Origin of the sequence: Methylosinus sp. R-45379 (assembly GCF_001644125.1) — a bacterium.
GTDB lineage: Bacteria > Pseudomonadota > Alphaproteobacteria > Rhizobiales > Beijerinckiaceae > Methylosinus.
Genome location: NZ_LUUM01000309.1, coordinates 1 through 112328, shown reverse-complemented (window position 1 = coordinate 112328; position 112328 = coordinate 1). Strand labels below are relative to the sequence as shown.

Below are 112328 nucleotides of genomic sequence, written 5' to 3'. Positions count from 1 at the left end.
CGACCTCGCCGCGCGAGAGAATGTGGTCGCTGTCATAGCCGGTCTGGGTCGGCAGATCGAAAGCGATGGAGAGACCCGTCTGGCCCTTGGCGAGGTTGGAGCGATAGAGAAGGTTCGACTCCTTGGCCGTGGAATGGCCGGCATAGGTGCGGAACAGCCAGGGCTTGTCGCGACGGGGTGCGGATTCGGTCATGTGTTCGGTCCCTCCGGGACTTGCGATAACATAAGACGCAGGCGGGACGGAAGCGGGCGCCAGGGCGATCGGGTGAACGAGAAGCGGCGCACGGAAAGGCGTTTCCACCTCCCCCTCGAGGGGGGAGGTCGAGCGCCGAAGGCGATCGGGAGGGGGTGAACGCCCGAGTCTTTTTCGTGGAACCCCACCCCGGATGGCTGCGCCATCCGACCCTCCCCCTGAAGGGGAGGGTGAGCGCGCCCATTGGGGCGTTTACCTGATCGGCCCAGGTCAGCCGCTCTTGCGGCCGAGCGCCCGCTCCATGGCATAGACGCGCAAAGCCGAGGAGAGATTGGCGCGGCCACGGCCGGCGTCTATGCGGGCGACGAGGCCGGCGAGCGAGCAGCCCTCCTCCTCGGACGCCGCCTTCAGCGCCTCCCAGAAAATGCGCTCCAGCGACACGCTGGTGCTGTGGCCGGCGATGACCAGCGAATGCTTGGCGACGGTCGAAGAATTGTCCTCCGCCGCCGTCGCCTCGGAGGTCGCGGCCCTCGTCGAGGGCGCGCGCGCGCGTTTGCGGGTCATGGTCTCATCGGTTCCGCGCTCCGGCGATCGGAAAATGTTCTGTCTTGTCCCAATAGAATGGCCTGACGCACAGCTCGCGCAAGGCGCGCCAGGAGGCGAGGGCCAGCATCAGGCTCCACAGCGGCCAGCGCAGCAGCGCCGGCCAGAGCCAGAGCATATCCGCCTCGCCCATGGCGACCGCGCGCGGCCAGGCGCTGGCCGCGAGACCGCCGGCGGCGATGAGGCAGAAGAGACCGCTGGCGAGGCCGTCGGCGAGCGTCTTCGGCGCCAGCAGCGCGCCGAAGCCCGCGTCATGGACGAGGCAGAGAAGAAAGATCGGCGCATGCAGCGGCGCGACGAAACCGCCCGCCAATAGGGCCAGCACTGTCGCGCCGCGCGCGGCGCCGAGATCGGCGAAATAGGCGGAAGGGTCGCGGCAATGGACCAGCGCCGTCTGCATCCAGCCCTTCATCCAGCGGCTGCGCTGCGCCACCAGCGCGGTAAAGCGCGTCGGCGCCTGCTCCTGCGTGCGCGAGGCGAAGGTGCGGACCGCATAGCCGCGCCGCGCCAGCCGCAGGCCGAGATCAGCGTCCTCCGTCACATTGAACGCGTCCCAGGCGCCGACGGCGCGCAGCGCGGAAAGGCGAAAATGATTGGAGGAGCCGCCGAGAAAAAAGGGCAGGCCCGCCGCCGAGGCGCCCTTGTCGATCACATCGAACAGGACGGCGTAGTCGATGCAGAACATGGCCGTCATCCAGCTGCGCCGATGATTGTGGATGAACAGGCTGGCCTGCAGGCAGGCGAGATTTTCATCCGCGACGGCGAATAGCGCAGCGGCGTCGCGCAGCTGGCTGCGGTCGGGCAGATCTTCCGCGTCGAAAACGGCGACGAGCGAGCCCCGCAGAAAGGGCGTCGCCACATTGAGCGCGCGCGGCTTGGTGCGCGGCGCGCCGGGCGGCGCGACGATGATCTCCCACCCCGGCCGCAGATGCGCGGCGCGCAGCGCGGCGGCGGTCGCGTCGTCGTCGCTTTCGACCACGAATTTGACGTCCAGCTTGGCGCGCGGATAGTCGATCGCGTCCAGCGCCTCGGTCAATTGCGGCACCACGCCGGCCTCGTCATAGAGCGCCACGATGATGGAATAGAGCGGCAGATCGCGCTCCTCCAGCGCCGGCGCGGCGCCGCGCGCCTCTTTGCGGATCGCGCAGAAATAGAGGCGCAGACCGATATTGGCGAGAAACAGCAGAGCGAGCAGCGCCGAGGCCGCGCGCGAGAGCGCGCCGGCCGGCGAGAGCCAGGCCGCGAGCAGAATGAGATTGCCGAGCGCGAAAGCGATGGGCGCGCGGCCGCCGAGCGCCCGCCGCGCCGCCAGCTCCGGCGCGACGCGCTCCACCGAATAGGCGGCGGCCTCGGCCAGCCGACGCGCCGAGGAGCGGCGCAGCGCCTCCTCGAAATGGGAGGGGCGCGTGATGGCGAAGAGCGGCCGCCCGGCGGAGGAGCGCGTCACGCCGACGAGCCGGGCGATGTCGTCGCCACGCGGCGCGAACAGCCAGCGCATCCCCCGCGGCGCCTCGGCGAGGCGGGCGTAGCCGCGCGCGGCGTCCTGCTCCAGGCTCTCGGACGGCTCCAGCGCGGGCGGCGCGTCGAGATAGGGGACGCGCAGCTCGGTCGCCAGAATGCGATAGAAGCGCTCCTCCGGGATCAGCCCTTCGGCGATCAGCGCGGCGTCCGCTTTCACGCCCTGCCGCCGGGCGATCGTCGCGCCATATTGCAGCATGACCAGCGGCGCGCCATGGGCGGCGAGAAAGGCGATCTCCGGGGGAAGCGGCCGGCCGGCGCCGGGCGCGGGCGTCTCCGGCGCCGGGCGCGCGCGCTGGCGGGCGAGCGTGGACTCGGGCTCGCGGCGGCGCGCGAAAGCGGCGCTTTCGTCGCGATGGGGCGCCGGCGGATACGGCGAAACCCTATCGACCGGATTCACGCTCATACGCTAATCTCCGCGACGCGCGGGCTCTGCCGCGCCGGGCGGCTGCGAGGCCTCGAATGATGTGCGAGAAAAGAACTGTGGCGGAAGCTTGGCGCAGAAGCGAAACTTTGACAAGCTTACGCTGCGCGCTCGCAGCGGTCATGGTGTCCGTCACCGCGCCGGCCGGCGCCGCGGACAACGTCGTCGCGGCGGCGCCCTCCTTCTGGGACCCGGCCCGCAAGCTGGAGAAGCCCGATCTCTCGGCGATCAAGCAGATCCGCTTCCTCACCGAGGATGATTTTCCGCCCTTCGATTTCGCTCTGCCGGACGGAACCATCGCCGGCTTCAACGTCGATCTGGCGCGCGCCATTTGCGAGGAGCTGGAGCTCTCCTGCACCATTCAGCGCCGTCGCTGGGACACGCTGGTCGCCGCACTGGACGAGAACGCCGGCGACGCCGCCATCGCCTCTTTCGCCATCACGCCCGAGACGCGCAAGAAGGTGGATTTCACCCAGCCCTATTACACGACGCCGGGCCGCTTCGTGGTGCGCAAGGATTCGGTGCTACCCGGCGCGACGCCCGAGGCGCTCGCCGATCGCACGATAGCGGTCGCCGCCGACAGCGCGCATGAGGCCTATCTGCGCAAATTCTTCCCCGCCTCCACGCTCGCGACCTATCCCAGCGCGCAGCAGGCGCGCACGGCGCTGAAGGAGGGCCGCGCCCATGCGATGTTCGGCGACGCCATCTCGCTGGCCTTTTGGCTGAACGGCGCCGACGCGGCCGATTGCTGCATGTTCAAGGACGGGCCTTACGCCGATCCCGCATTTTTCGGCGATGGCGTCGGCGTGGCGGTGCGGAAGAACAATGTGGCTCTGCGCCGCGCGCTGGATTACGCGCTGGCGCGCGTCGCGCAAAAGGGCGTCTACGCCGAGCTCTATCTGAAATATTTTCCCGTGGGGCCTTATTGAAAGGCCCCGTCCCCTCGCCGCCGAAGACGCGCGAGGGGCGGGAGCCGAATCCTCACCCTTCCGCGCGGAACTCGCGCGCGAGGGCCTTCTCGATCTCGGGCAAAGGATGGCGGGTCAAATCCTTGTCCAGCTCGCCCTTCACCTTGCTCTTGGCCTTATGGCTCAGCTCCTGGCGCAGCTCGCCGAGCACGCGCGGCGGGGCGATGATGACGACCTCGCTCAATTCGCCGGATTCCGCGGCGGTATTGATGCGCTCGGCGATCGCTCTGGCGAAATGCTCCTTCTCCAGCTCGTGCCAGTCGGCGTTCTCCACGGCGCTGCGCGGCGCTCCCGCCGTGCCGTAAACGCGGCCCGGCGCATCGCTTCCCTGGTCGCGCGTCGCGGGGTTTTCGTCCACACGCGCCTCGACGACGCGCAGGTCGAGCAGATCGGGATCGCCGTGATTTTGCAGAAACAGGGCCCTGCGGCCGTCGCCGACGAGAACCCAGGCCCCATTGTGAACGGCAATATTGGTCATGTTTTTCGTCTTTCGTTGTAGACCCACATGACTCCATCTGGGAACGCCGAGGGGCGACGGCAACCGTGGTCGATTGCCGCGCTTCAGGCGGGCGCGTCGGCTTCGTTGCATGGCGGAAGACGACCGCGTTAGACTTGCGCGAAGCGGAGACGATGAAATGCGGTTCGTTTTTCTTTTTCTGTCGATTTCGATGCTATTTTTTTGGCCGCCTTCGACGGCGCGCGCCCAGTCTGCGGCGCCTGCGATCGGATGTGAGGAGGCCGAGGAGGCCAAATGTCTCGCCGCGACCGGCGGTTTGGCGACGCGAAGCGGAGAGCGCCTCACTCTGTCCTTCGCTGCGGGTCGCAAGCGTTCCTTCGACGGCAATGCGAAGGCGTGCGGGGGTTATGACAATGTCGACGCCTGCAAGAAGTATTTCCTGCTCGGCTATCTGCCGGGTAAAAAAATCTATGTGGTGCAATGGTCGGCCTATGAGGGGGGCGGCTATCGGCTGTTCAAATTCGATTCCGGCGAAGAGCTCGTGCTCGGCGATCGGCCGGTCTTTTCTCCCGACGGCGCCCGTCTCGCAGCAATGGCCGACACCGAGCCCGGATCGGTGGAAAGCCCGTTCGGGGTGTGGCGGCTCGATCGCTTTCCGCCGTCGCGAGAGCTGGAGGCGCAGCTGAAGGGCGATTGGGAGGTCTCGCGCTGGATCGACAAGGACACGATCGAGGTCTCGCAAATGGGCAGCGGCGAACAGAAAAAGGCCTTTGCGCGCTTCGCCGAAGGCAAATGGAAAATCGATTTTGAGAAATGAGCGTGCGCCTCACGGCCCGCTCGCCGCGATCGCGCCGGACCTACGCCGCGGCCTGCTTATGCTTCGTCTGGTCTCCGCGGCCGGCGAGCAGGCCTGGTATGGAAATATCCTCGTCGAGCGCGTCCCAGTGCAGGCCCTCGTCGCTGATCGTGAAAGCGAGGCGCTGCTCTCCGGTCGCGTGCAGCAGCCGAGGAAACCATGTGAGCGGAACGCCGAGAGTGCGCCCGTCCGATAGCTCGACCCAGAAGCTGTCGTCATCGAAGCGCACGGATTTAGCCGAAATGCTCACGCCAAGCCCTCCCGATGTCATCGGCCCGATCTTGGACGATCTGTTCCAACTCGCGCAAGGCCCGCACGAAACCCTGCGCTTCGACACCAGAAAAACAGTCCCCTCGTGCTGAGGAGCGCCTGAAAGGCGTGTCTCGAAGCACGGGCCGCCTCCGCATCGTCGCGTTTCAGCGCTGGCGCGGAGTGGGAAAAGAGCCGACGACTTCGCCCTTGGCCCGTCCTTCGAGACGCCCGCTGCGCGGGCTCCTCAGGACGAGGGCGCCGGGGCGAGGCAGACGGTTTGCAGCCGCCTCGCCCCAATTTCCCGCCTCAGCCTTCCAGCAAACGCCGCGCGATCACCTGCGCCTGAATCTCCGCCGCGCCCTCGAAAATATTGAGGATGCGCGCGTCGCAGAGGACGCGGGAGACCGGATATTCCAGGGCAAAACCATTGCCGCCGTGAATCTGCAGCGCATTGTCCGCCGCGGCCCAGGCGACGCGCGCGCCGAGCAGCTTGGCCATGCCGGCCTCGAGATCGCAGCGCTTGCCCTCGTCTTTTTCCCGCGCAGCAAAGTAGGTGATCTGGCGGGCGACGTGAATCTCGATCGCCATTGTGACGATCTTGTCGAAGACGCGCGGGAAGGCGAACAGCGGCTTGCCGAATTGCACGCGCTCCTTGGCGTAGCGCAGGCCGAGATCGAGCGCCGCCTGGGCGACGCCGAGCGCGCGCGCCGCCGTCTGAATGCGGGCGGATTCGAAGGTTTCCATCAGCTGCTTGAAGCCCTTGCCCTCCTCGCCGCCGAGAAGATTTTCGGCCGGCACCTCGAAATTGTCGAAGCCGATCTCGAACTCCTTCATGCCGCGATAGCCGAGCACCTCGATCTCGCCGCCGGTCATGCCCTTTGCGGGGAAGGGATTCTCATCCGTGCCGCGCGGCTTTTCGGCCAGCAGCATGGAGAGGCCCTTATAGCCCTTCTCGTTCGGATTGGTGCGCACCAGCAGCGTCATCACATCGGCGCGCACCGGATGGGTGATCCAGGTCTTATTGCCGACGACCTTGTAGACGTCGCCCTCGCGCGTCGCGCGGGTGCGCAGGTTCGCGAGATCGGAGCCATTGTTCGGCTCGGTGAAGACGGCGGTGGGCAGGATCTCGCCGGACGCGATCTTGGGCAGATATTTCTGCTTCTGCTCCTCCGTGCCGCCGACGAGGATCAATTCGCCCGCGATCTCGGAACGCGTGCCGAGCGAGCCGACGCCGATGTAAGCGCGCGACAGCTCCTCCGAGACGACGCACATGGCGATCTTGCCCATGCCGGAGCCGCCGTACTCTTCGGGGATGGTGAGGCCGAACACGCCCATCTCGGAAAGGCCGGCGATGACCTCGAGCGGGATGTAGTCGTTCTTCAAATGCCACTCATGCGCATGCGGCGTCACATTGTCGCCGGCGAATTTGCGCATCTCGCTGCGGATCGCTTCCAGCGTCTCGTCGAGGCCGGTGGCGCCGATCGTCTCGGCGGCGCCGTTGTGGTCGATCAGCTCGGCGAGGCGGGCGCGATTGGCGCTGGTGAGGCCGGAGGCGATGAGGCTGTCCACCTGCGGAATATGGGCGGCGGCGATATCGGCGGGCGAAAGACCGAAATCGGAGAGGCGGACCATCTCGCCCTGGCTCATCGGAATGCCGCCGAAGACCTGCGCCAAATATTCGGCAAAGGCGATGCGGGTGAGCAGATTCTCCACCTCGCCATAGGCGCCCTCGGCTTCGAGCCGATCGGCGTAGGCGAGCAGCTCGCGCAGGCTCTGCACATAGGTGGCGAACCAGGAGAGGCCGTGCGCGGCGTGCTGCTCCACCTCGATCAGCTCATTGGAGAGCTTGCCGTCCTTGGTGACGCGGGCGCGGACGGCGGCGAGCGCGCGGCCGTACAGCGCCTCCACGGAGGCGAAAGCCGCCTTGGCGTCGGGCAGCCAGTTCGTGGAGGTGGTCTCGGTCGCGCTCATTCTCTCTCGCTCTTTCTGGGACAGGCCCGGCGGGGCCGGGGGTGGTGACAGGATTTTTTCTAAATGCCGCCAATCGCGGGAGGACGCAACCGTTCCGCGTCCGGGCCGGCTCCTAGGGCTGGATCGGGCAAAAGGCGGGCTCCGCCCCCGAGATCACAGAAAAAGCGAATTTCGCTCCGATAGCATCGGGCCGCCGAGCTCGATCATTGCGGAGGCCCTCATGTTTCACGATCCCGATTTCATGCCCTTCACCCCGCGGAAAAAGCCGTCCTATGGGGCGGTGACGCGCAATTACCTCGAGAATTATGCGCCCGAGGCCTATCGGACCGATTTCTTCACCGCCAAAGGCCTGTGGCCCTTTTTCCCGCGCATGCACTATGTCGTGAAACCGGAGCTGATCGAGGAGCTGCTGGTCTCGCGCGCCGAAGCTTTTCGCCGCGACGACATCGCCGCCAAGGCGCTGCGCGGGCCTGTCGAGGGCGACACGCTGTTCTTCTCGGAAGGCGCGGAATGGAAATGGCAGCGGCGCGCCATTTCGCCGGCCTTTCGCTACGAAAATATTCTGGCGCTCGTGCCCTATTTCGTGCGTTGCGCGCAGGCGCAGGCCGAGGAATGGCGCCGTCTCGGCGACGGCGCCGAGGTGGACATCACCGAGGCCATGTCACGCACGACATTCGCCGTGATCGAGAAAGCGGTGTTCGGCGCCTCGGAGAATTTCGACGGCGAGCGCTTCATCGCGGCGCTGCGGCCAGTGCTCGGCAGCTTCGCCTGGCGCATGCTGGCCGTGATGTTCCGCCTGCCGCCGGATTGGACGCCCTATCCGGGCCTGCTCTCGGCGCGCGCCGGCTCGCGCTTCGTGCATGAGGAGACGGTGAAGCTGCTCGCCGAGCGCCGCGCCCGGCCCGAGCCGACGCGCGACATTCTCGGCCTTCTGCTGTCGGCCAAGGACCCGGAGAGCGGCCGGGTGATGACCGACGCGGAGCTCGTCGCCAATCTCCACGGCTTTCTGCTCGCCGGCCATGAGACCTCCGCCGTGGCGCTGGCCTGGACCTTCTGGCTGCTCGCCAAGGATCAGGCGAGCCAGGAGCGCGCCCGCGAGGAGGCGGAGCGCGTCGCCGGCGACGGCGAAATCACGCCGGAGTCCGTCGAAAACCTCGCCTTCACCCGGCAGGTCCTGCAGGAATCGATGCGGCTCTTCCCGCCTTTCGCGGCGCTCGGCCGCCAGCCGCGCGAGGATACGACGCTCGGCCCCTATCGCGTGGGCGCGAAGGAGCCGGTCTATGTGCTCATCTGGTGCCTGCATCGGCACGAGAAGCTCTGGGAGCAGCCCACCGCCTTCGACCCCGACCGTTTCTCTCCAGAGCAGGTGAAGGCGCGTCATCGCTACGCCTATCTGCCCTTCGGCGCCGGGCCGCGCATTTGCGTCGGCATGGGCTTCGCGCTGACGGAGATGGCGACCATCGTCGCGACGCTGCTACGCGAGTTCCGCTTCGAGACCGTCCCCGGCCATCGTTTAGAGCTGGCGCCGACCTTCGCCATGCGGCCGAAAGGCGCGCTGCCGCTGCGCCTGACGCCGCTCGCGCATCATGCGCCGACCCGACAGGCGGCGGCGCATGACGCTGAGGTTCCGTGACTCAGGCCGCGGCCTTCAGCGCGGAGTCGAGATCGGCGAGAATATCGTCGATATGCTCTATGCCGATGGCGAGACGCACGTAGCCGGGCGTGACGCCGGTCGCGAGCTGCGCTTCCGGCGACAGCTGCGAATGCGTCGTCGTCGCCGGATGAATGGCGAGGCTGCGGGCGTCGCCGATATTGGCGACGTGATAGAAGAGCTTCAACGCATCGATGAAGCGCCGGCCGGCCTCGAGGCCGCCGGCGAGCTCGAAGCCGACCAGCGCGCCATATTTGCCCTTCAGATATTTATCGGCGCGCTCGCGCTCCGCGCCACTCTGGCGCGAGGGATGAATGACCTTCGTCACCTCGGAACGCTTCGACAGAAAATCCGCGACCGCCTGCGCATTGGAGACGTGACGCTCTATGCGCAGCGGCAGAGTCTCTATGCCCTGCAAAGTGAGAAAGGCGTTGAAGGGCGAAACCGCGGCGCCGAGATCGCGCAGCAATGTCGTGCGCGCCTTGATGATATAGGCGACGGGGCCGAGCGGCTTGACCGCCTCCACCCAGACGGCGCCGTGATAGCTCGCGTCCGGCGTGTTGAGCGCGGGCTGACGCTCGGGAAATTTCTCCCAATCGAAATTGCCGCCGTCGATGATGGCGCCGCCGATCGACGTGCCATGGCCGCCGATATATTTGGTCGTCGAATAGACTACGATCGCCGCGCCATGCTCGAAGGGCTTCACCAATAGCGGCGCGGCGGTGTTGTCCGCGATGAGCGGAATGCCGTATTCGCGCCCGATCGCCGCAACTTCCGCAATAGGGAAGACGGTGAGCTTGGGATTGGGCAGAGTCTCGGCGTAATAGGCGCGCGTGCGATCGTCGGTGGCGCGGCGGAAATTCTCCGGGTCGCTCGGATCGACGAAGCGCACCTCGAGGCCCTGATCCTTCAGCGTATTGGCGAAGAGATTCCAGGTGCCGCCATAAAGATCGGTGGAGGCGACGACATTGTCGCCGGCGCGCGCGAGATTTTGCAGCGCGAAAGCCGAGGCCGCCTGGCCGGAAGAAAGCGCGAGCGCCGCGACGCCGCCCTCGAGCGCGGCGAGACGCTCCTCGAGAATGGAGGTCGTCGGATTGCCGATGCGCGTGTAGATATTGCCCAGCTCCTTCAGCGCGAAGAGATTTGCGGCGTGCTCCGTGTCGCGGAACTGGTAGGAGGTCGTCTGATAAATGGGCGGCGCGACGGCGCCGGTCGCCGGATCGGAACGCCAGCCGGCGTGGAGGGCCAGTGTCTCGGGATGCTTGCTGTCGATCGGCATTTCCGTCCTCGTTTTTTGGCGCCACGGCGCGCTCGCGGGCCGGATTAAACCGGATTATTAGTCTACGGGCAATGTGGGGTTTAAAGGCGTCGCCTGTCTCCGCCCGCGCGACCATCCGTCGCGAGCGGAAGCGTCTCGCAGCGGCCCGCGGTAAATTGAAACGATTCTTGCTTACCCCGTCTGTCGCGTCGAGACGCGCGGCGCCGTTTCGCGGGCGCCGCGTCCCAAACCGATCGGGGAGAGTATTATGGCCTTGAAGATTATCGCGTCGCAATGCACCGTCTGCGGCGCCTGCGAGTTCGACTGTCCGACCGCCGCCATTCGCATGAAGGGCGACACCTATATCATCGACCCCAAGAAGTGCACGGAATGCGACGGCGAGTCTCCGCATTGCGCCGAGGTTTGTCCGGTTCCCGACACTTGCGTCCCTGCGTGACGCCAGACGCGACGAGATAGTCGGCGATATGAGCAGCCCTCCCCGGCGGAGTTTCTCCGGGGAGAGGCGGAAGTATTTTTGTTTTCAAAGGTGAGGGCGTCAAAGCGCTTTTGTGCGCTCCGGCTGCCGCAATGCAGCTCACTCGAAAAACTCTTCATCCAATCGTGATGGTCATTTTTTGCGCCGGCAGGCTCGGTTTCAGTTCGACGGCCCGCTCACCGCAGATTCGGCATAGATCCGGCTCCGATCGAGTTGAATTGCCATAGGCCTTTCTCGTCGATCGCAAAAGCCGCCGGTCGCCGGGGAAACCCCAAAATCTCCCCTGCTTGACTCTCCCCCTCAGCGGAGTCAGCATGAGAACAAATAGGCAACAATCTGGAGATCGGGGACCCGATGTCGCGCAGCGGCTCATCGGAACGCATTGTTTTTTTGCGTCGTCGGATCGCCGCGCTGGAGGCGGGCGGCGCGCCCGCGCCTGCGGCCGTTCCACGGGACGAGGGGCTGTCGCGCCTGTTCGATCCCGGCCGCGGCGGCCTGCGCGAGGCCGTGCCGGCGCGGCCGACCGACGCGGCGGCGGCGGCGGGCTTCGCCTTCGCTCTGGCGCTGAGCCGGCTGCGCCTGCGGCCGCAGGGCGGGATCGTCTGGATCGCCGAGGATATGGCGGCGCGCGAGCTCGGCCTGCCCTATGGGCGGGGACTGCAGGCGGCGGGCCTGCCTCCGGAGCTTCTGGTGCTGGCGCGCACGCACCGTCCGCGCGAGACGCTCTGGGCCATGGAAGAGGCGCTGAAGAGCGGCGCCGCCGTCGTCATCGCCGAGAGCTGGGCCGATGCGGGCGCCTATGACCTCACCGCCTCGCGCCGGCTGGCGCTCGCCGCCCGCCGCGGCGAATGCGCCGGCCTGCTGCTGCTGCCGCGCGCGGCCGGCGCCGCGCAAAGGCTCGCCAGCGCCGCCGAGGCGCGCTTCGAGATCGCCGCCGCCGCGCCGCCGCCGCGGGCCGAGGGCGCGCCGCGGCCCCTGCCCGGTCCGCCCGCTTTTCGTCTGCGCGTCGTCAAGGCGCGCGGCCTCGTCGGCGCCTTCGACCCGCAGGCTTGGCGCGACATCGTCTTCGACTATGAGGAGGCCGAGTTTCATGCGTTGCCTCGCCGTGCATCTGCCGCGCCTTTCGACCGACCGGCTTGCGCGCAAAAGCGCGCCTTCGCCTGAGGCGGAGACGCCCTTCGCCGTCTGGGCCAATCTCGCCGGCGCCGAACGGCTGACCGCCGTCGACGCCCGCGCCGAGGCGGCCGGGCTCGCCCCCGGCATGGCGGTCGCCGACGCACGCGCCATGCGCCCCGCCTTGCGGCTGGCCGAGGCCGACCCCCGAGCCGACGCCGAGCTGCTGGGGCGGATCGCCGATTGGTGCCGCCGCTTCACCCCGCTCGCAGCGGCCGATCCGCCGCATGGGCTGCTCATGGATATTTCGGGAGCGGCGCATCTCTTCGGCGGCGAGGCGGCGCTGCTGGCGGAGGTCGAGCGCCGCCTCGCCGCCCAGGGCTTTGCGGCGCGAGCGGCGATCGCGCCCGGCCCGGCGCTGGCGCGGGCGCTGGCGCGTTTTTCCCGCCTGCGCCATGTCGCGGAGGGAGCGACCGGGGAGGAGCTGGAGGCGATCGCCGCCGGCCTGCCCATCGCCGCGCTCGATCTCGATGCGGCGGCGCGCCTCAGGCTCGATCGCGCCGGCCTGCGCAGCCTCGGCGATCTGCTGGCGCGGCCGCGCGCGCCACTCACGGCGCGGCTCGGGGCGGAGGCCATGGCGCGGCTCGACGCCATCGCCTGCCGCCGCCGCGAGCCGATCTCGCCGCGCTTCGAAGCCCCGGATTTCATGGCCGAGCGCCGCTTTCCCGAAGGCCTCACGCGGCAGGAGGACATTGAGCGCACGCTGCACGGCCTCGCCCAAGAGCTGTGCCTGCTGCTCGAGCGCCATGGCGTCGGCGCGCGGGAGCTGGAGGCGGTCTTCTACCGCGTCGACGGCGCCGTCGCGCATATAGAAACGGGGACCAGCCGGCCGCTGCGCGATCCCGGGACGATCGCCCTGCTGCTGCGCGAGCGCCTCGCCGTGCTGGCGGAGGAAGGGCTCGACACGGGCTATGGCTATGATGTGCTGCGGCTCGGCGCCGCGCGCGTCGAGCGCTGCGCCGAGCCGCAGGAGGATCTCGGCCTCGCCGGACGGGCAAATGCGCATGACGCGCGGCTGGACGATCTCGTCGATCGACTCGGCGCGCGGCTCGGGCCGCGCCGCGTGCTGCGGGTCTATCCGCAGGCCTCGCATATTCCAGAGCTCGCCGTCACGCTGCGGCCCGCCTCCGGCCCAGCCCCCGCGGCGGTGGAGGAGGCAGCGCCGCCTCCCTATCTCCGCGAGGGCGTCCCGGCGCGGCCGCTGCGGCTGTTCGAGCGGCCGGAGCCGATCGAGGCGGTGGCGCTCACGCCCGACGGACCGCCGCTACGCTTCCGCTGGCGCCGGCTGCTGCACGAGCTCGCGGCCTATGAGGGGCCGGAGCGCATCGCCCCGCAATGGTGGAGCGCGCCGGAAAACGCCGCCACCCGCGACTATTTCTATGTGGAGGATCGGGAGGGCGGACGCTTCTGGCTGTTTCGCGAGGGGCTCCTCGACCGCGAGAGCCAGCCGCCGCGCTGGTTCGTGCATGGCTTGTTCTGACGGCCCGCCCTCATGACAGTCCGGGCCGCCGCGTCATCTTATCGTCACGCTTCGGGGCGAAACCGAACCATGCTCTCCTCGCGACGTTCTCTTGCGACGCGCGGATGAACGATGGGCGGGCTCCGCGCCGGCGTCTCATCCCGCCGCCCGAGGGCGCGCGCAACAGGAACGAACGAGATTCCTATGAACGGACGCCGCGAGGCCCGCCGATCGCCTTTGAACTCCGCCGCCCGACGTCGTATCGAAGAAGCCTATTCCGCGCATATTCGACGACGCATCGAGGAAAAAGCGAAATTGAAGCGGCCAGACAGCGATCTTTCGGAAGCCGGCGTCGAGGCGCCGGCCGAGGAGAAGCCCAATCCGGACCAGGGCGCCGGTCTCGATCTGCTGACGACGGCGCGCCGCTATATCGCGCCCAATCTCGGCAAGGCGCTCGGCGGCGTCGCCAGCCTCGCCGTTTTCGCGCTCGCCGGCTTCGCCCTCGCCAGCGCGATCTCGAGCGTCAAATTCTCCGACGTCCGCGCCGCCATAGCGGCGATGAGCGCCGAGCAGATTTTCGCCGCTCTGCTGCTCACCGCGCTCTCCTATGTCGCGCTCACCGGCTATGACGCGCTGGCGCTGCGGCAATTGCGGCTGCATGTGCCCTATCGCATCGCCGCGCTCGCCTCCTTCGCGAGCTACGCCTTCTCCTTCAATCTGGGCTTTCCCGTCGTCACCGCCGCGGCCGTCCGCTATTGGATCTATGCGCGCGTCGGCGTCACCGCCGTGCAGGTGGCCAATATCACCGTCATAGCGGGCGTCACCTTCTGGCTCGGCATGACCTCTGTGGTCGGCGTCGGCCTCATGGCGCGCGCCAGCGAGCTCGGCGCCATAGACAAGCTGCCGGCCTTCCTCAATTTCGGGCTCGGCCTCGCGACCTGCGCGGGCATCGGCTATTATGTCGTCTGGGTGTCGCTGCGCCGGCGCCGGGTGCGGCTGCGCGGGCATTTCTTCGAGCTGCCGGGCCTCGCGCCCACCGGCGGCCAGACTCTGCTCGGCGTCGCCGATCTCTGCTGCGCCGCGGCCGCGCTCTATGCGCTGCTGCCGCATGACGTCGATCTCGATTTCGCGACTTTCGTCTCGGTCTATGTCTTCGCCTGCATTCTCGGCGTCATCAGCCATGCGCCGGGCGGCATCGGCGTTTTCGAGGCGACGATGCTGAACGCGCTGCCCTCGCATTCGCAGGAGAGCCTGCTGGCCTCGCTCCTGCTGTTCCGCGTCATCTATTACTTTTTGCCATTTATTTTCGCGCTCGCGCTGCTCGGCGCCGATGAGGGCTCGCGGCGCTGGAACAGCCTGCGCGAGACCATCGCGCGCATATTGGAGACGCGCGAGTGATACGACTTTCGGCCGTGTTCTCCCGCTCACGGGGGAGCGCGAAACCGATCGGCCGCACGCCGCGTGATCGTGGAATAAAGACGTTTCCTCATCCAGGGACACGATGACGAGAGGACCGATGCCGGATCTACGCCGACGCTATCAGGGCGAAGCTCTGCTCGGCCTCGTCATCGACGCGCTGCCGGAGGCGGTCTTCGTCATCGATTCGGAGGCGCGCATCGTCGCCTCCAATCGCGCCGCGCGCTCCGTGCTGCCCTCCTTGCGGCCCAATGATCCGCTGGCGCGCAGCCTGCGCTCGCCCGATGTGCTGGACGCGCTGGACCGCGTGCTGCGCGGCGGCCAGCCGGAGAAGGTCATCTGGCTCGAGCGCCTGCCGGTGGAATGCTGGTTCGAGGTGCATATCGCGCCGCTGCGCCTCGAGGGCTATGAGAACGCCGCCGTGGTGAGCCTGCGCGATCTCACCGAATCGCGCCGCGTCGAGCGCATGCGCGTCGATTTCGTCGCCAACGCCAGCCATGAGCTGCGCACGCCGCTCGCCTCGCTGCTCGGCTTCGTGGAGACGCTGCAAGGCCCGGCGCGCGACGACGCCAAGGCGCGCGACCGCTTTCTCTCCATCATGCGCGATCAGGCGCAGCGCATGTCGCGCCTCGTCGACGATCTGCTCTCCCTCTCGCGCATCGAGCAGCATCTGCATCTGCGCCCGGACACGCCGGTCGATCTCGGCATTCTCGTCGCCCATATCGTCGACACGCTCGCGCCCATGGCGGAGGACGGCGGCATAGAGCTGAAGCTCGACATAGAGGACACGGTCGTCGTGCCGGGCGACCGCGACGAGCTCGCCCGCGTCGCCGAAAACCTCATCGAGAACGCGATCAAATACGGGGCGGGTCCGGTGGAGATCACGCTCTCGCCGCTCGGCGCCTCCGCCGTCTTCTCGGTGCGCGACCACGGCCTCGGCATCCCGCCGGAACATTTGCCGCGCCTCACCGAGCGTTTCTATCGCGTCGACGCCGGCAAGAGCCGCGCCAAGGGCGGCACGGGACTCGGCTTGGCGATCGTCAAGCATATCGTGGCTCGCCACCGCGGCAGGCTCGCCATAGATTCCGCGCCAGGAAAAGGCGCCACTTTCCGCGTATTTTTGCCATTGATCGACCCGGAAAAGCCCGACAGCGCCTGATCAAGCGCAGATTTAGCAAATAAATTCAGCTGGATGCTATGTCATGTGACAGTCATCCAGCTGTCGTAAAACCCTCGTCGCGCGCCTCTAGGGTGCGCCTCGCTGGGGCGCTGGACGCGCGCCGACACAGTGAACCTCGAGCTCGAAAGAGACCGAACATGCTTTCCAAAGTTTTCCATCGTGTCGCTCTGGCGACGACCCTGGCCGTCGCCACGGCCGGCGCCGCCCTCGCGATCGACATTTCGGGCGCCGGCGCCACCTTCCCCTATCCGATCTACGCCAAATGGGCGGACAGCTATAAGAAGGAGACCGGCAACGGCCTCAATTACCAGTCGATCGGCTCGGGCGGCGGCATCAAGCAGATCAAGGCGCGCACCGTGACCTTCGGCGCCTCCGACCAGCCGCTGAAGGCCGAGGAGCTGGAGGCCGCCGGCCTCACCCAATGGCCGCAGGTGATCGGCGGCATCGTGCCGGTCGTCAATCTGGACGGCGTCGCCTCCGGCGATCTCGTCCTCGACGGCAAGACGCTCGGCGCCATCTTCCTCGGCGAGATCAAGAGCTGGGACGACGCCGCGATCAAGAAGCTGAACCCGAAGGCCAAGCTTCCCTCGGCCGCGATCGCCGTCGTGCATCGTTCGGACGGATCGGGCACGACCTTCAACTTCACCAATTACCTGTCCAAGGTCAGCGCGGACTGGAAGGCCAAGGTCGGCGAGAACGCCTCGGTCGAATGGCCGGTCGGCATCGGCGCCAAGGGCAATGAGGGCGTCGCCAACAATGTGGCCAACACCAAGGGCGCCATCGGCTATGTCGAATACGCCTACGCCAAGCAGAACAAGCTGACCTACACCAAGCTCGTCAACAAGGACGGCAAGACCGTCGCGCCGACGACGCCGACCTTCCAGGCCGCGGCCTCCAACGCCGATTGGGCCAATGCGCCGGGCTTCTATCAGATCCTCACCGACCAGCCGGGCGCGCAGTCCTGGCCGATCACCGCCGCCACCTTCATTCTGCTGCCCAAGGCGCCGCAGGATACGGCTGCGGCCGGCGAGGCTCTGAAATTCTTCGGTTGGGCCTTCGCCAAGGGCAATAAGGCGGCCGAGGAGCTGGATTACATCCCGCTGCCGACCAATGTCGTGGCTCTGATCAAGAAGAGCTGGACGGCCAATATCAAGGATGCGAGCGGCAAGCCGCTGGCGTCGATCAACTGACGCATCGATGCGCGCCGGCGAGATCATCCTTGGACGAGATCATCCCTGGAGATATCGCCGGCGCCCCTCGACGCGAGGGGCAGAGGTGGCGGAATGGCGCGAGACGAACCGCCCGAGGACGAGCTTTCCCGCTTCTTTTCGACGCGGAACGCCTCGACGCGGTGAGTTCCCTCGAGACCTGCGCTATGACCTCAGATGAAAAATCCGCCTTCGGGAGCGCGCGATGGACGCCGGCTTCAACCGCCAAACGAGAGACAATAGCGTGTCGGACCTAGCAATCGTAGATGCGACGCCCCGCGCCGCCGAAGTCGACCGCGGGAAAGTTCTCGGCCGCATGGCCTTGTTCGACTTCTTCTTTCATAATTTGACCCGCGCCGCCGCGGTGCTCGTCCTTCTGATTCTCGGCGGCGTGATCTTCTCGCTGATCTATGGCTCGCTGCCGGCGATAAAGGCCTTCGGCCTCGGCTTTTTGACGACGGAATCGTGGAATCCCGTCACCGAGAGATTCGGCGCCGTCGCGCCCGTCTACGGCACTCTGGTGACGTCGACCATCGCCATGGTCATCGCCGTGCCGCTGGGCCTCGGCATCGCCATCTTCCTCACCGAGCTCTGCCCCCATGCGCTGCGCCGGCCGATCGGCGTCGCCATCGAGCTGCTCGCGGGCATCCCGTCGATCATCTACGGCATTTGGGGCCTGTTCGTGCTGGCGCCCTTCCTGCAGCAGCATGTGCAGCCGGCGCTGATCTCGCTCACCGCCGACATTCCCGTGCTGTCGAGCCTCTTCGCCGGCCCGCCCTATGGCATCGGCATGCTGACGGCCGGCTTCATTCTGGCGATCATGGTGCTGCCCTTCATCACCTCCATCTCGCGCGACGTGTTCGACACGGTCCCGCCGGTGCTGAAGGAGGCAGCCTCGGGCGTCGGCTGCACGACATGGGAAGTGATGCGCTATGTCGTCATCCCCTACACGCGCGTCGGCGTCATCGGCGGCGTGATGCTCGGCCTCGGCCGCGCTCTCGGCGAGACGATGGCCGTCACCTTCGTCATCGGCAACGCCCATAAGGTGTCGAGCTCGCTGCTCGCGCCCGGCACGACCATCTCGGCGACGATCGCCAATGAATTCACCGAGGCTGTCGGCGACCTCTACACTTCCGCGCTGATCGAGCTCGGCCTCATCCTCTTCGTCATCACCTTCTTCGTGCTGGCGGCGGCGCGCTTCATGCTGATGCGCATCGAGCAGAAATCGGGAGCCTGACCCTTGTCCCTCTACACCTCCCGCCGCCGCACCAATGTGATCGCCACCACGCTGTGCTGGACCGGCACCGTCTTCGGCCTCGCCTGGCTGGTGCTGATCCTCGGCGCGCTGATCTATGAGGGCGCGCGCGGCCTCTCGCCGGCCGTCTTCACCGAGATGACGCCGCCGCCCGGCGCCACCGGCGGCCTGCTCAACGCCATCGCCGGCTCGCTGGTGATGACGACGATCGGCGTGCTGCTCGGCACCCCGCTCGGAATGCTCGCCGGCACCTATATGGCCGAATATGGCCGCTACTCGAAGCTCAGCACCGTGGTGCGCTTCATCAACGACATTCTGCTCAGCGCGCCCTCCATCGTCGTCGGCCTCTTCGTCTATACGGTGGTGGTGGCGCAGGTCGGGCATTTCTCCGGCATAGCGGGCGCTCTGGCGCTGGGCGTGCTGGTGGTGCCTGTCGTCGTGCGCACCACGGAGGACATGCTGCTGCTGGTGCCGCTGCCGCTGCGCGAGGCGGCGACGGCGCTCGGCCTGCCGCGCTCCCATATGCTGATGCGCGTCGCCTATCGCGCGGCGAAATCCGGCATCGTCACCGGCGTGCTGCTGGCCATTGCGCGCGTCTCCGGCGAGACGGCGCCGCTGCTCTTCACCTCGCTCAACAATCAGTTCTGGAGCACGGATCTCAACGCGCCGGTCTCCAGCCTGCCCGTCGTCATCTTCCAATTCGCGCTCTCGCCCTACAAGGACTGGCAGCAGCTCGCCTGGACCGGCGCTCTGCTCGTCACCATCGCCGTCCTTCTGCTCTCCATCACCGCGCGCGCGCTCAGCAGCCAGGGAAAAAACAAATGACCGCCATGCCGGTTGTCGAAGCCACTATTCCGACGAAAGTCTCGGTTCGCGATCTGGATTTCTATTACGGGTCGTCGAAGGCGCTGAAATCGATCTCGCTGCCGCTCTACACCCATAAGGTGACGGCCTTCATCGGCCCGTCCGGCTGCGGCAAATCGACTCTGCTGCGCATATTGAACCGCATGTACGACCTCTATCCCAAGCAGCGCGCCGAGGGCGAGGTGCTGCTCGACGGCGAGAATATTCTCGACCCGCACATCGATCTCAACCTGCTGCGCTCGCGCGTCGGCATGGTGTTCCAGAAGCCGACGCCCTTCCCCATGTCGATCTACGACAATATCGCCTTCGGCATTCGCCTCTACGAGAAGCTCTCGCGCAGCGAGCTCGACGGGCGCGTCGAGGCGGCGCTGCGTGGCGCGGCGCTGTGGGACGAGGTGCGCGACAAGCTGAATTCGAGCGGCCTCGGCCTCTCGGGCGGCCAGCAGCAGCGCCTGTGCATCGCGCGCACCGTCGCCATTCAGCCAGAGGTGATCCTCTTCGACGAGCCCTGCTCGGCGCTGGACCCGATCTCGACCGCGAAGATCGAGGAGCTCATCGACGAAATGTCGGAGCGCTACACGATCGCCATCGTCACCCACAACATGCAGCAGGCGGCGCGCGTCTCCGATTTCACCGCCTTCATGTATCTCGGCGATCTCGTCGAATTCGGCGAGACCAATAATCTCTTCACCGCGCCGCAGAACAAGAAGACGCAGGACTATATCACCGGCCGCTTCGGCTGAGCGCGCATCGCGCACGAGGACATTGAGACCATGAGCGAACATATCGTCAGCTCCTATGACCGCGACCTCGAAGTGCTCGGCCGCAGAATCGCCGAGATGGGAGGCATCGCCGAGAAAATGCTCGCCGAAGCCATGGATGCGCTCGCCAATTTCGACATTGAGCTCGCCCATCGCGTCGTCGCCACCGATCAGCGCCTCGACGCGCTGCAGCGGGAGATAGAGGAGAACGCCATCCTCACCATCGCGCGGCGGCAGCCGCTCGCTATCGATCTGCGCGAATGCATCGCCGCTATGCGCATCGCCGCCGATCTCGAGCGGGTCGGCGATCTCGCCAAGAGCATCGCCAAGCGCACGGTGAAGATCCTCTCCGAGGCGCGCGTGCCGCGCGCCGTCATCGGCCTCAAGACGATGGCGGAAGTCGCCGCCATACAGCTGAAGGACGTGCTCGACGCCTACGCCCAGCGCGATGTCGAGCGCGCCCGCGCCGTGTGGACCAACGACAGCGAGCTCGATGCGCTGGAAGATTCGGTGTTCCGCGATCTCCTCACCTTCATGATGGAGGACCCGCGCAACATCTCCTTCTGCACGCATCTGCTCTTCTGCTCGAAGAACATAGAGCGCATCGGCGATCACACCACCAATGTCGCCGAGACGATCGTCTATCTCGTCACTGGCGAGGCGATGCCGACCGACCGCCCCAAAGGCAAATCGGCGAGCCTTCCCGCCAGCGCGGAACCGGATGAGCCTACGAAATGAATGAAATCCGCGTCGCCGCTCCGCGCGAGGCGCCGCACGACCGCGCGCCGCGCATACTCGTCGTCGAGGACGACGCGGCGCTGGCGCTGCTGCTCGGCTATAATCTCGAGGCCGAGGGCTTTCTCGTCGAGCATATAGAGCGCGGCGACGAGGCGGAGATCCGTCTCTCCGAATCGCAGCCCGATCTCGTTATTCTCGACTGGATGCTGCCCGGCGTCTCCGGCCTCGAGATCTGCCGACGGCTGCGCGCGCGCGACGACACGCGCAGCATGCCGATCATCATGCTCACCGCGCGCGGCGACGAGAATGAGCGCGTGCGCGGCCTCTCCATCGGCGCCGACGATTATGTGGTGAAGCCCTTCTCGCCGCCGGAGCTGATGGCGCGCGTGCATGCGCTGCTGCGCCGCGCGCGGCCGGAGCGCGTGGCGACGCGGCTCGTCGCCGGCGACATAGACCTCGACCGCGAGACGCGCCGCGTGAAGCGCGGCGGGCGCGAGATTCATCTCGGCCCGACGGAGTTCCGTCTGCTGGAATATCTGATGGAAAAACCCGGCCGCGTCTTCTCGCGCGCGCAATTGCTCGACAGCGTGTGGGGGCTCTCGGCGGAGATCGACGAGCGCACCGTCGACGTGCATGTCGGCCGTCTGCGCAAGGCGATCATCCGCGGCCGCGAGAAGGACCCGATCCGCACCGTGCGCGGCACCGGCTATTCCTTCGACGAGACCTTCGGGAGGAATTGAGGGGCGATGCGAGCCTGAAGGCTCGCGGTCCAGGGGGCGCTTTGGATCGCGAGCCTTCAGGCTCGCTTTTGTCTGCACGCGCTCCCTCTGCCCATCGTCATTGCGAGCGCAGCGAAGCAATCCAGAGCCGTGGGGCGGCCCCTGGATCGCATCGTCGCTACGCTCCTCGCGATGACGGCGGCGGCGGGCTCGACCTATGAACGCCCCGCCAGCTCCGCCGCGCGATAGCCCGACCTTATCGCGCCTTCAATCGTCGCCGGAAGGCCGGTCGCAGTCCAATCGCCGGCGAGGAAGAGATTGCGCCACCCCGTCACAGCGCCGGGGCGGCGCAGCTGCTGCGCCGGCGTCGCGGCGAAAGTGGCGCGCTTTTCCTTGACGATCTGCCATTGCGGCAGCTCCACCGGCAGGCCCGTGGCGGCGGCTGCCTCGGCCCATATGCGCTCGGCGAGGCTCTCGCGGGAATCGTCCATCAACCGATCGGCGCCGCTGATCGTCACCGAGAGCCTGTCCTCGAAAGCGAACAGCCATTCGGTGAGCGAGCCGATCATGCCGAGCAGCGCCGGCTGCCCCGGCGGCGGCGCGATCTTGAAATGCGCATTGACGATGCCGCGGAAATCATCCGGCGCGACGAGGCCCGGAACGAGCTCCTGCGCCGCCCAGGGCGGGACGGCGAGCGCGACGCTGTCATTCTCGCCGAGCGCGATTTTCTCGTCGCCGAAATCGAGCGCTGTGGCGCGCTCGCCGGAAAATTCGATTCCCTTCAGCCGCGCGGCGAAGCGCGGCGCGGCGCCACGCGCGGCGAGAGCGCTCAGCGCCGGCTCGATGAACGCCGTCCCGAGCCCGCGCCGCGCGACCAGCGGACGGCAAGCGGCGCCGCCAGCGGCCAGCGTCTCGCGCAGCACGGCGGCGGCGAGCGCGGCGGAGGAGCAGCGCGGCTCCGTATTGAGCGCGGAGAGCAGCACCGGCCCCCACAGCCGCTCATAGAGCACGCCCGAGCAATTCATCGCCTCGCCGATGGTCGCGCCCTTTTTGGCGAGGAGAATGCCGATCGCGCCGAGATAATCCGCAGGCGCCGTGCCGGGCACGCGGCGATCCGCCACGAAAATCCACCAGGGCAGGCGCGAGGCGTTCGGCCTCATGCGCCAGCGCGTTCCGTCGCGCGTGTCCAAAAAGTCGAAGGCGCATTCCTTCGGCCCGACCAGCTCATCCACCGAGCCGATGCGGCGGGCGTAATCCAGCGCCGTGGCGTTGCCGGAGAGCAGCAGATGATTGCCATTGTCGATGACGAGATCGAGGCTGGAATCATAATAGGACCGGCAGCGCCCGCCCGCCATGCGCGCGGCTTCATAGAGCGCGACGCTGCGGCCCTCGTCGGTCAGACGAATGGCGCAGGAGAGGCCGGCGAGACCCGCGCCGATGATATGCGTCGTTCCGCTCACGTCAGCGCGAATCTCAGCAGGGCCAGCAGGACTTTCGTCCGCGAGGCGGAGACCGGCACGCGCGGCGGCGCGAAGCCGCGCGCCACCAGACGATCGAGAACCGAGCGATAGGCCGTCGCCATCAGATAGGGCGCCTTCACCGCGCGCTGCGGCGAGACGCGCATCAGCAGCTCCGATTCCGCATAATGCTTGCGCGCGCGCTCGGCCACTGCAGCGCAGACTTGCTGAAGGCCGGGGTGCGCCAGCACCGCGCCGCGCGCGAAATCGGTGACGCCGGCCGCCTCCAGCGCCTCGCGCGGGAGATAGAGCCGCCCGCGCGCCTCGTCCTCGTCGAGATCGCGCAGAATATTGGTGAGCTGCAAGGCGCGGCCCATGTGATAGGCGAGCATGCGCGCCTTGGTCGGCAGCGCGCCGCTGGCGCTCTCCGCCTCATCGGCGAGGCCGAAGACCCGCACCGAGAGCCGCCCCACCGCGCTCGCCACATGATCGCAATAGAGATCGAGCCGATCCCATTCCGGCGCGCGAATATCCTCCACGACATCCATGGCCATGCCGTCGATGACCGCCTCGAAATCGGCGCGCTCGAGGCCGAAGCGGCGCACCGGCCGCGCCAGATCGGCGCAACGCTTATGCGTGCGGCCGGCGTAGAGCGCGTCGAGATCGCGCCGCCAATCGTCGAGCTGGGAGAGGCGCAGGGCGCGGTCGCCCTCCTCGTCCGCAATGTCGTCGACGGCGCGGCAGAAGCCGTAGATCGCATACATTGCGTCGCGCCGCTCGGGCTCGAGAATGCGCATGGCGAGATAGAAAGAGCTTTTCGCGGCGACCCGCGGCGCCTCGGGGGCGATCGTCTCCATGCTCATCGCGCGACGCTCGCGGCGGAGGCGGCGCGCGGCGAGACGAGCCGGCGCAGCAGAGTGATCCCGGCGCCGGCCAGCGCCGTGAGCAGATATTGGCGCTTGGAGGCGTGAACCTTCTCGCTCAGCGGATCGGCGACACGCAGCCGCGCGGTGAGCGTCTCGGCGAGGCGCTGGATCGCGCCCACTTCCATGGCGAGGCGCGTGTCGACGATGAGATCGGCGAAAGGCGCGCTCTCCTTCAGCAGCCCCTGCGTGCGCTCGGCCAGCGCGCGCAATGTCGCGGCGAGCTGCGGCGAGGCGCGATCGGCGGCGAGCATCTCGACGCTCGCGCCATTGGCGGCGAGCATGTCCTGCGGCAGATAGACGCGATCGAGATTGCGATAATCTTTCGCGCAATCCTGCAGATGATTGATGATCTGCAGCGCCGCGCAGAGCGCGTCATTCGGCCCCCATGTCCGCGCGCGATCCTCGCCATGGACGTCGAGCACGAAGCGGCCGACCGGCATGGCCGAATAGCGGCAGTAATCGATGAGATCGTCCCAGTCGCGATAGCGCAACTGCGTCACGTCGCGGCGGAAGGCGATGAGCAGATCCTGCGCATGGCGAGGCTCGAGGCCGCGCTCGGCCAGCTCGGCGCGCAGCCGCGAGGCGACGGGAATATCCTCGCCGGAGCCGAGCAGCGCCGCCTCCATGCGGTCCAGCATGGCGATCTTCTGATCGCCCGGGAGCGTCGCATGGTCGGAGATATCGTCCGCGGCGCGCACGAAATCGTAAAAGGCGAGGACGGCCGCGCGATGGCGCGGCGCGAAGAGAGAGGCGACGGGGAAATTCTCGTCCTTATGGCCCTTCCCCGAAGCGGCGGCGGCGATGTCGCTCATGTGATCGCTCATCCTCTTCAGGGGGCCTGGTAACGGCCCTTCCAGGCGCCGCCGCGCCCGCGTGTGTGCCGCCAGGCGGACAATAGCGTGAACCACGTATAGCAGGCCGCGACCGCCGGCAAGGCGAAGGCGCCGAGCCGATTGCGTCCGTAGAAACGCAGAGACGGCATATAGGACTGCGCCATCAATAGATAGGCGACGAGCGCGATATAAGCCGCCGGCTCCGGCGCCGCGAAGGCGAGAATGGGCGGCGCGAGATAGACGAGGCCCATGCCGAGAACCGCGCCGGCCAGCCGCCAGGGCGAATAGCCCAATTGCGCATAGGCCGAGCGCGTCACCATCTGCTCGATGTCGCGCAAATGCGGATAGGGCCGCAGGCTCCAGGCGTCGTCGGTGAGGCCGAGCCAGATCGGCCCCTGCTTCTTCATGAGCTTGCCGAGCGCGCAATCATCGATCAGCGCGCCGCGGATTTGTTGCAGGCCGCCGGCCTCCTCCAGCGCCGCGGGGCGCACTAGCATCACCCCGCCGGCCGCCCCGGCGACCGGGCTTTTCGGGTCGTTCACACGCGGGAAGGGGTAGAGCATCTGGAAGAAGAAGACGAAAGCCGGCACGAACCACCGCTCGGCGAGGCTCTCGCAACGCAGCTTGACCATCAGCGAGGAGAGCACCGTCCCCCGCGCCGCCGCGCCGGCGACGAGCCGCTCGACGAGGCCGGGGGCGAAGGCGATGTCGGCGTCGCAGAACAAGATGAAATCGGGCGAGACGCCGCTGGAAAGGACATGGGCGACGCCGCGGTCCATGGCCGCGAGCTTGCCGGTCCAGCCCTGCTCCGGGCGCCCCTGGAGCACGGTGAGGCGATCCTCGGCGCGCTCCTCGCTGGCGCAGGCGCGGGCGACCTCGGCCGTGCCGTCGGAACTCTCGTCATCGACGAGGACGATCTCGAGCCGGCCAGAAAATTCCTGGCGGAACAAGGATCGCAGGCCGATGGCGACGACATCCGCCTCGTCGCGCGCCGGAATGACGGCGACGACGCGGACGCCCTTGGGGACTTGCGCGCCCTTGGGGACGAAACGGCGGTCGTGCTCAGTGAGGCGCCAGAAGCCGCCATTGCCGAGCAGGAGATAGAGCCAGACGAGGAGGCCGACGCCTCCGAGGACAATCGCGATCATATTCCGAGCGTTCGCGTCGCCGGGGTCGCCGGGGACGATGTGACGAGGGCTCGGCCATAGCATCGCCGCGGCCGCGAGGCCAGCCCGGCCGGCGGCGGCGCTACAGGGCAATCGGGTGAATGCCGAAACGGGCGCGCTCACCCTCCCCTTCAGGGGGAGGGTCGGCCGGCGATAGCCGGACGGGGTGGGGTTCGCGGCGAAGACTCGGGGTGTCACCCCCTCCCGATCGCCTGCGGCGCTCGACCTCCCCCCTCGAGGGGGAGGTGGACACGCCTCTTCGATCTCCACTTCTCGTTCGCCCGATCGCCCTGGCGGCTCCGCATCGCAACCGCCGGCGTCTAAGGGATTTTCCTCAGAAATGGCCGGCGGCGGCTTCTCTTCCATCTGGAACAGGCGTATATCGCCGCGCCGGCGCAGCCGGGTCCGAGCATGTCGAACAGCATGTCGAGGGACCGGCGGCGCGCCCGCGCATTCCGATGTCATTCGAGGAAATTTCCATGGATCCCAATGTGGCGCGTGACGCGGCGGGCTCTTCCTCTCGATGCGACACGGAGGGCGCGGCGGCGACGCAGCCGGCGCCCGTCGCCGAAGGACACGGCTCGGCGACGAGCGCGGGCCTCATCATCGGCTCGATCGGCGTCGTCTATGGCGACATCGGCACCAGCCCGCTCTATGCGCTGCGCGAGTCGCTCGCCCACGCCAAATCCGGCGGGCTCGGCGAGGATGTCGTCATCGGCACGATCTCGCTGCTCATTTTCGCGCTGATCTTCACCGTCACCGCGAAATATGTGTTCTTCCTGATGCGCGCCGACAATCGCGGCGAGGGCGGCATTCTCTCGCTGATGGCGCTGGCGCAGATCGCGCTGGGCCGGCGCGCGAGGCCGGTCTTCCTTCTCGGCGTCGCCGGCGCGGCGCTGTTTTCCGGCGACGCCATCATCACCCCAGCCATCTCTGTGCTCTCGGCGGTCGAGGGGCTCGAGATCGTCAATCCAAAATTCGGCGAATTCGTCTTCCCCATCACCGTCGCGATTCTCGTCTCGCTGTTCTGGGCGCAGAGTCACGGCACGGCGCGCGTCGCCGCTCTGTTCGGCCCGGTAATGGCGGTGTTCTTCATCGTCATGGCGGCGCTCGGCGCCTCCCATATCGGCGACGCCCCGCAAGTGCTGCGCGCCTTCGATCCGCGCCATGGCTTCATGTTTCTGCTCACCCATGGCTGGATCGGCTTCGCCGTGCTGGGCTCGGTCTTCCTCGTCGTCACCGGCGCCGAGGCGCTCTACGCCGATATGGGCCATTTCGGCCGCGCACCGATCCAGATCGCCTGGATCTTCTTCGTGCTGCCGGCCCTGTTCCTCAATTATCTCGGCCAGGGCGCGCTGATCCTCGCCGATCCCAAGGCGATCGAGAATCCCTTCTTCCTGCTGGCGCCGGACTGGGCGCTGCTGCCGCTGGTCATTCTCTCGACGCTCGCCACCGTCATCGCCAGCCAGGCGGTCATCACAGGCGCCTTCTCCATCGTGCGCCAGGCGATACAGCTCGGCCTGCTGCCGCGCCTCGAGATCACCCACACTTCCGCGACGCAGGAAGGGCAGATCTACATCGGCCGCGTCAATCGGCTGCTGCTGATCGGCGTGCTGGTGCTGGTCACGACCTTCAAAAGCTCGAGCGCGCTCGCCTCCGCCTATGGCATCGCCGTCACCGGCACGATGGTGACGACAACGGCGCTCGCCTTCATCGTGGTATGGCGCAAATGGCATTGGCCGCTCTGGGCGGCGTCGCTGTTCATCCTCGCCTTCCTCACCGTCGATCTCGCCTTTCTGGCCGCCAATCTCATGAAGGTGGTCGAGGGCGGCTGGGTTCCGCTGCTGCTCGGCGGCGGCTCCATGGTGGTGATGTGGACTTGGGTGCGCGGCACATCCTTGCTCGCCGAGAAGACGCATCGCGATTCGATCCCGATCCGCGATCTCATCGCCATGCTGGAGAAATCCAAGCCGACGCGCGTGCCCGGCACGGCCGTCTTCCTGACCAGCGACCCGGAGGTCGCGCCCACCGCGCTGCTGCACAATCTCAAGCACAATAAGGTGCTGCACGAGCGCGTGCTGGTCATTTGCGTCAACACGGAGGACACGCCGCGCGTGCCGCCGGAAAAGCGTTTCGAGATCGAGAAGCTCGCGCCCGACTTCACCCGCGCGACTTTGCACTTCGGCTTCATGGAGAGCCCGCGCGTGCCGGCGGCGCTGGCGGCGATGCGCAAGGCGGGCGTCAAATACGATATTATGACCACCTCCTTCTTCCTCGGCCGCCGCTCGATCAAGGAGAGCCCGGCCTCGGAAATGCCGGTCTGGCAGGACAAGCTCTATGTCGCTCTGACCCGGCAATCGGCCAACGCCACCGACTTCTTCTCCATACCGACCGACCGCGTGGTGGAGCTGGGCGCTCAGCTGACGATTTGATTATGACAACCGAAACAAAAGAAGAGCAGGACCCAACAGATTTTTTCAAGGGACTCGTGGGGCTGATTTATATTTCGACAGGCGTGTTTTTGGGAATAATGCATTTGCTTAAAGCAATTAATTTTGTAGATACATTTGGATTTCTAGCATTATATTCTATTGTTATAACTTACTTTGCGCTGACTGTTTTATTTATATCATATATAATATATACTAATTTAGATATTTTTCGAAAATACGTTATGACGCGCTATGTAAAAAATGGCGACGCCGGTATGAAAATTTTACTTACTTTTGTTTTTTTAATTGTTTTGGCAGCAGTTGTGCTTCCGACTTGGAAATTTGGGTTCTTGCAAATAATAAGAAACTTTGTTGAACGTGGCGAATCGAGAGTTTTGGTTACAGTACACTTAGCAATTGCGTTTTTAGTGTTCGCTTCTTGGTCTGGTGTCTGCGTTCTCGATATCTCTAGAAAGAACGCAGAGCCGAAGAATTGACCATTTCTATTCCAGAGGATTTTATAAGAGGGATGAAATCCACGGACAGAGCCGTCGCAGGCGCGATTACGTGGTTTCCACGATTTGCCCTCGCGCCGCGCATTTCCGAGAATCGCGCCAGCGAGCAGTGTCGCGTGCGCGTAGCCTGGGAGGGCCGCCTCCCCCGCGCCGCGACCGGCGGGAGGATGCAATGGCCAATCTGAATTTCGACGATTTTCGCGATCTCGGAAAATATCAGCTCGACGCCTTCAACACCGCGACCAGCTCGACGGCCAAGAGCCTGCGCGCCATAGCGGAGGAGGCGACCGACTACTCCAAGCAGTCGCTCGACAATAGCCGCAACTATTTCGAGAAGCTGCTGCGCGTGCAGAAGATCGACGACATCATGCAATTGCAGTCGGAATTCTACCGCAACGCCTATGGCGATTTCTTCGCCCGCGCTTCGCGCGTCGGCGAGCTGTGCTCCAACCTCGCCAAGGAAGCCTTCGTCTCCGCCCAGAGCGCGGGAGAGCAGGCGGCCAAGGCGAACCAGGAGGCGGCCAGCAAGATCATCGCCGACATCAGCGAGCAGACCGAGAAGCTCGCCGCCAAGGCGCGCGAGGCGGGCAAGGGGGAGCATTAGCAAAGGCGCCCTTGCGCCGGCGCGCGAGTTTTGCCACATAGGGCGCGGGAGGTTGGCGGTGGACGCTCCACTCGCCAACCGGGTCAGGTCCGGAAGGAAGCAGCCCTAACGAGTTCCGGGCGGGTCTTCGTCCAGCCTCCCACTTTAGGTTTTGCGGAGAATTTTGCATATGAGCGATGCGTCGTATCACGGCTCCTGCCAATGCCGGGCGGTGACATTCGAAGCGACGCTGGACCTCGACCACACCATCACATGCAATTGCTCCCGTTGTCAGCGGATGGGCGCCGTCTTGAGCTTCACGCCCGCGGAAAAATTCCGCTTGAGCTCGGGCGAGGACGCTCTCGGCGAATATCGTTTCAACACGAAGATGATCGCTCACCGATTCTGCAAGATCTGCGGGATCGAGCCCTTCGCGCAGGGCGTGTCGCCGAATGGCGCGCAAATGGTCGCGGTCAACGTCAATTGCCTCGACGGCGTCGATCCGCGCGCGCTGGCGTCGACACACGTCGACGGGCGAAACGTCTAGATTTTCGCCGCATGGCGGTGGATAAGGCGGTCGCGAGCCTTTAGACTTCCGCCATGGATGACGCGATGTTTCCCGATCCGCAAGCCGCCGGCGCGCCTTCCGCCGCCTATCGCGTGCTGGCGCGCAAATATCGCCCCTCCGGCTTCGCCGATCTCATCGGCCAGGAGCCGATGGTGCGCACGCTCGAGAACGCCTTCGCGCTGAACCGCATCCATCAGGCCTATCTCTTGACCGGCGTGCGCGGCGTCGGCAAGACGACCACCGCCCGCATTCTCGCCCGCGCCTTCAATTACGAGCTTCCCGCACAGGACGGCCGCCCCGGCGTCGATCGCCCGACGATCCATATGGACGCGCTCGGCGCGCATTGTCAGGCGATCATCGATTCGCGCCATCCCGATGTGCTGGAGATGGACGCCGCCTCGCACACCGGCATCGACGACATTCGCGAGATCATCGAGAATGCGCGCTATCGCCCTGTGATGGCGCGCGTCAAAGTCTACATCATCGACGAAGTGCACATGCTCTCCAAGGCCGCCTTCAACGGCCTGCTGAAGACGCTGGAAGAGCCGCCGGAGCATGTGAAATTCATCTTCGCGACGACGGAGATCGACAAGGTTCCCGTCACCGTGCGCTCGCGCTGCCAGCGCTTCGATCTGCGCCGCATAGACGCCGGCCTGCTCGCCGCGCATTTGCGCAAGATCTGCGATCTCGAGAGCGTGACGATCGAGGACGAGGCGCTGGCCATGATCGCCCGCGCAGCGGAAGGCTCGGCGCGCGACGCGCTGTCGCTGCTCGATCAGGCCATCGCCCATGGCGCGGCGGGCGGCGGCGCGATCGCCGCGCAGGACCTGCGGCTGATGCTGGGCGTCGCCGACAAATCGCGCGTCATCGATCTCTTCGAGGCGGCGATGAAGGGCGAGATCGCCGCCGCCATCGCTTTGCTGCAAGACCAATACGACGGCGGCGCCGATCCGGCGCAAGTGCTGCTGGAGCTGGCCGAATTCACCCATCTGGTGACGCGGCTGAAGCTCGCGCCGGACGCCGCGCAATCCAATGCGCTGACCGAGGAGGAGCGCCGCCGCGGCGGCGATGCGGCGGGAACGCTCTCCATCTCCGTGCTGACGCGGGCGTGGCAGATTTTGATGAAAGGCGTCGATGAGCTGCGCAGCTCGCCGCGTCCTCTCGCCAGCGCCGATATGGTGCTGGTGCGCCTGACCCATGCCGCCGAAATGCCCTCGCCGGAGGAGGCGCTGCGCAAGCTCGGCTTCGGCCAGGGCGGCGCGCCGCGTCCCGCGCCGGGCTCCGTCCCCGCGGCGGCGCCCGGCGAGCGGCCCCCGGTCGCGTTCGCGCCGGCGCCCAAGCCCGCGGCTTTCTCGCCAGCGCCTTCGGCACTCGCGACCAGCGCCGCGCCGGCCCAGCGCCGCGCCGCGGAGCCATCCCCGTCGGCGGGGGTGAAAATCGCCGATTTCCGCGCCCTCGTGGCCCTGGCGGGCGAGAAGCGCGACATACAATTGAAGATCGCGCTCGAGACGGAAGTTCGCCTCGTGCGCTTCGAGCAGGGGCGCATCGAGTTCGAGCTGGCGCCGGGCGGCTCGACGCGGCTGCCGCAGCTTTTGATGCAAAAGCTGCAGGACTGGACCGGGACGCGCTGGCTGGTGGCGCTCGCCGCCGGCGGCGCGCCGACGCTGCGCGAGGAGGCCTTGGCCCGCGAGAGCGAGAAGCGCTCCGGGATCGAGGCCGATCCGCTGGTGGCGAGCATATTGGCGCGGTTTCCCGGCGCGGAGATCGTCGCCGTGCGCGGCAAGGAGACGGAGCCGGCCGCGACGGCCGGCGCCGAATTGGCTTATGACGACGAGGAGCCGGACGACGTGTGAAACGTCGCTGCGCGAGGAGAGAAATATGCTCGACTTCATGGGACTGATGAAGCAGGCGCAGGCCATGCAATCGAAGATGGCCGAGCTGCAAGGGCAGCTCGAACAGACTCTGGTGGAAGGCGAAGCCGGCGGCGGGCTCGTGAAAGTGGTCATGACCGCCAAAGGCGCGCTGCAGCGCCTCGCCATCGATCCGAGCCTGCTGAAGCCGGAAGAGAGCGACATTCTCGAGGATCTGATCGTCACCGCCCATGCGCAGGCGCGCGCCAAGGCGGAGGAGACGCTCGCCGAGAAGATGAAGGAAGTGACCGGCGGATTGCAGCTGCCGCCGGGGCTGAAGCTGCCGTTCTGATCGGAGCGAGTAGCGAATAGCGAGTAGACCTATTCGCTATTCGCTACTCGCTATTCGCCACTCACCAGGCTCCCCCCATTGGCCGAACGCATCGCCGGACCTGAGATCGAGCGCCTCGTGCAATTGCTGGCGCGATTGCCCGGGCTCGGGCCGCGTTCGGCGCGGCGCGCCGTGCTGCATCTCATGCGCAAGCGCGAGGAATTGCTCGGCCCGCTCGGCGAGGCGATGCGCGTCGCGCATGAGCGCATCCTCACCTGCACGACCTGCGGCAATATCGACACCAGCGATCCCTGCGCCATCTGCCGCGACGGGCGGCGCGACGCCGGCATTCTGGTCATCGTCGAGACGGTGGCCGATCTCTGGGCGCTGGAGCGCGCCGGACTGCTGGCGGCGCGCTATCATGTGCTCGGCGGCGTTCTGTCGCCCCTGGATGGCGTCGGCCCCAATGAGCTCAACATTGCGAGCCTGATGCAGCGCGTGAGCGAAGGCTCCGTGCGCGAGGCGATCATCGCCGTGAACGCCACGGTCGACGGGCAGACGACGGCGCATTATCTCGCCGATCTTCTGGCCCCGCTCGGCGTGAAGACGACGCGCCTCGCCCATGGCGTGCCGGTCGGCGGTGAGCTGGATTATCTCGACGAAGGCACGCTGGCCGCAGCGCTGGAGCGCCGCACGGCGTTTTGAGGCGAGCCCCCCCGAACGAAAGACCGGGTCGCCGGCGCGCCTGGGGAGGGGTTGCGCCGACGACCCGTAGTCGGGCCAAGTCGAGGATGCGAAAAAAGTCGAGGATTTAGAAAAGTCGGGGCGGCTCGAAACAGGTCAGCGAAGAAAAAGCGCAGGCAGATTCATGCGGTTTCTGTCCGCTCACTTTGCAAATCGCGGCCTTCGCCGCCTTCCTTCTCCCCGCTCGCGGGGAGAGGGAGAATGCGATCACGGCGCGGGGGCGGATTTCGCGCCGCCCGTCGGCGCCTCGGAGACCAGCGCCACCTTGGAGTAGCCGGCGGCATTGATCGCCCCCATGGCCTCGACGACGCGCCCGTAAGGCACGGTCTTGTCGGCGCGCACATGGATGCGGCGGTCCTTGCTGTTGTCGCTGCCGTCGCTGAGCGCGGCGAGCAATCCGTCCGCCGGAACCTCGCGCTTGTCGACGAAGAAGCCTCCGCCCGCGTCGACGCTGACGACGATCGGCGGCTTCTGATCGTTGAGCTGCTTGGCCTGCACCTTCGGCAGATCGACCGGAATGCCGGAGGTCATCAGCGGCGCGGCGACCATGAAGACGATGAGCAGGACGAGCATCACATCGACGAGCGGCGTGACATTGATATCGGCGATCGGCTGAGAATCGAATTCCGAATCGTGCTTACGCAACGCGAAGGCCATGACGCTCTCCCTTGCGCGAAAGATGACGGGACAGCTCGACCTCGAAGACGCCGATGAAGGCGGTCACGCGCTTGCCGTAAGCGCCGATGTCGCCGCTGATGCGGTTGTAGAAGACCACCGCCGGAATAGCGGCGACGAGGCCGAGCGCGGTGGCGAACAGCGCCTCGGCGATGCCGGGCGCGACCACGGCGAGGCTGGTGTTGTTGGAGGCGGCGATGCCTTGGAAGGAGTTCATAATGCCCCAAACCGTGCCGAACAGGCCGACGAAAGGCCCGACAGCGCCGATGGTGGCGAGCCCCGGCAGACGCTGCTGGAGCTGATCGAGCGCGGCGGCGCTGGCCAGCACGGAGACGCGATGCACGCGCTCCTGCAGAGCGTCGCGCTGCCCCTCGGAGGCGACAAGATCGGAAGAGCGCTGATACTCCTCCACCGCGGCCTTGTAGACCTGCGCCAGAGGATCGCTGGCCGGCGCGGCGAGGAAGGCGGGCGCGACCTCCGTCACCGGGAGATCGTTCTGAACGCTCTCGATGAGCGCGCTGGCGCGGCGATGCAGCAGCGACAGGCGAATGAGCTTCTCGGCGATCACGGCCCAACCCCAGGCCGAAGCGAGCAGCAGCAGCACGATGACGGTCTTGACGATCGAATCCGCCTGCAGAAACAGCTCGACCGGTGAGAGGGCGTGGGCGACGGCGGCCGAAGCCGCGCCGATTGCTGAATCACTCATCTTGATTTTCGTCCTTTGTCGGCGAGAGAGACTTTTGCGGCGAGCGTCCTCGCCGCGGCTTTCGAGCGAATTAGAAGACGACGCCGCCGCTGACGGCGAAGACGCGTCCGATCGCCGGCAGCGATCCGCAGCGCGAGCCGACGCGCGTCGCTATGGCGTCCAGCGTGGCGTTGCCGGAGGAGGAGACGATGTTGAATCCCGTCATCGCGCCGCCGGCGCTGAATGTCGCGCGATAGGCGACGCGGCCATGCTTGGGAATAGGCCCGTCCGGCGCCGCGGTGCGCGCCGAGCGCTGCATGCAGGAGAGGAACTGATTGGCGGCGATGGATTGCTGCGCATTGGAGTTGGCCGTCGCGGCCTGCGAAGGCGCGGCGTCCTGGCGCGCGGCGGCGGCGGGGCGCGGCGTCGGCGGCTTTTTCTCCACCACTTTGGGAACGGGCTTGGGCGCCGGCGGCTTCGGCGGCTCGATCGGCGCGACAGGCTCGATCGCCTCGGGCGGCGGCGGCGTGTCGTCGATCTCCTCGGGCTGCGGAATCTCCTCCGGCGGCGGCTGATCGACCGCAGGGCTGGGCACGACGACGAGCTCGAGCGGCTCTTCCGTCGTCGGCTCCGTATGCGGCAGCGCGAAATTCACCGCCGCGGTCAGGAGCAGCGCATAGGCCAGCACCGCCGCGACGCGCACCGGATAATTCGGACGGCCGCCATCGGGCAGCAGAAGCGATTGGGTGGTGCGAAACTCTCCCGTCGTCGTGATCGTTTCCGGCGCCGCAATGAACGCCTCCGCAGCCGCAGCCGTCATGGAATGATCCCCCTCGTGCGAAACATTACCTGCCATTAAAGATTATAATTCCTATAGAAGCAATGGGCTTAATTGCGCCTTTTGTCGATTCGGCGAAATTCGCTCGCTGGCGCCGATCCCGCAGAAACAATGTGCTACGCCGGCGGAAGACGAGAGGCCGTCATTTCGTGTCCGCCAGCCCGATGCGCCGCGCTGCGCCGCGAGCCGCCACGAAAGCGCTCGAAAAGCTGGCTTGAAGCAGATAGCCGCCGGTCGGCGCGTCGAAATCCAGCATCTCGCCGGCGATGAAGACTCCGGGAAGCCTCTTCAGCATCAGATCGTCGTCGAGCTCCGCGAAGCGCAGGCCGCCGGCGCTGGAAATCGCGCGGTCGAGGCCCGCCGTCGCGACAATGGCGAGCGGCAGGCTTTTCACGCGCTCGGCGAGCGCTCCGGCCTCCTGCGGCAATGGCCCGGAGAGGCGCAGCAGCGCGATCTCCGATTTCGTCAGCCGCAAAGTCTTGCGCAGAAATGTCGCGAGCGATTGCTTTTCGCGCGGGCGCGCCAGCCTTTGCGCGATCTCTTCGACGGCGCTGCTCGGACGCAGATCTATGTGCAGCGTCGCGGCGCCGTCGCGCGCGATCGCGCGGCGAAGGCCGGAGGCGAGCGCATAGACGGGGCCGCCTTCGAGCCCCGTTCGCGTGATCACCATGTCGCCGAAGACGCGCTCGTCGCCATGACGCAGAGCGATGGTCTTCAACGGCGTCCCTTCGAAAGCGGCGAGGAATTCCGCCGGCCATTCGACGAGCGCGCCGCAATTGGCGGGCGCGAGCGGCGCGATCTCGATTCCCTTCCCGCGTAAGATTTCGACCCAGCCTCCGTCGGCGCCGAGCCGCGGCCAGGAGGCGCCGCCCAGCGCCAATATCGTCGCATCGGCGGCGATGGCGCGCCGCTCGCCCTGCGCATTCTCGATCAGCGGCTCGCCGCTCTCCGAAAATCCAAGGAAACGCGCGCGCGTTTCGATGCGCGCGCCATTGGCGGAGAGCCGCCCGAGCAACGCCCGCAACAGAGGCGAGGCCTTGAAGCTCTCGGGAAAGACGCGCCCGCTCGAGCCGACGAAGGTCGTTTCGCCGAGCTCGGCGCAATAGTCGCGCAGGCATTGCGGCGGAAAGGCGCGGATGATCGGGCCGAGCCGATCTGCGGCTTCGCCATAGCGGGCGATAAATCTATCGAGCGGCTCGCTATGCGTGATATTGAGGCCGCCGCGCCCGGCCATCAGAAATTTGCGGGCGACGCTCGGCTTGCGCTCATAGACGGTCACGCTCGCGCCCTGCCGCGAGAGCAGGTCAGCGGCGAGGAGGCCGGCCGGTCCGCCGCCGATGACGACGCAATTCGGCGAAGAAGGGGCGAGCGGGATGGCGCGGGCTCCGATGCGAAAACAAGGACAGGCGCGCTGGTTAGCACGCCGACAGCATGAGAAGGAAATCCATGCGCGAAGGCGCCGCAGAAATCGCTTTGGTCGAAGAGGAAGACGATATTCTGTTCTCCTTCGAGGTTCCGCCGGAGGCGGCGGGGGCGCGGCTCGACCGCTTCCTCGCCGAGCAGCCGGAACTCGTCGCCGCCCATCTCTCCCGCACGCGGCTGAAAGCCTTGATCGAGGATGGACGGCTGACGATCGGCGCCGCCGCCGCGCGCGACGCCAGCCGGCGTCTCGCCACGGGCGATTCCATCACCCTCGCCGTGCCGCCGCCGGAGCCCGCCGAGCCGCAGCCCGAGAATATTCCGCTGAATGTCGTGTTCGAGGACGCGCATCTGCTGGTCGTCGACAAGCCCGCCGGCCTCGTGGTGCATCCCGCTCATGGCCATGAGACCGGGACGCTGGTCAATGCGCTGCTCGCCCATTGCGGCGCGAGCCTCTCCGGCATAGGCGGCGTCAAAAAGCCCGGCATCGTGCATCGCATCGACAAGGACACGTCGGGCCTGCTGGTCGTCGCCAAGACCGACGCGGCGCATAAGGGCCTGTCGCGCCTCTTCGAGGATCACGGCCGCAAGCTGCATCTGGTGCGCGAATATCTCGCCTTCGTCTGGGGCGCGCCGGAGCGTCGCCATGGCGTGATCGAGGCGCCCATCGGCCGCCACTCGACGCAGCGCGAGAAAATGGCCGTCGTGCCCGAGGAGCGCGGCCGCGAGGCGGTGACGCATTGGGAGCTGGTCGAGAGCTTCGGCCCCGCTTCGCTGGTGGCCTGCCAGCTGGAGACCGGCCGCACGCATCAGATTCGCGTGCATATGGCGCATACCGGCCATCCGCTGATCGGCGACGCGACCTATGGCGCCGGCTTCAAGACCAAGACCGCCCTGCTCTCCCCCGCCGCCCGCGCCGCCGTGGAGACCCTTGGGCGTCAGGCGCTGCACGCGGCCTCGCTGGGCTTCACCCATCCGGTGACGCGCGAGGAGCTGATGTTCGAGAGCGAATTGCCGGAAGACCTCGCGGCTTTGCAGAAGGCGCTCGCAACGAGCTGACCCGCGACGACGAGACGACGAGCCATGCCGATTCCGATGGAGTATCAGCACGCCTCCGAGGAGTTCGAGCGCTTCCTGCGGCTCGTCGTCGAGCGAACGGGGCTGACGACGCGCAATCAAGCCTATACGACGGCGCAGAGCGTCCTGCTGACATTCCGCCGGCGCCTCGAAATTTCGGACGCCATTCGCTTCGCCGGCGCGCTTCCTCCAGTGCTGCGCGCGATCTTCGTCGCCGATTGGGACATGGGGGAGCCGCCGCGTCCATTCTCGTCCCGAGCGGCGCTGACGGAGGAAGTCCGATCATTGCGACGAGACCATAATTTTTCGCCCGACAGCGCCATCGTCGATGTCGCCGGCGCTCTGCGCGCCTGCGTGGATGGGGCGGAATTCGATCGCGCGCTGTCGGCGCTCCCGCCCGGCGCCGCGGAGTTCTGGCGCGTCGCCCCGCCCGGCTGAGTGTTTCGTTCCGCCTCACGGCCGCAAGCGCGGCTCGGCGGCGATGCAATCGGCGAGAAAATCCATGACCGCGCGAACCGCCGGCGAGCGGCGCAGATCGGGATAGGCGATCAGCCAGAGATCGCGCTTGGGCGGCGGCGGCTCGATCGGCAAGCGCGCGAGCGCCGGATCGTCGTCGCCCATGAAATCGGGAAGAACAGCAGCTCCCGCTCCGGCGCGCGCGGCGGCCTGCTGGGCGAAGAGATCATTGGCCTCGAAGACGATTTTGCGCCCGCCGGCGAATTTGCGGAGCCAGCGCTGCTGCGCCAGATGGCCGAGCGATTCGTCGAAGCCGACGAACTCCCATTCCTCAGCCGGCCGCCGCGCGACATCGGCGCTGGCGTAGAGACCGAAGCGCATGGCGCCGACGCGCCGCGCGACGGCGCTCTCCTCCTCCGGCCGGCTCATGCGGATCGCAATATCCGCCTCGCCGCGATCGAGCGCCGCGAAGCTGGCGGAGGCGAGCAGCGCCACGCGCAATTGCGGATGGAGGCGCTGCAACGCCCCTATGCGCGGCGCGACGCAGAGCGTCGCCAGCACCGGCGGAAGCGAGACGCGAACGGAACCGGCGAGCGTCAACGACGCCCCGCGCGAGCGCCTCAGAACTTCCTCGGCGATCGCCTCCATGCGCTCCGCCGTCGCCGCTATCGCCGCGCCATCTTCGGTGAGCGGCCGGCTGCGCGGCAGACGGTCGATCAGCCGCAGCCCCAGCGACGCCTCCAGAGCGGCGATGCGGCGTCCGACCGTCGCATGGTCGACCTCGAGCTCGCGCGCCGCGGCGGACAACGAGCCGCAACGCGACAGCGCCAGAAAAAAGCGGAGGTCTTCCCAATCCATCGGGGAATTATCGCACAGATCTTGTGAGCGCTCGCCGAATTTTCGCTCCATCGACGAATCGCTATCGTCGCCGCGGCGATCAACGAAGGAGCCGCAAATGTCTCGCATCATTCGCTTTCATCGTCTCGGCGGCCCGGAGGTTCTCCAGATCGACGAGATGGAGCTCGGCGCGCCGAAACCGGGCGAGATTCGCCTGCGCGTCCGCGCGATCGGCCTCAATCGCGCCGAATCCATGTTCCGCTCCGGCGCCTATATCGAGGCGCCGCGCCTCCCCTCGCTGCTCGGCTATGAGGCCTCGGGCGAGATAGAGGCGATTGGCGAAGACGTGACGGGCTTTTCCATCGGCGACGCTGTGAGCACGATGCCGGCTTTCTCCATGACCGAATATGGCGTCTATGGCGACGCCGCCATCGTCCCCGCTCATGCGGTGGTGAAACATCCAAAATCGCTGTCTTGGAGCGAGGCGGCGGCGATCTGGATGCAATATCTCACCGCCTATGGCGCGCTGGTCGAGATCGGCGGCGTCTCCGTCGGCGATGCGGTGATCGTCACTGCGGCGTCGAGCAGCGTCGGCCTCGCCGCCATACAGATCGCCAGAGCCGCCGGCGCGACGCCGATCGCCGTCACACGCAAGAACGCCAAGCGCGAGGCGTTGCAGAAAGCGGGCGCGAGCCATGTCGTCGTGACCGAGAGCGAAGACCTCGTCGAAAAGACGCAGCGCATCACCAAAGGCGAAGGCGCGCGTCTCGTCTTCGATCCGATCGGCGGACCTTGCGTCGAAGCGCTCGCCGAAGCCGCGGCCGTCGGCGGAACCATTTTTCTCTATGGCGCTCTATCCAGCGAGCCGACGCCTTTTCCCTTGTTCGCCGCCATTCGCAAGCAGCTCACGCTGCGGGGCTACACGCTGTTCTCGGTGACGCGCGACGCGCAAAAGCGCGAGCGCGGCGTGCGCTTCATTCTGGACGGATTGGCGGCGGGTAGCCTGCGGCCCATCATCGCGCGCAGCTTTCCGCTCGAGAGAATCGTCGAGGCGCATCGCTTTCTCGAGTCGAATGAGCAGATCGGCAAGATCGTCGTCACGGTCTGAGCGGGCGCAGGCGCAGCGCGTGACACCGCGCCGCGCCGCGCTAAGTAGCGGTGACGACTTCTTCAAAGCCCCTACGCAGATTACAGAAATTTAACCCGGCGGCCATTTGGCGCTTAGCGAAGAGCCATCTTTCGGCCATGCTCGGATCGGTTTATATTGAGGCGTTGCGGCCGGCGCTCGCGGTCGCGCATTACGGGTTCGCCGCATTTCGGGAGCCCGTCAGGAGGTGATCAATGGCGAACGCCCTGCCCATCGTCTCCGGCGAAAGCGGCCTCGCGCGCTATCTCGCCGAAATCCGCCGGTTCCCCATGCTGGAGCCGCAGGAAGAATATATGCTCGCAAAGCGCTGGCGCGAGCACGAAGATCCGAAAGCCGCGCAAAAGCTCGTCACGTCCCATCTTCGGCTCGTCGCCAAGATCGCCATGGGCTATCGCGGCTATGGACTGCCGATCGGCGAGATCGTGTCCGAGGGCAATGTCGGCCTGATGCAGGCGGTAAAGCGCTTCGAGCCGGACCGCGGCTTTCGCCTGGCCACCTACGCCATGTGGTGGATCCGCGCCTCGATCCAGGAATATATCCTGCGCTCCTGGTCGCTCGTGAAAATGGGCACCACTGCGAGCCAGAAGAAGCTGTTCTTCAATCTCCGCAAGGCCAAGAGCAAAATCTCGGCCTTCGAGGACGGCGATCTCACGCCCGAGCATGTCGCGACGATCGCCACCCGCCTCGGCGTCTCCAAGCAGGACGTCATCGAGATGAACCGCCGCATGGCCGGCGACGCCTCGCTCAACGCGCCGCTGCGCGAGGAAGGCGAAGGCGAGTGGCAGGACTGGCTGGTCGATGACGCCTCCACCGATCAGGAGCATGTGCTCATGCATCAGGAGGAGAGCAATAATCGACTCGACGCGCTGCGCGGCGCGCTGACCGTGCTCAACCCGCGCGAGCGCCGCATCTTCGAGGCGCGTCGTCTCTCCGACGATCCGGTGACGCTCGAGGATTTGTCCGAGGAGTTCGGCGTCTCTCGCGAGCGCGTGCGGCAGATCGAGGTCCGCGCCTTCGAGAAGGTGCAGTCCGCGGTGCGCGCCGGAATTGCGCGGCTCGAGGCGATGCCCGCGGCCTCGCTCTGACGCTAGGGCAGAGAGCGGCGTAACGCTCTCGCGCCGGCTGACGAAATAGGAGCGGCGGACCCATGAGGGCCAGCCGCTCTTTCTTTTTGCCCGAGGCGCAAATGCTGATTCGTCATTCGCCCGATATCGCCCCATCCGAGATCACGCCGCGCTCCCTCTATCTGCGGCGGCGCGAGTTTCTCGCCGGATTCGGCGCGAGCCTCGCTTTCGCGGGCGCGGCGCAGGCGACGCCGCTCGTCGCCACGCGTAGCCCTTTCTCGACGAGCGAGCCCAAGACGCCGCGGACGGATGTGCTCGCCTATAATAATTTCTACGAGTTCGGCGGCCGCAAGAGCGATCCGGCCGACAACGCCCATACGCTCACCACCAAGCCTTGGAAGGTGCGGATCGACGGGCTCGTCGCCAAGCCCGCCGACTTTCTTCTCGAGGACCTCATCGAGCCGCATGCGCTGGAGGAGCGCGTCTATCGCATGCGCTGCGTCGAGGGCTGGTCCATGGTCATTCCCTGGATCGGCGTGCAGCTCTCGGAGATTTTGAAGCGCGCCGAGCCTTTGGGCTCCGCCAAATATGTCGCCTTCGAGACTCTGGTGCGGCCGGAGGAGATGCCCGGCCAGAAGGGCCTGCTGCAGCTTCTGCCCTGGCCCTATGTCGAGGGGCTGCGGCTCGACGAGGCGCTGCATCCGCTCACAATTCTCGCCGTCGGCCTCTATGGCGAGACGCTGCCCAATCAGAATGGCGCGCCGCTGCGGCTCGTGGTTCCGTGGAAATATGGCTTCAAGGGCATCAAATCCATCGTGCGCATATCGCTGGTGGAGACGCAGCCCAAGACGTCCTGGAACATTCAAAATCCGCGCGAATACGGCTTCTATTCCAACGTCAATCCAAACGTCGACCATCCGCGCTGGAGCCAGGCGACAGAGCGGCGAATCGGCGAGGGCGGGCTCTTCGCCAAGCGGCGGCCGACGCTGATGTACAATGGCTATGCCGATCAGGTCGCCTCGCTCTATGGCGGCATGGACCTCGAGCGGTATTTTTAAAATGCGCGCCGCTCTCCGCATCCCGAAGCTCGCCGTCTATGTCGCGGGCCTGGTCCCGGCGGCATGGACCTTTTATCTCGGCCTTCAGGACCAACTGGGGCCGGAGCCGATCAAGACGCTCGAGCAGGAGCTCGGGCTCTGGTCGCTGCGCTTTCTGCTGCTGTGCCTGCTGATCTCGCCGCTGCGCCGCGTGGCGGGCGTCGATCTCTTGCGCTATCGCCGCGCGCTGGGGCTGCTCGCCTTTTATTATGCGGCGCTGCATCTTTCCGCCTATGTCGCGCTCGACCATGGCTTTGACTGGCCCGCCATCGGCCGCGATATTTTGAAGCGGCCCTATGTGACGATCGGCATGGCGGCTTTCGTCATCCTCGTCCCTCTGGCCGCGACCTCCAACAACGCCGCGATCCGCCGGCTCGGGGCCACGGCCTGGGCGCGGCTGCACAAGCTCGTCTATGTCGCGGCCATATTGGCGGCGGCGCATTTTCTGCTGATCGTGAAATCCTGGCCAGCGGAGCCCCTGCTCTACGCCGCGGCGACCGCCGCGTTGCTGGCCGTGCGGGCGTTTCCATCCGTGCTGCGCCACGCGAGACGCGCGGCGGAGAGCGTCATTCCCGGCAGGCCGCAGGCCTAACCGGGCTCCTGAGCAGCGTTTCCCGTCGAAGGGCCGCCGCCCGTGTGCTACATTGTGGCCCAAGGAGACGAGCCATGACCAACACCGTCGTCCGTGCGCGCATCGACGAGCATGTGAAAGAGGAAGCCGCCGCCGTTCTGGCGACCATCGGCTTGACTGTGTCCGACGCTTTCCGGCTCATGATGGTTCGGATCGCGACGGACAAGGCGTTGCCGTTCGAGCTGCTCGTGCCGAACGCCGAAACTATCGAGGCTATGAAGGCCGCTCGCCGTGGCGAGCTCGTCGATGTCGGCGCCGTCGAAAACCTGCTCGGAAGCCTGAACGAGGGCGATTAAATATACCTCGCGCTTCCGGCACGATTATCGGCGCGAACGGTCAGGGGTATTGGGCAAGAAAATCGATCAACTGCTTTTGGACGCCGTCAACCTTCTGGCTGCAGATCAGCTGTTGCCAGCGCGATATTGCGACCATGAATTGATCGGGGAATGGAAGGATCACAGAGATTGCCACCTTCGCCCCGACCTATTGCTCATATACCGCAAGCCTGACGCTGAAAGGCTGGAATTGGTGCGCCTCGGCTCACACAGCGAGCTTGGATTCTGAAAGCCCGGAGCTTTCCGGCCGTGCGGCCCTGCTCCAGGCGTCGCCTCAGCGCGTCGGAACGGGCGTGCCGCTGCGGTAATCGTAGAAGCCGCGCTGCGTCTTGCGGCCGAGCCAGCCGGCCTCGACATATTTCACCAGCAGCGGACAGGGCCGATATTTCGAATCGGCCAGCCCCTCGTGCAGCACCTGCATCACCGAGAGGCAGACGTCGAGGCCAATGAAATCGGCGAGCTGCAGCGGCCCCATCGGATGATTGGCGCCGAGCTTCATCGCCGTATCGATCGCCTCCACCGAGCCGACGCCCTCATAGAGCGTGTAGATCGCCTCATTGATCATCGGCAGCAGGATGCGATTGACGATGAAAGCCGGAAAATCCTCCGAAACAGTCACCGTCTTGCCGAGCTCGCCGATGAACTGCTTGGCCGCCTCGAAGGTCTTATCCTCGGTGGCGATGCCGCGAATCACCTCGACGAGCTGCATCTTCGGCACCGGATTCATGAAATGAATGCCGATGAACTGCTCCGGCCGTCCCGTCACCGCGGCGAGGCGGGTGATGGAGATGGAGGAGGTGTTGGTGGCGATGAAGGCGCCCGGCCGCAGCTTGGGGCCGAGCTCGGTGAGGATGCCGCGCTTGACCTCCTCATTCTCGGTCGCGGCCTCGATCACGAGGTCGCTGTCCGAGAAAGCGGCGTAATCCTTGGCCGGATGGATGCGGGCGACGGCGGCCTTGCGGGCCTCCTCGTCGATCTGGCCGCGCTCCACCGCCTTGGCGAGATACGTCGCTATGTCGTCCAGTCCGGCGGCGATGCGGCTCTCCGACAGGTCGTTGAGCGCCACGTCGAAACCCGCGACCGCGCAGACCTGAGCAATGCCCTTGCCCATCTGCCCGGCGCCGACAATGCCGATCTTGCGAATTTCAGAGCCCATCTTTCGAACACCACCAGCGAGAAGCGGGACGCTTCCAATTCAGTATAGCGCGCGTTCGGCCTTTGTGAAAACCGGCGTTTGCACCGCAGCGAAACAGGCCGCTTCATCACCCTGGCCTGGGAGGGCGTCAATCCCGGCGGGCCGCCGGCCCGACCGGGAATCGAGAGCGGCGCCAGATATTTGCGACGTCGCCCCCACCGGCTTCCGCCGCTCGCTGCGCGCGCGAGCGGGAATGGAGCCCCAAACCCCTCAGCGGCCGGCCTTGGCCAGCTCGGCGTCGAGCTCCTTCAAGGTCGGGAAGAGATCCGCCACCAGGCCGTAATCGGCCACCTGGAAGATCGGCGCCTCCTCGTCCTTGTTGATCGCCACAATGACCTTGGAGTCCTTCATGCCGGCGAGATGCTGGATCGCGCCGGAAATGCCGATGGCGACATAGAGGTCGGGCGCCACCACCTTGCCGGTCTGGCCGACCTGCAGATCATTGGGCGCGTAGCCGGCGTCGACCGCCGCGCGCGAGGCGCCGATGGCCGCGCCGAGGCGGGTCGCCACAGGCTCGATATATTCCTTGAAATTCTCCGAGCTCGCGAGGCCGCGGCCGCCCGAGACGATGATTTTGGCCGCCGTCAGCTCAGGCCGCTCGGATTTGGCCAGCGTCTCGCTCTTGAAGCTCGACACGGCCGGATCGGAGCCCGCGCCGATCGCCTCGATCGCCGCCGAGCCGCCCTCGCCCGTCGCCGTGAAGGAGGCGGTGCGCACGGTGATGACCTTTTTGGCGTCCTTGGACCGCACGGTCTGAATGGCGTTGCCGGCATAAATCGGCCGCTCGAACGTGTCGGCGGAGATAATCTTGATGACGTCCGACACCTGCGCCACATCGAGCAGGGCGGCGACGCGCGGCAGCACATTCTTCGAGCTGGAGGTCGAAGGCGCGAGAATGGCGTCATAGGCGCCGGCGAGGCCGACGATCAGCGCCGCCAGCGGCTCGGCCAGATGATGACCATAGGCCGCGCTGTCGGCGACGAGCACCTTCTCGACGCCCGAGAGCTTGGCCGCGGCCGCGGCCGCCGGGCCGACATTCTCGCCCGCGACGAGAATATGGACGCCGCCGCCGATCTGCAGCGCCGCGGTCAGCGCCTTGGCGGTGGAGGGGGCGAGCGCGGACTCTGTGACTTCCGCGACGATGAGCGCCGTCATTTACAGAACTCCCGCAGTCTTGAGCTTTTCCAGCAATTCGGGGACGGAGCCGACCTTGATGCCGGCCTTGCGGGCCGGCGGCTCGGCCGTCTTCAGCACCTCGAGGCGCGGCGTGATGTCGACGCCGTAATCGGCCGGGGTCTTGGCCGCGACCTCTTTCTTCTTCGCCTTGATGATATTGGGCAGGCTGGCGTAGCGCGGCTCGTTGAGGCGCAGATCCGTCGTCACCACGGCTGGCAGCTTCAGCGTCACCGTCTGCAGGCCGCCGTCGACCTCGCGCGTTACATCCACGGAACCGTCGGCGATCTCCACCTTGGAGGCGAAAGTGCCCTGGCCCCAGCCGAGCAGAGCGGCGAGCATCTGGCCGGTCTGATTGCTGTCGTCGTCGATCGCCTGCTTGCCGAGAATGACGAGGCCGGGAGCCTCCTCGGCGACGATCTTCGCGAGAATCTTGGCGACAGCCAGCGGCTCGACCAGCTCGTCGGTCTTGACGTGAATGCCGCGGTCGGCGCCGATGGCCATGCCGGAGCGCAAAGTCTCGTCCGCCTTGGCCGGGCCGATGGTGACGAGCACGACTTCCGTCGCCTTGCCGGCCTCTCTCAGGCGAATAGCCTCCTCGACGGCGATCTCGTCGAAAGGATTCATCGAAAATTTCACATTGGCGACGTCGACGCCCGAACCGTCCGGCTTGACCCTGATCTTCACATTGTAGTCGACCACCCGTTTGACGGGCACGAGAACCTTCATCGCGCAACTCCCGGCGAGATTGACCTTCGTCTCGATTGTTTCGAAAAATCGCGCTCTGTGGCCGAAAGGCCCCGATCGGCTTTTTCGAGCGCCGCGTCGAGAACGAATTAGCGCCGCGCGGCGCGAGGCGCGCGCGGAAAGCTCGGAAGACGTTCTGGTAGCCTCGGCTCGCCGCCCTGTCAAACCCGCGCGCGCCGAAACCTCCGGCGCCGCGAGCGCTCAGCCGGCGCGAAGCTCGGTCGCAGACACGGCCATTGCTAAAATTGCGGCTCAGATCCACAGCCAGGGGGCGACGACGCGCGCCAGGGCGCGGAGGCGGCGCTTGGCGCGAATGGGCGCGGAATCATAGTCGGAATCGTCCCGCGCGGCGTGGCCGGAGGCCGGGCATTCGATCGGCCAGCGCAGCGTCAGGCCGTCATCTCCCCGCCGGCCGCGCAGCGGCGCGATCACGCGCGCGACGAATTCTTCCAGCACGAGTGGCGGCGCGATCATCTCGTCGCGCCGCTCGAAGAAATGCTCGAGGTAGAAATCCTTCGCAAAGAGCATCAGCTCCGTGCGCGCCCGCAAAGGCGCCCCGCCTTCCTTGGAATAGGCGCGGCGGAAATCGGCGGCGAAGCGGCGATCCTCCGGCAGATGGTCCATCAGCGCGGAGAGCCGCTCGAAGGTCAGCCTGCCGGTGACTTTGAAAAAGCGCTCGCTCTGCGCGAGCAAACGGCTGCTTCGGCAGGCGTGATCGACGATTCCGAGCTCCGAATAGCCATAATGGAGGCCCTCCGGCCGGTGATTGCCGTCGAAGCCGATGATCTCGAGCGGCCGCCCGGTCTCGCGGCGAAGCGCCTCCGCGTCCAAAAAAGAGAGATCGGCGCCGGAATTCTCGCAGAACACCACGCCTGAGATGCGCGCGTCCGGCAGCCGCATGAAAAACTGCAATGCGTTCCGATAATCGCTTTTTCTCACCTCGAGATCGCGCCGCGCGATCTCGGGGGCGTAAGCGCCCGGATCGACGGTCGCGGTCAGCAGCAGGACGGTCGGCCGGGTCATCATCTCCGATCGTCTCAGCCCCAGGGGCCGTGGAAAGGCCACGGGCCGAACCATTGCACGCCGCGCCGCTTGAACAGCGGCGTCAGAATGAGCCCGGCCAATATGCCGCCGATATGCGCCCACCAGCCGACATGGCCCTGATCGTCGGTGAAGGCGTTGAAGAGCTGAAAAAGAATCCATGTGCCGACGAAGAGCGAGGCGGGCGCATGGATGGGGATGATGCCGGCGACGAGGCCGAAAATCGTCGAGCGCGGATAGAGCAGGATGAAGGCCGCGCAGACGCCCGAGATCGCCCCCGAGGCGCCGACGAGCGGCGTGATGGTGAGCGGCGCGCCCACAGCGAACAGCATGGCGGCGGAGACGCCGCACAGAATATAGAAGATGAGATAGCCGGCCGAGCCCATGGCGTCCTCGACATTATCGCCGAAGACATAGAGAAAGATCATGTTTCCAGCGAGATGGCCGAGCCCGGAATGGAAGAAGAGGCTGGTCAGCAGCGTCCACTCGGGTCCGGGGGTGACGATCCAGGGGGCGAGCTCGGCGCGGCCGAACAGCACCGCCGGTATTAGGCCGAAGCCGCGCACCACAGTGAGCGGATCGCCGAATGATTCGCTGAACACGGCGACGAAGACGAAGATGTTGAGCGCCATCAGCGTCCAATTGACATAAGGCCGCCGCACATAATGGAGCGGCGCGTCGTCATGTAGCGGCAGCACCATCTCGACCATTCTCCCTCGGCTGCGCCGCCACTGATCCCGGATGCCGCTCGGCCTCGACCCAATTTATAGCGCGGCCCGAGCTCTGGCCAATATGGGGCCAGCGCGGGAGAACGCGAGGCCGCGCAGCCCGGCAATGTCGAGGGCCAGCACTGCGCCGCAATAGACGAAGCCGCCGACCCCGACCTGCAGGAGCAAGGTGAGAATGCCGGGCTCGAGGCCCGCGAGCGGATGCAGCGCCAGAACCATCGCCCCGGTCGCCGCCAGCGCGCCGAACATGTCGCGTCCGCGCGGCCATTGCGGCGAGGTGCGCGCTGCGAACAGCACCAGCGCGACGAGCGCCGCCACATAGGCGAGGCATTGGGCAAGGGCGAGGCTGGAGGCGTCCGCGCCGCGCGGCAGCGCCAGGGCGAAGCAGAGGCCCGCGACCACGGCGACCGAGGCCGCGCCGATGAGCGGCGCCGTCTTCTTCTCGATCTGAAACACGGGATTGATAGCGAATTGAATCAGCCCCATGGCGAAGAGGCCGGGCAGCAGAAGATCGAGATAATGGCCGAACGGCCCGCGAAATTGCGGCGGCACGATCAGCGCCTCGATCGAGGGCATTGTGAGCCAGATTCCGGCGCAGGCGGGCAGCAGAAAGGCCGCGACGATCGTCATATTGCGGGCGATCTGCTCCTTGCCCTTCTCGGCCCCGTGACGCTCATGGGCGGCGACGGCGATCTGGAACAGCAGCACATCCAGCGCCGAGCCCATAGCGAAAATGGCGCGAATGCCGAGATCATAGGCGAGCGAGAATTGCCCCGTCTCGGCGAAGCCGTAATAGGCGGTGACGAGCGCCCGCGCCGCCAGCGGCACGGATTGATAGAGCATGTTCGCCGCGACGATGGGCGCGCTATAGGCGACGAGCGTGCGCGCCGTCGCCATGCGCGCGCCGCGCGGCGAGGCGCCGGGGTCCTTCAGCGAGGCGCGCGCGGTGAGCACGGCGCCGAAGAGGCTGGCGAGGCTGCCGGCGATCGCCATTCCCGCCGAATGAAAGACGAAGGCGCCGCCGCCAGTGAGGGCGAGCGCGAGAATATTCTTGGCGAGAACGACGCGGCTATAGCTCTTGTCCTCGAAGCGCGCGCGCAGCAGCGCCGTGGAATAGTCGAACAGCCCATTGATCGCCGCCGTCGCCAGCGCCAGAGCGATGAGAATGTCGCCGAGCGCGAAGGGCGGCGCGATGAAGAGGAAGAGGCCGCCGCAGAGGATGAGCGCCGCCGTGGTCGCGAGATAGGCGAAATCGAGCGTCGAACGAATGGCCGGCTCCGCCTCGCGCACGCGCGTCGAATAAAAGCGCGTCGCCGAAAGGCGCATCCAATCGAAAGCGCCGGTCTGAATGACGACGCCGATCGCGAAGGCGAGCGCGAAGCGGCCATATTCCTCCGGCCCGAGGAATTTGGCGACCAGCAGGCCGATGAGGAAGTTTGCGACTGTGTTGGCGAGGAAGGCGGCGAGAACCTTCACTTCGTCGCTCCGAGGGATCGCGTCTCCAAGAATCGCGGCAAAAAGTCGAGCATATCGGACCGCGCGCGAAAACCAGCCGGCTCTTCGCTCTTCGCCACCTCATCGATGAGCTCGGCAAAGAGGATTTTGCGGCCTCCTTTCTCCGCCCAGCCGACGAACCAGCCGAATTGGCGATCGGCGCTCGGGCCGTGCGGACCCGTGGGTGTTCCGGTTCCAGTCTTGCCGCGCGCGAGCCCGCCGTCGGCGAGCCGAAAGCTCGGAATGATCGCGACCGTCTGGTCGATCGCGCGTCTCGAAAACGGAAGGCGATAGTCGAGCAGCCTGCGTAGAAAAGCGACCTGCTCATCAGGCGAGATCGCCAGAGACGAACTGAGCCAGGCATGAGTGAGGCCGTTGTTGCGACCAGGATCGCCGGAGACGTCGCGATTGCCATACCCGAGTCTCTCGATGGCCTCACTGAAACCTGCGGCTCCGAGCCGCTCGGCGAGTTCCTGGGAATACCAGACGACGGATTCGCTCAGCCAGCTCGTCGGGTCGATCGTCGTTTTCCAGCTCTCGCGCCAAGCTGCGTATTTTTCTTTGTAAGGCAACGCAGGTGAATGCGCGTCGATGAGAAGGCCGGCCTCATAACCGATGAGCGCGAGCGGTATCTTGAAAGTCGAGGCCGGGCTGTTGCGCCGCTCGCATCCGGCGCCTTCCCGCACGAGCGTAGCGCCGGTCTCCGCCTCGACGATGAGGCGGCAGATCGGGGCGGCGGAAGCGGGCGCCGCGAGACAAGCGAGCAGGAAGAGGCCAACTGACAAATCAGCGATCCTCTCGGCGAGGAAAGCGACAGGAACCCTCACTTCGTCTCTCCCTGGCCGAGTCGATTTGCGCGCCCCTTCTCCCACGAGCGGGAGAAGGGGCGCGCACGTAGATAGAGGCTAGCGGCCAGGGACGAAGAAACCCTTACGCCGGCCATTTCCCTGCCGCTGTCAGCTCCCGCAGCGCCTGCGCGTCGCGGGGCGTGACGCCAGGATAATCGGCCTGCGCCGTCGCGGGGTCGAAATATTTCCAGGAGCGCGCGCATTTGACGCCCTCCGCCCGCCGCGGAACCACAGCCACGCCCGCGACCTCGGGCAGGCGGAAAGCCTCGGCCGGCCCCTCCTCCGATCGAAGCGCTATATCCGACACGATGCAGATTTCGGCGAAGTCCACGCCCGTGAGCGCCGCGCGCAGATCGGCGTCCGTCACATGGACGAGCGGCGCCGCCTCCAGCGACGAGCCGATGCGCTTTTGCGCGCGCTCTATCTCCAACGCGCCAGTGACGACGGAGCGGATGGCGCGCAGCTTCTCCCATTTCGCGGCGAGCGCTTCGTCGCGCCAAGCGGCCGGCAAATCGGGGAAGGTCTCGAGATGCACGGAGACCGCGTCGGCGTAGCGCGACAGCCACGATTCCTCCGCCGTGAAGGCGAGGATGGGCGCGAGCCACAAAGTCACCGCGCGGAACACTTCCTCCACCACGGTCAGCGCCGCCTTGCGCTTCACGCTCGACGGCGGATCGCAATAGAGCGCGTCCTTGCGAATGTCGAAATAGAAGGCCGAGAGATCGCTGGTCAGGAAGGGCGTCAGCAGAGCGACGACCTTCTTGTAATCGAACTCCGCATAGGCCGCAGCGACCTCCTCGCCGAGCTCCGACAGACGATGCAGCACGAGGCGTTCCAGCTCCGGCAGATCGGCATAGGCGACGCGCTCCTCGGCGCGATAATGCGCGAGCGTGCCGAGCATCCAGCGGATGGTGTTGCGCAGCTTGCGGTAATTATCGGTGACGCTTTTGAGGATTTCCGGCCCGATGCGCTGATCGTCGCTGTAATCGACGCTCGCCACCCACAGGCGCAGAATATCGGCGCCGGCGTCGGCGATGACCTTTTGCGGCGCGACGACATTGCCTTTCGACTTCGACATTTTATGGCCGTGCTCGTCGAGCGTGAAGCCATGCGTCAGCACAATGTCATAGGGCGCGCGGCCGCGCGTGCCGCAGGATTCCAGCAGCGAGGAATGGAACCAGCCGCGATGCTGATCCGAGCCCTCGAGATAGAGCACCTCATCGGCGCCGCCATCGCGCTTGCGCTTGATTCCCGCGAGGCCGGGGAAATGCACCGGGTCTTCCAGCGTGAAGGAATGCGTCGAGCCCGAGTCGAACCACACGTCGAGAACATCGTCGATCTTCTCGTAGTCGGCAGGGTCGTATTCGGGCGAAAGGAAGCGCTTCGCCGCGCCCTCCTCATACCAGGCGTCGGCGCCCTCCTTCTCGAAGGCGTCCACGATACGGGCGTTCACGCGCGGATCGACGAGAATGTCGTGGCCGCCCTTCTTCACGAAGACCGCGATCGGCACGCCCCAGGCGCGCTGACGCGAGACCACCCAATCCGGCCGATTGGCGATCATGCCGCGGATGCGATTCTCGCCCGCAGCGGGAACCCATTGCGTGCGGGAGATTTCGTCGAGCGCGATATCGCGGAGCGTGGGCGCATTGTCGCCGGGCGCGCCGTCGCCCTTCGCGACAGCGCCGGCATCCTGCGCGAATTTCTTGTCGAGCGCGATGAACCATTGCGGCGTGTTGCGGAAGATGACCGGCTTCTTCGAGCGCCACGAATGCGGATATTGATGCTTCAGCCGCCCGCGCGCGACGAGATTTCCCGCCGCGACCAGCGCCTGGATCACCGCCTCATTGGCGTCGCCCTTGTCGCCCTTTTCGGTCAGCACGCGCTTGCCGGGAAAGCCCGGCGCTTCATCGGTGTAGAAGCCGTCGGCGTCGACCGTATAGGGAATGCGCGCATCGATGCCGCGCTCGGCGAGCATGCGCCCGCTCGCCATCCAAATGTCGAAGTCCTCGCGGCCATGGCCGGGCGCGGTGTGGACGAAGCCCGTTCCCGTATCGTCGGTGACGTGATCGCCATCGAGGAGGGGGACTTTGAAACCGTAGTCATCCTCTGTAGCGAGGGGGTGAAAGCATTCGCCCAAGGCCAAAGTTTTTGGATCGACGCTTTGGACGCGCTCGAAAGCTTCGACCTTCGCCGCCTTGAAGACCTCTTCGGCGAGCTTGTCAGCGAGAATATAGGTCTGTCCAACCTTCGCCCAATTGTTCTCGGGAGCCTGCGTTACTCGATAGAGTCCGTAGGCGATTTTGGACGAAAACGAGATCGCGCGATTCCCAGGAAGCGTCCAGGGTGTGGTCGTCCAGATGACCACAGATGCAGGCAAGGCCTTGTCGCCAACAGGCGCTAGGTCCGCAAATGTGTTCCACTTATCGCGGTCTAATTCGAAGTGAGAACCGACGCCCACAACCTTTCGGCAAGGAAACGCCACGAACACCGTGTCGCTGACATGGTCCTCATACTCCACCTCCGCCTCCGCGAGCGCGGTCTTCTCGACCACGCTCCACATCACCGGCTTCGACCCGCGATAGAGCAATCCATTCTCGGCGAATTTCATCAGCTCGCGCGCGATATGCGCCTCGGCGGGGAAATTCATCGTGGCGTAGGGATTGGCCCAATCGCCCGTCACGCCCAGCCGCTTGAACTCCTCGCGCTGCACCGAGAGCCAATGCCCGGCATAGGCGCGGCACTCCTGGCGGAAGGCGACGATGGCGGTCGGATCGGCGAAGTCGGGCTTCTTCTTGCCCTTGGAGCGGTAATTCTCCTCCTCGATCTTCCATTCGATCGGCAGGCCGTGGCAGTCCCAGCCGGGGACGTAATTGGAATCCTTCCCGCTCATCTGGCGGCTGCGGGTGACGAGATCCTTGAGGATCTTGTTCAGCGCGTGGCCGATATGGATATTGCCATTGGCGTAGGGCGGGCCGTCATGCAGCACGAATTTCGGCCGGCCCTTCGCTGCCGCGCGCAGCTTGGCGTAGAGGCCGATCTTCTCCCAGCGCGCGAGGATTTCCGGCTCGCGCTGCGGCAGGCCGGCGCGCATCGGAAAATCCGTCTGCGGCAGATAGAGGCTCTTGGAGAAATCGGGGCCCTTGTCCTGCTGGGACTTGTCGTCTTGGGCCTTGTCTTTGGTCTTCTCGTTCATCTTATCGGAAACCGCTGCGCTCGCGGGCTGCGCCCCGAGCCGGGGCGGCGCGCGAAAGGGAAGGGAAAACAAGCGGAAGGGCGCCACGAACGGCGCGAGAACCCGGTCGCCGCGCGAGCTTGATCACGCTCGAGCGCGGGCCGGGCCAATAATTCGTATGCTGCGGCGCAGGACCATGGCCCTATCTACCAGCGCCGGCCCGCTCCGCAAAGCCGGAATCTGGTCTCAGGGGATGCGGCGGAAGGGATTGCCGCCGGCGCCGGTGAGATAGGCGATCACCCCGACCACCAGCGCGATGGGCAGCAGCACCACAAAAGCGCTGGCGAAGAAGATGAGCCCCATGGCGAGGATCACCGCGCTGACGAGCGTCAGCAGAGCGGCGCCCACGGGTCCGACCTTGATGACCTTCACGCCCTCGGCCCCGCCGATCCATATGCGCGTGCGCGAGCGGAAGCGGGGACGGATCTCGCTCTCGGGCGGGAGGATCTCGATCTCGGTGGGCTTGTCGATCTCGCGCTTCTGCGACACGGGACGCATCTCCAGTCTAGGGCGTCCTCGATATAGGGGCTCGGTCGGCCTACGCCAAGGAAGCACAGCCGCGAATCCGCCAGGGAGAGGCTTGTGGCTTTCGCCACAGCCGCCGAACTGCGCCTGCTCTAGCGTCGCTCTCGAAGCTTTTTGAAAAACGCGGAGAATGACCATGCCGGGCGTCCGAGACCGGGTCACCCCGACCTATGAATATAATTGGCTAGACTTTCAGCTGTTGATTCGTCCCAATCCGTTGCACCAGGATTTCACGGGCCTGAACATTCCTCCCCATGACGGCTCGCCCCACTATCTCGAAAGCGAATATGTCGAGACGATCGACAAATACGCCGGGCAGAAGCCTTGGATTCTGATCAAGGCGCGCGGCCTGCCCGCCCAGCCTTACCAGCCGTGGGGCGTCTATAACGGCGCCGCGGCGTCGTGCCGTGGAAAAGTCATCTATTGGGACGGCGCCGCAGTGGCCGGCCACAATCCGCAGCATGTGAGCGCGGTCCCATATACGCCCGCGTTGAATCGAGCGCGCCGACGGCTCGCGGAAACGGCGCTGGCCGCGATCGTGCTGCACAATCCGCAGCTCGTGCAGCCGGCGCTCTATCGCGTCTCCAAGCAGATGACGATCTATTGGCTGAACCGTCGCGAGCAATTGACCGCCGGCGCCAACAAGGCTCAAGCAGTCTTTCAGCAGCCGACGCGCGCGCTCGTCGCGCCGCGCAAGCCTGTCGTAAACGCTCAGAATCAAATTCAGTATCTGCAACCGAAGCCGCTGAAGATCGGCCATCACCACACCGCGCCGCAGGGCGTCAGCGCCCTGCAAGTGGCGAATAACGCCGTCCCGCCAGACTCATGGTCCGCGGTTCGCGCGACCGCGCAATATACGCATGGCGAGACGAGCTTCGGCCGCCTGGGCGCGGGGTTTCCTCCCGAGCTGGCGATGGCCGTGCAGCAGATGCTCTCCGCGCTCCATGGCAACTCGATTCCGAAGATTCTCAATGTTCACGACAATTTCCTTCGCATATTTCAAATGCTCGGGCCGAGCGACAGCGCGAATTCCGATAACAGCAATGTGAAATCCTGGCTTCCCTATACGAGATGCCCGGACAATGCGGACGCGAACAGGAGAAAAGAATTCACCGCGACCCAGGAGCACTGGACCGCGACATCATTCAGTTGGAGACGCTTTCAGGGGCTCAAAAGGCTGCTTCGCCCGGACGAAATATTCGGCGAGAGCGCATCGGCCAAACGCTATCGCGGAAGAACGAGCAAGGAGAACAAGGATATCAAAGAAAATACTTATCCCGGCCTGCTGAGCGCGCAGCATATGGCGACCGATAGCGAGATCGGCGCATGCTGGGAGCGCATCAAACGGGACTGGTTCGACGGTCGGACTCTGCCTGTCGAGAACGAGCCGCGAAAGCGGGGCATCGAAAAATTCGAAGGAACTTTCGATCAGTTCTCGCCCTTCTACGCGAATATGAACGCGCAGAATCTGTTCTGCAGCGCGGGCCTCTCCGGCTCGACATCCACCCTATTGCTGGCGGCGACGTTCTTCGGCGACATCGACAATTATGAAGACCTCAAGACCTATCTGCTCGCCATCATCGGCTATCTCGTCGGCGGAGGCATGCACTCCTGCCACGAATTGTTCGAAACCGCGAAGCTCGTCGGCGTTCCCTACACCGTGGGCAAATATAAAAGCTCGCTTCCCAAAATTTTGACGGACCACAAGCTCTACCAGAGATGGGAAGCCGAATTCTGCGACGTCGTCACATAGACCCGAGGCGTCCATTCTCGTCGCGCCTTCGCGGTGGAAAATCGCGAAGGCGCGACGATCAATTCGCCGCTTGCATGCGCGACAAATCCCCGAGCGGCGCGCGGGTCTCGCGATCGCCGAAGCGCGCGCGATAAACGGTCAGATTCTCGATCACGCGCTGAACATAATTGCGCGTCTCGCTGATCGGAATGCGCTCCACCCAATCGATCGGATCGACCTCGTTCTTGCGCGGATCGCCATAGGCGTCGATCCACTCCTTCACCCTTTTGCCGCCGGCGTTATAGGCGGCGAAGGCGAGAATGTAGGAGCCCTTGTGCTCGTCGAGCAGCATGCCGAGATGCGCCGCGCCGAGCCGTGCGTTGAAGGCGGGCTCGTCGATCATGCGCTTCAGATCGAAGCCGACCCCCGTCTGCTGCGCGGTGTGGCGCGCGGTGGAGGCGATCATCTGCATCAGCCCCATGGCGCCGGCGCTGGAGACCGCCTTGGGATCGAAGGCGCTCTCCTGCCGCGCTATGGCGTAGACGATCGCCCGTGAGGCCGAACGCGGCAGCGCCGCGAAAGCGGGGATGCCGAAAGACGGAAAAGCGGCGTCGTCTATCGCAATGCCGCGATAGGAGGCGAGCTTGCCGAGCGTCAGGGAAATTTTGGCCTCGCGGCGGCGTTGCGCCACATCGGTCAGCGCCGACAGTTGCGCCTCGCCGACCAGCGTCTTGGCGGCGTCGGCGGCGAGCTGCGCCGCCATCTCCTTCTCGCCGGCGGCGAAGAACAGCTCCACCGCGCGCACCGCTTCGTCGCGGGCGTCGCCATGGGCGGGCTCGGGCGTCGGTCGCACAGGCGAGTCGAAAGCGCCGAGCCGAGCGCGGGCGAGCTGGCCGTAGAAGGTCGTCGATTGCCGCGCGGCGGTCTCATAAGACGCGCGCGCCGCCTCGGCGGCGCCCGCGGCCTCACGGGCGCGGGCGAGCCAATAGGCGCCGCGTGACTTTTGAATCGGCGTCTCGGCGATGCGGGCGATCTCCTCGAAATGCCGCTGCGCCTTGACGGGATCGCTCAGGAATCGCAGCGCGATCCAGCCCGCATGGAATTCCGCCTCGACGCGATAGGAGAGCGAGCGCGCCGAATGCTGCGCGCAGAGCTCATAGGCCTGCGCGAATTGCCCGAGATCCATCAGCTTGCGCGAGATGAGCCGCCGCTCTACCCACCAGGCGTCGCCATCGACGATGAGGCGCGGATCGCGCGGGGCGGAGCGCAGCAGCGCCGCCGCCTCGACGAGCTTCTTTTGATGGCGCAGCATGTGAATGCGCGCGAAGAGGATTCCGGGGTCCTTCTGCGCCTCGGCCGGCAGAGCGGAGAAGGTCTTTTCCGAAGCGCTCTCATTGATCGCCAGCGCGCGGGCGCGGGCGAGATCGAGCGCATCCTTGCCGGCATGGGCGGCGATGCGCAGAGCCGGCCCGGTCTTCTCCGCGTAGAGCAGCCGATCGGCGCGGTATTTATGGTCGGCGACATCGAGATAATCGCCGAACTCTTTTTTCGCCGCCGCCTCCAGCTGCTCGTTGAAATCATCCTCGCGCCACATGGGCTTGATGAGCGCCGCGACCTCCAGCGGCTCGCCGCGGCGGGCCATGACGCGGGCGAGCGCCAACCTTCCGGCCGGCGTCTTGGGCGGACGCTCGGCGAAATATTCGACGATCAGCCGATCTGGGTGCTTGTCGCCATAGAGCGCCTCCTCGACGCGCTGGCGCAGCCAGGCCGAGGCCGGCCATTCGGGATGCTCGGCCAGAAATTTCGACAGGCGCGCGAAGCCGGCCTCGCGCGGATGCAGCCGCAAGCCGGCCCATTGCGCGGCGGCGCGGGCGAGCGGGCCTTCGACGCCGGCCAGCGCCTGATCGCCGCCGGAAAAATCATTGGCTTTGTAGGCGGCGAGCGCGCGCCCGAAAGCGTCGTAATCGGCTCCGAGGAGAATGGCGGCCTCGGGCGGCTGCGGGACGCGCGCCTCGAGATCGAGCCCGCCGTCCGGCGGCGCGTAAGAGAGCAGCTTGGACGCGGCCTCTCCCGCCGGCGGTCGGCGCAGCATGCCGGCGGCGCGCGGATCGGGCGAAGCGGCGGGACCGAGAAAATCATGCAGCGCCTCGCGCGCCGAATCGCGCGGCGCCCAGGGCTCTTGCGGGGAGGAGGCGGCGCCGGCGGGCGGCGGATCGTCGCTGTCGCGGTCCGGCGTGCGGCGCTGCGTGGACGGATAAAGGGCCGCCGCCACGCCCAGGGCGGCGACGATGAGAACGAGGCGCGCGGCCCCACTGTGGCGATTCGTCATCGGCCTAACGCTCCGAACTCTTAACGTAAGTCAGCCTGCGGCCATTTCGTTGCGGAACTGTCAACCAAATCGCTAAGCAGCGGCATTTTCGAATTTTTCGCTCCGCGTCGACCCGCTGCTCGAGCTGTTCGCCGATTCCGCGCGGAGGGACGCCGCGGACCCTTTTCACCCAAACGCCCAGAGGCTATGACAGTTGCCGTCTTCCCAGGGCGGAACGGCCGCCGCGAGGACGGACCGAAATTTCTCCGTACCAATCCCAGTCAGTAAGCGCGGCGATTACGGCGCCCGCGTGGCGCAGCGAAAGCGACGGCAGATGAACGACAAGCCAGTGTTCCGAGGATCCTACACCGCTCTGGTCACGCCTTTCGCCGATGGCGTGGTCGATCACGCCGCTCTGCGCGCGCTCGTCGACTGGCAGATCGAGAGTGGGACGCATGGCCTCGTTCCCGTAGGCACGACGGGCGAGAGCCCGACCTTGAGCCATGAGGAGCATCGCGCCGTCGTCGAGACCGTGATCCAGCAGGCGGCCGGCCGCGTTCCGGTGATCGCGGGCGCCGGCTCCAACAACACGCGCGAGGCGGTGGAGCTCGCGCTCCATGCCCAGCAGGCGGGGGCGGATGGCGTGCTCGTGGTCACGCCTTATTACAACAAGCCGAATCAGGAAGGCCTCTACCAGCATTTCGCCGCTGTGGCGGAGGCGGTCTCCATTCCGATCATCGTCTACAACATCCCGCCGCGCTCGGTCGTCGATATGAGCGTCGCCACGCTGGCGCGCCTCGCGCAGCTAGAGTCCATCGCCGGCGTGAAGGACGCGACCGGCAATGTCGGCCGCATCCTCCAGCAGCGCGCCGCCTGCGGGCCGGAATTCGTGCAATTCTCCGGCGACGACATTCTCGCTCTGGCCAGCGTCGCCGTCGGCGCCATTGGCGTGATCTCGGTCGTCTCCAATGTCGCGCCGCGGCTCTGCGCCGATCTGCAGAATGCCGCTCTCGCCGGGGATTTCAAAACCGCTCTGGCGCTGCAGGACCGTCTGACCGCTCTGCAGCAGGCGATCTTCCTCGAGGCCGGCGTGACCGGGGCCAAATATGGCCTCTCTCTGCTCGGCCGCGTGGGGGAGGAAGTCCGGCTGCCGCTGGTCGCCTCCGCCGAGCCGACGAAAAAGGCCATTCGCGACGCGATGGTTCTCGCCGGCGTGCTGGACGCCTGAGCGGGCAGAAGCAGGACGCGCGCAAGTGGCCGAGAAGGAAAACCCCAATTTCAAGGTCGTCGCCGACAATCGGCGCGCGCGCTATGATTATGAGATCGGCGAGACCTTCGAGGCCGGCCTGTCGCTGACCGGCACGGAGGTGAAGTCGCTGCGCACCGGCAAGGCGACCATCGCCGAGAGCTACGCCCATGTCGACCGCAAGGGCGAGGCTTGGCTCGTCAACGCCACCATTCCCGAATATCTCTCCGGCAATCGCTTCAATCACGAGCCCAAAAGGCTGCGCAAGCTGCTGCTGAAGCAGCGCGAGATCGCCAAGCTGGCGCAGGGCGTCGAGCGCGAGGGCATGACCATCGTGCCGATGAAGCTCTATTTCAACGAGCGCGGCCGCGCCAAGCTGCAGATCGCGCTGGGGCGCGGCAAGAAGCTGCACGACAAGCGCGAGGTGGAAAAGAAGCGCGACTGGGGCCGCGAGAAGAGCCGGCTGCTGCGCGACCGCGGCTGAGGGAAATATTCAGTGTTATTTTTCTAAAATTTCCCGAGCCCGTGCGAAGATCGCACTGAACATCTGCGGCGTCAGCGCGCCCGTATTGGTGTTGAGACGGGAGCAATGATAGCTGTCGATAAGAATAATACGCGTATTCCGAGTATTCGTCGCGATCTCATGCTCATGACCATGGGCGAAGGGGAAGCCGCCGGGCTTCAATGAAAAGGCGCGCAGCACGCCGTCATGGGCGATGCGACCGAGCGCGACAATTAGTCTCACCCGCTTCAGCCGGCGCAAGGTGACGTCGAGAAAAGGGCGACAGGCCGAAAGCTCGGCGGGCAGCGGCTTATTGCCGGGCGGAACGCAGCGCAGGACATTGGTGATCCGGCAATCGACGAGCGCGACGCCATCATCGGCGCGGGCGTCATAGACGCCGCGGGAAAAACCGGTTTCCGCGAGAGTGGCGTAGAGGAGACGGCCGGCGTCATCGCCGGTGAAAGGGCGGCCGGTGCGATTGGCGCCCATCCGCCCCGGGGCGAGGCCGACGATCAGCAAGCGCGCGTCGCGCGGGCCGAAATCGGCGACCGGCGCATTATGCCAGTCGGGATGGCGCTCCCTCAGCTCATGCCGGTACGTGACCAAGCGCGGACAGAGCGGGCAATCATGGCCCGGCTCGTCCGCGCAGGAAGCTGATTTCGAAGGATCAGGCCTCGTGATCGTCCTCAGGGGCGCCGCCCGGCGTCACCGGCTGCGGCCGGCGCTCCTGGAAGCGCTGCATGCGCTCGGCGCGCTCGCCCGGATCGCGGCCGATCTTGCCGACGAGATGGATGAGATCGACGAATTCGTCGGCCTGACGGCGAAGCTCGTCGGCGATCATCGGCGGCTGGGTGGTGATCGTCGAGATCACCGAGACGCGAACGCCCTTGCGCTGCACGGCCTCGACCAGCGAGCGGAAGTCGCCGTCGCCCGAGAAGAGAACCATATGGTCGATATGCTCGGCCATCTCCATCGCGTCGACAGCGAGCTCGATGTCCATATTGCCCTTGACCTTGCGGCGGCCGAGCGAGTCGACGAATTCCTTGGTCGGCTTGGTCACGACGGCGTAGCCATTATAGTCGAGCCAATCGATCAGCGGACGAATCGACGAATATTCCTGATCCTCGATCAGCGCCGTATAATAGAAAGCGCGAATGAGGCGGCCCTTGCCCTGGAACTCGCGCAACAGCCGTTTGTAATCGATATCGAATCCGAGCGATTTGGCCGTCGCATAGAGGTTGGCGCCGTCAATGAATAAGGCAATTCGTTCCGGGTCTGCCATCGTAGTTGGTCTCGCTTGTCGGGTCCAGTATGGAGGGGCCGCCGCTTGCCGCACGCGCTGTCGACCCTACTGGCAGCACGCATCTCTAACTGTGACGCGAATCGACAGTGACGAAAATCTCGAAGCCGTCGTCGATCGCGGTCGTAGACAGGCGCGCCATCCACGAACAGCTTTTTCGTCACATGAAAGTCACGCCCTTCGTTAAAGTCGTAAATCGACCATGTATCGGCGATCGTCAAGGGGGTACGCGAAAAATCTGTCTGGAAATACTACAGCAATAGATGGTTCGACAAGCGGTTCATGCTCTCCCGGCCGCGGCGACCCTGCCATCCCGCGCCGTCGCGCATTGCCAACGGCAAAAAATTAGTGTAGCAGCCCGACCGATCGAACGCTAGAGGAGTCCGCAAGTCATGGCGCGCGTCACCGTCGAAGACTGCATCGACAAAATCGAGAACCGCTTCGATCTGGTCCTGCTCGCAGCCCATCGCGCGCGGCTGATCTCCTCCGGCCAGTCCATTCTGGTCGAGCGCGACAAGGATAAGAATCCCGTCGTCGCGCTGCGCGAGATCGCCGAGACCGCGCTTTCGCCGGACGATCTGAAGGAAGACTTCATCCATTCGCTGCAGCGCCATGTCGAGGTCGACGAGCCCGAGACCGAGACTGTGCCGTCCCTGGCCGCCTCGCCGGATTCCGACGGCGGCGACGCGCAGTTCGACCGCATGACGGAGGAGGATCTTCTCCGCGGCCTCGAGGGTCTGGTGCCTCCGGCCGAGGTCGAGGACGAAGGCGAGTAATTCGCCTACCGACGGGCGAACGAAAACGCCACCCCGGACGGCTTTGCCGTCCGGCTGCCTCGCTACCTTCGCCTAATCTCCCATGCTCGCTCGCCGAAAACACTAGGGGCCGGCGGCGAGCTGTTCTACAATCGAACGCGAATGCGGCCGTCGGCCGGTTTCGGGCGCTCGCGCCGCCTCCCGTCCGATCTTCCCCGTGAGCTCCGCGACGCCCCCGACGATCCGCGCAACCAGATCGCCGGTCGACGCCTATGATGCGCCAATACGAGCTCGTCGAGCGAGTTCGAAAATATAATCCGCAGGTCGACGAGGACCTGCTCAATCGCGCCTATGTCTACGCCATGAAGGCGCATGGCCAGCAGACGCGCGCCTCCGGCGACCCTTATTTCTCGCATCCGCTCGAAGTGGCGGCGATTCTCACCGACCTCAAGCTCGACGACGCCACCATCGTCGCCGCCGTGCTGCACGACACGGTGGAGGACACGAGCTCCACGCTCGACGAGATCAATCGCCTGTTCGGCCCGCAGATCGGCAAGCTGGTCGATGGTCTGACCAAGATCGAGAAGCTCGACCTCGTCTCCAAAAAAGCCGCGCAAGGCGAGAATTTCCGCAAGCTTTTGCTCGCCGTCTCCGAGGACGTCCGCGTTCTGCTGGTGAAGCTCGCGGACCGGCTGCACAATATGCGCACGCTGCATTTCGTGCCGCCGGAAAAGCGCGCGCGCATCGCGCAGGAGACGCTGGACATCTATGCGCCGCTCGCCGGCCGCATGGGCATGCAGCGCCTGCGCGAGGAGCTGGAGGGCCTCGCCTTCCGCCATCTGACGCCGGAGGCCTATCAGGCGATCGAATCGCGCCTGCACGATCTGCGCGCCAAGAATGGCCGCATCATCAAGAAGATCGAGAAGGAGCTGACGCAGGAGTTCGCCGCGCGCGGCATTCATGCGGCCGTCACCGGGCGGCAGAAGACGCCCTATTCCGTCTGGCGCAAGATGGAGCGCAAGTCGATCGCCTTCGAGCAGCTCTCCGATATTTTCGGCTTTCGCATCATCGTCGACGGTGTGGAAGATTGCTATCGCGCGCTCGGCATAGTGCACACCAAATGGCCGAGCGTGCCGGGGCGGTTCAAGGATTACATCTCGACGCCCAAGCAGAACGACTATCGCTCCATTCACACCACTGTGATCGGCCCCGGCCATCAGCGCGTCGAGCTGCAGATCCGCACCGCGACCATGCATGAGATCGCGCGCTTCGGCATCGCCGCCCATGCGCTCTACAAGGATTCCTCCAGCGACGAGGGCAAGGAGGAGCTGGCCAAGGAGAGCCGCGCCTTCAAATGGCTGCAGGACACGCTGGAATTGCTCGCCCACGGCGACAGTCCGGAAGAATTCCTCGAGCATACGCGGCTCGAATTGTTTCAGGACCAGGTGTTCTGCTTCACGCCCAAGGGCGGGCTGATCGCTCTGCCGCGCGGCGCGACGCCGATCGATTTCGCCTATGCGGTGCATACGCGGGTCGGCGATTCCGCTGTCGGCGCCAAGATCAACGGACGCATCGCGCCGGTTCTGTCGCAATTGCAGAATGGCGACGAGGTGGAGATCGTCCGCGCTGAAAGTCACGTGCCGCCGGCGGCCTGGGAATCGCTCGTCGTCACCGGCAAGGCGCGTTCCGCCATTCGCCGCGCGACGCGCGAGGCGGTGCGGATGCAATACGCCGGGCTCGGCCGGCAGATCGTCACCCGCGCTTTCGAGCGCGCTGGGCGAGCGGTCTCGGACGAGAAGCTGAAAGCCGCGCTGCCGCGCCTCGCCCGCGCCTCGCTGGAGGATGCTTTCGCCGCTGTCGGCCGCGGCGAGATCTATTCCGGCGATGTGGTGAAATCCGTCTATCCGGATTTCAGCGAGGAGCGGAAGCCCGCGCAGCAAATGCGCCTCGAGCCGGGCGAGCCCGGCTGGTTCGGCATGAAGTCCAACGCCAATGTCGTGTTCAAGGCCCCCGGCTCGCCCGATCAGGCCAGCGCCATTCCGATCCGCGGCCTGCGCGGCGACGTGCCGGTGCGCTTCGCCCCGGAGGGCGGCGCCGTGCCGGGCGACCGCATCGTCGGCATACTGACGCCGGGCGAAGGCATCACCATATATCCGATCCAATCGCCGGCGCTGACCGCCTTCGACGATCAGCCCGACCGCTGGCTGGACGTGCGCTGGGACATAGACCCGGAGAGCCGGGAGCTGTTTCCGGCGCGGCTCGTGGTGACGGCGATCAACGAGCCGGGAACGCTGGGCGGGCTGGCGACGCTGATCGGCGAGACGGGGGCCAATATCGACAATGTCGCCTTCGCCATTCATTCTCCCGACTTTCGTGAGATGCGATTCGACCTCGAGGTCGCCGATCTGAAACATTTGAACGACATCATCGCCCGGCTGCGGGCGAGCGCTCTGGTCAGCAAGGTCGAGCGCGTCATCGGGTGAGGAAACATGACTGCTCGCCGCATACGTCTCGGCGTGAATGTCGATCACGTCGCCACCATTCGCAACGCCCGCGGCGGCCTCTCGCCGGACCCTGTGCGCGCCGCTCTGCTCGCCATCGAGGCGGGCGCGGACGGAATCACTGCGCATTTGCGGGAGGATCGCCGCCATATTCGCGACGCCGACATGGCGCGGCTGAAGGCGGAAATATCCAAGCCGCTCAATTTCGAGATGGCCGCGACCGAGCAGATGCTCGACATTGCGCTGCAGACCAAGCCTCACGCCGTCTGCCTGGTGCCGGAGCGCCGCACCGAGCGCACCACCGAGGGCGGGCTCGACGTCATCGGCGGGCATAATCACCTCGTCCCCTTCGTCGACGAGCTGAACCGGGCCGGGATTCGCGTCTCTCTGTTCATCGAGCCGGGCGCCGAGGCGATCGACGCCGCGACCTCGATCAAGGCGCCGGTCGTCGAGCTGCATACGGGCGCATGGTGCCATGCGGTCGAAGTGGGGGACCACGGGACCGCCGAGCGCGAGTTCGCCCGCATCGTGGCGGCCGCGGCGCATACGTCGGAGCGCGGGCTCGAGTGCCACGCCGGCCATGGGCTGGACTATACGACGGCGAAGCGCATCTCGGCGCTGCCGCAGATCGTCGAGCTGAACATCGGGCATTTCCTCATCGGCGAAGCGGTCTTCGTCGGCCTCGCCGAATCGATCCGCGCCATGCGGCGGGCGATCGACGAGGGCGCGGGCGCCGCATGATCATCGGCTTCGGCAGCGATCTCTGCGACATTCGCCGCATCGAGCAGGCGCTCGAGCGCTATGGCGAGCGCTTCATCCGCCGCTGCTTCACCGATGTCGAACGCGAGAAATCGGAAGGACGCGCCGCTCGCGCGGCCTCCTACGCCAAGCGCTTTGCCGCCAAGGAGGCCTGCGCCAAGGCGCTCGGCACCGGCATAAGCGAAGGAATCACCTGGAAAACCATGGGCGTCGTCAATCTGCCCTCCGGCAAGCCGACGGTGGAGCTGACCGGCGCCGCCGCCGAGCGTCTGGCCGAGATCGCGCCGCAGGGCGCGCGGATCGTCATTCACCTCACATTGACCGACGAATATCCGCTCGCGCAGGCCCAGGTTCTCATAGAGGCGCTGACGTGATAGACGAGCTTTGCGAGCGAGCCTGAAGGCGCGCGGTCCGAGGCCTGATGGACCGCGCGCCTTCAGGCTCGCTCGCAAACGGACGACCAGGAGCGGCTTCGGCCACAACTAAGGAGTGACGTGGTTTGAGCAGGAACGTCTCGGTCGCCGAACGGCGCGACGAAGGTGGTTTGCTCGAGACGATCAAGGTGATCGTCCAGGCGCTGGTCATCGCGCTCGTCATTCGCACGCTGCTGTTTCAGCCCTTCAACATTCCCTCGGGCTCTATGATCCCGACATTGCTGATCGGCGATTATGTCTTCGTCTCGAAATACGCCTATGGCTATTCGAACTACTCGCTGCCCTCCGTGCCTTATCTCGACTGGCGGCTCGATCTCTTCTCCGGCCGCGTGCTCGGCTCGCAGCCCAAGCGCGGCGATGTCGTGGTGTTCAAGCTGCCGCGCGACAATGAGACCGATTACATCAAGCGCGTGATCGGCCTGCCCGGCGACCGCGTCCAGATGATCGAGGGCCGCCTTTATATCAATGGCGAGATCGTGCCGCGCGAGGTCAAGGCCAAGGAGAAGCACGAGGGCCGCGACGGCCGCGAGGTCGAGGTGCCGACCTATACCGAGACTCTGCCCGGCGGCGTCGCCCATACGATCATCGAGATCGAGGGCGACCACGGCTATAAGGACAACACCGAGCTCTTCGTGGTGCCGCCGAACAATTATTTCATGATGGGCGACAATCGCGACAATTCCACCGATTCACGCTTCGCGCCGGAAGAAGGCGGCGTCGGCTATGTGCCCTTCGAGAATCTGGTGGGCCGCGCCGAGATCATCTTCTTCTCGGTGCAGAAGGACGAATATGCTCTGGCCTTCTGGCGCTGGCCCTGGACGGTCAGGTGGGATCGGCTGTTCAAGCCAGCGCATTGACGCCGCTCGGCATAAAGCAGACGCAAATGGGAGTTCTCGGTCGGGAGGACCTCGCCACGCTCGAGGCGAGCGTCGGTCATGGCTTCGCCAATCGCGGCCTGCTGGAGCATGCGCTGACCCATGTCAGCGCCTCGGCGGCGCGGCCGGAGTCCTATGAGCGGCTGGAGTTTCTCGGCGACCGCGTGCTCGGCGTCGTCATCGCCCATATGCTCTATGAGAATTTCCCGCAGGAGAGCGAGGGCGAATTGTCGCGGCGGCTCGCCGACCTCGTGCGCAAGGAATCCTGCGCCGAGGTTTCCGAGCGCTGGGGCGTCGGCCCTTTCATGCGGCTCGGCGACGGCGAGGCGCAGACGGGCGGACGGAAAAAACGCGCCATATTGGGCGATATGTGCGAGGCGATCATCGGCGCGGTCTATCTCGACGGCGGCCCGCAGGCGGCCGAGGCCGTGGTGCGCGCCGCCTTCGCCGAGCGCATGCACGCGCCGGGGCGAAGGCTGCGCGACGCCAAGACCGCGCTGCAGGAATGGGCGCAGGCCCGCCGCCTGGCCACGCCGCGCTACCGGCTCGCCGCGCGCAGCGGGCCGGACCATGCGCCCTTCTTCGAGGTAGCGGTGGAGGTCGAGGGCTTCGTGGCCGCGCAAGGCGCTGGCGCCTCCAAGCGCGCCGCGGAGCAATCCGCCGCTCAGGCCTTTCTCGACCGCGAGGGGATAGAGAGGGAGGACGTGTGAGCGCCAGCTTCGCGGGCTCGACACGACAGTCCCCTCATCCTGAGGGCGCTGATTTGGACCAGGGCTTCATGCCAACATCGAAAGGCGCATTCTCGTGACCGAAACAAGCTGTGGCTTCGTCGCCTTGGTCGGCGCGCCCAACGCCGGCAAATCGACGCTGCTCAATCAGCTCGTCGGCGCGAAAGTGTCCATCGTCTCGCGCAAGGCGCAGACGACGCGCGCCCTCGTGCGCGGCATAGCGCTGGAAGGCGAGGCGCAGATCATTCTGGTCGACACGCCCGGCATTTTCGCGCCCAAGCGTAGGCTCGACCGCGCCATGGTGGCGAGCGCCATCTCCGGCGCCGGCGACGCCGACGCCATTGTGCTGCTCGTGGATGCGCGCCGCGGCCTCGTCGCGGAGGTGGAGGAGATCGTCGCCAAGCTCGCCACGCTCTCCGCGCCGAAAATTCTGGCGCTCAACAAGATCGATCTGGTGCCGCGCGATTCGCTGCTGGCGCTCACGGCGGCGCTGACGGAAAAGGCGAATTTCATCGAGACCTATATGATCTCGGCGCTGAACGGCGATGGCGTCGCCGATCTCAAAGCCAAGCTCGCCGCGCTGATGAAGCCCTCGCCCTGGCTCTATCCGGAAGACCAGCTCTCCGACGCGCCGCTGCGACTGCTCGCCGCCGAGATCACGCGCGAGAAGATCTTCGAGCGTCTGCATGATGAATTGCCCTATCAATCGACGGTCGAGACCGATTCCTGGCAAAATCAGAAGGACGGTTCGGCCCGCATAGAGCAGACGATCTATGTCACCCGCGACGGGCAGAAGAAGATCGTCATCGGCGAAGGCGGCCGCACCATAAAGGCGATCGGCCAGGCCGCGCGCCGCGAGATCGCGGAGGCCGCCGAGCAGAAGGTGCATCTCTTTTTGTTCGTGAAGGTGCGCGAGAATTGGGCCGACGATCCCGAGCGCTATCGCGAGATGCGGCTGGATTTCCCGAAGGAGTGACGCGCGTCTCCTTCTCCCGCGAGCGGGAGAAGGAGTGGTCGGCGTTGCACGAAAAGATCATCCGCTCGCCTTCAGCCGCAAGCCTCGCGGCACGATACGCGACTCCGCGAGATCGAACAGCCCCTGCGCGGCGAGCGCCATGAGCGCCGCAGGAATCGCCCCCTCGAGGATCAGCGCGAAATTGTCGAGGCGGACGCCGGTGAAAATCGGCTGGCCATAGCCGCCGGCGCCGATCAGCGCGCCCAAAGTCGCCGTGCCGACATTGATGACCGCCGCCGTCTTCAGCCCCGCGAGAATAGCGGGCGACGCCATCGGCAATTCGACGAGAAGCAAGCGCCGCCAGGGCGTGAGCCCGATGGCGATCGCCGAATTTTCGATCGCGCGCGGAATCGTCGTGAGGCCGGTCGCGACATTCCGTACGATCGGCAGCAGGCTATAGAGGAACAGCGCCGCAATGGCCGGTGCCGCGCCTATGCCGAGCAGCGGAATCATGAAGACGAGCAGAGCGAGCGAGGGAATCGTCTGCAGCACGCTGGCGAGGCCGAGGATCGCATGGCCGAGACGCGGACGCTTCGCCGCCGCGACGCCGAGCGGCACAGCGACGAGGATCGCCGCCGCCAGCGAGACGCCGACGAGAAAGAGATGCTCGCGCGTGCGTCGCCACAGCCGCTCGGCGAGACTCTGCGAAGGCGCCGGCGCCTCGACGCCGAATTGCGTCGCGACGAAATTCGCCGCCGCCTCGCGCTCTGTGCGAAGGCCTGTCTTCACCGCGATATTCATCGCGATCATCGCCGGCGCGTCTATGCGACCCTCGAGCCTCAGCATGGACATGACCGCCTGCGGCGCGCGCTGCTCGAGATCGACGCGATAGAGCAGAACGGCGCGATTTTCCGCGAACAGCTTGCGGTCGTCGTCGAGCACGAGAATGCGCCGATCGGCGACTTGCGGATCGGTGGCGTAGAGATCGACGACATCGATGGCGCCGTCGAGAAGCCCCTTATAGGCGATATCGTGATCGAGCCCGCGCACATCCTCCGCCGCGAATCCATAGGCGGCGCGCAGCGCCGGCCAGCCATCGGCGCGAGCGAGCAATTCCTCGCTCAAGGCGAAGACGAGCGACGCCTGCCGCGCGAGATCAGAAATGGTCCGCACGCCCAGCGCCTCCGCCTTGTCGCGCCGCATGCCGAGCGCATAGCCATTGCCGAAGCCGAGCGGCAGGCTCATGCGCAGCCCGAGCTCGCCGAGCGCGTCGGCGAGCTGGCGATCGTTGGAGAGCCGCAGCTGCGCGAGAATCTCCTGCCGCAGCGTGCCCGTATATTCGGGATAGGCGTCGATCTCGCCGGAGAGCAGCGCATTCCAGACGAGCCGCGTGCCGCCGAGCGCCGGTCGGCGGATCACGCGCGCGCCAGAAGCGGCGGCAAGATCGGCGACGATATCCGAGAGAATGACGGATTCGGTGAAGGTCTTGGAGCCGATGCGCACGACATCGCCCTCACGCGCACAGGCGCCGAGCAGAAGGAGCGCGAGCAAAATTGCAAGAGCGCCCCTCATCGCGCGCCCTCCGGCGGAAGCGGCAGATCGGCGAGGCGCCGCGCGCTGGCGCGCACGAAGCGCGTGACGAACTCCTCCGCCGGCCGCTCGACGAAATCGGCGAAGCGGCCTTGCTGCACGATGCGGCCGTGATTCATCAGCACGATCTGCTCGGCGAAGAATCCGGCCTCGGCGAGATCATGCGTAACGATGACGACGGTCTTGCGCAGCCGCGCGAATATGGCGGCGAGATCGTCCTGCAGATCGGCGCGGATCAGCGGATCGAGCGCGCCCAGCGGCTCGTCCATCAGCAGAATCTCCGGATCGAGCATGAGCGCGCGCATCAGCGCCACGCGCTGCCGCTGGCCGCCCGAGAGCTCGGCCGGAAAGCGATCCAAAGCCTCCGCCGGAAAGCGCGTGAGACGCAGCAGCTCCTCGAGTCGCGCCGTGCGACGTTCCGCGGGCCAGCGCATCTCGCGCGCCATCAGCTCTATGTTGCGGCGCGCGGTAAGATGCGGGAAGAGGCCGCCCTCCTGAATCACATAGCCCATGAGGCTCCGGAGCTTCGCCGCTGAAAGCGGCGTCAGCAGATGGCGCGCCACCTCTATCTCGCCCTCGTCCGGCGTCACGAGCCCGACGATCATGGCGAGAAGCGTGGATTTGCCGGAGCCGGATGGGCCGATCAGCGCCGTCGTGCGCGCGGGCTCTATCGTCAGCGTGACGTCGTCGACGACGCGCGCGCCGCCGAAACATTTACTGACATGCTCCAGTCGGATCATGACTGCGCCGCGGCGTCGGGTGACGTCGCTCAAATGGCGCGCGCGGGCGTGGTTCCAAGGGTCGGCCACCGCGAAGATGCGGGACGTCACGCGCGGCCTCGGCTTGAATCCGGCCGACCGACGTGAGAGCTTCCCGCTCCCGCGGCGTCGCCGCTCGGCGTCTCCTCACCCATGGCGTCGCAACGCAAGATCATCCACATCGACATGGACGCTTTCTATGCGTCGGTCGAACAGCGCGACGATCCGCGATTGCGCGGACGGCCGGTCGCCGTCGGCTCGCCGCGCGAGCGCGGCGTCGTGGCGGCGGCGAGCTATGAGGCGCGCGCTTTCGGCGTGCGCTCGGCCATGCCTTCCGTCACAGCGAGCAGGCGATGTCCCGATCTCCTCTTCGTTCCGCCGCGCTTCGACGTCTATCGCGAGGTGTCGCGGCGCATTCGCGCGATCTTCCTCGATTACACGCCGCTGGTCGAGCCGCTCTCGCTCGACGAGGCCTATCTCGACGTCACCGAAAATCGCAAGAAGATCGCCTCCGCGACGCATATCGCCGAGGAGATAAGAGCGCGCATTCGCGAGGAGACTCGGCTGACCGCCTCGGCGGGCGTCTCCTACAACAAATTTTTGGCCAAGCTCGCGTCCGACCAGAACAAGCCGAATGGTCTCTTCGTCATCACGCCGGACAGAGGCGCGGAATTCGTCGCCACGCTGCCGATCGGCAAGTTTCACGGAGTCGGGCCGGCGACGGCGAAGAAGATGAATGCGCTCGGCATAGAGACGGGGCTCGATCTGCGCGCCAAGCCCCTGCCCTTTCTGCAGCGGCATTTCGGCAAATCGGGAAGCTATTTTTACGGCATCGCGCGCGGCGTCGACGATCGTCCAGTACGGCCAGACCGCATTCGCAAATCGATCGGTGCGGAAGTGACCTTCGCGCATGATCTCGTCGCGCTCGAGGAAGCGATCGCCGCTCTCGCGCCCATCGTCGCGCGCGTCGCCGCCCATTGCGAGGGGGCGGGCATAGAGGGACGCACGGTGACGCTCAAAGTCAAATATGCGGATTTTCAGCAGATCACGCGGCGCAGCACCGGCGCCGCGCCGATCGCCTCGCGCGCCGCGCTGGAAGCCTGCGCGCTGGCGCTGCTGCGCCCGCTGTTTCCGTCAGAGAAAGGCGTGCGCCTGCTCGGCGTCACGCTCTCCTCGCTCGCGCCCGCGGGTGGAAGCGACGATCCGCAGATGAGCTTGGGGGTGTGAAGTCACCAGCGAATAGCGAATAGCGAGTAGCAGGCAGCGAGCTGTCTATTCGCTACTCGCTACTCGCTACTCGCCAACCTCTATTCGCCCCTCACGGCGCGGTCCAGGGATAGGTCCAAGTCTCCGTCAACGTCAGCGGGCCGGCCTTGAGGAAGGCGCGAATATCCGCCGTCTGGCCGGATTTCACCGCTATGTCGAACATCACGCGCATGCCGTCTATGTGCGGATTGGCGGCGACGCTCGAGCGGATGACCGTGCCATTGGTCGCCGAGGCGACGACTTCCACCTGCGAAGGATCATTGACGTAATAAGCGAGATCGCCGCCGGCGAAATCGACGATGAAGCGATGCGCGCCCGGAGTCGCCGCCTCGCCCGAGCCGAGCGCCCGCGCCGGCGCCTCGAATGTGTTCACCGCGCGGCCATTGGGAGAGAGCCGCGGCAGATCGAGCAGCGAGGTGATGCGATAGGCGTAGGAGAAGGGCTTGCCGATCTCGAGCGGCTGCGCGCCGACCCAGGCCGCGACGATATTGTCATTGGTCTCGTCGAGCGTCGGCAGCTCCAGCAGCTCGACGGCGCCCTCGCCCCATGACCCTTGCGGCTCGATGAAATAGCTCGGCCGCCGCTCATAGGCGAGGTCGATGTCCTGATAGGTCTCGAAGTTGCGGTCGCGCTGCAGAAGGCCGAAGCCGCGAATATTGGGATCGGAGAAGGACGTCAGCCGCGCGATCGGCGCATTGGCGAGCGGGCGCCAGAGCCATTCCTTCGACTCGCCATGGACGAGCAGCCCGTCCGAATCATGCAGCTCGGTGCGGAAGCCGTCGCGCATGCGGCGGTCGTTCTCGCCGGTGAGATACATTGAGGTGAGCGGCGCGAGGCCGAATTTCGCCTTGCGACGCGGGAAGATGGTCGCCTGCACGTCGATCGTGCTGTCCTGGCCGGTCGTCAGATCGAAGCGATAGGCGCCGGTCGCCGCCTCGCCGTCGAGCAGCGCATAGAAGGTGATGCGATTGCTGCCCGGCTGCGGCGTCTCGATCCAGAACTCGCGGAAGAAGGGGAAGACTTCCGAATTGTCGCCGCAGTCGACGCAGAGCGCACGCGCCGAGAGGCCGTAGCGCTGGCCGCGGCCGAGAAAGCGGAAATAGCTCGCGCCGAGGAAGGAGATCACCTCGTCGTGCACATGCGGATCATTGAGCGGGAAATGCAGGCGGAAGCCGGCGAAGCCGATGTTGATCGGCAGCGTCCGCTCGAATTTGTTGCGGCCATAGTCGAACAGGGCCGCCGAATAGGGAATGGGCGTCGGAATGCCGTCCCTTATCGTGTTCACCGTCACCGGGCGCTTGTAGAGAAAGCCCAGATGGAAGGTGTGCAGCCGGAACGAGCCCGGAATATTGGAGAACAGCGCCTTTTCCGGACGGAAGCGAAGATCGCGGAAGGAGTCGAAGTCGAGCTTCGCCAATTCGTCCGGCAGCTGCGGCGGCGCCGCCTCGAAAGGCGCGCCGGCGAGGTCGCGGGCGCGGCGCGCCACGTCCTCGAGGCCGAAGCGCGGCTGCGTTCCGTTCTGCACGGATTGCGCGACGGCGCGTCCGAGCGGCGCGGCCTGAGCGCCCGCCGCGACCATCGCGCCGAGAAGCCGGCGGCGTGTGATGTCGATCATTTCAGTCGGTTTCCGGAAAAATTGAGCGACGAGCGGAAGCCCGTCTTCGGGTCGCAGACGAATCGGGGTCGCAGACGAATCGGGCGTTCTTGGGGACGCCGCCCCGTCTACGAGCGCGGCGTGCGTCGCCCGGCCCCGTCCGAGCTTCTGCCTATCCGGCTTTGGGCCGGTCTGCAAGACGGTGGAGCTATCACCCCGCGGAGGGCGCAAAATGGGCGAAAGGGCGACAAATTTCGCCGGCGGGCGAAAAAGCCCTTGCAGAGCCGGCGAAAGCGCGTATTTACGTTCTCGCCCACTTTCGCACGTGCCTGTGGTCGTGTGTCGGTCGATGGGGATCCGGACAAGAGGCCGGTCAACCATCGGAATAAAACCGGCAGCCGGAGGCGAAACCGGCGAACCTCGCCTGAGCGAGGGATCGCGACTTAAAGCAACGACGGACCGGGCTTTTTCGTCTCTGTCGACCCTCCAAAGGTCGGCGTACCGAAGAGGCTTGTCTTTCTTGCCGGGCGTGCGGAAAGGGAAAAATCCCCTTCCAAGCGATGGCTATTCGACACGGGATTCGATGTCCGTCTGGACATGCGAGTCCGCGTTTCGTCTAGCCGACGGCGCATCACCCGACTGTCCTGCGCTTCGCCGCGAGCGAAGCCGTGACGGTCATGGAACGCAGTCGTCTCGATGTTCAGCGCGCCTCCACAGCGTGCTGCGCAAACGACGTCGTGCATCCGATCGAAGCCCTTGGCCACTCCGCGGCGCTACATGCCGCGACTTCGTTGGGGATGCCGCAAATGACGGATCGTATTCGCGAATTTTTGGAGGCCCGTCGTCGCGCCGGACGCGATGTCGGCCCCTGCCTCGTCGTCGACCTCGAGGTCGTGCGCGACAATTACACGAGCTTCGCCAAGGCGCTGCCGGACACGCGCGTGTTCTACGCCGTGAAGGCCAATCCGGCGCCGGAGGTGCTCTCGCTGCTCGCCACGCTCGGCTCCTGCTTCGACACGGCCTCCGTTGTCGAGATCGAGCAGGCCATGGCCGCCGGCGCGACGCCGGATCGCATCAGCTTCGGCAACACGATCAAGAAGGAGCGTGACATCGCCCGCGCCTATGCGCTGGGCGTGCGCCTCTTCGCGGTCGATTGCGAGGCGGAGGTCGAGAAGATCGCCCGCTCCGCGCCGGGCTCCAAGGTCTTCTGCCGCATTCTCTGCGACGGCAGCGGCGCCGAATGGCCGCTGTCGCGCAAATTCGGCTGCACGCCGGATATGGCGCCGCGCGTCCTCGAGCACGCTCATCGCCTCGGCCTTGTCGCCTATGGCGTGTCCTTCCATGTCGGCTCGCAGCAGGGCAATCCGAACATGTGGGACGGCGCGCTGAAGTCGGCCTCGTCGATCTTCCGCGATCTCGCCGAGCGCGGCATTCAGCTGCAGATGGTCAATCTCGGCGGCGGATTTCCGACCCGTTACCTCAAGAATGTGCCGGCGGTGAAGGCCTATGGCCAGGCGATCTTCCGGGCGTTGTCGAAGCATTTCGGCAATCGCATTCCCGAGACGATCATCGAGCCGGGCCGCGGCATGGTCGGCAACGCCGGCGTGATCGAGGCCGAGGTCGTGCTGGTGTCGAAGAAGTCCCGTGAGGACGAGGTCCGCTGGGTCTATCTCGACATCGGCAAGTTCAACGGTCTCGCCGAGACGACCGACGAGATGATCCGCTATCCGATCCGCACCGAGGCGGACGGCTCCGCGACCGCGCCTTGCGTCATCGCCGGGCCGAGCTGCGATTCGGTGGACGTGCTGTATGAGAAGGAGCCCTACCTCCTGCCCATCAGCCTGGAGATCGGCTCGAAAGTGCTGATCGAGGGAACCGGCGCCTATACGACGACCTATTCGTCGGTCGGCTTCAACGGCTTCCCGCCGCTCGAATCCTTCGTCATCTGACGCCTGCGGGCCGCGAGCCTTCTGGCTCGCAGCCGCCCCGCCAAAATTACCTGTCCCGTTCGGCGGGCGCGCAGCGATGCGCGCCAGGCGCGAGGGTCGTCCGTCCTCGAAGGGAGGAACCGATGGCCTTTGAACTTTCTCATCATGAGATCCGGTCGCTCGGCTTTTCGCGCGATGGCGTGATCGCGGAAGCGAGCCTCGTGGCGCGCCGTCCCGTCTGCGCGATCGCGGAAGAAGCCCAGGAAGACGTCGTGGCGCGCGAAACTCTGCTCGACGCGGCCTTCGGCCCGGCTCGCTTTCTCAAGACTTGCGAGCGCTTGCGCGAGGGCCGCATGCCGGCGCGCGGGCTCGCGCTGGTCTGCAAGGACGAGGACCGGCTCGTCGCCACAATGCGCATGTGGGCAATTTTCGCTGGTCCGGGGCGCCCGGCGCTGCTGCTCGGCCCGCTCGCGGTGGCGCGGGACTATCGTTCGCTGGGGCTCGGCGCCGCCATGATAAAGGCGGGCCTCGCGCGCGCGGCGACCCGCAATCATCGCGCGGTTCTGCTCGTCGGCGACGCGCCCTATTATGCGCGCTTCGGCTTCGAGACGCGTTTCACCGAAGGACTGACAATGCCCGGCCCCGTCGAGCGCGAGCGTTTCCTCGGCCTCGAGCTGACGAATGGCGCGCTGACCGGCGCCGCCGGCCGAGTGTCCGGAGCCGGCCTGCCCGCCCGGGCGGCTGCCCCGGCGGTGATCGGCGAGCTGGCGCGCGCGGCGTGACGTCGCGCGGCGAAGGGCGAAGGTAAGCGCGGGCGGCCTTTGCCCGGGGAGCCGAACCGGCGCCGGACATTCGATAAAAGCAAAACGCCCGAAGTCTCGCGACTTCGGGCGTTTTGAATTTGGTCAGGCTTCGGCGGGGTGAGGCGAGCCCGCCTCCCCGGCGCTAAGCCGCGATCAGTGCGCCAGCGACTTCACATCCGCGATGCCGGCGGAGACGAAATCGGTTCCGGCGACGCCCTTGCGCAGCACGGCCTCGGCGACCTTCACCGCGGCGTCGGCGGCGCTGGCGCGCACCTCGGCGGCGGCCTGAGCCTCGGCCTGGGCGATCTTGTCCTCGACCTGCTTGGTGCGGCGGGTGATATAGTCCTCGAGGCGCTGGCGCGCTTCGGTCGCCAGCAGATCGGCCTCGCTCTTGGCCTGAGCGACGATCGCCTTCGCCTCTTCCTCGGCCTCCTCGCGCTTCTTCTCGAAGGAGGCGAGCAGGCTCTCGGCCTCGCTGCGCAGGCGCTCGGCCTCGGCGAGCTCGCTCTTGATCCGGATCACGCGCGAATCGAGCGCGGCTCCGAGCTTCTTATGCGCGCCCACATAGAGGAGCAGGAAGACGAAAATGCCGAAGCCGATGGCGACGAAAACTTCCGCGTCGAAATGCATGGCTCGACCTCTCAGCTCGCCTTGATGTTACGGTATTCGCCTTGCAGCGTCTCGGCGGCGAAGCGGGCGCCCGTCAGCTTCTCGAGGATCGCGCCGGCGGCTTCGGTGGCGATCGTCTCGACATTGGACAGCGCCTCGGATTTGGCGGCGAGAATCTGCGTCTCGGCGGCGGCGACCTTCTCGGCGAAGGCGGCCTCCTCGCTGGCGCGACGCGTGGCGGTCTCGGTGGCCGCCTGCTGCTGGGCGGCGCGGCCGATATCCTGCGCCTGCGCCTTGGTGACGCGCAAGGTCTCGTCATGCGCGGCGGCGGCTTCCTGCGCCTTCTCCTGCAGCTCGCGCGAGGCGATGAGATCGCTCTCGATGCGGCTCTCGCGGTCGTGCAGAATGGAGCCGATGCGCGGCAATGCGATGCGCGACATGAGAAGATAGAGAAGTCCGAAGGTCAGCGCCAGCCAGACGAGCTGCGGAACGAAATTCTCCGTCTGGAAGGGCGGAAACTCGCCTCCACCGTGATGCTCGACGCTCGCCTGCGTCGTGCTCGGCTCATGAGCTCCATGCGGCGCCGCCTCTTCGGCGGCGAGAACGATATTCGCCATGACGGCTTCCAGCCTCTTGTCTGCGTGGGAGACGACAAAGGCTCGGGACGCGTCCCGAGCCTTCGTTCATACGGCCTCAGGCCTTGAGATAGAGCAGGATCGCGATCAGAAACGCGAAGATGCCGAGACCTTCGGCCAGCGCCGCGCCGATGATGGCGTTGGTGAACTGAGCCGCAGCGGCCGACGGATTGCGCAGAGCGCCATTGAGATAGTTGCCGAAGATGATCGCGACGCCGATCGCGGCGGCGCCCGTTCCGATGGCGGCGAGACCAGCGCCGATCGGGCCGTAGACGGAAACATCAGCCATTGTTAACTCCTGCTCTTTTTTAGGCGGGCGACCATTTATTGTTCAAATATTTATCAGTGGCCCGGGTGGATCGCGTCATTGAGATAGACGCAAGTGAGGACGGTGAAGACGAACGCCTGAAGGCAGTTGACCAGCAGCTCCAGGGCGTAGAGCACGACGACGCCGAGCACAGGAACCGGCGCGAGCGCCGCCCAGGAGCCGGCGCCGAGAAGCATCACCGCGAGACCGCCGAACACGGCGAGCGTGATATGGCCCGCGAGAATGTTGGCGAAGAGACGAACGGAGAGCGACACGGGCCGCGACAGGAAGGAGATGATCTCGATCGGGATCAGAATGACCAGCACCGGCCCCGGAACGCCATGCGGCACGAACAGCCGCAGAAAGCCGAAGCCGTGGCGATAGAGCCCGTAGAGGATCACCAGAAGGAGAACGAAGGCCGCGAAGGCGAAGGTGAGGACGATCTGGCTCGACAGCGAATAGGTGTAGGGGACGAGGCCGATCAGATTCGACATCAGAATGAAGGTGAACAGCGTGAAGACGAAGGGGAAGAAGCGCATCCCTTCCTTGCCCGCCGTGGAGCGCACCGTATTGGCCACGAATTCGTAGAGAACCTCGGCGAGCGCCTGTCCACGACCCGGCACCAGCGCGCGCTTGGACGTCGCGAATATGGTGAGGATGATGGCCGCGGAAGCGGCGAGAAGCATGTAGAGCGAGGCGTTGGTGAAGGAGACGTCGACGCCATTGATGAAGTAAGGCGCAATACGCTGGAGCTCGAACTGCTCGGTAGGATTCATCGCTCGATCCGGACGGCGCCCGGCCCTTCATCTCCGCGGCGCCGAGGGAGTCGGGCCGCCTGTTTCATTCGCCGCCTCGCGCGTCTTTCGGCGCAACGAAGCGAAACACATTGTAGAAGCCCGCAGCGACGCCGAGCCCCAGAAACAGGATCAGCAGCCACGGCCCGGTGCCGAACCAGCGATCCACCTGCCATCCGATCAGCGTGCCGACGAGAATCGCGGCGACGAATTCGGACAGCACGGTGAAACCCGCGCTCAGCGCCTTTCCGAACGACCCGCCGACCGGCAATCCGCCGCCAGTCTCGGCGCGTCGCTCCTCCTCCTTGCTGCCGAGCTCGGCCTGGAGCCTCTCCAGCCTCGCGCGCAGCTCGCGGTCGCTCACATTCTTGTCCGTGGTCATCGGCTCTCCTCCTCGCGCAAAAGCTTCAGAGCACGCGCGAGCAGCATAGATGATCGCCGAAGAAACGCCCGGACAGGGGCGACGGAAGGGATTTCGACGCGACGCGATATCGGCCGGGCGGCCAAGTCGTTCGAGCCGCGCGCAACATATGGGCAGCGCCATTTCGTGTCAAGCCGCAGCCGCCGCCGCGAATCGCCCGGAAAACCTGGGTTTTTCCGCGATTGTCCATTTCTTGCGCAGACTCCTTTTCGCGGTTGCGAGATGGTCCGCAGCCGCAATGCGAGAAAGCCGCCCCGTCGCCGCGCCCCGCGGCCCCGTGAGGAACGGCTCGCTTTCCCTCGTCGAGGGAGCATGCTGGAGACGGAAGCCGCCCGAAGGATCCGACGGGCCGGCAGGCGACCGCGCTCTTCCGTAGCGAGGCGCGGAGAGGTAAGGTCCGCATAAATGCATTGATTTCATCGCGCTATCAAAAATTTTCAGTGGCGTCGGAGGCGCCGTTCTGGCGTCATCTTCACGAACGATCCTCCCTTTTGCGCGACGATGCGGATGGCGGACATATGACCGAGCTGCGGAACTTCGATCTCAATCTCCTCGTCGCCTTCAATTTTCTGATGGAGGAGCGCAATGTGTCGCGCGCGGCGCAGAAGATGTTCATCACCCAATCGGCGATGAGCCATGTGCTGCAGCGATTGCGGCAGCAGCTCGACGATCCGGTGCTGGTGAAGACGCCGCAGGGCATGAAGCCGACCCAGCGCGCGCTCGCCCTGGTGGAGCCGGTCGCTTCCATCTTGAACGAGGTCGAGCAGGTGATCCGCGGCTCGAAGGAGTTTTCGCCGGCGACGACGCAGCGGCGCTTCACGATCGCGACGAATGATTATGTCGAGTTCTGCCTGCTGCCGCCGCTGATGAAATCGGTGAGCCGGCAGGCGCCCAATGTGGAGATCCATCTGGTGCAGACCTCCGGCTCGCTGCGCGAGGCGGCGGACGCCGGCGATGTCGATCTCGTCATCGGCTTCGACGTGATCCTGGATTCGACGCCCTACGTCCGGCGCGAGCGGCTCTACACGGATCGCATCGTCGCTCTAGTGCGCCGCGACCATCCTGATTTTCCGACCGATGAGCCGACGCTCGAGCAATTCGTCGCGGCGCGACATATGCTGATGTCGCGGCGCGAGGCGGGCACGGGAATCATCGACGACTGGCTGGAGCGCCGCGGCCTCGCGCGCAAGGTCTCGCTCGTCGTGCCGAATTTTCTATCTGCGCCCTGGATCGTGGCGAGCAGCGATCTCGTCTTCTCATTGCCGCTGCGCATCGCCGAGCATTTCGTGCGTCTCGCGCCGCTGCGAATATTGGAGATACCGATCGAGTTCCCGACCTATGATCTCTTGATGGTTTGGCACTCGCTGCAAGATCGCGAGCCGGCGCACGCATGGCTGCGGCGCGAAATCGTCGATATTTGCCGCGGCGTCGTGGAGCCGCCGGTCGAGGAGACGCCGCGGCCGGCGCGCGCAAAGGGCCGAGAGCCTGCGTGAAGAATGCGCTCGCCACTCATCATAGGGTTTCCATCTGATTCTTCGCTCGAAAAAGCGACGACCGCACAGCTGTCATTGCGAGCGAAGAGAAGCAATCCAGAGCCGTGGGGCGGTTCTGGATTGCTTCGTCGCTCCGCTCCTCGCAATGACGACCATGCGGGAATGCGTGGCATTCACGCGGAAACCGTAGCACGCCTTCGCAAAAGCCCTCTTCCGCGCAGCGGGGGAGGGCCGGGGAGAGGGCCTCAGCGCGAGAATTTCTTATATTTCAGCCGATGCGGAATGACGCTGTCGATTCCGAGGCGACGCTTCTTGTCCTCCTCGTAATCGGCGAAATTGCCCTCGAACCACTCCACATGCGAATCGCCCTCGAAGGCGAGCATGTGCGTGGCGATGCGGTCGAGGAAGAAGCGGTCATGCGAGATGATGACCGCGCAGCCGGCGTAATCCACCAGCGCTTCTTCCAGCGCGCGCAGCGTGTCGACATCGAGGTCGTTGGTCGGCTCGTCGAGCAGCAGAACATTGGCGCCCTGCTTCAAAATCTTGGCTAGATGCACGCGGTTGCGCTCGCCACCCGACAGCATGCCGACCTTCTTCTGCTGGTCGGTTCCCTTGAAGTTGAAGGCGCCGCAATAGGCGCGTGAGTTGATCTCGCGCTTGCCGAGATAGATGATGTCATTGCCGCCGGAAATCTCTTCCCACACGGTCTTCTTGTCCTCGAGCGCGTCGCGCGATTGGTCGACATAGCCGAGCTGCACGCTGTCGCCGACCGTGATGGAGCCCTTGTCCGGCTTCTCCTGGCCCGTGATCATGCGGAACAAGGTCGTCTTGCCGGCGCCGTTGGGGCCGATCACGCCGACGATGCCGCCCGGCGGCAGCTTGAAGGAGAGATCGTCGATCAAGAGATGATCGCCGAAGCCCTTCGACAAATGATCGAAGGCGATGACATTGTCGCCGAGGCGCTCGGCCACCGGAATGACGATCTGCGCCGTCGTCGGCGCCTTCTCGTTCTGCTTGGCGACGAGATCCTCATAACGCTGGATACGCGCCTTGGATTTGGCCTGGCGGGCCTTGGGCGAGGCGGCGATCCACTCGCTCTCCGCCTCGAGGGCGCGCTGGCGGGCCTTGTCCTCGCTGTTCTCCTGCGCGAGGCGCTTCTGCTTCTGCTTCAGCCAGCTGGTGTAATTGCCTTCGTAGGGAATGCCGCGGCCGCGATCGAGCTCGAGAATCCAGCCGGTGACATTGTCGAGGAAGTAGCGGTCATGGGTGACGATGAGGATCGCGCCCGGATAATTGCGCAAATGTCCCTCGAGCCAGTTCACCGTCTCGGCGTCGAGATGGTTGGTCGGCTCGTCGAGCAGCAGCATTTCCGGCTGCTCGAGCAGCAGGCGGCACAGCGCCACGCGGCGCCGCTCGCCGCCGGAAAGCTTGGTGACGTCGGCGTCGTCGGCCGCGCAGCCGAGCGCCTCCATGGCCTGATCCACCTGGCTGTCGAGATCCCAGAGGCCCTTGGCCTCGATCTCGTCCTGCAGGCGGGTCATCTCGTCGGCGGTCTCGTCGGAATAATTCACCGCGAGATCATTGTAGCGATCGAGAATGGCCTTCTTGTCGGCGACGCCGAGCATCACATTGCCGCGCACGTCGAGCTCTGGATCGAGCTGCGGCTCCTGCGGCAGATAGCCGACGCGCGCGCCCTCGGCGACGAAGCCCTCGCCAGTATACTCCTTGTCCATGCCGCCCATGATGCGCAGCAATGTCGATTTACCGGCGCCGTTGACGCCGAGAACGCCGATCTTCGCGTCCGGGTAGAAGGACAAATGGACATTGTCGAGGACCTTCTTGCCGCCCGGATAGGTCTTGGTGAGACCCTGCATATGATAGATGAACTGCCGCGCCATGGGTGATCGGTCCCGCTAGAGAAAAATGCTCGGCGCGATGTTTAGCGCCTTTTGGGCGGAAGTGAAAACCGGCTTTTTGCGTGAGGGGCGGCGTGGTCGCGGAAGGCCCGTACGTCGCCGGAAGTTGACAGCGGCGGGGCTTTTCCGCCAGAGGTTGCCCGTCTCCAACGAGAGCGGGCTCATGCGCGTCTTCGTGACCGGCACGGCCGGATTCATCGGCTTCCATCTCGCACAGCGCCTGCTCGAGCTCGGCCACAGGGTCGACGGCTTCGACGGGCTCACGCCTTATTACGATGTGACGCTGAAAGAGGCGCGCCACGCCCGGCTCTCAGGCTTCGAAGCGTTTCGCCCCCATATCGCCATGCTCGAGGATATGGAGGCGCTGACCCGCGCCGTCACGGCGGCGGAGCCGGAGGTCATCGTCCATCTCGCGGCGCAGGCGGGCGTTCGCTACAGCCTCGAGAACCCGCGCGCCTATGTGGACGCCAATCTCGTCGGCGGCTTCAATGTTCTCGAGCTGGCGCGGCTGCAGGGCGTTCGCCATCTGCTGATGGCCTCCACCAGCTCCGTCTATGGCGGCAATCAGGACGTGCCCTTTTTGGAGAGCGAGCGCGCCGATTTTCCGCTGACGCTCTATGCGGCGACGAAAAAGGCCAATGAGGCGATGGCGCATTCCTATGCGCATCTGTGGTCCATTCCGACGACCATGTTCCGCTTCTTCACCGTCTACGGCCCTTGGGGCCGGCCGGATATGGCGCTGTTCAAATTCGTCGACGCCATCGAGAAGGGCCGGCCGATCGACATCTACAATCACGGCAAGATGCAGCGCGATTTCACCTATGTCGGCGATCTCGTCGAGGCGATCCTGCGCCTCGTCGACCGCGCGCCGCAGATCGGCGCGGACGCATCCGTCTCGCCGGTCGCCCCGTTCCGCATCGTCAACATCGGGCGCGGCGAGCCCGTGGGCCTGCTCGATTTCATCGAGGCGATCGAGCGCAAATTGGGCAAGACGGCGGTCCGCAACTATCTCGAGATGCAGAAGGGCGACGCCCCCCGCACCTTCGCCGATTGCTCGCTGCTCGAGCGGCTGACCGGCTTTCGCCCGCAGACCTCGGTGGAGGAGGGCGTCTCGGCCTTCGTCGACTGGTATCGCGCCTATTATGACGCCGCCTGACGCCGGAGCCGTGAGCAATCCTTAACCATCTGTCTGAGACAAGACCGTAACCGCCGCGCGGGGGCGATTCGCGCCCTTTCGGCGCGGCCTTGGGCCTCGTTTCGGAGAGCGTTTCATGGCCTTGGCTTGCACTTCAGGTCTCGATACCGGCTTCGTCGAGCTCGGCTATGCGAAAGTGGCGGCGCTCGGCGTCGTGCAGGGCATCACCGAGCTTCTCCCCATTTCCTCCACGGCGCATATGCGGATCGTGCCGGCGCTGCTCGGCTGGAAGGACCCGGGCTCGGCCTTCTCGGCCGCCATGCAGCTCGCCGCTTTGGCCGCCGTGGTCAGCTATTTCTGGAAGGATATTCGCGGGATCGCCTTCGGCTCCGTCCATGCGGCGCTGCGGCGCGATTTCAGCGATTGGAACTTCCGCTTCCTCATATGGATCGTCCTCGCCACCATCCCCATCGGCCTCGCCGGCATCGCGCTGTCCGGCGTGCTGAACGCCTGCGGCTCGCCGCTGCGCTCGCTGCCGGTCATCGGCATCTCCTGCATCGTCATGGCGGCGCTGCTCGCCATCGCCGAGCTCTATTGCAACCACTCCCGCACGCTGGACCATGTGAGCCTGAAGGATGCCCTGGTCGTCGGCTTCGCCCAGGTGGGCGCGCTGGTGCCGGGCGTCTCGCGCTCCGGCTCCACCTTGACCGCGGCCCTGTTCCTGGACCTCAAGCGCGAGCAGGCGGCGCAATTCTCCTTCCTGCTCGGCCTGCCGGCCATCACCCTCGCCGGCCTCAAGGAGCTCTATGAGCTGCACAAGGCGCATCTCGACGGCCATGGCTGGTCGGTGCTGGCGGTCGGCCTCGTCGTCGCCTCCGTTTCGGCCTTCGCGGCCATATGGGGACTGATGCGTTTTCTGGAGCGTTTCTCCACCTGGCCCTTCGTCGTCTACCGGGCCTTCATCGGCGTGGTTCTGCTCGTGGGCGCCGCCACCGGCCTATTGTCTTGAGCCGCAAGGGAGGCGGCGCCGATTCGGTCATTTCGGCGCCGCGATCTTTTATTTTTGTTCGCTTTGTCGGCGCCCGGCTCTTGCCCAAACAGGCCCTCGGGACCTAACATCGGAGCCATGGTCGAGACCACCACCCTCATTCGCCATGCTGGACCCGGCGACGCCGAGGCGATCACGCATGTGCACGACGCCTCCTGGCGGGACGCCTATCGCGGCGTCATTCCGGGCGGGGAGCTCGAGCGCATGATCGCCCGCCGCGGGCCGCAATGGTGGGCGCGGGCGATCGTGCGGGGCAGCGGCATTCTGGTGCTGGAGTTCGACCAGGACGTCGTCGGCTACGTCACCTACGGCCGCAATCGCGTGCCCTCCATGCCTTACTCGGGCGAGATCTTCGAGATCTATTTGCTGCCCGAATATCAGGGCCTCGGCTTCGGCCGACGCCTGTTCAACGCCGCGCGGCAGGAGCTCGCCGCGCATGGCTATCTCTCCACCATCGTCTGGGCCTTGGCCGATAATGACAAGGCTCTCGCCTTTTATCGCCGGCTCGGCGGCCTCACCGTCCGCCGCGCGGAAGAGCGCTTCGGCGAAGACATGTTGGCGCGCGTCGCCTTCGGATTCGTCTCCGCGCCCGTCCGCTGACTTTTCCCACTGTCAGGAGCTGCTAGATGCGTCTCGACGCCATTGAAATCGGCGCGAATCCTCCATTCGAAGTCAATGTCGTGATCGAAGTGCCGCTCGGCGGCGAGCCGATCAAATATGAGCTCGACAAAGCCTCGGGAACGCTCGTCGTCGACCGTTTCCTCTATACGTCGATGCGCTATCCCGGCAATTACGGCTTCATCCCGCACACTCTGTCGGAAGATGGCGACCCCTGCGACGTGCTGGTCGCCAATACGCGGCCGATCGCGCCCGGCGCGCTGATCGCCGTGCGCCCGATCGGCGTGCTCTACATGCGCGACGAGGCCGGCGGCGACGAGAAGATCATCGCCGTGCCCGCGCCCAAGCTGACCAAGCGCTACGACAAGGTGCAGAACTACACCGACCTGCCGGAGATCACGACTCGGCAGATCGAGCATTTCTTCGCCCATTACAAGGACCTCGAGCCCGGCAAATGGGTCGAGGCGGCCGGCTGGGGCGACGCGGAAGCGGCCCACAAGATCATCAATGAAGCGATCGCGCGGGCGAAAAAGGGCGAATAGAGAGTAGCGAATAGCGAGTAGCAAAAACTATTCGCTACTCGCTATTTCGCTATTCGCTCACCCCTTCGGCGCCGGCGGCGTGCGCGAGATTATCCCCTTGCGCATGGCGTCCGGCCGATCCTTCTTCGGCACCAGGCCGGTTTCCGACGCCGTATAGCGGCGCGCCGCTTCGATGAGATCGTCAACATCGGCGACATTGTCGAAATCGCCCAGCACATAGGTCCACTTGCCGCGGGCGGCCATGGCCACGGTGCAGGGGCGCGAGCACACGCCGAGACACTCCACCGGCTCCGCCGCGACGATCGCGCGATCCTCCGCGGTGAGGCGCGCGCCGAGCGCCTCGAGCAGCGCATGGCCCGGACGCACCTCCGGATCATCCTTGGCTCGGCAGACAGTGCACACATAAACAGTCGTTTCCGGCTGGCTCACCTGACCTCCTTCGCCACTCACTTCGGCGGCTCATATTTGCACTGCGCCCCGCCGCCGGCCTTTTGCGCCACCTCATCCGGATCGACCGTGCAGTCGAGAGCGGACGCCGCAGCATAAATCGTTCCGGCTGCGCCGTCGGGCGGCACGCCCACTTCCAGCAGCGTCGCGTATATCTCATGCGCGAGGCGGCCGGAGAGCTGGACCTTCTTCTGGCCGAACGTCAGCTCGCATGCATGCTGCGTAATGTCCACATTGCTCGCGCGGCAGCTGATCGAATCGACGACCACCTCTATCGTCTTGCCCTTGGGAAAAGCGACCTTCGCATGTCCGTCGGCGAGCTTGCCGAGCGCCGCCTTCTCGGCGGGCTTCACCGCCGGCGAATGCTTGCCGGCGAGGGCGGCGAGCGACAAGGCGCCGGCGCCGTCCGTCGTGGAGGCGGCGAGGGCGGCGCCATCGGCCGCGAGAATGAAAAGAGCGGTCGCGAAAATCCGTTTCATGCGCAATTCCTTCCGAGCTTCGCGCCTTGCGCGCGAGGGGCGGAGAATTGCGGCATGCGGGGCCGAAATCATGGCGCGAAGGCGGCGAAGCTCAGGCGAGCGCGCCACGGCTCTCGATCAGATCGCGCCGCTCGGAGGGCAGAGTGGGCTCGCGCTCGCCGCCGCAACATTCGATCGACAGACGCGCGACATTCTCAATGGTGACGTCGCGCGTCTCCGTGCGCACGCCGATCTCGCGCAGCTTGGCGAAAGCGCGCGACAATGTCTCCTGCTTGACGCCGAGCCGCGCGGCGATGAGCCGCTTGTCATAAGGCAAGCGCAGGCTGCAGCTTTCGACATTCGGCGGACACAGCGTTAGCAGGAAGCGTGCGAGCCGCTGCTCGGCGGTCTGGCCTTTGAGCGATTCGATCTCGCCGATCAGCCCGCCCAATTTGCGCGCGGTCTCCTCGATCACCGCCGATGCGAGCGAAGGGGATTCACGCAGCATGAAACGAAATCGCGGCGCGGAGAGCTTTATGAGCTGCGCCGGTCCAACTGCTTCCGCGCCGACGCGATAGCTCTCGCCGTCCGGGCTCAGTGCCTCGAAGAGAGTCTCGCCGATATTGCAGATATTGATGAGAGTCTCGTCGCCGCAGGAGGCGGTGCGCATCAGCTTCACGAATCCGTCGAGCACGATCGCCACATGAAGCGCGTGATCGCCTTGACGAAAAATCGTCTGACCATCTTCGAATTGTTCTAATTTCGCATCGCGGGTGAGCCGCTGCATCGACTGCGCATCGACAGTCGCAAACATCGGCACGCCTCTAAGAGACGGCGGCTCCAGCATTAGCGCGCTCCCGCGGTCGCCGACTTTTCCGCGCAAATCGGCGCGTTCATCGGTCATTGTACGCAATCTATCGCGAAGCTTCCCCCTGGGAAAGCGCTCGCTCTTGGACAGGAAGTCGCATGAAGCGCGCGCTCCGCCTCCGCGAGCGCTCGTAAAAAGCCGCGATCCGCCTTTGATTTCTGGACTTTTCGTGATTTGCGCGGCGCTGCATGAAAAAGAGAGAGCGTGGAGTCTCGGCATTATTGCGCAGACGCCGAGCCCCGCGAGATTCAATCGCCTAAGTATTTTTTGCAGCGATGAGCGATATTTTTTTCGGCGGATCGCGCTCGAGCAGGAAGATCGCCTGCGCGCCGAAGAGATTCCACACCCACCAAGGCGCGTTCACGCGGATGGGCGCGCCGGCGTGATCCAGCGCCGCGCCGCGTTCGATATGCGCCCCCAGCGCTTCGACGAGATCGACGAAATCCCTGATCGTGCAGAGATGTATGTTGGGCGTGTCGTACCAGGCGTGCGCCAGCGTCGTGGTCTGCGGCATGCGGCCTTTGGCCAGCAGCGACAGCCGCACTTTCCAATGTCCGAAATTGGGGAAGGACACGATCGCGCGCCGACCGATTCGCAGCATGTCGACCAGCACCTGACGCGGATGATGCGTCGCCTGCAGCGTCTGCGACAGAATCACATAATCGAATCCGTCGGTCGGATAGTCGCGCAGATCGGTGTCGGCGTCGCCTTGAATCACCGACAAGCCTTTGGCCACGCAATCATTGACGCCGCGCTGCGACAATTCCACGCCGCGTCCGTCCACCTGCTTGGTCTCGGCCAGCAATTTCAGCAGCGCGCCATCGCCGCAGCCGACGTCGAGCACGCGGCTGCCCGGCGCGACCATCGCCGCGACGGCGGCGAGATCGAGACGAACGGGGCGTTCCTGCGCGCTCTGAGGAAAGATGGGAGCGTTCATCGGCTAAGCCTCCTCGGCGCGCGGCAGGCCGCGCGCCGCAGCGGCCGCCTCCAGAAATCCGCGCGTCGTCGCGATGAAATCCGGCTCATAGACGAGAAATGCGTCATGGCCTTTGTCGCTGTCGATCTCGACGAAGGAGACCGAGGCGCCGCCGGCGTTGAGCGCATGCACGATGGCGCGCGAAGCGGAGGTCGGATAGAGCCAGTCGGTGTTGAAGGAGACGACGCAAAAGCGCGTCGTCGTGCCCTTGAACGCCTGCGCCAGCGAGCCGCCGTAATCGGCCGCGAGATCGAAATAATCGCAGGCGCGCGTGACATAGAGATAGGAGTTGGCGTCGAAGCGATCGACGAAGGCCATGCCCTGGTGACGCAGATAATTCTCGATCTGAAAATCCGCGTCGAAGGAGAAGGTCGGCGCCGCGCGATCCTGCAGCTTGCGGCCGAACTTGCGTTGCAGAGCCGGCTCCGAGAGATAGGTGATATGCGCGGCCATGCGCGCGACGGCGAGGCCCTTCTCCGGCCGCACGCCCTGCTCCAGATAACGCCCGCCGCGCCAATCGGGATCGGCCATCACCGCCTGCCGGCCGACCTCGTGAAACGCGATATTCTGCGACGAATGCTTGGGCGCGGTGGCGATCGGCATGGCGGAGAACACGCGCTCGGGATAGCTCGCCGCCCATTGCAGAACCTGCATGCCGCCCATGGAGCCGCCGGCGACGCAGAAGAGCTGGTCTATCCCGAGATGATCGATCAGCATCGCCTGTGCGCGCACCATGTCGCGAATGGTGACGACCGGAAAATCGAGGCCATAGGCGTGGCCCGTCGTGGGATTGATCGAGGACGGACCCGATGTGCCGAGGCAGCCGCCGACGACATTGGAGCTGACGATGAAATAGCGCTCCGTGTCGAAGGGCTTGCCGGGGCCGACCATCACATCCCACCAGCCGGGCTTGCCGGTCAGCGGATGCACATTGGCGGCGTGCTGGTCGCCGGTCAGCGCATGGCACAGCAGAATGGCGTTGGAACGCTGGGCGTTCAGCTCGCCATAGGTCTGATAAGCGATCGTCAAAGGCGCGACGCAGCCGCCCCCATCGGTGAGGAGCGGTCGGTCCAGCGGGAACTCGACGATGCGCCCATTGAGCGGGTCCGAAGAGGACAACGTCTCTATGGCTGGAAGCGCATTGGCCAAATTCTTCTCTCCTGTTCGATATGCCGAACAATTTGTTCGGCAACATCGGCGGCCGAGAGGAGAGTGTCAAGGCCTTGGGCGTCTCCGGCAATCGTCTTAGGCCCGCCTCTGCAGCCTCTCACCGCGCCGCGGGCTTGGGCGGGCCGGCGAAGGCCTGGGGCGGCAGGCCGGGGTCGAAATGAACCGCCGCCGCCCGTGTCTCCACCGGCTTTGTTTCCATCGGCTTGGCCGGCTCGCTGTAGCGGCGAACCTCGGTCGTCGTCTCCTCATGGCGATGGAGAGGCCGCGCCTTGGCCTTATGGACCGGCGGCCGCTTCGCCGGACCAGCGATGCTCGCCACCGTCGCCGGCGCCGCGGGACGCTCGCCAGCGGCGGGCGGAGGCGTGGGCGTATCGACGCCGCTGCGGGCGGCGTCGACGACGCGCTCCACATTGGCGGCCTCGGTGGCGCGCAGTCGCGCGAACCATTCGGCGAATTGCTGCTCGGTGACGCCCTTGCGGCAGAGGCGCATGCGGATCGAGGCGGGAATCTCGTCGCCCCGGACGATGGTCGTAGCGGCGGCGTCCGGGCGGGCCACGGCGCGCAAATCATCGACCCATTGCCAGGCGAAGGCGCAGCGCGTCCCTTCCGGTCCCGGCCCCACGGCGAGGCCGAAGGGTCCGAGCTCATTATGCAGCGGCTTGGCGACGATACGCATGCGCGTCGTCGGAAAGCGCAGCGCCAGCTCCTGGCGCACGCCGACCTCGGTCGGCCTGCCCATGGGGATCTCGCCCTCATGGCCGCTCCCGGCGGCGGCCGCGCGAATGTCGATGGTCAGCTCGTTCCAGCCCTTGCCCATGAGGGCGCGGTCGAGCGCGACGCTCTGACGCCAGCCATTGGCGTAGCGGCGCTCCTCGAGGCCGCCGCGCACGCGCGCCTCGGCCGGCAGCGCCAGAATGGAGGCCGCGCCGCTGCGCGCCTCGACGCCCTGCGCCGGCGGCGGTCCGGCGGTGGCGCCGGTCGGCGTCGTATCGACGGCGAGAATGCCGCGCGTCGGGGAGCAGGCGGAAAGGCCGAGCGCGAGCAGCAGCAGCGGGGGCGAATGTCTCGAGAAATGGCTCATGACGAAATCTCCGAAAAACGAATTCAGCGGGTCTGGCTCTGCTTGGACGAGGGCAATGAAAGCACCGCGGCGAGATCGGGCGGCGGCGGCGCGGCGCCATAGCGATTGCGCGGCGCCATGGCGGTGGCGACATGCTCGGCGGCGCTGGCCGTGAGCTGTGTGGCGGCGTCGGCCTTCTGCTGGCCGATCCAGGCCGGATCGGCCTCCTGATTGGCCCATTGCGTGCCGGTCGGCGCGACCTGCTCGGAGGCCGGCGGCCAGCTCGCGAGATCGACGGCGTTCCAGCCGGGCGAGAGGATGAAGCCGTAGCGCTCCGAGGGCATGGGTCCGACGCCGGGCACGCGCCGCGCCACCAGCGGCGCCTTGCCGCCGAGCGGCTCCGTCCGCAGCCCGACCGGAACGGCGGCGGCTACGACCGGCGCCGGCTGGGCGGAGGCGGAGCGCGCGGCGACCAGCGGCAGCGGCGCGAAGCGCAGCGGATTTTCCGCCGTCACCGCTAGCGGGAATCTGCCGCGCACGGCTTTCAGCACGCGCTCGCGCTGCTGCTCCTGCGCCGCCACCTTGGCGGCGTCCGGCGTGGTCGCCTCCTTCTTCTCGGCCTCGACGCGCAGGCGGTCGCGCTCGGCGGCGAGCGCCGGCCCGGCCGGCCCTGGCACCACATAGCCGGCCATTTTCACCGCCGGCCCATGCGCCTTGGCGGCGACGCGCGAGTCGCAGGGGAAGGGCGGATGATAATAATCATCCGGGAACAGCAGCTCGACCAGCTTGGGGAACAGCCCGTCATAGCGGTTGATGAGCTCCAGCGCCTCCTTGTCCTTGCGCAGGCGCTTCAGCGTCAGCACATAGCCATAGAGCGTCGCCTCCTTCGGAAACCAGGCGACCGCGCGCTCGAACCAGAAGCGCGCCACATCGAACTGGCAGGAATTATAGGCGTACCAGCCGAGACCCTGCGCGCCCTCGCCGGAGGCCGATTCGATCGTCACCGCCGCATAGCGGGCGAGGCGCGCCGGCTCCAGATATGGCGGAGTCTCCTGCGTGAGATCGCGCTCCAGCAAATCGAGAAAGAGAATGCCATTGTTCACCAGCGGAACGCGCCAGGCGTAGGAGACCTCCTCCGCCTCGCGGCGCAGATCGAGCGCGCGCAGCGTATGGGCGAGCCCATGCGCGATCATGGCGTCGCCGCCATTCTCGATCGCCGCCTTGAAGGATTCGAGCGCGTTACGAAAATCGCGGCGCTTGTATCGCAGCCAGGCGACGAGGCCGAGCTGCTGCGGCTCGCGCGTGAATTTGGCGAAATTCTCGAAGCGCTGCAGCTCGTCGGCGGAAATCTCGTCCTTGCGCTCGTCGCGCAGCACGGCGACGATGCGGGCGCGGGTGATGTCGATGGCCACAGCGGCGAATTCGTCTTCCGGCCCTTTCGAGCTCTTGCGCGCCTCGACCAGCAGCGTCTCGACATCGGCCATATGCAGCGTGGCCATCGCCTTCTGCATGGTGGCGAGACGAATATGCTTGTCCTCATTGGAGACGAAGATCGCCTTATAGACCTCGACCGCCTCATTGATCTGCCCGGTGCGCGCAAAAGCTTCCGCGATCGTCCATTGCGCCTCCGCATCGGCGTTGGCGATGAAGAAGCGGCCGTCGCGCGCGAAGGAGGCAATGTCGAGCCAGCGCCCCTCGCGCCAGAATGCGAAGATCTGATTGCGCTGCTCCTTCTGCTTGAGCTTTTGAATGAGATCGTCGGATGGACGCCAGCCGGGCATGTCCTTGCGGCGCGCGGCGATGTTCTCGCGCAATTCGTCGAGCCTGTCGCTCGAGAACAGCTCCCACAATCCCGCCTCGTCGACATCTCCGCGACGCGGTCCGTAGAGATCGGCCGGCGGCTCGAAATTGGGATAGAGCCGCCGCAACCGCGAGAATTCGGCGCGAACGCGCGCGCGCTGATCCAGCGAGGCGTAATAGCGCAGCGCGAGATCGTCGGGCTTTTCGGAGGTCGCGGCGGCGGGCGCCGGCGCGACGAGAATGGATTGGGGGGCGGCGCCTTGGGCGTGCGCGCGCGGAGCCGCCGCAAAAGAAACGGCGCAGGCCGCGAGGAGAAGGACTCTCAATTGGCGAGACACGACGAATACCTCATTTGCGCGGCGAGCAGCGCCAGCAGATGCAGAGTGGCGGGGTAATAATCTTCGTTGACTTTGGGCGCGGCGAAATCGGCGGGCAGCTTGGCGCCGTCGACGACGCAGGCGACGAGCGCGGCGATCGACGCTATGCCATTGCCGCCGAACTGGCCGACCTCCTTGCCGGAAGCGACATCGACGATCGGCGGCGCCTCCTTGGCGCGCTGCGCCCAGGCGAGGAAGGGCGCGTAATGCGCGCGCTCGCCGACGCCGGCCCAGGCGAGATAGAGCGGAATGCGCACGGCGTTATAGGCGAACTCCGGCGCGAAGCCTTCGGCCGGCCGCGCACGCCAGCCCTCGAGCGCGATCCAATCGGCGGGCAGAGTCTGCGGCGTCGGCCGCGACGCTTCCAGCAAATCGAGACCCGTCTGGGTGAGCCCGGCCCAATCGACTTCCGGCGCGACGCTGTCGAGCCGCGCAAGGGCCGGGAAGACGTAATAGGAGAGATTGATCACCGGCCCGTCGGAACGATCCGAGGCGTTGAAGCCGGCGACCGCCGGCAGCAGCAGCGCGCCCATCCTGGTCTTGAACAGCACCACCTTGCGCGACAGCTCGACGGCGATGCGCCGCGACGCCATGCGCAGCGGCAGATCGTCCCAATATTCCGCCGCCTCCGCCAGCGCCCAGGCGATGAGGAGATCGCCGTCCGAGGCGTTGTTCATGTCGCCGACGGCGGGACGACGCTGCGGATCGAAGCGCCAGGCGACCAGCTCATCATTGCGCACCATGAGATTGGCGCGCGTCCAGCCCCACAGGCGATCGAATGTGGCGCGGTCATTGGCGGCCACCGCGAGCAGCATGGCGTAGCCCTGCCCCTCGCTGTGGCTCACCTGGTCATTGGCCGTGTCGATGACGCGGCCCTGCTCGGCGATGAAGCGCTTCTTATAGGCGGTCCAAGCCTCCGGCGCGCGCAACGCGCCGCCGAGCTTGATCTTATGCGCGTCGAGCGACAGCGGCGCGCCGATGACCGCGGCGATTTCCGCTATCGGCTCGGCGCGCGGCGCGGCCGGCGCGAGCGCGATGGCGAGGCCGAGGGCCGCGAGAACGGGCGCGGCGAGAGACGCAATTCTCATCTCGAGCTCCTTCCGATATTGCGCGTCAGCCACAGGGTGGAAGCGGCGAAGAGCGCGGCGATGAGAATGGAGAGGCCGACATAGACGCCGGGATGCAGCGACATCCAGCCGGCGGCGATGAGCCTCAGATTGCCGAAGGAGAGCGGCCGCGTGACGATGAAGCGCGCGCTCTCGGCCGGCGTCGCCACCATTTTCGCGTCCTTCATGTCCAGCATGGCGAGCTGGCCCTGCACGCGGCGCGACACGCGCGGATCGACGAGACAGGCGGAGGCCTCCGCCAAAGTCGCCGCATTGGGCGCGGTGACGACGGTCCAGACATCCTTGGCCGTGTCGCCGAGGATGGATTGGCTCATCGCCAGCGAGGCCTGCTGCGTGGCGACATGATCGGCCGCCTCCGCCTCGAAGCCCGCGCGCAGCCATTGCGCCGCATCGGCGACGCGCGCCGCGCTCCACACGCCGGCGACGCGCAGACGCTCGACGACGCCATAGCCCCAGCGGCCCTCCCGGCGCAGATCGTCGCGCCAGGCCTCCAGCAGATCCTGCTCGCCCTCGCCGCGCTCCATGCTTTTGCGCACCGAGCCGACGGGCGCGAAATCGACGCGCTCCGGCTCGCCGCCCGGGGTCGGCGCAGCGGTCGCGCCGCCCGCCTGCGCGGTGATCGTCTTGTCGAGCATGTTGCGCGGCGCATAGCAGGCCATGGGAAAATTGCGCTGCAGGACGAAACGATTGCGCGCGGCGATCTCGAGCGGCGAGAGCCGCTTCTCCGACGCCTTGCGATGATCGGCGGTCAGATGCGGCCCCCAGGCCTCGCGCAGAGTGTCGGCCGGCATGTCGAGACGTTGCAGCAGAGCAGCGTCGAAGGAGTCGAGCGGCGCCACGGCGAGCGTCGGCCCCTGCCCTTCGCCGGGCGGCGCATCGACGATCTCGAAATCGATCGGCCGTCCGGCGGCGACGGCGAAATGCGCGACGATCGTCGCCGCCGCGCCCACCGCATCCGTGTCGAGCGAAGGCATGTAGAGCTTGGGCCGCCCCTTGGCGCCGGCATAAGGAAAGCCGCCGGTCGCCGTCACCGCGAGATCGGGCATTCGCGCGATGCGCGCGATCGGCGGCAGCTCGATCTCCGTCTCGTCGAGGAAGAGAAAGCGCTTGGCCGCGCGCATCGCCGCCAGCGGATCGCAATCGGCGTCCTGGCGCGTCGGCACATGCGCCTCGATCTCGATGCGATTGAGGCCGGGCTTGAGAAAGCCGAGCGGCAGCGGCAGCGGATTGTCGCGGAAGACATCGCCCGCGGCCTTCAAGAGATTGAGGCTCACCGCCGTGCGCTCGTCCACCTTGACGACGATCTGCGCATTGGAGTCGAGCCCGGCCGCATAGCCGCCGGCGAGTCGCAGCAGCGCATTGCCGTAATCAGCCGCATAGAAATCCGGCGGCATGACGATGTTGAAGGCGGCGCGATAGAGATGGCCGGTGAACTCCTCGCTGGCGACGCCGAGATCGCGCAGCTTCACCTTGCGTCCGCCGTCGAGCCGATAGCCGGGAAAAGCGGCCGATGCGCGCAAGCCTTGCGGCGAGCCCTTGGGCGCGGGCGAGACAGAGAGCCGGCGGATCGCCTCATCCACTTGCGCGGAAGTCGCGCCGGTCACGACGATGCTGACGCGGCGGCCGGGCGCGGGCGGCAGCACGAAGGCGCGCGGCTCGTCTATGGGGCCGACGCGCGAGAGATCGACGCGGCCGACCAGCTCCGACGCGGGACCGACGAAGAGATTGACGCCGTAACGTCCGCTCGCCGCAGGGCCTGCGTCGACCACCGGCTGCTCGAAACGCCCGGCGAGCGAGATCGCTTGCGCCGCGCGCAGCATGCGCTCGATCTCGAAAGATTTGGCGTTGACGCCGAGCACGGCGCGGATCGGCAGCGCGCCTTGCTCATCCGGCGGCAGCGCGCCGAGATCGGAAATGCTGGTGACGCCGGCGTCGTCCTCCGGCAGCACCAGGCCGGTCTCGGTCGGATCGATCTGCGTCCACAATTCGTACGTGGCCTCGAGCGAGCAATCGACGCGATGACGCTGGCTCGTCGCGATGCGCACGGAGTTGAAGCCCGGCCGCATCACGCCCGGCGGAATGTCGAAGACGATGGTCTCCACCTCCTGCACCGCGCGAATCTGCGTGTCGCCGATCGTCTGATCATTGATGGTCAGAGTCAGCGCGGAGGCCTCCGGCATCACCGACACGGCGGCGAGATAGCCGATGCGAAATTGCAGACGGCGCGCGGCCTGCGCCTCGGTGACATAGATCGGCCATTCCGAAGAACCGATCTCGCCGGCGAGACGATAGCCCTGAATATTATTGGTGAGATGCCGCAGCATGGCGCCGGCGAAGGCGGGCCGCGACGCGACGGGCGCGACGGCCGCAGGCTGCGGCGCTGGTGACGTCAACGGCGCCGCCCGCGTCGATGCGATGGGCGGCTCCACCGCGGCGATGCGAGACGGCTCGCGCGCGGCGAAACGCGCGGGGATGATCGGCTGGAGGCCGGAAATCGCCGGCCTCGGCCTGTCGATTTTCAGATGAAACAGCTGCTCTTGCGGCGCTGTCGTGAAGATCGCCTGGGCGCCCACCGCGATCGGCGTCAGCGCCGTCGTGGTCGCGAGCAGAAGGGCGAGGACTCGGAACTGCATCTTGGCACTCATTTTTGCGAGAATGTTTTTGATGGAATGGATCAGGCGTTTTCATTCTTCGAAGACGGCGCGCGCTCCGCCGAGCGCGGGGCTGCGGCTTCGGCCGGCGGACGCAGGCGCGGCTGGCGCCGGCCGAGGAGATTGGACAGATCGGCGAAGGGCGGCGGCTCGCGCAGCGCGGTCTCGCTGGCGCGGGGGCGCAGATAAGCGAAGGCGCGCAGCGGCTCGATAACGCCCCACCAGAGAAACTGCACCGTGCCGGCGATAATGCCCTTGTGCTTGCGGCGCGCAGCCTGGAAACGCTCGAGCGCGGTCGCGTCGCCATACATCAGCTCGGCGAGCGCGAGATGATCCTGCGGCTGCGACAGCGCGAAGGCGATATGGCGGCGTCCATCCGGCGCGACGCCGACGATGCGCGCGGAAAGGCTGGGACGGCGCGCGGCGTCGGCGATGGAGTCGATATAGAGCCGCCCTTCCGCCTCCTTGGCCGCGGCGAGCGCCTTGGCGTCGGAATCGGTGGCGGCGCGCAGGCGGCAGCCGCCGGCGGAGACCTCCTCTATGGCGACGCGAACATGCGCCTCGCCGAGCGCGAGCGCGCCGCGCCGCTCCACCGGAAGACGCGGATGCGTCTCGCGGCGACGACGTTCCGCCACAGCGCCGAGCGCGACGCCGGCGGTGACGAGATTGAACATGTTCCACAGGCCGACGAAGAACATCAGCTGACGCACGCCGGGCTCGGCCACGCAGCGATAGACGGCGACGCCGGCGCCGAGCGCGAGCAGCCCATAGATGGCGAAGAAGGGCCAGGCGAGCTCGCTGAGACGATCCTGCGTCGATGCGGCGCCTTTGGCGGTCACGTTGAAGGAAGGGCTGCGCGGCCGCAGAAAGACCGAGACGATCGCTTTGGTCAGGAACACGCCCTGGCAATATTCATACAGCTCCGACACCCAGGGCCAGCGCACCTTGCCGAAGAGATAATTCTGCAGCATCGCGTTCACGACGACATAGGTCGCGGTATAGGCGATCGCCTCTTCTATGTTGGAGACGAAAATCTTCACATCGAAGAGAATGAAGGCGAGCGGCGCCAGCATGAAGACGAGGCGCGGGAAGGGAAAGAACCAGAAGCTCATGCTCGACAGATAGCCGAGCCGCTGCAGCGGCTCGAGGCCGCGCTTCAGCAGCGGATTGCGCAGCAGGAATATCTGCAGCATGCCCTGGCACCAGCGCACGCGCTGGCCGATGAAGGAGGCGAAAGTGTCCGGCTGCAATCCGGCGACGAGCGGCTTGTCGACATAGACGCTGGTCCAGCCTTGCGCATGCAGCTCCAGCGCCGTCTCGCAATCTTCCGTGACGGAGACGCCGGAGAAGCCGCCGGCCTCGTCCAGCGCGGCGCGCCGCAGCAGAGCAGCAGAGCCGCAGAAGAAGGCCGCATTCCATTTGTCCAATCCGCGCTGGGTGACGCCATAGAACATCTCGTTCTCGGACGGCATGCGGCGGAAGGTGCGCAGATTCTGCTCGATCGGATCGGGATTGAGGAAGACATGCGGCGTCTGCACCAGGAAGAGCCGATCATCCTCGAAGAAATAGCCGATCGTCTCGCGCAGGAAGGAGCGGAAGGGCGCGTGATCGGCGTCGAGCACGACGACGATGTCGCCACTGACATGCTCGAGCGCTGCGTTGAGATTGCCGGCCTTGGCGTGCTCATTGCGCTCTCGCGTCAGATAATAGCAGCCGAGCGCGGCGCAGAGCTCCTGCAGAGCGGCGCGGCGGGCGCGGGCGCGCTCGGCGATCGCAGGATCGGGATGCGCGCATTTTTGATCCGTGCCGCCGTCGTCGAGCAGAAAAATGTTCAACCGATCGGCGGGATAATCCATGGATTTCGCCGCGGCGAGAGTCGTCGCGAGAATGGAGGCGTTCTCGTCATAGCTCGGCACCAGCACATCGATGGTCGGCAGAGCCTCGTCCTCTATCTGCGGCGCCGGCTCGCGCTTCAGCGGCTCGGCGTTGACGACGAGAGTGAGGAGCAGCATCGCCACGCAATAGAGCTCGGCGGCGAGCAATATGGAGCCGCAGGTGAGTCCGACCGGATCGGACAGCGGCGGCAGAGTGGAGGTGATGCGCCAATAGACATAGCGCAGCACCACGAAAAGCGCGAGCGCGATGAACAGCTGGCGCGCTTCCGCGCCGCGCGAGAACTTCCACAAAAGGGCGAGGAGGAAGATGACCGAAACGCTGGTCGCCAGCTGCGCCTGCACGCTCACCGGCTGTGTGGCGAGAGCGACGGCGACGCCGCCGAGAAGAAGAAAGGAGAGAAAACGCAAGAGTGACATGGCGACGCCCATGAGCAAAGACGAACAATGAAACGGAGGCGGCCGAAAAATCTGCGGCCGTCGATTTAGAAAGCGATATGCGTGTCGAGAATTCCATAGGCGCCGCTGCCGCGCACGCGATCGCGCAGATAGCCGCTGGAGAGGCCGATTTGCAGCGCGCCGAATTTCAGTCCGGTGAGATGCGCGCCGGCGCGCCATTGCGCGAAATAATCATCGCCGAGCGCCAGCGCCTCCGGGCCGACATAGACATAATCGGCGAGCTCCACGCCGAACTTCAGCCGCGTGTAATAGGAATTATGCACGGTCGAATAATAGGCGATGAGCGCGACCATGGTGGAGTCGGTCGGCCGCGCGAAAGCCTCGACGCCGACCTTGGCGCCGGCGGAGACGCCGCGCACCTGATTGCCCGGATCGAAGGGCGACAGGCTGTGATTCATCACATCCGGGCCGACATAGACAGCGACGCCGCCCTGATTGGTGACGACCTCATAGCCGACCATGAAGGAGCCGTCTTCCAGCGTTCCATGCACGCGGCCATAGCCGGAATTGCTCGGAATGAAGGCGGCGCCGACGGGGATGTAGACGGGAAGATCGCTGGCGTCATAAGCGTATTTGCCGATGACCGTGGAAACGCGAACGCGAGGTCCGCTCTCCGCGAGCGAGCCGAAGGGCGCGATCTTGCCGATCGCGGCGCCGGCGATGGAGCTGCGCGACGTGCCGTCGACGGAAAGATCGATGGAAACCGTCAGCTGAGGCGTGGCCGGAGGCGGCGGCGCCGACGCCTCCGGCGTGGGGGCGCCCGTATACCAATCGGCGGCGCGCGCCGTCGACCAAATCGCCGCGAAGAACACCAGCGGCAAAGCTGTTCTCGAGAGCATCATGACTCTTCATTCCCAGGCCCGATCGGGTGACGCGCGCGGGAATGTCCGCGAACATTCGCGTCTCTCGATCAAGAGCGCCTGACATGGCGCCTTCCTTAAGAATGGAGGTTAATGGGACAATGTTTATTGAATGCTTTCGCGCTTCGCAAAGAAGCCGTTATGCCTAATGCGCGGTACTGCTCAGCTCACGCGCATTTGTCAGAGCGCCTCTATCGTAGCTGTGAGATGCGCGAGATCCTCGCTGCGCGAAAGACGATGATCGCCTTCCATCACCAAGGTCAGCACGACAGGATCGCAGGCGAGACATTCCATCAACCGCAACGCATGACGATAGGGCACATCCTCGTCACGCATTCCCTGCATTATATGCACGGGCGCATTCACGCGAATGACGTCCTCGAGCATGAGATGCGCGCGTCCTTCCTCGATGAGCCGACGCGTGATCGGCGTCGGCTCCGGCGAATAGGGCGAGGGACGCATCCATGCGCCGTCTTCGAGAATCGCGCGGCGAATATCGTCGTCGGCGTTCTTCCAGATGAGCTCTTCAGTGAAATCGACGGCGGGCGCGATCAGCACGAGAGCGTGCGGACGACGGCCTTGTTCGGCGAGACGACGCGCCATCAGCAGAGCGAGCCAGCCGCCCATGGAGCTGCCGACGAGAATTTGCGGGCCGCGCGTCGAAGCCTCGAGGACGGCGACGCTCTGCGCCAGCCAATCGCCGATCGTTCCATCCTCGAAACATCCGCTCGATTCGCCATGGCCGGAATAATCGAAGCGCAGGAAGGCGCGCCCCTCGCGCTCCGCCCAGGCGTCGAGATGCGTGGCCTTGGAGCCCTGCATGTCGGATTTGAAGCCGCCCAGCAGCATCACGCCCGGGCGCTCCGCCCCGGCCCCGCGAGCGGCGCGAAAACGCCGGGCGATGCGCCAGGGCTCCCGCCCCGCGAGGGAAAGATCGACGAAGCTCAGCCCCTCCTCGACGCCGTCCACAGCCACCGTCTCCCCGCCGCGCGGGCGCGCCGGCCCGCAAATTAAAGGAATTTCATCGCTTGCTCAGTAACATGGTCCGATCCTGGGACCAAAGGGGCCATATTGCCGGCCCATTTCTGGGGCGAAGAGAGCCCCCGCCTCTCGACCAAGACGACGATCTCGTTTACTGGGCAGCTAGGCTCCATGCTAGAGAATTTCCACGCCTTCCCCTCGACCAGCCGTCCCCTCGCCGGTCGCGCCATTTTGCAGATCGTGCCGGCCCTCCAATCGGGCGGCGCCGAACGCACGACGATCGATATCGCCGAGGCGCTGCATATGGCCGGCGCGCGGTCGCTCGTCGCCTCGGAGGGCGGCCGCATGGTCAGCGAGCTGCAGGCCAAGGGCGGAGTGTGGCTCCCCTTTCCGGCCGCGACGAAAAATCCGCTCGCCATGGCGCTCAACTCCTACCGCCTCGCCCGCATTCTGCGCGAGGAGGGCGTCGATATCGTGCATGCGCGCTCGCGGGCCTGCGCCTGGGTCGCGCATCACGCCGCGCGGCGGGCGGGCGCGCGCTTCGTCACCACCTATCACAGCATCTATGGCGGCGCCTCGGTCATCAAGCAGCGCTATAATTCCATCATGGCGGCGGGCGATCTCGTCATCGCCAACTCGCGCTTCACCGCCTGTCACATCGCCGAGCTGTTTCCGCAGGCGACGCAGCGCATCGTCGTCATCGCGCGCGGGCTCGATCTGCGCGCCTTCTCGCCCTCCGCCGTCGAACCCGCCCGCGTCGAGCGCGTGCGCTCCTCCTGGGGCGTGGCGCGGCACGAGCGCGTGGTGCTGCTGCCGGCGCGACTTTCGGCGCGCAAGGGCCATGCGACGCTGATCGAGGCGGCGAAGCTGCTCGTCGCCGAGGGTTTTTCGGATGTGCATTTCATTCTGGCGGGAGACGCGCCGAGCGCCGGCTTCCGCGCCGAGCTGGAGGCGCATATCGCGCGCGCCGGCCTCGTTGGAATCGTGCGCGCGACCGGCCATTGCGCCGATATGCCGGCCGCCTATCTCGCCGCCGCCGTCGCCGTCGCGCCCTCGACGACGCCGGAGGCCTTCGGCCGCGTCGCCATAGAAGCGCAGGCGATGGGCGCGCCGATCGTCGTCTCGGATATCGGCGCGGCGGTCGAAACCGTGCTCGCCCCGCCGCAAGTGGACGCGGCCGCTTCCACCGGCTGGCGCGCGCCTCCGGGCGACGCCGCCGCGCTGGCGCGTGCGATTCGCGAGGCGCTGGAGCTGCGCCCCTCGGCCCGCGAGGCGCTGACGGCGCGCGCGCGGCTCCATGCGCAGACGCATTTTTCCGTGGAGCGCATGTGCGCCGCGACGCTGGACGCCTATGAGCGGCTGCTGGCGCCGCAATCGGCGGGCGCATGACGCGCTCGCGGAAGAAATGGTTCGACCTCACCCCTGCGAAGCGGATATTCTCCTTGCATAAAAGCTATCTAGCGATCGATCGCAGCGCGACAAAGGAGTTGGCGGATGGCATATGATCTCATCGTCATCGGCACGGGGCCGGGCGGTTATGTCTGCGCGATTCGCGCGGCGCAGCTCGGCCTCAAGACCGCCGTCGTCGAGAAGCGCGCGACCCATGGCGGCACTTGCGGCAATGTCGGCTGCATCCCCTCCAAGGCGCTGCTGCACGCCTCTCACATGTTCGAGGAGGCGGGCCACGGCCTTTCCGATCTCGGCGTGATCGTCGAGCCGCCGCGGCTCGATCTCGCGAAAATGATGAAGCACAAGGCCGACACGGTCGCCGCCAATGTCGGCGGCGTCGCCTTTCTGTTCAAGAAGAACAAGATCGACTCCTACCATGGCGCCGGCCGCATTCTCGGCGCCGGCCGCGTCGAGGTGACGGGCGAGAATGGCGCGACGCAGATTCTCGAATCGCAATATATCGTCATAGCGACGGGCTCCGCCGTGGCGCCGCTGCGCGATGTCGACGGCAAGGAGATCGCCTTCGACGAGAAGACGATCCTCTCCTCCACCGGGGCGCTGGAGCTCGAATCGGTTCCGAGGCATCTCGTCGTCGTCGGCGCGGGCGTCATCGGTCTCGAGCTCGGCTCGGTCTGGCGACGGCTCGGCGCGCAGGTGACGGTGATCGAATATCTCGACCGCATTTTGCCGGGCGCCGACGCCGAGGTCGCGACCCGCTTCCAGAAGATTCTCGAGAAGGAGGGCTTCGCCTTCCATCTCGCCGCCAAGGTCACCAAGATCGACAAGACGCCGGAGGGCGTCTCCGTCTCCTACGCCTCCACCAAGGGCGGCGGCGGCACGCCGATAACGGCCGACGCAGTGCTGATCGCCACCGGGCGCATTCCCTATACGGCGGGCCTCGGCCTCGAGGAGACGGGCATCGCCACCGAGCGCGGGCGCGTCGTCATCGAGGAGCATTTCCGCACCAATGTGCCGGGCATTTTCGCGATTGGCGATGTGGTGCGCGGCGCCATGCTCGCCCATAAGGCGGAGGAGGAGGGCGTCGCCGTGGCGGAAATCCTCGCCGGCCAGGCGGGGCATGTGAATTACGGGGTCATTCCCTCTGTGGTCTATACGATGCCGGAGGTCGCCTGGGTGGGCCTGACCGAGGAAGAGGCGAAATCGGCGGGAATCGCCTATAATGTCGGCAAATTCCCCTTCTCCGCCAATGGCCGCGCGCGCGCCAGTCGGCAGACGGAGGGATTCGTCAAAGTGCTGGCCGACGCCGCCACCGATCGCGTGATCGGCGTGCATATTCTCGGCTCGGACGCCGGCGAGCTGATCGCCGAAGGCGGCGTGCTGATGGAATTCTCCGGCGCGGCGGAGGATTTGGCCCGCACCTGCCATGCGCATCCGACGCTGTCGGAGGCGATAAAGGAAGCGGCGCTCGGCGTCGCCAAGCGCTCGATCCATATGTGACAGGCTCGCAACTCCACCCCCTCGTCCTGAGGCGCTTTTTGCGGAACGCAAAAAGCCTCGAAGGACGCTCGAGGAGACGGGGCGAGGCCGCCCTTCGAGACGCCCGCTATGCGGGCTCCTCAGGGCGAGGGGGCCGGCCTCGAAGCCCTCAGTGCAAACGGAACTCCTTGTCCACCAAGGAGACTTCCGCCGGTCGAATGAGCCCGCTATGCGCCACTTGCACCGAGTGGAGCCGCCCGTCGAGGCTGCTCTGCCAAAAATCCAGAAACTTCCGCAATTGCGGAAATTCAGGCTGCAGATCGTAGTCCTGCCAGATGTAGGACTGCATGATCGCGGGGTGATCGGGCAGACGGTAGAAAATATTGGCCGTCGTCAGCCCATAGCCTTCGAGCATTCGGCGAAATTCGCGCGACGCCATGAGACGCCTCCTCTTCGATCGCATGAGAACGATAGGTTCGACTGCGATCATCATGCAAGGAGAATGCCGAATAATCTTTTAAAAACAATGTGCTAGCAGCAGTTGTGAGCGAGTGCTGATCGAAAGGGCGTCCGCGCTCCGAAAAATCGGGGAGCGCGAACGTCCTCGCGCGAAAAATTCACGGGGTCAGAGTGTCAGCGCCGATTTTCGCGACTTGCGCGTCCTGCTGTGAGGTCGCGCCGGAAACGCCGATCGCGCCGATGATCTCGCCCTTGTAGACGAGCGGAACGCCGCCCTCGAGCGGGGTGACATTGGGCAGGCTCAGCAAAGCGACGCGGCCGCCGGCGACGGCGTCCTCGAGCGCCTTGGTCGGACGCTTGAACAGGGCCGAGGTGCGCGCCTTGCGCGTCGCCGTCTCGGAGGAGGAGGCCTGCGTGCCGTCGAGGCGTTGCAGATAGAGGAGATTGCCGCCGTCGTCGACAATGGCGATCACCACATTCCAGCCGTTCTTGACGGCTTCCGCCTCGGCGGCGGCGGCGGCCTTCTTGGCCCCGTCCAAAGTGAGGGAGAATTTCTGCTTCACGCCCTTATTCTCGCCCTCCGCCGCAGAGGCCCCGGAGAAGGTGAGGAAGAGAGCGCCGAGAGCGGCGGCGGCCGTGAGGAAGCGCATTTGTTATCTCCAATGTCTATAGAACTACTATAGTAAAATACGCCCCAAGGCACTCGTCAAGGCGCGGCCTGCGCTCGAGGCCGCCCACGATCGCCGCGAAGTTGTGGCGCAGCCGGAACAGAGCGCATATTTCTGTCACGGCTCCAACCCTTTGCGCATGGGCGCCACGATGGAGCGGGAACAGAACGAAACGCCCGGGAACAGGACGAAACACCATGGAATCGATCGGCCGCCGCCTCACGCGCGCATTCTGGTTCACCCTCGCCGTGCTGTTCCTCGTCGAGAGCTGGCTGTGGGACCATGTGAAGCTGTGGCTGCTGCGCCTCGCCGACGCGCTGGGCGTAAAGGAGCTGGAGGCACAGCTGCGCGGCTTCATCGCCGGCCTCACACCCATTGCGACGCTCGCCGTCTTCGCTCTGCCGGCGATCACGATCCTGCCCTTGAAGCTGCTGGCGGTGGCGGCCATCGCCCATGGCCATGTGCTCACCGGGCTGGCGGTGATCCTCGCCGCCAAGACGCTGGCGCTCGGCGTCACCTCTTTCCTCTTCGACGCGAGCCGCGAAAAGCTGCTGCAGCTCGCCTGGTTCGCGCGCGTCTATAATCTGACGCTGGGCGTCAGCCGCTGGGCGCATGAGCGGGTCGAGCCGTTCAAGCAAAAGATTCGGGAGGCGAAGGATTTTCTGAAGGCGCAGATTTCCCGCGTTCTGGGCGAGGAGGGCCGCTCGCTGTTCTTGCGCAAGCTCGCCCTGCTGCGCGCCCGCGTCCGCCGCCGCGACGCGGCGTGAGCAAACGCCTCGCTCCGCCGCTCAGCGGCAGAGCGCATAGCCGAGGCAGGCGTCGGCCGAAGCCGCCTGTCCCGAGGTGACGATGATCCACACGCCATAGGCGAAAGCCATGGCGAGCACCACTCCGAGCAGCGACAGTCTCGGCGTCTGACCCATTTTCCCCTCCCACCGATCGTCGGCGCCCGTCCCCACGGGACGCCGTCAACCTGCCGGAGCCAGAAAATCGCGTGCGTGCGCGAGAGCACGGAACGAAAAACCGGCAGGTTCGCTAGGAAGGAAGGGCGGAGCCAGAAAAAGGCGAGACCTCGCCACGATTCAAAATTTCGGCGAGGAAGCGCTTGACGAGATCGATTTGAATGTAAGCGAAATCAATTCGATTTCGAACTGTCGCGGCCGCGGGGATGCGCCGAGCGCCAGGCCTCCAAAAGCCGGTTCTTGTCGACAGCGGCATAGATCTGCGTCGTCGAGAGCGAGGCGTGGCCGAGCAGCTCCTGAATGCTGCGCAGATCGCCGCCGCGCCCGAGCAGATGCGTCGCGAAGGAATGGCGCAGCGCATGGGGCGTGGCGCTCGCCGGCAGGCCCAGCGCGCCGCGCATGCGCTCCACGGCGAGCTGCAATATGCGTGGCGAGAGCGGCCCTCCGCGCGCGCCGACGAAGAGCGGCCCGCCGGCGAGCTGATAGGGGCAGAGCGAGATATATTCCTCTATCGCGCGCCGCACCGGCTCGATGACCGGCACGACGCGCGTCTTGCCGCCCTTGCCGGTAATGGCGATGCGATCCACCGCGCCGATGGGCGCGCGGTCGCGCTCGATCGACAGCGCCTCCGAAATGCGCAATCCCGCGCCATAGAGCAGCGCCAGAGCGGCGGCGTCGCGGGCGAGAACCCAAGGCTCGCGCGCCTCGCCGGCGCGGGTCTCGGCGCGGGTGAGATCACGCGCGTCGGCGACGCTCAGCGCCTTGGGCAGGCTGTGCGGCTTTTTGGGCGCATGGATGGCGCCGAAGACATCGGTCTTGGCGAGGCCCTTCTTCTCGAGGAAACGCATGAGCGAGCGCACAGCGGCCAGAGCCCGCAGCAGCGAGCGATTCTCGAGCCCCTCGGTCCGCCGCCGCGCCATGAAGGCGCGTATGTCGGCGGGAGAGAGCGCGCTCAATGTGGCGGCGTCGGCCGGCGCTCCCTTATGCTCGGCGAGAAAGGCGAGGAAAAACCGCGCGTCCCGCGCATAGGCGTCGAGCGTGTGGCGGGAGGCGCGCCTCTCCCCGGAGAGATGCTGCAGCCAGGCGAGCGCCTCCGCGACGATATCGGGCGCCGCCAGAAAGGCGGCGCCCGATCTTTTGGTTGCGGCTCTTGGGGAATCGCGCATGGGATAAGTGGTGGCCCGCGCGGATAAAGGAAGGGTAAAGCGCGCCCTCTCCGCGCGCTCAGCCCTGTTTCAGCTCGAGCCGCGCCGTCTCCAGCAATTCGTCGAGGGTGCGGCGAAGCTGATGGTCGGACTGCTCGACGCCCGCCGCCGCGAAATCCGCCTTCACTGTGGAAAACACCTGCTCATCGGCATTCGCGGAAGCCTCGGCGACCACCAGCGCCTCGGCGTAGGCCTCCGCCTCCGGCCCTGATTTGCCGAGCTTTTCCGCCGCCCAAAGGCCGAAAAGCCTATTGCGCCGCGCCTCGGCGCGGAACTGGAGCTCCTGCTCATGGACATAGCGTTTTTCGAAAGTCTCTTCCCGGTTGTCGAATATGCTCATGACGACCCTCGGATGTTTCCTTCGGCAAGCGCTCGGATGGCGCAGGATCGAATCTAGGAGATTCGGCCTAGATTCCAATGACATTCGTGCAATTAACGAAAAATTCGGTCAAGTTGTGTCCGCCCCTCGATTCGGCTAGTCTCTTCTGGCGGGTTGTAACCGCGGCTGGAACAGGATAGGACCCGGTTCGATCCGCGGCCATGCGAACGCCGCTTCGGACGGGACGTCGCTCTTCCCGAGCCTAGCGCTCTGGCGGAGACGATCGTCACGCTGAAGCCGAACCGAGGAGCCACGGGCCAGTAATGGATTTTCTCAAGCCCCGGTTGATCCCGATGAATCGCCGCCGCCGCATCTACGAAGGCAAGGCCAAGGTCCTCTACGAGGGTCCGGAGCCGGGCACCTTGATTCAGCACTTCAAGGACGACGCCACCGCTTTCAACGCCAAGAAGCACGAGGTGATCGACGGCAAGGGCGTCCTCAACAACCGCATCTCGGAATTCGTCTTCCAGCACCTCAACGACATCGGCGTGCCGACGCATTTCATCCGCCGGCTGAACATGCGCGAGCAGCTGATTCGCGAGGTGGAGATCGTTCCGCTCGAGATCGTGGTGCGCAATGTCGCCGCCGGCTCGCTGTCCAAGCGCCTCGGCATGGAGGAAGGCACGCAGCTGCCGCGCTCCATCATCGAGTTCTATTACAAGAACGACGCGCTCGACGACCCGATGGTCTCGGAAGAGCACATCACCGCCTTCGGCTGGGCGAGCCCGCAGGAGATCGACGACATCATGGCCTTGGCCATTCGCGTCAATGATTTCCTCTCCGGCCTCTTCCTCGGCGTCGGCATCCGCCTCGTGGACTTCAAAATGGAGTGCGGGCGGCTGTGGGAAGGCGACATGATGCGCATCGTCGTCGCCGACGAGATTTCCCCCGACTCCTGCCGGCTGTGGGACATCAAGTCCAACGACAAGCTCGACAAGGACCGCTTCCGCCGCGACATGGGCGGCCTCGTCGAGGCCTATACGGAAGTGGCCCGCCGCCTCGGCATTCTGCAAGAGAACGAGACGCCCCGGCCGAGCCAGCCCAAGCTGGTGCAGTAAAGCGCAAGAATCGAGCGCGCTTCCTTCTGCCACTCGTGGAGAAGGAAGCGCGCTTTTTTGTGGCCTCAGCGCCGGCGCCCGCACACCCACACCCTTTGAGCGCGAATCCTTCTCTCACTCGTGGGAGAAGGTGGCCCCGCCACAGGGCGTCCGTGAGGACGCCCGTCGCGAGCGACGGGCTCTGGCGGGGTCGGGTGAGGGCGGTTTCCAGGGACGATGACGATTTCAGCGCGCAAGGGCGGCGCGGACCCTCATCCGACCCTCGCTGACGCGAGGGCCACCTTCTCCCGCAGGCGGGAGAAGGAGACGCGAACCTTTTGGGTTTCGCTTTATCCACCACTCACTGCGCGGCGAGCTTGATCTCGGGATAGGTACAGCGCTCGCGGCTCTCCGCGTCGATATGCAGATGCTGCGGCGGCTCCACGAAGGGGATGCCGAGCGTGTGCCACACATCCGCCACCGACTCCACCAGAGCGACGATATGCTCCGGCGTATGGCGCGGCGTCGGGGTGATGCGCAGACGCTCCGATCCGCGCGCGACGGTCGGATAATTGATCGGCTGGATGTAGATGTCGTGGCGCTCGAGCAGCATGTCGCTCGCCGCCTTGCACAGCTCGGCGTCGCGCACCATCACCGGCACGATATGCGAGCCATTCTCCAGCACCGGCAGGCCGGCCGCAGCCAGCGCATGCTTGGTGATATGCGAGGCGCGCTGATGCGCGGCGCGCAAATCGGAACGCGCCTTCAGCAGCCGAACGGCGGCCGTCGCCGCGGCGGCCACGGCCGGCGGCAGCGCGGTGGTGAATATGAAGGAGGCCGCATAGCTGCGAATGGCGTCGATGACCACGCGGTCGCCCGCCACATAGCCGCCGAGCGTGCCGAACCCCTTGGCCAGCGTGCCTTCGATGACGTCGATGCGATGCATGACGCCCTCGCGCTCGCAGATTCCGCCGCCGCGCGCGCCATACATGCCGACGGCATGAACCTCGTCGATATAGGTCATCGCGCCATAACGCTCGGCGAGCGCGGCGATTTCGGCGACCGGGGCGATGTTGCCGTTCATCGAGTAGAGGCTCTCGAAGACGATGAGCTTGGGCCTTGCGCCGGCCTCGATCAGCAGCTCCTCGAGATGGGCGAGATCATTGTGGCGGAAGATCTTGCGCTCGGCGCGCGAGCGCTTCACGCCCTCGATCATGGAATTATGATTGGAGGCGTCGGAGAGAATGACGCAATCGGGCAGAAGATCGGCGATCGTCGAAATGGCCGCGAGATTGGAAATCCAGCCCGAGGTGAAAACGAGCGCGGCCTCCTTGCCATGAAGGTCGGCGAGCTCGCTCTCCAGCTCCACGATCGCATGGCTGGTGCCGGAGATGTTGCGCGTGCCGCCGGAGCCGGCGCCGACGCGCGAAGCGGTCTCCACCATTGCGGCGATCACATCCGGGTGCTGCCCCATGCCGAGATAGTCATTGGAGCACCAGATCGTCACATCGCGCGTCGATCCGTCGTCGCGGTGCCAGACCGCTTGCGGAAAGGTTTCCACACAGCGTTCGAGATGGGCGAAGACCCGATATCGGCGTTCCTCCTGGAGACGAGTGACCGCCGTCTCGAAAAAGCGCCGATAGTCCATGTGACGACCCTTCATACCGCGATAGGAGGCCGATACTCTTGGCCCCGCGCGAAACGCCTGCGCGATGGAACCGCGCTGCTCCCGCTTTGTGCGTTTTGCTACATAAACTATCCGAAGAGGCTTGGCGAGAGGCAGATCGTCGCGCTGAGACGAAGTCACGAAAACGCCACGAATCCTTTTCTCTGCGCGAGCGTGAGCGTGAAAAATTTCCCTCTGCGGCGCGCAATTTCATTTTGCGCCGCACAATGGTCGACGGACGATATCTCTAGAGAGGGAGACGCGCCACTAGCAGCGCGCCGCGCGGCGTGGCGGTCTCCAGCGTCAGCCGCCCGCCGAGGGCGGCGACGCGCTCGCCCATGCCGCGCAGCCCAATGCCTTCGCGCGCGCCCTCGGGCACGCCGGCGCCGTCGTCGCGCACGGTGACGCGCAATTCCGTCTTGCCGCCGGCCTCTATGCGCTCCACCGACACATCGACGCGCGTGGCGCTCGCATGGCGGAACACATTGGTGAGCCCCTCCTGCACGATGCGATAGGCGGTGAGGGCGATCGACTCGTCGAGCGGCTCCCCGGTCTCGTCGATATGAAGGCCGAGCGCGACATCGGGATCGAGATCGCGCCAGCCTTGGGCGAGCGCCTGCAACGCGCCCTCGAGGCCCATCTCGTCGAGCGCCGCCGGCCGCAGCCGGCCGAGAATGCGGCGATTGACCTGCTGCAGCGCGCCGAGCTGCGCGTCGATATTCAGGCAATCTTCCCGACGCGCGCCCTCGAGCTTGCGGGCGAGCGCGCCGAGCCCGGCGCGAATGCTGAACAGAAAGGGCCCGATCTCGTCATGCAGATCGCGGGCGATGTCGCGGCGCTCCTCGTCCTGGACATGGATGATGCGCTCGACCAAGGCGCGATTTTCCGCGTCGAAGCGCGCGAGCGTCTCCGCCAGCGCATCGACCCGGCCGGCGATGGCGACGAATTCCGGCGCATCCCCGGCGGCCATGCGCACGTCGCGATCGCCTTGCTCTATGCGCCGCAGCGCCTCGGCGAGAGTGGAGACCGGCGCGAGGGCGCGGGAGAGGACCACCGACACCACGCCGAAGCCGGCGAGCGCCAGAGCCGCCGCGCCCAGCGCCAGCGCCCACACCTCCTCCCAAATCTCGTCGATCTCGTCCCCGGGATCGGCGGCGAGCGCCAGCTCCCCGCGCAGGCGCCCGCGGCCGTCGAGCGCGATGCGCGTCTCGCTGGGCGGCCCGGCGACCAGCGCCGCGAACCAGCCGGGCGCGCGCCGGCCGTCCCCCATCCGCGCCCCCGCCGCGCCGGAGCCGGCCATATAGATATGAATGTGCCGCAGCCGCTCCACCTCGGCGAGCCGGTCGCGCAGCGCCGCGAGCGGATCGTCGCTCTCCTCGACGCTGGCCAGCGCCGTCGCTACGAACTCCCGCGCGAGGCGCGCCGTGCTGTCCGATTCGGCGCGCACGCGCGAAGCGGCGTGCAGCATCAAGAGGCCGACGCCGAGGGCGAGCCCGGTCGCGAGCGTCGCGCCGAGCAGCGCCAGCAGCCTGGCGCGCAAGGACAATCCTTTCAACATGGGCCCCGCCTTTGCAAAGCGCGGCGACTTTACGTAAGGGTAGCCGCGGGTCAATCCATGCCGGCGCTTCGAAGCGAAGCGTCCCGAAACGAGGCGTCGCGAGCAAAGAATGCGTGTCCTGATCGTCGACGATCATCCGATCATCGTCTCCGGCTGCGCTTCCATGCTCTCCGGCGAGGGCGACATAGAAGCGCGCGACGCCGGCGATGCGGAGACGGCGCTGGCGCTCTTCGTCGAATGGCGGCCGGATATCGCCGTCGTCGACATCAACCTCCCCGGCGCCTCCGGCTTCGAGCTGACGCGCCGCATGCTGCGCCACGACGAAGAGGCGCGCATCGTCATCTTTTCCATGAACGACGATCCGATCTTCGCCGCGCGCGCGATAGAGGCCGGCGCCCGCGGCTATGTGACCAAGAACGACGATCCGTTTCTGCTGCTGCGCGCGGTGCGCGAGGTGGCGGCGGGAGGCGTGTTCCTGATGCCGCGGCTCGCCAATCGGCTGGCCTTCGACAAGACCGCGGCGCTCGCCAATCCTCTGGCGGAGCTGAGCTCCCGCGAGCTGGAGATTTTGCGCCTGCTCGGCAAGGGCTCGAGCATGACCGAGATCGCCGATGCGGTGCATGTGTCCTACAAGACGATCGCCAACACATGCTCTCTGCTGAAGCGCAAGCTCGGCGCGCGCACGCCGATGGATCTGGTGCGCATAGCGATAGAGCAGCGCCTAGCGTGAAGGGGCGTTTCTTCCTTCTCCCGCGCGCGGG

At 65.9% G+C, this 112328-nt stretch carries 108 protein-coding genes and 1 other RNA gene (1 of these 109 running past the window's edge); 53 read left to right on the top strand and 56 right to left on the bottom strand.

Going from position 1 to position 112328, the window contains the following annotated elements; translation table 11 throughout:
* The 3 genes from A1351_RS22710 to A1351_RS22700 all read right to left on the bottom strand — a co-directional run.
* Nucleotides 1-193: the beginning of a protein meaA gene (locus A1351_RS22710; protein WP_064033998.1), read on the bottom strand. Its footprint begins 1790 nt before the window's first position; 193 of the gene's 1983 nt are visible here — the first part of the coding sequence; its start codon is at nt 191-193; the stop codon falls past the left edge of the window.
* Nucleotides 194-463: 270 nt separating this feature from the next.
* On the bottom strand, nt 464-757 hold the full coding sequence (locus A1351_RS22705; protein ID WP_024878406.1) for a ribbon-helix-helix domain-containing protein: 294 nt from the start codon (nt 755-757) through the stop codon (nt 464-466).
* Nucleotides 758-761: 4 nt separating this feature from the next.
* A complete protein-coding gene (locus tag A1351_RS22700) occupies nt 762-2720 on the bottom strand; it encodes a glycosyltransferase (protein ID WP_083967468.1) in 1959 nt (652 codons plus the stop codon).
* Nucleotides 2721-2860: 140 nt separating this feature from the next.
* On the opposite strand from A1351_RS22700, the gene A1351_RS22695 reads away from it, so the two are divergent.
* A complete protein-coding gene (locus tag A1351_RS22695; protein ID WP_024878404.1) occupies nt 2861-3667 on the top strand; it encodes a transporter substrate-binding domain-containing protein in 807 nt (268 codons plus the stop codon).
* 52 nt (nt 3668-3719) lie between these two features.
* Here the strand turns inward: A1351_RS22695 and A1351_RS22690 are convergent, their stop codons facing one another.
* Nucleotides 3720-4184 carry a host attachment protein gene (locus tag A1351_RS22690; RefSeq protein WP_024878403.1) on the bottom strand — a complete coding sequence of 155 codons (465 nt, stop codon included), beginning with the start codon at nt 4182-4184 and terminating at the stop codon, nt 3720-3722.
* 190 nt (nt 4185-4374) lie between these two features.
* Between A1351_RS22690 and A1351_RS22685 the strand changes: the two genes are divergently transcribed.
* Nucleotides 4375-4980: a hypothetical protein gene (locus tag A1351_RS22685; protein ID WP_157096473.1), complete on the top strand. Its 606-nt coding sequence runs from the start codon at nt 4375-4377 to the stop codon at nt 4978-4980.
* Between the two features lie 40 nt (nt 4981-5020).
* Here the strand turns inward: A1351_RS22685 and A1351_RS22680 are convergent, their stop codons facing one another.
* Together A1351_RS22680 and A1351_RS22675 are read right to left on the bottom strand one after the other, a co-directional pair.
* Nucleotides 5021-5269 (bottom strand): DUF2442 domain-containing protein, encoded by a 249-nt coding sequence (locus tag A1351_RS22680; protein ID WP_024878401.1) that lies wholly within the window; start codon nt 5267-5269, stop codon nt 5021-5023.
* 308 nt (nt 5270-5577) lie between these two features.
* The gene (locus A1351_RS22675; RefSeq protein ID WP_064033997.1) at nt 5578-7242 is read right to left on the bottom strand and encodes an acyl-CoA dehydrogenase family protein; all 1665 of its coding nucleotides are present in this window, start codon (nt 7240-7242) and stop codon (nt 5578-5580) included.
* Nucleotides 7243-7462: 220 nt separating this feature from the next.
* Between A1351_RS22675 and A1351_RS22670 the strand changes: the two genes are divergently transcribed.
* A complete protein-coding gene (locus tag A1351_RS22670) occupies nt 7463-8875 on the top strand; it encodes a cytochrome P450 (RefSeq protein ID WP_064033996.1) in 1413 nt (470 codons plus the stop codon).
* Between the two features lies 1 nt (nt 8876).
* On the opposite strand, the gene A1351_RS22665 is transcribed toward A1351_RS22670, so the two are convergent.
* Nucleotides 8877-10172 carry an O-acetylhomoserine aminocarboxypropyltransferase/cysteine synthase family protein gene (locus A1351_RS22665; RefSeq protein ID WP_064033995.1) on the bottom strand — a complete coding sequence of 432 codons (1296 nt, stop codon included), beginning with the start codon at nt 10170-10172 and terminating at the stop codon, nt 8877-8879.
* Between the two features lie 247 nt (nt 10173-10419).
* Here A1351_RS22665 and A1351_RS22660 point away from each other — a divergent pair, with 247 nt between their 5' ends.
* The 11 genes from A1351_RS22660 to phoB all read left to right on the top strand — a co-directional run bounded on the left by A1351_RS22660 (nt 10420) and on the right by phoB (nt 21441).
* Nucleotides 10420-10608, top strand: a complete 189-nt coding sequence (locus A1351_RS22660; protein WP_018267040.1) for a 4Fe-4S dicluster domain-containing protein — start codon at nt 10420-10422, stop codon at nt 10606-10608.
* 429 nt (nt 10609-11037) lie between these two features.
* Nucleotides 11038-11811, top strand: coding sequence for a hypothetical protein (locus tag A1351_RS22655; RefSeq protein ID WP_245291710.1), 774 nt, complete (start codon nt 11038-11040; stop codon nt 11809-11811).
* Nucleotides 11738-13300, top strand: a complete 1563-nt coding sequence (locus A1351_RS22650; RefSeq protein WP_083967467.1) for a DNA polymerase Y family protein — start codon at nt 11738-11740, stop codon at nt 13298-13300. The genes A1351_RS22655 and A1351_RS22650 overlap by 74 nt, the downstream gene beginning before the upstream one ends.
* 183 nt (nt 13301-13483) lie before the next feature.
* Entirely contained in the window at nt 13484-14677 is a 1194-nt protein-coding gene (locus tag A1351_RS22645) for a lysylphosphatidylglycerol synthase domain-containing protein (RefSeq protein ID WP_024878394.1), read from the top strand.
* 118 nt (nt 14678-14795) lie between these two features.
* A complete protein-coding gene (locus tag A1351_RS22640) occupies nt 14796-15854 on the top strand; it encodes an ATP-binding protein (protein WP_024878393.1) in 1059 nt (352 codons plus the stop codon).
* Between the two features lie 158 nt (nt 15855-16012).
* Nucleotides 16013-17065 carry a phosphate ABC transporter substrate-binding protein PstS gene (pstS, locus tag A1351_RS22635; RefSeq protein WP_026599949.1) on the top strand — a complete coding sequence of 351 codons (1053 nt, stop codon included), beginning with the start codon at nt 16013-16015 and terminating at the stop codon, nt 17063-17065.
* A gap of 334 nt (nt 17066-17399) precedes the next feature.
* Nucleotides 17400-18320: a phosphate ABC transporter permease subunit PstC gene (pstC, locus tag A1351_RS22630; protein WP_245267429.1), complete on the top strand. Its 921-nt coding sequence runs from the start codon at nt 17400-17402 to the stop codon at nt 18318-18320.
* Between the two features lie 3 nt (nt 18321-18323).
* Nucleotides 18324-19163: a phosphate ABC transporter permease PstA gene (gene pstA / locus A1351_RS22625; RefSeq protein ID WP_024878390.1), complete on the top strand. Its 840-nt coding sequence runs from the start codon at nt 18324-18326 to the stop codon at nt 19161-19163.
* On the top strand, nt 19160-19945 hold the full coding sequence (gene pstB / locus A1351_RS22620) for a phosphate ABC transporter ATP-binding protein PstB (RefSeq protein WP_024878389.1): 786 nt from the start codon (nt 19160-19162) through the stop codon (nt 19943-19945). Before pstA ends, pstB begins: the two co-directional genes overlap by 4 nt.
* A gap of 30 nt (nt 19946-19975) precedes the next feature.
* Nucleotides 19976-20701 carry a phosphate signaling complex protein PhoU gene (gene phoU, locus A1351_RS22615; protein WP_018267050.1) on the top strand — a complete coding sequence of 242 codons (726 nt, stop codon included), beginning with the start codon at nt 19976-19978 and terminating at the stop codon, nt 20699-20701.
* Complete coding sequence (phoB, locus tag A1351_RS22610) at nt 20698-21441, top strand: phosphate regulon transcriptional regulator PhoB (RefSeq protein WP_024878388.1); 744 nt, start codon at nt 20698-20700, stop codon at nt 21439-21441. Before phoU ends, phoB begins: the two co-directional genes overlap by 4 nt.
* 194 nt (nt 21442-21635) lie before the next feature.
* Here the strand turns inward: phoB and hpnE are convergent, their stop codons facing one another.
* The 4 genes from hpnE to A1351_RS22590 are packed head-to-tail and all read right to left on the bottom strand — an operon-like array spanning nt 21636 to nt 25784.
* Complete coding sequence (gene hpnE / locus A1351_RS22605) at nt 21636-22880, bottom strand: hydroxysqualene dehydroxylase HpnE (protein WP_064033993.1); 1245 nt, start codon at nt 22878-22880, stop codon at nt 21636-21638.
* On the bottom strand, nt 22877-23740 hold the full coding sequence (hpnD, locus tag A1351_RS22600; RefSeq protein WP_064033992.1) for a presqualene diphosphate synthase HpnD: 864 nt from the start codon (nt 23738-23740) through the stop codon (nt 22877-22879). Before hpnD ends, hpnE begins: the two co-directional genes overlap by 4 nt.
* Nucleotides 23737-24615, bottom strand: coding sequence for a squalene synthase HpnC (gene hpnC, locus A1351_RS22595; protein ID WP_064033991.1), 879 nt, complete (start codon nt 24613-24615; stop codon nt 23737-23739). Before hpnC ends, hpnD begins: the two co-directional genes overlap by 4 nt.
* 17 nt (nt 24616-24632) lie before the next feature.
* Nucleotides 24633-25784 (bottom strand): glycosyltransferase, encoded by a 1152-nt coding sequence (locus A1351_RS22590; RefSeq protein WP_064033990.1) that lies wholly within the window; start codon nt 25782-25784, stop codon nt 24633-24635.
* Between the two features lie 497 nt (nt 25785-26281).
* On the opposite strand from A1351_RS22590, the gene A1351_RS22585 reads away from it, so the two are divergent.
* The 8 genes from A1351_RS22585 (at nt 26282) to recR (ending at nt 32786) form a co-directional block, all read left to right on the top strand.
* Entirely contained in the window at nt 26282-28234 is a 1953-nt protein-coding gene (locus A1351_RS22585) for a potassium transporter Kup (RefSeq protein ID WP_245291709.1), read from the top strand.
* Between the two features lie 2 nt (nt 28235-28236).
* Nucleotides 28237-28731, top strand: a complete 495-nt coding sequence (locus A1351_RS25030) for a hypothetical protein (RefSeq protein WP_134187962.1) — start codon at nt 28237-28239, stop codon at nt 28729-28731.
* A gap of 190 nt (nt 28732-28921) precedes the next feature.
* Nucleotides 28922-29353: a phasin family protein gene (locus tag A1351_RS22580; RefSeq protein ID WP_026599943.1), complete on the top strand. Its 432-nt coding sequence runs from the start codon at nt 28922-28924 to the stop codon at nt 29351-29353.
* A gap of 46 nt (nt 29354-29399) precedes the next feature.
* Nucleotides 29400-29497, top strand: an RNA gene (gene ffs / locus A1351_RS22575) — signal recognition particle sRNA small type.
* 25 nt (nt 29498-29522) lie between these two features.
* Entirely contained in the window at nt 29523-29879 is a 357-nt protein-coding gene (locus A1351_RS22570) for a GFA family protein (protein WP_064033988.1), read from the top strand.
* A gap of 53 nt (nt 29880-29932) precedes the next feature.
* Nucleotides 29933-31753 (top strand): DNA polymerase III subunit gamma/tau, encoded by a 1821-nt coding sequence (locus A1351_RS22565; protein WP_064033987.1) that lies wholly within the window; start codon nt 29933-29935, stop codon nt 31751-31753.
* A 25-nt stretch (nt 31754-31778) separates the two neighbouring features.
* The gene (locus A1351_RS22560; protein ID WP_064033986.1) at nt 31779-32102 is read left to right on the top strand and encodes a YbaB/EbfC family nucleoid-associated protein; all 324 of its coding nucleotides are present in this window, start codon (nt 31779-31781) and stop codon (nt 32100-32102) included.
* 78 nt (nt 32103-32180) lie between these two features.
* Nucleotides 32181-32786: a recombination mediator RecR gene (gene recR, locus A1351_RS22555; protein WP_018267060.1), complete on the top strand. Its 606-nt coding sequence runs from the start codon at nt 32181-32183 to the stop codon at nt 32784-32786.
* A 246-nt stretch (nt 32787-33032) separates the two neighbouring features.
* On the opposite strand, the gene A1351_RS22550 is transcribed toward recR, so the two are convergent.
* From A1351_RS22550 to A1351_RS22535, 4 genes are all read right to left on the bottom strand, one after another.
* Nucleotides 33033-33482: a biopolymer transporter ExbD gene (locus A1351_RS22550; protein WP_024878378.1), complete on the bottom strand. Its 450-nt coding sequence runs from the start codon at nt 33480-33482 to the stop codon at nt 33033-33035.
* Nucleotides 33463-34206, bottom strand: a complete 744-nt coding sequence (locus tag A1351_RS22545) for a MotA/TolQ/ExbB proton channel family protein (RefSeq protein WP_064033985.1) — start codon at nt 34204-34206, stop codon at nt 33463-33465. Before A1351_RS22545 ends, A1351_RS22550 begins: the two co-directional genes overlap by 20 nt.
* Nucleotides 34207-34276: 70 nt before the next feature.
* On the bottom strand, nt 34277-35005 hold the full coding sequence (locus tag A1351_RS22540; protein ID WP_064033984.1) for an energy transducer TonB: 729 nt from the start codon (nt 35003-35005) through the stop codon (nt 34277-34279).
* Nucleotides 35006-35165: 160 nt separating this feature from the next.
* The gene (locus A1351_RS22535; RefSeq protein WP_245291712.1) at nt 35166-36362 is read right to left on the bottom strand and encodes a TIGR03862 family flavoprotein; all 1197 of its coding nucleotides are present in this window, start codon (nt 36360-36362) and stop codon (nt 35166-35168) included.
* Between the two features lie 107 nt (nt 36363-36469).
* Here A1351_RS22535 and A1351_RS22530 point away from each other — a divergent pair, with 107 nt between their 5' ends.
* Nucleotides 36470-37501: an RluA family pseudouridine synthase gene (locus A1351_RS22530; RefSeq protein WP_064033982.1), complete on the top strand. Its 1032-nt coding sequence runs from the start codon at nt 36470-36472 to the stop codon at nt 37499-37501.
* A 24-nt stretch (nt 37502-37525) separates the two neighbouring features.
* Entirely contained in the window at nt 37526-37957 is a 432-nt protein-coding gene (locus A1351_RS22525) for a DUF2267 domain-containing protein (RefSeq protein WP_064033981.1), read from the top strand.
* A 15-nt stretch (nt 37958-37972) separates the two neighbouring features.
* On the opposite strand, the gene A1351_RS22520 is transcribed toward A1351_RS22525, so the two are convergent.
* Nucleotides 37973-38833, bottom strand: coding sequence for a LysR family transcriptional regulator (locus A1351_RS22520; protein WP_064034034.1), 861 nt, complete (start codon nt 38831-38833; stop codon nt 37973-37975).
* A 97-nt stretch (nt 38834-38930) separates the two neighbouring features.
* Here A1351_RS22520 and A1351_RS22515 point away from each other — a divergent pair, with 97 nt between their 5' ends.
* From A1351_RS22515 to A1351_RS22490, 6 genes are all read left to right on the top strand, one after another.
* Nucleotides 38931-39920 (top strand): zinc-dependent alcohol dehydrogenase family protein, encoded by a 990-nt coding sequence (locus A1351_RS22515; protein WP_064033980.1) that lies wholly within the window; start codon nt 38931-38933, stop codon nt 39918-39920.
* A 233-nt stretch (nt 39921-40153) separates the two neighbouring features.
* Nucleotides 40154-41044: an RNA polymerase sigma factor RpoH gene (gene rpoH, locus A1351_RS22510; RefSeq protein ID WP_026599937.1), complete on the top strand. Its 891-nt coding sequence runs from the start codon at nt 40154-40156 to the stop codon at nt 41042-41044.
* A gap of 101 nt (nt 41045-41145) precedes the next feature.
* Nucleotides 41146-42081, top strand: coding sequence for a protein-methionine-sulfoxide reductase catalytic subunit MsrP (gene msrP / locus A1351_RS22505; protein WP_064034033.1), 936 nt, complete (start codon nt 41146-41148; stop codon nt 42079-42081).
* Complete coding sequence (msrQ, locus tag A1351_RS22500; RefSeq protein ID WP_064033979.1) at nt 42050-42712, top strand: protein-methionine-sulfoxide reductase heme-binding subunit MsrQ; 663 nt, start codon at nt 42050-42052, stop codon at nt 42710-42712. The genes msrP and msrQ overlap by 32 nt, the downstream gene beginning before the upstream one ends.
* 74 nt (nt 42713-42786) lie before the next feature.
* Nucleotides 42787-43047, top strand: coding sequence for a type II toxin-antitoxin system RelB/DinJ family antitoxin (locus tag A1351_RS22495; RefSeq protein ID WP_024878367.1), 261 nt, complete (start codon nt 42787-42789; stop codon nt 43045-43047).
* Nucleotides 43043-43315: a type II toxin-antitoxin system YafQ family toxin gene (locus A1351_RS22490; protein ID WP_064033978.1), complete on the top strand. Its 273-nt coding sequence runs from the start codon at nt 43043-43045 to the stop codon at nt 43313-43315. The genes A1351_RS22495 and A1351_RS22490 overlap by 5 nt, the downstream gene beginning before the upstream one ends.
* A gap of 45 nt (nt 43316-43360) precedes the next feature.
* Here the strand turns inward: A1351_RS22490 and A1351_RS22485 are convergent, their stop codons facing one another.
* The 9 genes from A1351_RS22485 to A1351_RS22445 form a co-directional block, all read right to left on the bottom strand.
* The gene (locus A1351_RS22485) at nt 43361-44242 is read right to left on the bottom strand and encodes a 3-hydroxybutyryl-CoA dehydrogenase (RefSeq protein WP_024878365.1); all 882 of its coding nucleotides are present in this window, start codon (nt 44240-44242) and stop codon (nt 43361-43363) included.
* 249 nt (nt 44243-44491) lie between these two features.
* Nucleotides 44492-45436 carry an electron transfer flavoprotein subunit alpha/FixB family protein gene (locus A1351_RS22480; protein WP_064033977.1) on the bottom strand — a complete coding sequence of 315 codons (945 nt, stop codon included), beginning with the start codon at nt 45434-45436 and terminating at the stop codon, nt 44492-44494.
* Nucleotides 45437-46183 (bottom strand): electron transfer flavoprotein subunit beta/FixA family protein, encoded by a 747-nt coding sequence (locus tag A1351_RS22475; RefSeq protein ID WP_024878363.1) that lies wholly within the window; start codon nt 46181-46183, stop codon nt 45437-45439. It abuts the gene before it with no gap.
* Nucleotides 46184-46453: 270 nt separating this feature from the next.
* Nucleotides 46454-47227, bottom strand: coding sequence for a hypothetical protein (locus A1351_RS25025; protein ID WP_024878362.1), 774 nt, complete (start codon nt 47225-47227; stop codon nt 46454-46456).
* A gap of 11 nt (nt 47228-47238) precedes the next feature.
* Nucleotides 47239-47952 (bottom strand): rhomboid family intramembrane serine protease, encoded by a 714-nt coding sequence (locus tag A1351_RS25020; protein ID WP_245267208.1) that lies wholly within the window; start codon nt 47950-47952, stop codon nt 47239-47241.
* A 54-nt stretch (nt 47953-48006) separates the two neighbouring features.
* Nucleotides 48007-49446, bottom strand: coding sequence for a lipopolysaccharide biosynthesis protein (locus A1351_RS22460; RefSeq protein ID WP_024878360.1), 1440 nt, complete (start codon nt 49444-49446; stop codon nt 48007-48009).
* The gene (blaOXA, locus tag A1351_RS22455) at nt 49443-50249 is read right to left on the bottom strand and encodes a class D beta-lactamase (RefSeq protein ID WP_024878359.1); all 807 of its coding nucleotides are present in this window, start codon (nt 50247-50249) and stop codon (nt 49443-49445) included. Before blaOXA ends, A1351_RS22460 begins: the two co-directional genes overlap by 4 nt.
* A gap of 145 nt (nt 50250-50394) precedes the next feature.
* The gene (gene ileS, locus A1351_RS22450) at nt 50395-53505 is read right to left on the bottom strand and encodes an isoleucine--tRNA ligase (RefSeq protein ID WP_064034032.1); all 3111 of its coding nucleotides are present in this window, start codon (nt 53503-53505) and stop codon (nt 50395-50397) included.
* A gap of 225 nt (nt 53506-53730) precedes the next feature.
* Entirely contained in the window at nt 53731-54033 is a 303-nt protein-coding gene (locus tag A1351_RS22445; RefSeq protein ID WP_064034031.1) for a hypothetical protein, read from the bottom strand.
* A 172-nt stretch (nt 54034-54205) separates the two neighbouring features.
* Between A1351_RS22445 and A1351_RS22440 the strand changes: the two genes are divergently transcribed.
* Nucleotides 54206-55822 (top strand): hypothetical protein, encoded by a 1617-nt coding sequence (locus A1351_RS22440; protein WP_157096471.1) that lies wholly within the window; start codon nt 54206-54208, stop codon nt 55820-55822.
* Nucleotides 55823-55880: 58 nt separating this feature from the next.
* Here the strand turns inward: A1351_RS22440 and A1351_RS22435 are convergent, their stop codons facing one another.
* A complete protein-coding gene (locus A1351_RS22435) occupies nt 55881-58130 on the bottom strand; it encodes a lytic transglycosylase domain-containing protein (protein WP_064033975.1) in 2250 nt (749 codons plus the stop codon).
* Between the two features lie 313 nt (nt 58131-58443).
* On the opposite strand from A1351_RS22435, the gene dapA reads away from it, so the two are divergent.
* Nucleotides 58444-59337, top strand: a complete 894-nt coding sequence (dapA, locus tag A1351_RS22430; protein WP_064033974.1) for a 4-hydroxy-tetrahydrodipicolinate synthase — start codon at nt 58444-58446, stop codon at nt 59335-59337.
* Between the two features lie 25 nt (nt 59338-59362).
* Complete coding sequence (smpB, locus tag A1351_RS22425; RefSeq protein WP_024878353.1) at nt 59363-59839, top strand: SsrA-binding protein SmpB; 477 nt, start codon at nt 59363-59365, stop codon at nt 59837-59839.
* A 15-nt stretch (nt 59840-59854) separates the two neighbouring features.
* Here smpB and A1351_RS22420 read toward each other — a convergent pair whose 3' ends face one another.
* Together A1351_RS22420 and A1351_RS22415 are read right to left on the bottom strand one after the other, a co-directional pair.
* On the bottom strand, nt 59855-60463 hold the full coding sequence (locus A1351_RS22420) for a uracil-DNA glycosylase (RefSeq protein WP_024878352.1): 609 nt from the start codon (nt 60461-60463) through the stop codon (nt 59855-59857).
* A 61-nt stretch (nt 60464-60524) separates the two neighbouring features.
* Nucleotides 60525-61139 carry an NYN domain-containing protein gene (locus A1351_RS22415; RefSeq protein WP_024878351.1) on the bottom strand — a complete coding sequence of 205 codons (615 nt, stop codon included), beginning with the start codon at nt 61137-61139 and terminating at the stop codon, nt 60525-60527.
* Nucleotides 61140-61549: 410 nt separating this feature from the next.
* On the opposite strand from A1351_RS22415, the gene rpoZ reads away from it, so the two are divergent.
* The 7 genes from rpoZ (at nt 61550) to era (ending at nt 68185) form a co-directional block, all read left to right on the top strand.
* A complete protein-coding gene (gene rpoZ, locus A1351_RS22410) occupies nt 61550-61933 on the top strand; it encodes a DNA-directed RNA polymerase subunit omega (RefSeq protein ID WP_018267087.1) in 384 nt (127 codons plus the stop codon).
* Nucleotides 61934-62184: 251 nt separating this feature from the next.
* Nucleotides 62185-64395, top strand: a complete 2211-nt coding sequence (locus A1351_RS22405) for a bifunctional (p)ppGpp synthetase/guanosine-3',5'-bis(diphosphate) 3'-pyrophosphohydrolase (RefSeq protein WP_024878349.1) — start codon at nt 62185-62187, stop codon at nt 64393-64395.
* A 6-nt stretch (nt 64396-64401) separates the two neighbouring features.
* Complete coding sequence (locus tag A1351_RS22400; RefSeq protein ID WP_024878348.1) at nt 64402-65154, top strand: pyridoxine 5'-phosphate synthase; 753 nt, start codon at nt 64402-64404, stop codon at nt 65152-65154.
* Nucleotides 65151-65546, top strand: a complete 396-nt coding sequence (gene acpS / locus A1351_RS22395; protein WP_024878347.1) for a holo-ACP synthase — start codon at nt 65151-65153, stop codon at nt 65544-65546. The genes A1351_RS22400 and acpS overlap by 4 nt, the downstream gene beginning before the upstream one ends.
* Nucleotides 65547-65671: 125 nt before the next feature.
* Entirely contained in the window at nt 65672-66463 is a 792-nt protein-coding gene (gene lepB, locus A1351_RS22390; protein WP_024878346.1) for a signal peptidase I, read from the top strand.
* Nucleotides 66464-66489: 26 nt separating this feature from the next.
* Nucleotides 66490-67191 carry a ribonuclease III gene (gene rnc, locus A1351_RS22385; protein WP_024878345.1) on the top strand — a complete coding sequence of 234 codons (702 nt, stop codon included), beginning with the start codon at nt 66490-66492 and terminating at the stop codon, nt 67189-67191.
* A gap of 94 nt (nt 67192-67285) precedes the next feature.
* Complete coding sequence (gene era / locus A1351_RS22380) at nt 67286-68185, top strand: GTPase Era (protein WP_024878344.1); 900 nt, start codon at nt 67286-67288, stop codon at nt 68183-68185.
* 57 nt (nt 68186-68242) lie between these two features.
* Here era and A1351_RS22375 read toward each other — a convergent pair whose 3' ends face one another.
* Together A1351_RS22375 and A1351_RS22370 are read right to left on the bottom strand one after the other, a co-directional pair.
* Complete coding sequence (locus A1351_RS22375) at nt 68243-69736, bottom strand: glycine betaine ABC transporter substrate-binding protein (RefSeq protein WP_024878343.1); 1494 nt, start codon at nt 69734-69736, stop codon at nt 68243-68245.
* On the bottom strand, nt 69733-70584 hold the full coding sequence (locus A1351_RS22370; RefSeq protein ID WP_245267207.1) for an ATP-binding cassette domain-containing protein: 852 nt from the start codon (nt 70582-70584) through the stop codon (nt 69733-69735). The genes A1351_RS22375 and A1351_RS22370 overlap by 4 nt, the downstream gene beginning before the upstream one ends.
* An 81-nt stretch (nt 70585-70665) precedes the next feature.
* On the opposite strand from A1351_RS22370, the gene dinB reads away from it, so the two are divergent.
* Nucleotides 70666-71739: a DNA polymerase IV gene (gene dinB / locus A1351_RS22365; protein WP_024878341.1), complete on the top strand. Its 1074-nt coding sequence runs from the start codon at nt 70666-70668 to the stop codon at nt 71737-71739.
* Between the two features lie 91 nt (nt 71740-71830).
* On the opposite strand, the gene A1351_RS22360 is transcribed toward dinB, so the two are convergent.
* The gene (locus A1351_RS22360; protein WP_064033973.1) at nt 71831-73393 is read right to left on the bottom strand and encodes a glucan biosynthesis protein; all 1563 of its coding nucleotides are present in this window, start codon (nt 73391-73393) and stop codon (nt 71831-71833) included.
* 785 nt (nt 73394-74178) lie between these two features.
* Between A1351_RS22360 and A1351_RS22355 the strand changes: the two genes are divergently transcribed.
* Nucleotides 74179-75321 carry a type III PLP-dependent enzyme gene (locus tag A1351_RS22355; protein ID WP_026599917.1) on the top strand — a complete coding sequence of 381 codons (1143 nt, stop codon included), beginning with the start codon at nt 74179-74181 and terminating at the stop codon, nt 75319-75321.
* Between the two features lie 122 nt (nt 75322-75443).
* Nucleotides 75444-76082, top strand: a complete 639-nt coding sequence (locus tag A1351_RS22350; RefSeq protein WP_083967464.1) for a GNAT family N-acetyltransferase — start codon at nt 75444-75446, stop codon at nt 76080-76082.
* Nucleotides 76083-76256: 174 nt separating this feature from the next.
* On the opposite strand, the gene A1351_RS22345 is transcribed toward A1351_RS22350, so the two are convergent.
* The 5 genes from A1351_RS22345 to A1351_RS22325 form a co-directional block, all read right to left on the bottom strand.
* A complete protein-coding gene (locus A1351_RS22345) occupies nt 76257-76733 on the bottom strand; it encodes an ATP F0F1 synthase subunit B (RefSeq protein ID WP_026599915.1) in 477 nt (158 codons plus the stop codon).
* 11 nt (nt 76734-76744) lie between these two features.
* A complete protein-coding gene (locus A1351_RS22340; protein WP_064033972.1) occupies nt 76745-77329 on the bottom strand; it encodes an ATPase in 585 nt (194 codons plus the stop codon).
* 76 nt (nt 77330-77405) lie between these two features.
* Entirely contained in the window at nt 77406-77636 is a 231-nt protein-coding gene (locus A1351_RS22335; protein ID WP_018267102.1) for a F0F1 ATP synthase subunit C, read from the bottom strand.
* 53 nt (nt 77637-77689) lie between these two features.
* On the bottom strand, nt 77690-78430 hold the full coding sequence (locus A1351_RS22330; protein WP_024878335.1) for a F0F1 ATP synthase subunit A: 741 nt from the start codon (nt 78428-78430) through the stop codon (nt 77690-77692).
* 64 nt (nt 78431-78494) lie between these two features.
* Nucleotides 78495-78830: an AtpZ/AtpI family protein gene (locus tag A1351_RS22325; protein ID WP_064033971.1), complete on the bottom strand. Its 336-nt coding sequence runs from the start codon at nt 78828-78830 to the stop codon at nt 78495-78497.
* 557 nt (nt 78831-79387) lie between these two features.
* Between A1351_RS22325 and A1351_RS22315 the strand changes: the two genes are divergently transcribed.
* Nucleotides 79388-80362, top strand: coding sequence for a LysR family transcriptional regulator (locus tag A1351_RS22315; RefSeq protein ID WP_024878332.1), 975 nt, complete (start codon nt 79388-79390; stop codon nt 80360-80362).
* Nucleotides 80363-80607: 245 nt separating this feature from the next.
* Here A1351_RS22315 and ettA read toward each other — a convergent pair whose 3' ends face one another.
* A complete protein-coding gene (ettA, locus tag A1351_RS22310) occupies nt 80608-82260 on the bottom strand; it encodes an energy-dependent translational throttle protein EttA (protein WP_024878331.1) in 1653 nt (550 codons plus the stop codon).
* Between the two features lie 181 nt (nt 82261-82441).
* Here ettA and A1351_RS22305 point away from each other — a divergent pair, with 181 nt between their 5' ends.
* The 4 genes from A1351_RS22305 (at nt 82442) to ppa (ending at nt 85621) form a co-directional block, all read left to right on the top strand.
* Nucleotides 82442-83434: an NAD-dependent epimerase/dehydratase family protein gene (locus A1351_RS22305; protein ID WP_024878330.1), complete on the top strand. Its 993-nt coding sequence runs from the start codon at nt 82442-82444 to the stop codon at nt 83432-83434.
* Nucleotides 83435-83549: 115 nt separating this feature from the next.
* Nucleotides 83550-84422, top strand: a complete 873-nt coding sequence (locus tag A1351_RS22300; protein WP_024878329.1) for an undecaprenyl-diphosphate phosphatase — start codon at nt 83550-83552, stop codon at nt 84420-84422.
* A gap of 117 nt (nt 84423-84539) precedes the next feature.
* Complete coding sequence (locus A1351_RS22295) at nt 84540-85061, top strand: GNAT family N-acetyltransferase (protein WP_024878328.1); 522 nt, start codon at nt 84540-84542, stop codon at nt 85059-85061.
* 26 nt (nt 85062-85087) lie between these two features.
* Entirely contained in the window at nt 85088-85621 is a 534-nt protein-coding gene (ppa, locus tag A1351_RS22290; protein WP_024878327.1) for an inorganic diphosphatase, read from the top strand.
* A 57-nt stretch (nt 85622-85678) separates the two neighbouring features.
* On the opposite strand, the gene A1351_RS22285 is transcribed toward ppa, so the two are convergent.
* From A1351_RS22285 to A1351_RS22230, 12 genes are all read right to left on the bottom strand, one after another.
* On the bottom strand, nt 85679-86050 hold the full coding sequence (locus tag A1351_RS22285; protein ID WP_026599911.1) for a DUF1636 domain-containing protein: 372 nt from the start codon (nt 86048-86050) through the stop codon (nt 85679-85681).
* A 17-nt stretch (nt 86051-86067) separates the two neighbouring features.
* On the bottom strand, nt 86068-86547 hold the full coding sequence (locus A1351_RS22280; RefSeq protein ID WP_026599910.1) for a hypothetical protein: 480 nt from the start codon (nt 86545-86547) through the stop codon (nt 86068-86070).
* 91 nt (nt 86548-86638) lie between these two features.
* A complete protein-coding gene (locus tag A1351_RS22275; RefSeq protein ID WP_036309164.1) occupies nt 86639-87340 on the bottom strand; it encodes a Crp/Fnr family transcriptional regulator in 702 nt (233 codons plus the stop codon).
* 310 nt (nt 87341-87650) lie between these two features.
* Nucleotides 87651-88331 carry a methionine biosynthesis protein MetW gene (metW, locus tag A1351_RS22270; protein WP_024878323.1) on the bottom strand — a complete coding sequence of 227 codons (681 nt, stop codon included), beginning with the start codon at nt 88329-88331 and terminating at the stop codon, nt 87651-87653.
* 3 nt (nt 88332-88334) lie between these two features.
* Complete coding sequence (locus A1351_RS22265) at nt 88335-89498, bottom strand: homoserine O-acetyltransferase (protein WP_245267427.1); 1164 nt, start codon at nt 89496-89498, stop codon at nt 88335-88337.
* A 139-nt stretch (nt 89499-89637) separates the two neighbouring features.
* Entirely contained in the window at nt 89638-90621 is a 984-nt protein-coding gene (gene bcsN / locus A1351_RS22260; RefSeq protein ID WP_026599908.1) for a cellulose biosynthesis protein BcsN, read from the bottom strand.
* A 23-nt stretch (nt 90622-90644) separates the two neighbouring features.
* A complete protein-coding gene (locus A1351_RS22255) occupies nt 90645-92738 on the bottom strand; it encodes a hypothetical protein (RefSeq protein WP_157096469.1) in 2094 nt (697 codons plus the stop codon).
* Nucleotides 92723-93865, bottom strand: a complete 1143-nt coding sequence (locus tag A1351_RS22250) for a glycosyl hydrolase family 8 (protein ID WP_064034029.1) — start codon at nt 93863-93865, stop codon at nt 92723-92725. Before A1351_RS22250 ends, A1351_RS22255 begins: the two co-directional genes overlap by 16 nt.
* Nucleotides 93862-96537 (bottom strand): cellulose biosynthesis cyclic di-GMP-binding regulatory protein BcsB, encoded by a 2676-nt coding sequence (locus A1351_RS22245; RefSeq protein WP_064033968.1) that lies wholly within the window; start codon nt 96535-96537, stop codon nt 93862-93864. The genes A1351_RS22250 and A1351_RS22245 overlap by 4 nt, the downstream gene beginning before the upstream one ends.
* A 41-nt stretch (nt 96538-96578) precedes the next feature.
* Nucleotides 96579-98867, bottom strand: a complete 2289-nt coding sequence (bcsA, locus tag A1351_RS22240) for a UDP-forming cellulose synthase catalytic subunit (protein WP_245291708.1) — start codon at nt 98865-98867, stop codon at nt 96579-96581.
* A gap of 65 nt (nt 98868-98932) precedes the next feature.
* Complete coding sequence (bcsS, locus tag A1351_RS22235) at nt 98933-99748, bottom strand: cellulose biosynthesis protein BcsS (RefSeq protein WP_083967462.1); 816 nt, start codon at nt 99746-99748, stop codon at nt 98933-98935.
* A 198-nt stretch (nt 99749-99946) separates the two neighbouring features.
* Nucleotides 99947-100741: a carboxylesterase gene (locus A1351_RS22230; RefSeq protein ID WP_064033965.1), complete on the bottom strand. Its 795-nt coding sequence runs from the start codon at nt 100739-100741 to the stop codon at nt 99947-99949.
* Between the two features lie 177 nt (nt 100742-100918).
* Here A1351_RS22230 and A1351_RS22225 point away from each other — a divergent pair, with 177 nt between their 5' ends.
* Both A1351_RS22225 and lpdA read left to right on the top strand, forming a co-directional pair.
* On the top strand, nt 100919-102136 hold the full coding sequence (locus A1351_RS22225) for a glycosyltransferase family 4 protein (RefSeq protein WP_024878314.1): 1218 nt from the start codon (nt 100919-100921) through the stop codon (nt 102134-102136).
* Nucleotides 102137-102241: 105 nt separating this feature from the next.
* Nucleotides 102242-103654, top strand: a complete 1413-nt coding sequence (gene lpdA / locus A1351_RS22220) for a dihydrolipoyl dehydrogenase (protein ID WP_024878313.1) — start codon at nt 102242-102244, stop codon at nt 103652-103654.
* Nucleotides 103655-103802: 148 nt separating this feature from the next.
* Here the strand turns inward: lpdA and A1351_RS22215 are convergent, their stop codons facing one another.
* Complete coding sequence (locus A1351_RS22215; RefSeq protein ID WP_024878312.1) at nt 103803-104072, bottom strand: usg protein; 270 nt, start codon at nt 104070-104072, stop codon at nt 103803-103805.
* A gap of 178 nt (nt 104073-104250) precedes the next feature.
* Nucleotides 104251-104742 carry a heme-binding protein gene (locus tag A1351_RS22210; RefSeq protein WP_083967461.1) on the bottom strand — a complete coding sequence of 164 codons (492 nt, stop codon included), beginning with the start codon at nt 104740-104742 and terminating at the stop codon, nt 104251-104253.
* A gap of 215 nt (nt 104743-104957) precedes the next feature.
* Here A1351_RS22210 and A1351_RS22205 point away from each other — a divergent pair, with 215 nt between their 5' ends.
* Nucleotides 104958-105527, top strand: a complete 570-nt coding sequence (locus tag A1351_RS22205; protein ID WP_024878310.1) for a hypothetical protein — start codon at nt 104958-104960, stop codon at nt 105525-105527.
* 21 nt (nt 105528-105548) lie between these two features.
* Here A1351_RS22205 and A1351_RS26040 read toward each other — a convergent pair whose 3' ends face one another.
* The 3 genes from A1351_RS26040 to A1351_RS22195 all read right to left on the bottom strand — a co-directional run bounded on the left by A1351_RS26040 (nt 105549) and on the right by A1351_RS22195 (nt 107267).
* Nucleotides 105549-105683: a hypothetical protein gene (locus A1351_RS26040; protein ID WP_256388657.1), complete on the bottom strand. Its 135-nt coding sequence runs from the start codon at nt 105681-105683 to the stop codon at nt 105549-105551.
* A 212-nt stretch (nt 105684-105895) separates the two neighbouring features.
* Nucleotides 105896-106888: a tyrosine recombinase XerC gene (locus A1351_RS22200; protein ID WP_064033964.1), complete on the bottom strand. Its 993-nt coding sequence runs from the start codon at nt 106886-106888 to the stop codon at nt 105896-105898.
* A 58-nt stretch (nt 106889-106946) separates the two neighbouring features.
* The gene (locus A1351_RS22195) at nt 106947-107267 is read right to left on the bottom strand and encodes a DUF1476 domain-containing protein (protein WP_024878308.1); all 321 of its coding nucleotides are present in this window, start codon (nt 107265-107267) and stop codon (nt 106947-106949) included.
* A gap of 302 nt (nt 107268-107569) precedes the next feature.
* Between A1351_RS22195 and purC the strand changes: the two genes are divergently transcribed.
* Nucleotides 107570-108364 carry a phosphoribosylaminoimidazolesuccinocarboxamide synthase gene (purC, locus tag A1351_RS22190; RefSeq protein ID WP_018267133.1) on the top strand — a complete coding sequence of 265 codons (795 nt, stop codon included), beginning with the start codon at nt 107570-107572 and terminating at the stop codon, nt 108362-108364.
* 340 nt (nt 108365-108704) lie between these two features.
* Here the strand turns inward: purC and hemA are convergent, their stop codons facing one another.
* The gene (gene hemA, locus A1351_RS22185; protein ID WP_026599899.1) at nt 108705-109991 is read right to left on the bottom strand and encodes a 5-aminolevulinate synthase; all 1287 of its coding nucleotides are present in this window, start codon (nt 109989-109991) and stop codon (nt 108705-108707) included.
* Between the two features lie 265 nt (nt 109992-110256).
* Entirely contained in the window at nt 110257-111567 is a 1311-nt protein-coding gene (locus A1351_RS22180) for a histidine kinase (protein WP_064033963.1), read from the bottom strand.
* Nucleotides 111568-111676: 109 nt separating this feature from the next.
* Here A1351_RS22180 and A1351_RS22175 point away from each other — a divergent pair, with 109 nt between their 5' ends.
* Nucleotides 111677-112297, top strand: coding sequence for a response regulator transcription factor (locus A1351_RS22175; RefSeq protein WP_024878305.1), 621 nt, complete (start codon nt 111677-111679; stop codon nt 112295-112297).
* Nucleotides 112298-112328: the final 31 nt, after the last annotated feature.

What these genes read in the sequence shown, in the direction of transcription:
- metW (WP_024878323.1), bottom strand. Translation starts at nt 88,331, where the DNA reads ATGAACGCTCCCATCTTTCCTCAGAGCGCGCAGGAACGCCCCGTTCGT.
- A1351_RS22475 (WP_024878363.1), bottom strand. Translation starts at nt 46,183, where the DNA reads ATGAAGGTTCTCGTGCCCGTCAAACGGGTGGTCGACTACAATGTGAAG.
- A1351_RS26040 (WP_256388657.1), bottom strand. Translation starts at nt 105,683, where the DNA reads ATGGGTCAGACGCCGAGACTGTCGCTGCTCGGAGTGGTGCTCGCCATG.
- A1351_RS22200 (WP_064033964.1), bottom strand. Translation starts at nt 106,888, where the DNA reads ATGCGCGATTCCCCAAGAGCCGCAACCAAAAGATCGGGCGCCGCCTTT.
- A1351_RS22550 (WP_024878378.1), bottom strand. Translation starts at nt 33,482, where the DNA reads ATGGCCTTCGCGTTGCGTAAGCACGATTCGGAATTCGATTCTCAGCCG.
- A1351_RS22350 (WP_083967464.1), top strand. Translation starts at nt 75,444, where the DNA reads ATGGCCTTTGAACTTTCTCATCATGAGATCCGGTCGCTCGGCTTTTCG.
- ppa (WP_024878327.1), top strand. Translation starts at nt 85,088, where the DNA reads ATGCGTCTCGACGCCATTGAAATCGGCGCGAATCCTCCATTCGAAGTC.
- bcsA (WP_245291708.1), bottom strand. Translation starts at nt 98,867, where the DNA reads ATGTCACTCTTGCGTTTTCTCTCCTTTCTTCTTCTCGGCGGCGTCGCC.
- A1351_RS22495 (WP_024878367.1), top strand. Translation starts at nt 42,787, where the DNA reads ATGACCAACACCGTCGTCCGTGCGCGCATCGACGAGCATGTGAAAGAG.
- hpnD (WP_064033992.1), bottom strand. Translation starts at nt 23,740, where the DNA reads ATGAGCATGGAGACGATCGCCCCCGAGGCGCCGCGGGTCGCCGCGAAA.
- acpS (WP_024878347.1), top strand. Translation starts at nt 65,151, where the DNA reads ATGATCATCGGCTTCGGCAGCGATCTCTGCGACATTCGCCGCATCGAG.
- A1351_RS22435 (WP_064033975.1), bottom strand. Translation starts at nt 58,130, where the DNA reads ATGACGAATCGCCACAGTGGGGCCGCGCGCCTCGTTCTCATCGTCGCC.
- phoB (WP_024878388.1), top strand. Translation starts at nt 20,698, where the DNA reads ATGAATGAAATCCGCGTCGCCGCTCCGCGCGAGGCGCCGCACGACCGC.
- A1351_RS22570 (WP_064033988.1), top strand. Translation starts at nt 29,523, where the DNA reads ATGAGCGATGCGTCGTATCACGGCTCCTGCCAATGCCGGGCGGTGACA.
- ileS (WP_064034032.1), bottom strand. Translation starts at nt 53,505, where the DNA reads ATGAACGAGAAGACCAAAGACAAGGCCCAAGACGACAAGTCCCAGCAG.
- A1351_RS22530 (WP_064033982.1), top strand. Translation starts at nt 36,470, where the DNA reads ATGCGCGAAGGCGCCGCAGAAATCGCTTTGGTCGAAGAGGAAGACGAT.
- A1351_RS25030 (WP_134187962.1), top strand. Translation starts at nt 28,237, where the DNA reads ATGACAACCGAAACAAAAGAAGAGCAGGACCCAACAGATTTTTTCAAG.
- A1351_RS25020 (WP_245267208.1), bottom strand. Translation starts at nt 47,952, where the DNA reads ATGGTCGAGATGGTGCTGCCGCTACATGACGACGCGCCGCTCCATTAT.
- A1351_RS22650 (WP_083967467.1), top strand. Translation starts at nt 11,738, where the DNA reads ATGCGTTGCCTCGCCGTGCATCTGCCGCGCCTTTCGACCGACCGGCTT.
- A1351_RS22300 (WP_024878329.1), top strand. Translation starts at nt 83,550, where the DNA reads ATGGCCTTGGCTTGCACTTCAGGTCTCGATACCGGCTTCGTCGAGCTC.
- A1351_RS22545 (WP_064033985.1), bottom strand. Translation starts at nt 34,206, where the DNA reads ATGAGTGATTCAGCAATCGGCGCGGCTTCGGCCGCCGTCGCCCACGCC.
- A1351_RS22665 (WP_064033995.1), bottom strand. Translation starts at nt 10,172, where the DNA reads ATGCCGATCGACAGCAAGCATCCCGAGACACTGGCCCTCCACGCCGGC.
- A1351_RS22645 (WP_024878394.1), top strand. Translation starts at nt 13,484, where the DNA reads ATGAACGGACGCCGCGAGGCCCGCCGATCGCCTTTGAACTCCGCCGCC.
- A1351_RS22245 (WP_064033968.1), bottom strand. Translation starts at nt 96,537, where the DNA reads ATGCAGTTCCGAGTCCTCGCCCTTCTGCTCGCGACCACGACGGCGCTG.
- pstB (WP_024878389.1), top strand. Translation starts at nt 19,160, where the DNA reads ATGACCGCCATGCCGGTTGTCGAAGCCACTATTCCGACGAAAGTCTCG.
- A1351_RS22580 (WP_026599943.1), top strand. Translation starts at nt 28,922, where the DNA reads ATGGCCAATCTGAATTTCGACGATTTTCGCGATCTCGGAAAATATCAG.
- A1351_RS22685 (WP_157096473.1), top strand. Translation starts at nt 4,375, where the DNA reads ATGCTATTTTTTTGGCCGCCTTCGACGGCGCGCGCCCAGTCTGCGGCG.
- A1351_RS22225 (WP_024878314.1), top strand. Translation starts at nt 100,919, where the DNA reads ATGCTAGAGAATTTCCACGCCTTCCCCTCGACCAGCCGTCCCCTCGCC.
- rpoH (WP_026599937.1), top strand. Translation starts at nt 40,154, where the DNA reads ATGGCGAACGCCCTGCCCATCGTCTCCGGCGAAAGCGGCCTCGCGCGC.
- A1351_RS22440 (WP_157096471.1), top strand. Translation starts at nt 54,206, where the DNA reads ATGCCGGGCGTCCGAGACCGGGTCACCCCGACCTATGAATATAATTGG.
- A1351_RS22705 (WP_024878406.1), bottom strand. Translation starts at nt 757, where the DNA reads ATGACCCGCAAACGCGCGCGCGCGCCCTCGACGAGGGCCGCGACCTCC.
- A1351_RS22195 (WP_024878308.1), bottom strand. Translation starts at nt 107,267, where the DNA reads ATGAGCATATTCGACAACCGGGAAGAGACTTTCGAAAAACGCTATGTC.
- rnc (WP_024878345.1), top strand. Translation starts at nt 66,490, where the DNA reads ATGGGAGTTCTCGGTCGGGAGGACCTCGCCACGCTCGAGGCGAGCGTC.
- A1351_RS22340 (WP_064033972.1), bottom strand. Translation starts at nt 77,329, where the DNA reads ATGGCGAATATCGTTCTCGCCGCCGAAGAGGCGGCGCCGCATGGAGCT.
- A1351_RS22405 (WP_024878349.1), top strand. Translation starts at nt 62,185, where the DNA reads ATGATGCGCCAATACGAGCTCGTCGAGCGAGTTCGAAAATATAATCCG.
- A1351_RS22690 (WP_024878403.1), bottom strand. Translation starts at nt 4,184, where the DNA reads ATGACCAATATTGCCGTTCACAATGGGGCCTGGGTTCTCGTCGGCGAC.
- bcsS (WP_083967462.1), bottom strand. Translation starts at nt 99,748, where the DNA reads ATGATGCTCTCGAGAACAGCTTTGCCGCTGGTGTTCTTCGCGGCGATT.
- A1351_RS22205 (WP_024878310.1), top strand. Translation starts at nt 104,958, where the DNA reads ATGGAATCGATCGGCCGCCGCCTCACGCGCGCATTCTGGTTCACCCTC.
- A1351_RS22175 (WP_024878305.1), top strand. Translation starts at nt 111,677, where the DNA reads ATGCGTGTCCTGATCGTCGACGATCATCCGATCATCGTCTCCGGCTGC.
- A1351_RS22695 (WP_024878404.1), top strand. Translation starts at nt 2,861, where the DNA reads ATGGTGTCCGTCACCGCGCCGGCCGGCGCCGCGGACAACGTCGTCGCG.
- A1351_RS25025 (WP_024878362.1), bottom strand. Translation starts at nt 47,227, where the DNA reads ATGATGACCCGGCCGACCGTCCTGCTGCTGACCGCGACCGTCGATCCG.
- A1351_RS22250 (WP_064034029.1), bottom strand. Translation starts at nt 93,865, where the DNA reads ATGAGAATTGCGTCTCTCGCCGCGCCCGTTCTCGCGGCCCTCGGCCTC.
- A1351_RS22345 (WP_026599915.1), bottom strand. Translation starts at nt 76,733, where the DNA reads ATGCATTTCGACGCGGAAGTTTTCGTCGCCATCGGCTTCGGCATTTTC.
- A1351_RS22295 (WP_024878328.1), top strand. Translation starts at nt 84,540, where the DNA reads ATGGTCGAGACCACCACCCTCATTCGCCATGCTGGACCCGGCGACGCC.
- A1351_RS22590 (WP_064033990.1), bottom strand. Translation starts at nt 25,784, where the DNA reads ATGATCGCGATTGTCCTCGGAGGCGTCGGCCTCCTCGTCTGGCTCTAT.
- A1351_RS22640 (WP_024878393.1), top strand. Translation starts at nt 14,796, where the DNA reads ATGCCGGATCTACGCCGACGCTATCAGGGCGAAGCTCTGCTCGGCCTC.
- msrP (WP_064034033.1), top strand. Translation starts at nt 41,146, where the DNA reads ATGCTGATTCGTCATTCGCCCGATATCGCCCCATCCGAGATCACGCCG.
- purC (WP_018267133.1), top strand. Translation starts at nt 107,570, where the DNA reads ATGGATTTTCTCAAGCCCCGGTTGATCCCGATGAATCGCCGCCGCCGC.
- A1351_RS22215 (WP_024878312.1), bottom strand. Translation starts at nt 104,072, where the DNA reads ATGGCGTCGCGCGAATTTCGCCGAATGCTCGAAGGCTATGGGCTGACG.
- dapA (WP_064033974.1), top strand. Translation starts at nt 58,444, where the DNA reads ATGAACGACAAGCCAGTGTTCCGAGGATCCTACACCGCTCTGGTCACG.
- hpnC (WP_064033991.1), bottom strand. Translation starts at nt 24,615, where the DNA reads ATGAGCGACATCGCCGCCGCCGCTTCGGGGAAGGGCCATAAGGACGAG.
- A1351_RS22675 (WP_064033997.1), bottom strand. Translation starts at nt 7,242, where the DNA reads ATGAGCGCGACCGAGACCACCTCCACGAACTGGCTGCCCGACGCCAAG.
- A1351_RS22540 (WP_064033984.1), bottom strand. Translation starts at nt 35,005, where the DNA reads ATGACGGCTGCGGCTGCGGAGGCGTTCATTGCGGCGCCGGAAACGATC.
- A1351_RS22325 (WP_064033971.1), bottom strand. Translation starts at nt 78,830, where the DNA reads ATGACCACGGACAAGAATGTGAGCGACCGCGAGCTGCGCGCGAGGCTG.
- A1351_RS22375 (WP_024878343.1), bottom strand. Translation starts at nt 69,736, where the DNA reads ATGAGGGGCGCTCTTGCAATTTTGCTCGCGCTCCTTCTGCTCGGCGCC.
- dinB (WP_024878341.1), top strand. Translation starts at nt 70,666, where the DNA reads ATGGCGTCGCAACGCAAGATCATCCACATCGACATGGACGCTTTCTAT.
- A1351_RS22330 (WP_024878335.1), bottom strand. Translation starts at nt 78,430, where the DNA reads ATGAATCCTACCGAGCAGTTCGAGCTCCAGCGTATTGCGCCTTACTTC.
- A1351_RS22585 (WP_245291709.1), top strand. Translation starts at nt 26,282, where the DNA reads ATGGATCCCAATGTGGCGCGTGACGCGGCGGGCTCTTCCTCTCGATGC.
- phoU (WP_018267050.1), top strand. Translation starts at nt 19,976, where the DNA reads ATGAGCGAACATATCGTCAGCTCCTATGACCGCGACCTCGAAGTGCTC.
- A1351_RS22560 (WP_064033986.1), top strand. Translation starts at nt 31,779, where the DNA reads ATGCTCGACTTCATGGGACTGATGAAGCAGGCGCAGGCCATGCAATCG.
- A1351_RS22525 (WP_064033981.1), top strand. Translation starts at nt 37,526, where the DNA reads ATGCCGATTCCGATGGAGTATCAGCACGCCTCCGAGGAGTTCGAGCGC.
- A1351_RS22400 (WP_024878348.1), top strand. Translation starts at nt 64,402, where the DNA reads ATGACTGCTCGCCGCATACGTCTCGGCGTGAATGTCGATCACGTCGCC.
- msrQ (WP_064033979.1), top strand. Translation starts at nt 42,050, where the DNA reads ATGGCGGCATGGACCTCGAGCGGTATTTTTAAAATGCGCGCCGCTCTC.
- pstS (WP_026599949.1), top strand. Translation starts at nt 16,013, where the DNA reads ATGCTTTCCAAAGTTTTCCATCGTGTCGCTCTGGCGACGACCCTGGCC.
- A1351_RS22700 (WP_083967468.1), bottom strand. Translation starts at nt 2,720, where the DNA reads ATGAGCGTGAATCCGGTCGATAGGGTTTCGCCGTATCCGCCGGCGCCC.
- A1351_RS22275 (WP_036309164.1), bottom strand. Translation starts at nt 87,340, where the DNA reads ATGTTTGCGACTGTCGATGCGCAGTCGATGCAGCGGCTCACCCGCGAT.
- A1351_RS22670 (WP_064033996.1), top strand. Translation starts at nt 7,463, where the DNA reads ATGTTTCACGATCCCGATTTCATGCCCTTCACCCCGCGGAAAAAGCCG.
- A1351_RS22415 (WP_024878351.1), bottom strand. Translation starts at nt 61,139, where the DNA reads ATGGCAGACCCGGAACGAATTGCCTTATTCATTGACGGCGCCAACCTC.
- A1351_RS22180 (WP_064033963.1), bottom strand. Translation starts at nt 111,567, where the DNA reads ATGTTGAAAGGATTGTCCTTGCGCGCCAGGCTGCTGGCGCTGCTCGGC.
- A1351_RS22515 (WP_064033980.1), top strand. Translation starts at nt 38,931, where the DNA reads ATGTCTCGCATCATTCGCTTTCATCGTCTCGGCGGCCCGGAGGTTCTC.
- A1351_RS22480 (WP_064033977.1), bottom strand. Translation starts at nt 45,436, where the DNA reads ATGACGGCGCTCATCGTCGCGGAAGTCACAGAGTCCGCGCTCGCCCCC.
- A1351_RS22315 (WP_024878332.1), top strand. Translation starts at nt 79,388, where the DNA reads ATGACCGAGCTGCGGAACTTCGATCTCAATCTCCTCGTCGCCTTCAAT.
- A1351_RS22520 (WP_064034034.1), bottom strand. Translation starts at nt 38,833, where the DNA reads ATGGATTGGGAAGACCTCCGCTTTTTTCTGGCGCTGTCGCGTTGCGGC.
- A1351_RS22355 (WP_026599917.1), top strand. Translation starts at nt 74,179, where the DNA reads ATGACGGATCGTATTCGCGAATTTTTGGAGGCCCGTCGTCGCGCCGGA.
- A1351_RS22305 (WP_024878330.1), top strand. Translation starts at nt 82,442, where the DNA reads ATGCGCGTCTTCGTGACCGGCACGGCCGGATTCATCGGCTTCCATCTC.
- A1351_RS22280 (WP_026599910.1), bottom strand. Translation starts at nt 86,547, where the DNA reads ATGAAACGGATTTTCGCGACCGCTCTTTTCATTCTCGCGGCCGATGGC.
- pstC (WP_245267429.1), top strand. Translation starts at nt 17,400, where the DNA reads ATGGCCTTGTTCGACTTCTTCTTTCATAATTTGACCCGCGCCGCCGCG.
- hemA (WP_026599899.1), bottom strand. Translation starts at nt 109,991, where the DNA reads ATGGACTATCGGCGCTTTTTCGAGACGGCGGTCACTCGTCTCCAGGAG.
- A1351_RS22335 (WP_018267102.1), bottom strand. Translation starts at nt 77,636, where the DNA reads ATGGCTGATGTTTCCGTCTACGGCCCGATCGGCGCTGGTCTCGCCGCC.
- A1351_RS22565 (WP_064033987.1), top strand. Translation starts at nt 29,933, where the DNA reads ATGGATGACGCGATGTTTCCCGATCCGCAAGCCGCCGGCGCGCCTTCC.
- A1351_RS22485 (WP_024878365.1), bottom strand. Translation starts at nt 44,242, where the DNA reads ATGGGCTCTGAAATTCGCAAGATCGGCATTGTCGGCGCCGGGCAGATG.
- A1351_RS22210 (WP_083967461.1), bottom strand. Translation starts at nt 104,742, where the DNA reads ATGCGCTTCCTCACGGCCGCCGCCGCTCTCGGCGCTCTCTTCCTCACC.
- bcsN (WP_026599908.1), bottom strand. Translation starts at nt 90,621, where the DNA reads ATGAGCCATTTCTCGAGACATTCGCCCCCGCTGCTGCTGCTCGCGCTC.
- A1351_RS22360 (WP_064033973.1), bottom strand. Translation starts at nt 73,393, where the DNA reads ATGATCGACATCACACGCCGCCGGCTTCTCGGCGCGATGGTCGCGGCG.
- A1351_RS22660 (WP_018267040.1), top strand. Translation starts at nt 10,420, where the DNA reads ATGGCCTTGAAGATTATCGCGTCGCAATGCACCGTCTGCGGCGCCTGC.
- lpdA (WP_024878313.1), top strand. Translation starts at nt 102,242, where the DNA reads ATGGCATATGATCTCATCGTCATCGGCACGGGGCCGGGCGGTTATGTC.
- ettA (WP_024878331.1), bottom strand. Translation starts at nt 82,260, where the DNA reads ATGGCGCGGCAGTTCATCTATCATATGCAGGGTCTCACCAAGACCTAT.
- rpoZ (WP_018267087.1), top strand. Translation starts at nt 61,550, where the DNA reads ATGGCGCGCGTCACCGTCGAAGACTGCATCGACAAAATCGAGAACCGC.